We start from the raw sequence: 109,681 nt of genomic DNA, 5'->3' as shown, positions 1-109,681 counted from the left end.
GGTGGTCTTCCTGGCGGTGGTCTTCCTGGCGGTGGTCTTCTTCGTCGTCTTCCGCGCCGACTTCGCTGACTTCTTCGAGGCCCCACCGTCCGCAGCCTCCTTGGCACGACGCTCACTGAGCAGCTCATTGCCGCGGGCGTCGGTCATGGTCTCCGGGGTGTCCCCACGGCGCAGCGACGCATTCGTCTCACCGTCGGTCACGTACGGGCCGAAGCGCCCTTCCTTGACCGTCATCGGCTTGCCGGAGACGTCATTGTCACCCAGCTGCTTCAGCGGGGGCTTCGCCGCCGCCCGGGCACGACGCTTCGGCTCGGCGTAGATCCGCCGCGCCTCGTCCACCGTCACCGTGAAGATCTGCTCCTCACTGGCCAGCGACCGGGAGTCGTTCCCCTTCTTCAGGTACGGTCCGAACCGGCCGTTCTGCGCGGTGATCATCTCACCGTCGGACGGGTCCACACCGACCTCACGCGGCAGGGACATGACCTTCAGCGCGTCCTCCAGCGTCACCGTCGCCGGGTCCATGGTCTTCAGCAGGGACGCCGTCTTCGGCTTCAGGGTCTCCTCGAGGATCTCCTTGATCCGCTTGGCCTTCTTGTTCTCCGCGGTCTTGGTCTCCCGGCTGAGCGGCTTCTTGCCCTCCTCAGCCCGGGCGGCGTCCTCCGCGTCACGTTCGGCGTCGATGACCTTCTCGGCCTCGGCGGTGACGCGTGCCTCCTCGTCGTCCTTCACCTTCTCGGTGACGTACGGGCCGTAGCGTCCTTCCCGGGCCACGATGACGCGCCCGTTCGCCGGGTTCACGCCCAGCTCACGGCCGCCCTGCGGCGTCGCGAAGAGCTTCTCTGCGACCTCCAGGGTCAGCTCGTCCGGCAGCAGCGCCTCGGGCAGGTTCGCCCGCTGCACCGTCGGCTCGGCCGGCTCACCGGACTCGGTCGTCGCACCCGGCTCCGCCGGGATGATGCGCTCCAGGTAGGCGCCGTAGCGTCCCACCCGCACCACGACGGGGACGCCGTTGGCATCGTCGAAGAGATGCAGGGAGTTCACCTTACGGGCGTCGATCTGCTCCAGGTTGTCGTTGACCAGGTGCTTCAGGCCACCGAGCCGGGCCACGGACTCCGCCGTCGCGTCCGAGGCCTCGGGGTCCCCGAAGTAGAAGCCCTTGAGCCAGTGCGACCTGTTCTCCTCACCACGGGCGATCTCGTCGAGCTCGTCCTCCATCGAGGAGGTGAACTCGTAGTCCACCAACGAGCCGAAGTTGTTCTCCAGCAGGCCGACCACGGCGAAGGCGGTCCAGCTCGGCACCAGCGCCGAGCCGCGGGAGACCACGTACCCGCGGTCTTTGATGGTGTTGATGATCGAGGCGTAGGTCGACGGACGGCCGATCCCCAGCTCCTCCATCGTCTTGACCAGCGAGGCCTCCGTGTAGCGCGCCGGCGGCTGGGTCTCGTGACCCTTCGCCGCGATCTCGGCGGCGTCCAGCGCATCGCCCACAGTCAGCACCGGCAGTGCCTTCTCGGCGTTGTCGGCGACATCACGGCCGTCGGCGGTACGGGTGGTCTCCACGTAGGCCTTGAGGAAGCCGGGGAAGGTGATCGTGCGGCCGGTGGCCTGGAAATCCACGGCCTCGCCACTCGTCGCCTCACCGGAGACCGTCACCTTCATCGAGGTGCCCTTGGCGTCCGCCATCTGGGATGCCACGGTGCGCTGCCAGATCAGCTCGTAGAGCTTGAACTCCTCGGCGTCCAGCTGGGACGCCAGCGCGCCCGGGGTATTGAAGGTCTCACCGGCGGGGCGGATCGCCTCGTGGGCCTCCTGCGAGTTCTTCACCTTGCGGGTGTACTGCCGCGGGGCGTCCGCGACGAAGGACGGGCCGTACAGTTCCTTGGCCTGCTGGCGCGCCGCGGAGATGCCGGACGCCGAGAGCGTCGTCGAGTCGGTACGCATATAGGTGATGTGGCCGTTCTCGTAGAGACGCTGCGCGATGCGCATCGTCCGCTCCGAGGTGAAGTGCAGCTTGCGCCCGGCCTCCTGCTGCAGCGTCGAGGTCATGAACGGCGCGTAGGGACGCCGCGTGTACGGCTTCTCCTCCACATTGGTGACCGCCATGGTCGTCCCGGTCAGCGCGGACGACAGCGCCTCGGCACGTGCCTTGTCCAGCACCGTGACATTGGCCTGGGCCTTACCTGTCTTCAGCTTGCCGTCATCGTTGAAGTCACGGCCCTGGGCGACGCGTGCACCGTCGACGGCGACGAGGTTCGCGTCGAACTTCCGCGGGTTGGTGGTGGCGTCCTGGCCCCTGTCGCCGGTGTCCAGCGTCGCGGTGAGATCCCAGTAGCCGGCCCTGACGAACGCCATCCGCTCGCGCTCGCGGCGGACGATGACGCGGGTGGCGACGGACTGCACACGGCCGGCGGACAGCCGCGGCATGACCTTCTTCCACAGCACCGGGGAGATCTCGTAGCCGTAGAGCCGGTCGAGGACGCGGCGGGTCTCCTGGGCGTCCACCAGGTCGAAGTCGAGTTCGCGGGTGTTCTCCGCGGCCTCCCGGATCGCCTCCGGGGTGATCTCGTGGAAGACCATGCGCCGCACCGGCACCTTGGGCTTGAGAACCTCGAGCAGGTGCCAGGCGATGGCCTCGCCCTCACGGTCGGGGTCTGTCGCGAGCAGGAGCTCGTCGGCCTGCTTCAGCTTCGCCTTGAGGTCGGCGACCTTCTTCTTCTTGTCAGGGCTGACGATGTACAGCGGCTGGAAGTCGTCGTCGACGTTCACGCCGAGACGCGCCCACTGTTCCTTCTTGTACTTGGGCGGCACATCGGCGGCGCCCCGGGGCAGGTCGCGGATATGACCGACAGAGGCCTCGACGATGAAACCATCGCCGAGGAACTTCTGGATCTTCTTCGCTTTCGTGGCCGACTCCACGATCACGAACTTCTTTCCGCCACTCACGCTGCCCTGCGCTCCCATCCGGTCCGCCCTACCTTCATACTTCGAAACCACTCTCGACCAGCGACCATACACGGCGCTTCGGACAGGGGTGTGATTCCCTCGGCGGACAGGGGTGTCGTAGGCGGCGCCTCAGCGGCTCACTGAGGTGCTCGCTCAGGCGTTCGCCACGGTGAAACGGGCACGGCGGTGGGCCGGGGTCCCGAGCTCGTCGACGGCGGCCTTCGCGAAGGTCCCGGCGCTGACGAAGTCACCGGCCGGCTGGTCGTCACCGAGGTTGTAGGACGCGGACGCCTCACCCGGGGCGATCTCGGGGGCAGGGGCGAGCATGGTCCAGTCCAGACCCTCCGGGGCGGCGCGCCAGAGGTCGAGGATCTCGGCGAAGCTGTCGGCCTCGGCCTTGTAGGCGGCCGGGAAGTCCGGGGTGTCCTTGAGCTGGGTACCGTCGGGGGTCTCGGTGGCACCGGCACCGCCGATGATGAAGATACGGGCGGTGACGTTCGCCTCGGCCAGGGCCGGGATCAGGGCGGCGTGGGCGTCGATGATCGGCTGCACGGAGCTGCCGTCGCGGGCGCCCGGCACGGAGAGCACGAGGATGTCGGTGGCGGCGGCCTTGGCAACGACGTCCGCGGTGTCCGAGATTTCGCCGGTGACGTAGGTGACGCCCTCGACGGCGTCCTTGACGACCGCCGGACTCTTCCGGGTGACGCCGGTGACGGCGAATCCACGGGACGCTGCCTCTGCGGTGATGGCCGAACCGACCATGCCGGTGGATCCGTAGACGGTGATGGTGCTCATGGTGTGTACCTCCGAGGGTGTGGTTCTGGCTGTGGTTCTGGGTGTGGTTCTGAGTGAGGAGCGTGGGTGTTCCCGGCGCCTCTGTCGTTCTGGAACCGACCATACGCGGGTCACTTACCAATGTAAAGTGACTTACCGAAATTCGTCTCCTGTGCACTTCAGGTGTAAGGTCCCGTTCATGACCGCATGGAATCCTGCCGCCCGCGACTGCCCCAGCCGCACCCTCTTCGCCACCGTCGGCGACCGGTGGAACATGCTCATCCTGCTCGCACTCGAAGACGGGGAACAGCGCTTCGGCGAGCTGAAGACGCACGTCGACGGCATCTCGGACAAGGTCCTCACCCAGCGGCTCGGCGTCCTCACCGCCGACGGCCTGGTCGAGCGCACCGCCTACGCCGAAATCCCGCCGCGCGTGGTCTACCGGCTCACCCCACTGGGCCACTCCGCCCTGCCGCCGGTGCACGGCCTGTTCGACTGGACCGTGGGGCACATGAGCGACGTCGTCGCCTCACAGTCGGGGTCCTCGGCCAGCGCCTGACCCGCGATGCCGCACTCTGGCATCCCATCCTGCAGCGCGGTATCTCTTCATGCCGCCTGAGCCGTCTGAAGCGACATGGAGAGCTGCCGCTGTGCACGTACCGCTGCCGCTGGGGTAGAAAGGCCGGGACAGAAAGGCCGGGTCGGCAGGCGATGCCGGCGACACACCCACGCATACAGAACACCGCCCCTACCGGAGTGATCCGGTGGGGGCGGTGCCCTGAGTGGTTCTGTCGAGAGACAGGACCGCGTCTCAGTGTCCTGCGGCGAACCGCGGAACAGTCCCGGGGGACTTAGAGAGCGGTGACCTGCTGAGCCTGGGGGCCCTTGGCGCCCTCGCCGATCTCGAACTCGACCTGCTGGTTCTCCTCGAGGGTACGGAAGCCGTTGCCCTGGATCTCGGAGTAGTGGACGAAGACGTCAGCGCCGCCGTCGTTCGGAGCGATGAAGCCGTAGCCCTTTTCAGCGTTGAACCACTTGACGGTTCCCTGTGCCATGTTCTTACCTTCTTCAGATTCGGTGATCGACATCCCCACGTTCTTGTACGGGGACGTCGGGCCGATGCTAAGACCACCGGAGTGGAGGTCCGTCCGCATTCAAGACAACTCCCGCGAACGTTTCACCTACTGACACGGCGAAACACCGGTGGAACAGCGAGCAAAGCGACGCACAGAAACTGTGACCGCCCACCAGTGTTCCACGTTTGCGGACCAACCACCACACCACCCCCGAAATTGCCAGCCCCTACACTGGTCAGCCATGGCAGACAGTGGTGCAGCTCCCGGCGTCCCCGGTTCCTACGGGGCTGAGCTCCTCGACGCCCTCACCCCGCTGATCAGGAACAACACGGGAAACAGCGCAGAAAACAGCGACAACAACGGCGCAGAAAACACCGTCCTCACGCACGTGCGCACCGAGCCCGCCCGCCTGTCGAAACCCGTGGACTGGCCTGACTGGGTCGACCCGGACCTGCGCCGTCATCTCGAGCATGAGGGCATCGAACGCCCCTGGTCACACCAGGTCACCACCGCGAACCACGCCCGCAACAGCACCGATGTCGTCATCGCGACAGGCACGGCGTCCGGCAAGTCGCTGGGCTACCAGCTGGCCGTCACCGATGCCCTGATCCACGACCGCCTGGCGTCCTGCCTGTACCTGTCGCCGACGAAGGCTCTGGCCCAGGACCAGCGCCAGGCGCTGGCACGCCTCATCGCGTCCTCCCCGGCGATGAAGGACGCCGTGGTCGCCACCTATGACGGCGACACCCCGGGCGAGGCCCGCCGCCTGATCCGGGAGGAGGCACGCGTCATCATCTCCAACCCGGACATGGTGCACGCCTCGATCCTCGGCAACCGCGAACGGTGGACGCGCCTGCTGCGCAACCTGCGCTTCCTCATCGTCGACGAATGTCACGTCTACCGGGGCGTCTTCGGCGCGCACGTGTCCCTGGTGCTGCGCCGGCTGCTGCGGCTGGCCCACCGGGCGGGTGCCCGTCCGACCATTGTCCTGGCCAGTGCGACGACCGCGGATCCGGCAGGGCAGGCGCAGCGACTGACGGGGCGTCCGACCGTGGCAGTGACCGAGGACGGCTCCCCGCGCGGTGAACGGACCGTGGCCCTGTGGGAGCCGGGGTTCCTGGAGAACACCGTCGGAGAGCACGGTGCGCCGGTGCGCCGTGCGGCGACGACCGAGGCGGCGGCGATCATGGCCCGCACCATCGCCGAGGGTGCGCGCACACTGACCTTCGTGCGCTCCCGGCGCGGCGCGGAGATCACCGCCCTGGCCTGCGCGGATGACCTCACCGGGCTGGGCCGGGTCGATGACGCGCGGCGCATCGCGTCCTACCGGGCGGGCTACACCCCGGAGGCCCGCCGGGTGCTGGAGAAGCGGCTCGACGACGGTGATCTGCTGGGCATGGCTGCCACCAGCGCGCTGGAGCTCGGCATCGACGTCGGCGGCCTCGACGTGGTCGTGAGCTGCGGTTTCCCCGGCACTGTGGCGAGTTTCCGGCAGCAGGCCGGTCGTGCCGGACGCCGCGGCCAGGGTTGCCTGGTGGTCATGGTGGCCTCCGACAACCCGATGGACACCTACCTCGTCCACCACCCCGGCGACCTGCTGGACCATCCGGTCGAGGCGAGCGTCTTCGACCCGACGAACCCCTATGTCCTGGCCGACCACGTGCTCTGTGCGGCCGCGGAGGCCCCGCTGACCGACGGCGAGGTGACCGCCTTCGGCGGGGACGTGGACGCCACGGGTGTAGTCCGTCAGCTGACGGACCAGGGGCTGCTGCGGCGCAGGCCGCGGGGAATTTTCGCCGATGTGGACGCCGCGACGGGCGTCCATGCCCGGGTCAACATCCGTGGCGGCTCCGGCGACCAGGTGCTCATCGTCGACACGACCTCCGGCCAGATCCTCGGCACCGTCGACGCCGCCCGGGCGGTCTCCGAGGTCCACGACGGTGCGGTGTACGTCCACCAGGGTGAGACGTTCGTGGTCGACGAACTGTCGCTGGCAGAGTCGATGGCCGCGGTGCACCCGGAGACCCCGGACTGGTTCACCCGGGCGATGGAGACCACCGAGATCCGGATGGGTCAGGTGTACTCGACCAGGGAGATCGGAGGGACGGACTCCGCGCCCTCGGGCATCTGGCTGGCGGATGTGCAGGTGCAGGTCACCCACCAGGTCACCGGCTACCAGCGTCGGACCTCCGACGGCGAGGTGCTGCAGACCGTGCCGTTGGAGGTACCGCCGCAACGGCTGGTCACCCGGGCCGCGGCATACACGGTGGACCCGGGCGTACTCTTCGACCTGGGCATCGAGGAACCGCTGTGGCCGGGGACGCTGCACGCCGCCGAACATGCGGCCATCGGGATGCTGCCGCTGCTGGCCACCTGTGACCGCTGGGACATCGGCGGCGTCTCGACCGTGCTGCATTCCGACACCGGCTTCCCCACCGTCTTCGTCTACGACGGCTACGCCGGCGGCGCGGGCTTCGCCGAGGCCGGGGTCAACCGCTTCGCGGAGTGGATGCGGATGACGGCGGAGGCGGTGGAATCCTGCGCCTGCGAGTCGGGGTGCCCGTCGTGTGTGCAGTCGCCGAAGTGCGGCAACGGCAATGATCCGCTGTACAAGCAGGGTGCGGCGGTGCTGCTTCGCGCGTTGGCGGAGAAGGCCTCGGTCGCGGGCCCTGTCGGCTAAGGTGAGCCTCACTCTGACGCTCTTCCGACTGGAGACCCATTCCCCGCCGATCCGCCGTCACCCTCGCAGCGCTCGCCGCTGTCACCGCCCTGACCGTCACCGTCGCTCCCACGACTGCCGCGCCGTTGATCCCCGGCTCGCCGACGCCGGAGCCGATGGCGCCGATCGTCACGCCGGACTGGTCCGGGCTCGACGTCCGTACCCCGGAGAGCCTGCCTGATCTGCCGGCCGAGTCAGGCGTCCCCCCTGCAGGAGGTCCCCCTGGCCGAGGCCCAGCGCATGCCCTCCGGCGGTGACACCCAGCAGCGCTTCGTCTATTCGACCGTGGACCAGCACGGTGAGATCGCGGCGTCCACCGCGGCGGTGTTCCTTCCCACCGGTGCGGCTCCGGAGGGCGGCCGGCCGGCACTCGCCTGGGCGCACGGCACGACCGGCATGGGCGACAACTGCACACCCTCGGCCGGCAGCCGCAATGACAAGGTCCTCGTCGATCACTGGGTGGACGCCGGGTACGCGGTCGTCGCGTCCGACTACACGGGCATGGGGACGCCGGGCCTGATGAGCTACTTCAACGGTGAGGCGACCGCGGTGAGTGTCGTGGATTCGGTCATCGCCGCGCAGAAGCTCGATTCGGTCGGTGCTCAACTGTCGGAAAAGTGGGCCGTGGCCGGGCAGTCGCAGGGAGGTGGGGCGGCACTGCATGTGGCGCACGGGGCGTCCTCCCACAGTGCCGGAGCCGGGCTGGACTACCGGGGCGCCGTCGCCACGGGTGCGCCGGCCTACGTCGAGGAGCTGGTGCTCGCCGGGTCGCCGTCGTTCCCGCCGGTGGCACTGCCGGACACCCTCAACGCGTACGTCGCGTACATTCTCGCCGGGTTCCGCGAGGCGCACCCGGAGGTCGACCTGTCCTTCGCGCTGACTCCGGAAGGACGCCGCGTCGCCGATCTCGCGGAGACGATGTGCCTGGACGAGATGTCGGAGAACCTCAGCGGGAAGGTTCTGTCCGGACTGTTCAACCGGCCGCTGCGGGAGGTCCCCGGGTTTGCTGCGGCCCTGCGCGACTACATGGCCACCCCGACCGACGGCTATGACAAGCCGATGTTCCTCGGACACGGGCTGACGGACATCGACGTGCCCTCCCCGATCGGTGTCGCGCTGAACTCGGAGATGTGGTTGCGGCAGTTCACGGGCGGGAACGAGCAGGTCGAGGTGCACCGGTACCCCACCGACCACAGTGGCGCGATGCTTGCTTCTGTGGCGGACTCCACCCCGTTCCTGCAGCGCATCATGGGGTGAGTGCTTTCCCTGCTGCCCGGCGCCCCTGCCCCACGCCCTTGTCCGCATCGCGCAGTCTGAGGCTGTTTTCGACCCTTCCCCAACGACCTCTCGCTGCGTGATGCCGACATCCTGCTCTATCGGACGCTGACGAAGGTCTTGTCAGAGAGCATCCCCGGTGAGACAGCCAGCACACCGTCACCGACGGTCTCCTGGGGAACTGCAAGGGCGATATTCCCGGACGTGGAGCCACCCTTGTACAGCTCAGAGATGGTGTCCAGGCTGTCAGGGGCCATCACGAAGTTGTCGGTGGAACTGATGGTGTTGCCGTCGGGAGTCACGTAGTCGACCGTGGTCCACGGCATCTCGCCGCCGTCCGAGTCACCGATGTAGTTGATGGTGACGTTGACCAGGATGTAGGTCATTCCTTCCGGAGCCGGGTCATTGTAGGAATTCTCGCCATTGATCGCGGCTGCGGCATCAAGGTCAACACTGTTGATGGTCACCGACCAGTCCTTGTCAGTCACGGTGCTGCCCAGCGGATAAGGGTTCTCACGGGTACCGGCGTCGCCGTCGCCGTCGGTCTCGGCACCTTCCGGCACCGCCACCGAAACGTCACCACCGGAGCCGATTTCGTCGAGGGCGTCGTCGACCACGTCATCCACGACGAGGAAGAAGACGCTGAAACCGACGACTGTGCCGACGACCGAGACAATCAGGCCTGCTATCCCGAGCCCCGGCTTCTTCCCCTTGAGGAACAGTGAGACCAGGGACACGATGAAGCCGATCGGCAGGAGGATCCATCCGAGGATCAGCGCGCCGGGGATGCAGGCGAAGATGAAGCCGATGACGGCGATGATCAGACCGATGAGTCCGACCGTATTCTTCTCCTTGGTCTGCGGCTGGCCGTACTGCGGGTACTGCTGGCCTGGGTAACCCGGCTGACCCTGGTAGTACTGCTGATCCTGCGGCCACTGGGAGTACGACTGGCCCGGCTGGCCCGGTGCACTCTGGTAGTAGGGCTGGCTCTGCTGCCCCGGCTGCCCCGGCATCCCTTGGGGGTACGACTGTCCCTGAGGGTCTTGCGGGCCCTGGGGGTTCTGGTCTCCGGGCTCAACAGGCCCTGTGGGATTGGTCATGTCTGTTGCCCGCACTGCTGGACGTCAGCGCGGTCCTCTCTTGGTCATGTGGGTTCCTTGCGCAGGTCAGGACCGGCGCAGCGCAATTCTCAGATTGCGCTTGGAGTCTATATCTCACGTTGTTCGTCGACGAAAACCGTCTCCCCGGAAGAATTCACCCCCTCCGCCCCCGCTACGGTCCGAACAAGGAAGAACCACTCTTCTCAGGCTGTCCGCATCGCGCAGTCTGAGGCTGTTTTCGACCCTTCCCCAACGACCTCTCGCTGCGTGATGCCGACATCCCGGCCATGCCCCCATCTCACCCTGTCTTCACCGTCGACCGGTGGTCAGCAGCAGTATGGGGCATGCAGAACATCTGCCACCAGTACCGAGACGCGGAAATCAGGTACCTGACAGCCGCCTCTCGGTACTGGTAGCGACAATGCTGCACACTCCGTACCTGTAGCGACAGGCATGAGACAGGCATTAACAGTCCCCCGAGACCAGATCACGGCCCGGCGACGGCGACGGCGGAGCGGGATCCCACAGTCACTTCGACGAGAACCCCCTCTTCGCCGGCAGTCCCGCCCGGCGCGTCCGGCCCACCACCGGTGACCTCGTGACACTGCGTCAGCGAGGCCCCGTTGGATTCGGCGATCTCAGCCGCCCGCCCGCAGGCTTCCGGTACGCCGGAGCTGATCTGCACGGTCGCCGCGGAGAGGGCAGTGAGGTCGGCGGCGGCGTCCGCCCGGTGCTGCTGGACCAGCCCGGTGACCTGCAGTCCGAGGAAGGTCGCGATGGCGATGATCCCGAGGATCACTCCGGCCCCCGCGACAGTGGCCGAGCCGTCCTCGTTCCTCTCTCCCCCTCCAACCCTGAAGACAGCATCAAGGCGAAGACTCACTGCGACTCCCCCGACGGCTCGGCGACGATGACAGCCGTCGCGGAGAGGTCGAACAGGTGCCCGGGCCGTGTGACTTGCACGGTGATGAGATCCGTCCCCGCGCCTCCCCCACCGCTCACCGAGACCTGCGCGTCGGCGTCCACCGAGGAAACCACGGAGGACGCCGCCCCGGTCGCATTGCCCGGGTCCAGCGCTGCTGCCCGGGCGGCGTCGCGTGCCAGGTCCACGGCCCCTAGGTAGGACGCCACGGTCACGATCCCTGCGACCACCAGGCCGACCACGACAGTCAGCGCGGTGAACATGATGGCCGCTTCCACGGTGACATAGCCGGCGTCGGATCTGCCAGGGTCACTGCGTGTTGAGGGCACGTTCGAAGATCCCGCTGAGGGCGGACTCGACGGTGTCCGAGGTGACGACGAGGTAGAGCAGTGCGCCGAGGGCCGCCGCAGCCACGCATCCCAGGGCGTACTCGATGGTCGACATCCCCAGGTCATCGCCCAGGAAACCGCCGCTGTCGTCTTCGTCGTCACCATTGTCGTCACCGTTGTCCTCGTCAAGATCCTCGTTGATCTGCGCGGCGGGCAGCTCCTCACCCCAGTCGTCGGGGTCCGGGTCGGTGTCCCAGTCGCCGAAGTGGTCCGGCGGAGTGGGTGCGGTGAGCTCGGCGAGGTCAGCCGCCTCGTCGATGTCGGTGGTCAGGGTGGTCATCCTGGTCTGTGCAGTCTGTGCAGTCTGTGCAGTCTGTGCAGTCGGTGTGGACATGGTCATGTCCCCTTTCAGTTCGGTGTTCAGTTCAGTGTTCAGTTCAGGTGTTAACGGTTGTGCTGGTCAGATTCCGGCGAAGCCCACCACCAGCGGAATGAGCCCCACGAGGACGAACGCGGGCAGGAAACACAGGGTCAGCGGCGCCGCCACGACGACGAGCACCCGTTCCGCCCCGGCCAACGCCGCATCCGCCGCTTCCGCCCGCAGCCGTGTGGCCTGCGCCCGGACGCCGTCGGCCAGCCGGGCCCCGTTACGGGAACCGGATTCGGCGAGCCCGGCGACCGGCCCGAGGTGCGGATCATCCCGCAACGGCTCCCAGGCCTCCGCCCCCGCCCCGAGGGCCAGCAGTGCGGCGACGCGGCGAACGGCATCGTCGACATCACCGCAGGTCGCGGCGACATGCCAGGCCACGGACACCGGCAACCCCGAGGCCAGTGATTCGGCGAAGAGGTCGAGCAGGCGGGCGGCGTCCAGTGGCGAGGGACCGGCCCGTCGCCCCACCCCACCCAGGACCGTCACGGTCAGCGACTCGGTCCACAGCGCCCCGGCGCATCCCATCAGCACACCCACGACCAGCAGCAGGACGCCGAGCACGTTGCACACCAGGAAAGCCCCTGGATTCAGGCCCATCGACTGGCCGAGGGCCAGGGCACCGAAGGGCAGGAGCAGCAGGATCGTCTCGGTCAGTCTTGCCCCGGCCAGGGCACTCGAGGTGTGACTGAGGTGGGTGAGCCGCGCATCCAGATCGGCGCGCAGCCGGTCCATGAGCCGGCCGAGTGCGGTGCCGTGGCGGGTGGAAGACGCCCAGACGGCGAGCAGTCGGGTCACGTCAGCATCGATATGGGGACTGCTGCCAGAACCCGGCTGCGCGCCGAGGCGCACCCGTCGCACCTCCACCGCCAACTTCTCGACGAGTTCACGGCCCGCTCCCCGGGTGTCATCGGCTGCGTCGAGGGCATGACCTGCGGCGTCCACCGGAAAAGCCCCGACCCCGAGTTCACGGGAGAAGGCGTCCACGATCGAGCGCAGCGTCCTGGTGCGGGCGCGCTCGGCGGAGAAGGCGCGGACGCGGCCGAAGATGCGGTGGGCGGTGAAGCCGACGGGGCCGAGGACCCCGGCGACGGCGATGACGGTCAGCATGCGTCCCACATCCGCTCCACGGTCAGGCCGTCAGCGTCATCCACCACGAACCGTCCGATGCTGGTGACGCGCCGCCCCGCAGACGTCCGCGCGACGTGCACGACCACGCCGATGCCGTCGGCGACCTGCCGGTCGACTGCGGCATCCGGCAGTCCGGCGAGGGCGCCGAGGGCTCGGAGGCGACCGGGGACGGCGTCCACCCCGTTGGCGTGGACGGTGCCCGCGCTGCCGGCGTGGCCGGTGTTGAAGGCGAGCAGCAGTTCGGCGATCTCGGCGCCGCGGATCTCCCCGACAACGATGCGGTCGGGGCGCATCCGCAGGCTCTGCCGCACCAGGGTGCGCACGTCGATCTCGCCGGCGCCGTCGACCCCGGCGTCACGGGTGCGCAGTCCGATGACGTGCGGGTGGTCGGGGAAGAGTTCGGGGGTGTCCTCGACGAGCAGGATCCGTTCGCGCTCGGGAACCTCGGCCAGCAGCGCGGCGAGCAGGGTGGTCTTGCCCGCACCGGTGCCACCGCTGACGAGGATGCTCTCGCGGCGGTGGACCAGGTCACGCAGCAGGTCACCGATCTGCGGGCTGAACAGGCCCGCGTCCTGCAGGGACGCCAATGACCGGTGGGACGCCGACAGCGCCCGCAGACTCACGCACGCCCCCTGCCCGGCCGGCGGGGCAAGGACCGCGTGGACGCGCACCGCCTGCGCCGTCACTCCCGCGGGCAGATCGGTGATGACGCCGTCGGCGAAAGGCCGCACATCATCCAGCCGCACCCCGCAGGCCGTGGCCAGGCGGACGGCGATCTCGCGGCACCGGGTGGCGTCCCCGATGACGAGGTCGGTGGGTTCCATGCCGGAGCCACGGTCGATCCATACCGGGCCCGGCCCGTTGAGCAGGACGTCGGTGACCTCCGGGTCCGCCAGTGGCACCGCCAGTTCGCCGAGTCCGGAGAACTCGCGGGCCAGGGAGCGGACGTCATCGACGATGCGCAGGTCAGTCTCGCCGTGCTGGACCCGTTGGACGGAGACCGCGATCTCGGCGGGGGTCGGGGTGTCCACCCCGCGGCGGGCGAGGTCGTCGCGGACACCGGCGAGCAGGCCGCTCATGAGTTGCCCCCGTCCAGGCTGTCGGCCAGTGCCGTGACCAGGCGGGCGGCGGCGGTCCCGGCGGTACCCGTGGACTGGCCGGGGCCGAAGTCCCCGCGGTCGGTCTCGGCGGTGAGGAAGGGGTCGTCGTCCCAGGTGACCTCGGGTGCGCGGCCGAGGAGAGTGAGCGCGTCGTTCCATTCGAGGTCGGATCGGGGCATCCCGCGCAGGACGACGGCGGCGCCGGGGATCCGGGCCAGTGCGGCACGCCCGGCCAACGCCCCGGGCACGGTCGCCGGGACAACGAGCACAGGACGTCCGGTCACCTCTCCCCCGCTCCACCGTCCGCTGTCGCGGACGACGGGCATGGCGGTATCGAGGTAGTCCGGCACCGGACCGGTACCGGACAGCACGGCCACGTCCCCGCTCCACGGCAGATCACGCAGCATCGCGGCCGTCAGAGTCGAGGTCCCGGCGAGGTCGGGCAGGCGGCGACCGGCGGTGTTCTCCAGGCCGAGGAGGTGGTCGAAGGCACTGTGCCCGGAGGCTTCGACAAGCAGTGCCTGGCCGTCGCCGCCGAGAGCCGGGTCGGCCAGCGCTTCGGCAAGGGCTGCGGCGAACGTAGTGGTCCCCGCCCCGCCGACCGCACCGTAGACGGCGACGTCCGGATGGTCCGCGGCCCCGAGATGGGCGGCGAGGTCGGTGGCCTGCCCCGGCAGGTAAAAGACCCGCCCCTCACCCACCTCTCCGACGTCCCCGGTGCCGTCGGTGACGGTCACGGTCCGCACCGCAACGCCCCGGGCGGTGAGGTCGGCGACGACACCGGGGGACGCGGCGTCCTGCAGCAGGATCACGGAACCGGTGCCCTCCGACAGCGACGCGTCCGGATCCCAGGTGATCAGCTCGCGGCCGGTGACGGCGACGATGAGTGTGATCTCTTCGACGAGAGCCGGTGTGGTCACGGTGGTGACCACGGGTGCCGGTGTCCGTGGTGGGCGGTCGGAATGGTTTCGGTGTCGCAATGTCCCCAACATGGTGGTGGAGCGTGCCAGGGTCCCCGGGATCCGGCAAGAACAGGCGTTCTCCCTGTGGACAACTCTCTTCCGATTCGTACGGTTGCCTGTGGACAACTCGTCAAGGTGTAACAACTGTGACTGGTGGGACGTATTGTAGGGGCGTGACGTCAGTCCCCGAAGAGAGCACCGAGCTCGTCGACCTCCCCGACGCCGCGCAGGTCACCACCGACCCCGGCGTCGGTCCGTCGCGCGTCCTCGCTGTCTTCGACCTGGACAAGACGGTCATCGACACCTCTGCGTCGATGGCGTACCGCAAACCGCTGGCGGACCGGGGCCTGATCACCACCGGCGAGATGCTGCGGCTGCTGCTCATGCTGGGCAACTACAAGCTCGCCGGCCACGACGACGAGTCGATGGACGCCACCAAGGACGCCCTGGTCGAGATGGTGAAGGGACGCCGCGCCGCCGATCTCGTGGAGGTCGCCCGTGACGCCCTGCACGAGGTCATCGTGCCGTTCATCTACGCCGAGGCGCGGACTCTCATCGAGGCCCACCATGCGGCAGGCCACCGGACGGCGATGATCACCGCGTCCGCCCGGCTACTGGTCACGCCGATCGCCGAGGAACTCGGGGTGGACCACCTCATCGCCACGGAGCTGACCGTCGCCGAGGACGGCACGTTCACCGGCGAGGTGCCGTTCTTCTGCAAGGGCGCGGCGAAGGTGGAGGGCCTGCGTGACCTGGCAGGACGCCACGGATACGAACTCGAGTCCAGCTTCGCCTACACCGATTCGGCCACCGATCTGCCACTGCTGGAGGCGGTGGGTCATCCCGTACCGGTGAACCCGGACAAGGCCCTGAAGAAGGAGGCCGCTGCCCGCGAGTGGCCCACGGTGACCTTCAACCGCCCCGAACCGCTGTTCCACCTGCCGGAGAAGAGCGGTGTGATCGCCGGGGCGTCCGCCGGGCTGGCACTGATCGCCGCGTTGGCGACCGGGCTGGTGGTGCGCCGCCGCGGGCGGTGAAATCTCTCCGCCTCCCGACGACTGAACCCCACTTCGCCCGGGGTTCTCCCACCGGAGCCGCCCAGGCATGGCAGAATGGCCACAGTCAACACGTACGGACAGGGAGAACACGCAGTGAGCAAGGACACCCAGAAGGACAACGGCTTCTTCAGCGACGCCGAGAGCTTCACCCCGCAGGTCAACAACATCCCGCTGGAGGACGCCGCCGCCGGCCGCACCCCCGGCATCGGTGAGCTCGTGCGGGACGCCTCCACCCAGGTCTCGTCCCTGATCCGCTCGGAGACCGAGCTGGCCAAGACCGAGATCGCAGGTTCGGCGAAGAAGGCCGGCATCGCTGCAGGTCTGCTGGGTGGCGCGGGCGTCATCCTCGCCTACAGCTCCTTTTTCTTCTTCTTCTTCCTCGCTGAGCTCCTCGACAGCTGGATGCCGCGCTGGGTCGCCTTCCTCGTGGTCTTCCTCATCATGTTCGTCCTCGTCGTCGTTCTGTCGTTCGTGGCGGTGAAGTTCATCAAGGGTGTGAAGAAGCCCGAAGCGACGATCGACTCGGTCGGCAAGCTCAAGACCGTGATTCCGAGCTCCGGCTCCTCGGCCTCCTCCTCGGACGACGCCGGCATGTTCACCTAGACGCCGGACCCCTTCCGTGAACTCCTCCCCCGCCCCGGAGCACATCTATGTGCACACCCGGGGCATTCGTCTGCATGTCGCCGTCACCGGCCCGCGTACCGCGCCACTGGTCCTGCTGATCCACGGCTTCGGTGGCGGCTGGTTCGACTGGACCGAGCTGATGCCCGAGCTGGCGGACGCCCCGGTGCGTCTCGCTGCCGTGGACCTGCGCGGTTACGGGAAGTCGGACAAGACTCCCCGCGGTTACGACCTGACCACCGCCGCCTCTGACATGTGTGGCGTGATCCGCGGTCTGGGGCACATGGACGCCCTCGTCGTCGGCCACGGTGAAGGTGGTCTGATCGGCTGGACCATGGCCGCCCACGAGCCGGAACGGGTCCGGGGTCTGGTGACCCTGGCGTCCGCCCACCCACGCGTGGTGGCCCGGTCGGTGCTGTTGCACCCGGTCTCCCAGTGGCCGCGACTGCGCTCGTCACTGTTCGCCCAGCTGCCGCGCTGGCCGGAGCACCGCCTGCTGCGCAACAACGCAGAGAAGGCCGTCGGAACCTTCCGCTACAGCGCGGCCCCGGGCTTCCGCGACACCGAGGTCTGCGCCCACCATGCCGAGCTGCGCCGTGAAGCGATGCAGGTCGACAAGGTCGCCCATCTGTCGTGTGAGTATCGACGCTGGACGGTACGCAGCCGGTTCCGCCCCGAGGGCGGGCACTTCGACCGCACCCTGCCGAACCACACCGCCGCTCCCGTGGTGTGCGTCGACGGCTCCATGGACCGCGCCTACAACGCGAAGATCGCGAAGTGGTCCGCCGCCCGCGGCGGTCAAGGCTCCCGCACCGAGGTGCTCTACGGCGTGGGGCACTTCCCGCACATCGAGGATCCGGCGGCTGTCGCGCGGATCATCCTCGGCGCGGAGTAGTCGCATCGGCCACCGCACCCCTCGGTCGACTGTGTATCAGTGAAGACACAAATTGTTGGCTTCTGTTGCTGATCAGACACACAACGGCATGACTCCATGTCATGGCAGCTCGATCTGATTTCACACCCGCCCGTGAACGTCAGGTGGATGCCGTTCTCCTGGAGATCGACACGGCTGTTGCCCAACGCCGACGACTCGCACGTCTGACCCAGTAGACGCTGGCAGACAAGGCCCATGTGTCGCGCAGCACCGTCACGCAGTGCCGGACCGGGATGGTCAGGACGGTGAAAGACAACTGTCTCCGTGCGGCGCACAACCAACACTTGTCGTCAAACGACGACAACAGAGAAGTCGTCGGACGGCGACATCGCGAACGAGACGCATTCCCGCCGTCCCCCGATGTGCATTGATAGGCGAGGCGACCGACGCTTCCCGAGGCCGGCATCTCATCCTGCGCGGCGGCATCTGCTCTTGTCGCCCAGGCCGTCCGAGGCGACAGGAGCAGATGCCGTCGTGCACTGAGCACTGCCATCCTGCCCCATCGCCCGGTTCCGCCACGTAGAGCTCCCCTACACCGCCACGCAGGAACGCGTGTCCACCGCGTCCACGTAGTCCGCGTCAAAGCCCCCCGGCTGACCGACGTGGTCCAGGACCTCGGCCTTCGACAGGGCGTAGCCGGTCTCCGAGTCCCCCACCGCGGCACCGAAGACCAGGCCGATGACCTCACCAGCGGCGTTGATCACAGGACCACCGGAGTTACCCTGCACCACCGTGCCACGCAGCGTGTACGCCTCCCGGTCCACCCTCGAATCGGCGTAGATGTCCGGGCCGGAGACAGTGAACAGGTCCCGTACCCGCGCCGGCGTCGCCTCGAACGGGCCACCCATCGGGTAGCCCATGACCACGGCGTCGTCATTCGGCGCCGCGACGTCCTGGGCCCAGTTCAGCGGAGCCAGCCCGGTATCCCCGGGGACCCGCAGCAGCGCCACGTCCTCCTGCGGGTTGTAGTAGACCACCTGCGCGTCGAACTCCCCGTTGACGGTCTCGATGCCGACCACGTCCGTACCGGCGACCACATGGGCATTCGTCATCACGGTCTCGTCGTCCACCAGAAACCCGGAACCCTGCAGGATCTTCCCGCACTGCTCCGCCTGGCCCACGACCCGTACGACCGAAGGCTTCGTCGCCGCCACTTCAGGGGACGCCGCCAGGCCCACGTCCGGCTCCCCCACCTCGACGACGGGAACGTCGTCGAAGGGGTCCGTCACCGCCGGGAACCCGGAGTCGGTGAACAGCGTCGAGGTCCGGTTCGGCAGTGCCTGCAGCCACTCCGGGGCGATGTCACTGACCCCGCGCAGGATCTTCGACCCGCGCACCGAAGCACCCAGGTCACCGGAGTTGTTGCCGGTCACCGGCACAACGACCATCCAGATCACCAGCAGCGTCGTCACGACCTGCACCACCGCGCCGACCGCGGAGTCCGCCCGCAGCAGTGACCGCGTCCGGATCCCGTCGCGTAGTTTCAGGCCCACCCAGGAGCCCAGCGAGTACCCCAGCACCACTCCACCGGCGACCACGATGATCGCGACGAAGAAGCGGGCCGAGTCATCGTTGACCAGGTCCAGGGCGTGCGGCAGCAGTTCCAGGGCCGCCCACCCGCCACCGAGCACGCCGACGAGCGACAGCACCGCAGAGAACCCGCCCTGCCGCCACCCGGTGAACAGCGCACCGACCGCGGCCATGGCGATGATGCAGTCGACGATCGCGGAGCCCGTCACCGGAGGTCCTCCGGAGTCAGGTTCTCCCCGTTGCGGGACTTCGCGATGGCGTCGAAAAGGTCGAGCTCCGGGGCGGTCTCCACCCACGGCCGCTCCCAGCCGCCGAGCTTCAGCAGCCCGTCGACCAATGCACCGGTGAAGCCCCACAGCAGGTAACCGTCGACGTCGAACGCCGGGGACTTCCATACGTCCACCCCGGGCAGTCCGAGGCGCATCCGTCGCTCTGGGTCGACCAGCTCGGCGACCGGCACATTGCGCACCCAGTCACTCTCCGCGGTCATCGGCGCCACCGGCACCGGCTTCCGCCAGTAGCCCAGCACCGGGATCACGGCGTGGTTCGTGCGGTCGATGTACAGCGGGTCCATCACGGCCAGCGGGTCCACACCCGCGGCGTCCAGACCGGTCTCCTCGGTCGCCTCGCGCAGCGCGGTGGCGACCGGGTCTGCGTCGGTGGGCTCGCGGTGGCCACCGGGGAAGGCGATCTGTCCGGAATGGCTGCGCAGCGTCGGCGTGCGGTGGGTCAGCATCAGCGTCGGATCCTGACCCTGTTCCTCACCGAGCAGCACCAGCACAGCGGAAGGACGCGGCGGCGTCCCGTCCGGGCCGAGCTCCGGCACCGTGCGGTTCATCCCGTGGATACGGACAGCCGTTTCCGGACGCCGCACCCGGTCAACCAGGGGTTCAAGCCATTCCGGCAGGGAGGTGGGCAGCTCCGGCTGACGTCGCCCCTCAGCGAGCCAGTCGCCGAGGGACACGCCGGAGTTGTGGTGGAGCGCGTCTGGTGAGGAAGTCATGGAGCCGCCAGTCTAGCGGGTCAGACCGCGGCACCCATAAGTTCCTCGAGCTCCTCGACCGAGGTGATCTCCCCGGGATGGAAGGACGCCCGGCTCCCGTCCGCCCGGTAGATCACCGACACCGGAATGACCGAGGGCAGTTCGGCGGCGGCCGCGAAGGCTCCGTCGCTGTCCTGGAACGCCGGCAGCCGGGCGTCCAGATCCGCCAGCAGGTCCGCGCCCGCCTGGCCCTGTCCGTTGGCGTGGACGCCGACGATGTTCCACTCCGGGTGCTTCGCCGCGGCCTCGGTGAGCACGGGCAGCTCCGCCCGGCACGGCTGACACCACCAGGCCCACACATTGACCAGCGTGGGCTTGCCGGCCAGGGCCTGTGCCATCGAGGTCTCCGCGGCCCCGCCACCGTCGGTGAGGCAGGGCACGACGACATCCGAGAGTTCGGAATCCTGCGGATCGGAGCCGTCGCCGGTCGGGCAGTCGATGCGCTGGGCGTCCGGGACGGTGTAGCGGGTGCCGGTGGCGTCCACCGGCCCGTCGGGGGCGTCGGTCTCCTGGACTCCGGAGGTCGCTGCAGCCGTCGCGGGAGTCGAGGTCCCGGCGTCCTCCCCGGTCAGGGAGATCACCACCGGCACGGCGGCGACGCCCAGGCCCACGACCACGGCGCCGGCGAGCAGTGCGATGCGCGCCTTATTTGTTCCAGCCTCACTCACGCCGTCACCAGCTTCCCGGCGTCCGCCACATCCATCGGCCCCTCCAGCCCCGCCGAAGGGCACCGCCGGGCGAGGACGCAGACCCCGCACGCGGCCCTGCGCGAGTGGCATACACGCCGGCCGTGGAAGATGAGGCGGTGGGAGAACATGGTCCACTCCTTCTTCTCCACCATCGCGGTGATCTCCCGCTCGACGACCACCGGATCAGTCTCCGTGGTCAGGCCGAGACGGCGGACGAGGCGTCCTACATGCGTGTCAACCGGGAACCCCGGCACGCCGAAAGCATTGCCGAGCACCACGTTCGCGGTTTTGCGTCCCACCCCTGGCAGCGCCACGAGCTCCGGCAGTGTCCCCGGGACCTCGCCGCCGTATTCCTCGACCAGCGCGGCCCCCATCCTGATGAGGTTGGACGCCTTGTTGCGGAAGAACCCGGTGGGCCGGATCATCTCCTCCAGCGTCTCCCGATCGGCACCGGCGTAGGACACGGCGTCCGGGAACGCGGCGAACAGGGCCGGGGTCACCTGGTTGACGCGCTTGTCCGTACACTGGGCGGAAAGCACCGTGGCCACCAGCAGTTCCAGCGGGGTCGTGTAGTCCAGTTCGCAGTGAGCGTCCGGGTACTCCTCGGCCAGTGTGCGGTTGATCCACCGGGTACGTCGGGTACGCGCCAGGGGGGATTGGGGTGTGGGGACGGGCATGGCGACCCAGTCTAGTCGTCCGAGTTTCACCCCTGATCTCCCCGTGACCGTTCACACACTGTATTCTGTGCGGTAAACCATGCTGCCGGCTGGTTGTGACCAACCTGTCACCTCCGCCGACAACGGCAAAGCAGCTTCTACAGGAGTCTAACGAGCAATGGGCGAAGTACACGAGATCCTATCCCGTGCAGGCATCTTCCAGGGTGTTGAGTCGGCGGCCGTCAACACGCTGATCGAGCAGCTGGATTCGACGACCTTCCCCCGCGGCACCACCATCTTCGACGAGGGTGAGCCCGGTGACCAGCTGTTCATCATCACCTCCGGCAAGGTGAAGCTGGCCCGCCATGCCCCGGACGGTCGCGAGAACCTCCTGACCATCATGGGCCCCTCCGACATGTTCGGTGAGCTGTCCATCTTCGACCCGGGCCCCCGCACCTCTGCGGCGGTCTGTGTCACCGAGGTCACCGCGGCGACGATGAACTCCCAGATGCTGCACGACTGGATCCAGGCGCACCCGGAGATCTCCGAGCAGCTGCTGCGCGTGCTGGCCCGTCGTCTGCGCCGCACCAACAACGCCCTGGCCGACCTCATCTTCACCGACGTCCCCGGTCGTGTCGCCAAGGCCCTGCTGCAGCTGGCAAACCGTTTCGGTGTCCAGGAGGGTGGCGCGCTGCGCGTGCACCACGACCTGACGCAGGAGGAGATCGCCCAGCTCGTCGGCGCCTCCCGTGAGACCGTGAACAAGGCGCTGGCCGAGTTCGCCCACCGCGGCTGGATCCGCCTGGAGGGCAAGTCCGTGCTGATCTCGGACACCGAGCGCCTGGCCAAGCGCGCCCGGTAGTTCACGTCCGGCCCCTTCCTGTGGGCCGTTGAAGGGCCGACCCGTTTCACGGGTCGGCCCTTCCGGCATCGGCTCCCGTGTCGGGCCGGTCCCGCGTCGCCCCGGCCCTGTGTGGCGTCGGTCCTTGGCCATGCCGGTGTGCTTGTCCGGCATGTCCGTGAAGACCCGGCCAGGAACGGTGCACCCCTGGCACGGGAGGTACGCCTGATGTAGCTGGCCTACCGGGGTGTCCGAAGGGTAAATGGACGGAAGCTCCCCCGCAGCGGGTCACCACGGACGCGCACCCGTGCGCTCCCGCACACGTCAGCTTGCCTTCACCCGGTTAAGTAGGCAGACTGGGCTACATAGACGTGAAGTTAGACCCGGACCCCACCGGAGGCCCGCCTTGAGCAGCATCACCCCACGCCGACGCCCGGCCAGGGCGAAGCTCCTCGCCGCCGCCGAGGAGCTCTTCTATGCCCGGGGCACCGCCGCGACGGGGATCGACGCCGTCACCGAGCACGCGAATGTGGCCAGGAAGAGCCTCTACAATAACTTCGCCTCCAAAGACGAGCTCATCGCCGCCTGGTTGGAGCAGCGTCACGCCGACTGGCTCGCCTTCTACGCCGCCCGGTGCGACGGAACCACCCACCCCGCCCTCGCGGTGTTCGACGCCTACCTCGACCACGCGGCGTCCTCCGGACCTGATTTCCGCGGCTGTGGACTGCTCAACACCGCCGCCGAGTACCCCGCGGACTCCCCTGTCCGTGGCGTCGTCCGCCGCCACAAGGAGGAGGTCGAACAGCTGCTCGCCGAGGACGCCCCCGAGGACGCGGAGCTCCTGTCGTACCTCCTGGAAGGAGCCGTGACCAGGGCGGGGCTCGACGGCACCCCGGACCGGCTGCAGCGTGCGCGCGACATGGCGTCCACCATCCTCGCCGCACGCCAGAGCACCGCGCACCAGGTCGCGCAGGAAAGCACCACGCGACAGGCCGACGAGTGAGCACCCGGTCCACTCCGTCCACCCTCCCCGCACTGCTCGCTGTGATGACCACCGCCGTGCTCTGGGGCACGACGGGCACCGCCGCCACCCTCTCCGACGGGGTGGGGCCACTGGCCACCGGCGCTGCGGCACTGGGCATCGGCGGCATCCTCCAGGCGCTCATCGCCCTACCTGACCTGCGTCACCACCGGGATACTCTCCGTGACCGCTGGGGCATGGTTGTCCTCGGCGCACTGGCGGTCGTGGTCTACCCCCTGACCTTCTACAGCTCGATGCACCTGGCCGGCGTCGCGGTGGGAACGGTCGTTTCCCTGGCATCCGCCCCACTGTTCGCCGGGCTCCTGGAGTGGGGGACGACGCGGCGTCCTCCCTCACGACACTGGTTCTTCGCACTGGTACCGGGCGTGGTCGGCGCAGTCCTGCTGTGCACCTCGCACGGCGGGGAATCCGGGACAGTGAATGCCGACGGCGTGGTCCCCGGCGTTCTGCTGGGACTGCTGGCCGGAGCGTCCTACGCGTTGTACTCGTGGGTGTCGTTCCAGCTGATGGTCACCACCTCAGGACGCCCCGTCAGCCGCGGTGCGGCCATGGGTTCAGTCTTCGGCCTGGGCGGCCTGATGCTCCTGCCGGTGCTGGCGGTGACCGGCGGACCGGTCCTCGACTCGTGGCAGAACGTCGGCGTCGCGACGTACATGGCGCTGGTGCCGATGTTCCTCGGCTACGTGCTCTTCGGATACGGACTGACCAGGCTGGACCCGTCCACGGCGACGACGGTGACGTTGCTGGAACCTGCCGTCGCCGCGCTGCTGGCGGTCGTGGTCGTCGGCGAACAGCTCAGCGGCTCCGGCTGGGTCGGCATGGCGTGCGTGGCTCTGGCACTCGTCGTCCTCGTCGCACCCCGGCCAAGAACCCGGCGCGGACGCGGGTGAGGGTCTTACGCACCGGAAAATGCCCATGACGCAATAGCGATGTTCTCACAGGAAGTACCCCGTCGCGCCCATGCCGACATCCACGACAACTCCACCTCCGGCACCATCACGCCGAACCCACCACAGTCAAGGCCGCACAGTCGGCACCGCAGTCAGAATCACCGGCGCCCGCCCGGAACCTCACGGTCACGCGGCTGTTCGTCGTCGGACCCCTCGGCCCGGTCCTCGGCAACGCGACCTCACCGGCTCTAGTTCGTCGACAGCCCCAGGTAGTGCAGCGTCACGCGGGTGGACTGCTTCGCCGCCGACCGCAGCACCGGGTCGACGTCGGTGTAGATCTCGTCGACGATCTGGCCGACCGTGGCGTCCTCCCCGAGCTTCTCCACGGCCTCGGTGACCTGGGTGATGCGCTGTTCACGGCGGTTGATGTACTTCTCGACGACCTCGGCGGCGTCGTCCCGGTCGGGGCCGTGGCCCGGCAGCAGGCGGACACCGTGGCTGCGCTTGTCGAGCAGGCGCAGCGAATCGAGGTAGTCTCCCAGGTCGCCCGAGGTCTCCGAGATCATCGTGGTGTGGCGTCCCGCGAGGGTGTCGCCGCTGATGATGCCCTCCACGTCATCGTCGGTGCCGGCCGCGCCACCGGCACCGTGGATGAAGAAGCACAGGGAGTCGCCGGTGTGCCCCGGCGTGGCGACGACCTCGATGGTCGGGGTGAGACCGTCGAAGCTGATAAGTTCACCGTCTTCCAGCACCTCCCCGCCCGCGCACCAGCGCTTGTCCGCGGCACGGACCGGCGCACCGGTGAGCTGGCGGAACCGCGGCGCGCCGTCAGCGTGGTCGCCATGGTGGTGGGTGAGCAGGATCAGGGCGATCTCCGCGCCACCGGCCTCCGCCTGCGCCTGCAGCACATTGAGATGTCCCTCATCGTGCGGACCCGGGTCTACGATCACGGCGACACGGTCCCCCGGCGCACGGATGATCCAGGAGTTCGTACCTTCGAGAGCGGAGTAGCTGGGATTGTCACACAGCACCACTCCGGCTGACGGAGTGACGGGACGCAACTGGCTGTAAGCGGGATGCTCCATGCCCCTGATCCTACGTTGAATCAGGGGCCGGCTGCCGAAGATACGGGGGTAGGGCCGGGGTATCCGCGGGGTACCTACGGGGTATCCGCGGAGCGTCCGGAAGGAGCTACTCCGCGACGCGGACGATGAGCTCGACCTCGACCGGGCTGCCCAGCGGCAGTTCGGCGACGCCGACGGCACTGCGGGAGTGGGCACCGGCTTCGCCGAAGACCTCACCGAGCAGTTCGGACGCACCGTTGATGACGCCCGGCTGACCGCCGAAGCCCGGCGCGGACGCCACGAAGCCGACGACCTTGACGACCTGGACGACCTTGTCGATGCCGACGAGGGAGTCGACGGCGGCGAGAGCATTGAGGGTGGCGGTGCGGGCGTAGTCCTTGGCGTCCTCCGCGGAGACCGCGGCGCCGTCACCGACCGACCCGGTGGCGGGCAGCTCACCGTCGGTGAAGGGCAGCTGACCGGAGGTGAAGACCAGGTCACCGCTGCGCAGCGCCGGGACATAGGCCGCGACGGGGGCGGCGACGGGCGGCAGCGTGATACCGAGTTCCCCGAGGCGGGCGGAGACGGCGGTGGCCATGTCTACTTCTCCCGCTTCATGTAGGCGATGTGCTGCTCCCCGGTCGGGCCGGGCAGGACGGTGACCAGATCCCAGCCGTCCTCCCCCCAGGTGTCGAGGATCTGCTTGGTCGCGTGGGTGAGCAGCGGAACGGTGGCGTATTCCCAAGTAGTCATGGCCGCAAGACTACTGCACCGGACTATTCCGCGGACTGCGCGGCGGTGGAGGCGAGCTGACCGGCGAAGAAGTCGGCCCAGCTGGTGACCTCGGGGTGCTTGCGGAGCAGGGCACGGCGCTGACGCTCGGTCATGCCTCCCCAGACACCGAACTCGACGTTGTTGTCGAGGGCGTCCGCACGGCACTGCAGCACGACCGGGCAGTGACGGCAGATGGCGACGGCCTTGCGCTGGGCGGCGCCTCGGACGAACAGCTCCTCCGGGTCGACATTGCGGCAGTGCGCCTGGGTGATCCACTCCCCACGGTTGGTGAAGGACTCACGGGTCGTGACCTGACCGGCCGCCCGGCGGACGACCGTGTCGGTGGCATCTGCACGCTCAACGGGACGGAGTGAAGTGGTCATCGGAGAGTCCTCCAGTGATTTCGGGGATACCGCCGCGGAAGATCTCCTACGGCGGGTCAATCGGAAACTAGGTGTAAGTGTATTCACACAGAATTAGAAGTGTCTAATGGCTCATACTGGTCGGCATTGTGGGACAGGTCACCCATCCGCCGCCGCCAAGCATCACCTGTGATGATGTGACTGCCACCACACATTCGCGGCCATCCGTCAAACCCCCCGCTCCAGAATCGGCGTTCCCACTGGTCAGAGACCTGGTATCACAGGTGATACATCCGACGTCGACTCCCCCCGCCCTCCTGTACCGCACGTGACGCCGACCGCACGCGGATTCCATGGCATTCGCCCGATCCGACCACCCCCGTCACCACCCCCGGTGTGGCCGACGTCGCGCCTCCGGTGTCGGCCGGTGTCCGGCCGGTAACGTCGGAACGCGGGGAAACCGCGTCCCGGCGGATATTGTGGCCCCATGACAGGAACGGCCGAGAACCACCCGATGCCCCGCCTGCTGACCGCGGTGCTGCTCATCGCCGTGCTCACCGTCGTCGCCGCGCTGCCCATCGTCGGCGCTGCCACGCTGGTCACCCGTGAGGCCAGCAACACCGTCAACGAGGACTTCCGGGACATCGACGCCAACGCGTCCCTCCCCCTCGTCTCCACCGTCACCGACCGCGACGGCAATCCCCTCGCCCGGCTCTACGACCAGCGCCGCTACCAGGTCGGGTCCGACGAGATCTCCCAGAACGTGAAGGACGCCGTGGTCTCCATCGAGGACCGCCGCTTCTACGACCACGACGGGGTCGACGTCCGCGGCACGCTGCGCGCCCTGGCCGCCAACCTCACCAGCGGCAGCGTCGAGCAGGGGGCGTCCACGCTCGACCAGCAGTACATCAAGAACTACCTCCTGCTCATCGAGGCCACCGACGACGAGGAGCGGGACGCGGCCACCGAGACCTCCGCCGCCCGCAAGCTCCGCGAGATGAAGCTGGCCATCGACCTCGACAACAACTACAGCAAGGACGAGATCCTCACCCGCTACCTCAATCTCGTCTCCTTCGGCCACGGCGCCTACGGCATCGAGACCGCGGCACGGACCTATTTCGACACCACCGCCGCCGACCTCACCGTCGCCCAGTCCGCACTGCTCGCAGGCATGGTGCAGTCCACCACCAACCTCGACCCCTACGCCTATCCGGACGCCGCCCTCGCCCGCCGCAACACGGTGCTCGACGCCATGGTCGACACCGGCGCCATCAGCCCCGCCGACCGGGACTCCGCCGTCGACGACCCGCTCGGCGTGACCGAGGAGCCCTCCATCGAGCCCTCCGGCTGCATCAGCGCCGGCGACTCCGGCTTCTTCTGCGACTACGTCCTCGGCTACCTCGCCGACCACGATCTGCCTGTCGAGGAACTCAGCCAGGGCGGCTACACGATCCGCACCACCCTCGACCCGGACACCCAGGCGGCCGCCGTCTCCTCGGCGCGCAGTCAGGCCGCAGCGGACGCGGAGGGCGTCTCCATCTCCTCCAACTACATCGCACCCACCGAGGACACCCACGAGGTCGTCGCCATGGCGTCCTCCCGCGTCTACGGGCTGGACGCCGACGCCCGGGAGACCGTGATGCCGGTGACCCACTCGATGGTCGGTAACGGTGCGGGCTCCGTGTTCAAGCTCTTCGCCGCCGCCCGCGCCCTCGACGAGGGTCTGCTCGGCCTCGACGACACCGTGAAGGTGCCCTCCCGGATCGAGGTCGAGGGCATGGGCGACGGCGGTGCCGACGGCTGCCCGCCCGGGAAGTACTGCGTGGAGAACGCCGGCAGCTTCAAGTCCTCCATGACCCTGCGCGAGGCCCTGGCCACCAGCCCGAACACGCCGTTCGTCGACATCGCCCAGACAGTCGGCGTCACCTCGATGGTCGACCTCGCGGTGAAGCTCGGCCTGCGGTCCTACGCCGAACCCGGCAGCTTCGACGGCGAGACCTCCGTGCAGGACGCCGTCGCCGGCTCCAACATGGGTTCCTTCGTCCTCGGCCCACTGTCCGTCGACCCCCTGGAGCTGGCGAACGTCTCCGCCAGCCTCGCCGACAACGGCCGCTGGTGCGAGCCGACGCCCGTCCTCGAGGTCACCGACCGGGACGGCAAGGACGTCACACCGGACGCCGCGGACTGTGAACAGGCCCTCGACAAGAAGGTCGCCAACGCCCTGGCCAACGGCATGGGTGATGACGCCGGCAGCGGCACCGCAGCGACCGCGGCGAAGAGCTCCGGATGGTCGGCCCCGGTTTCGGCGAAGACGGGAACCACCGAATCCAACCTCTCCGCCGCATTCCTCGGCTTCATCCCGGGCCTGGCCGGTGCGACCTACGCCTTCAACGACGGCGGCACCGTGGCCGAACTGTGCACCTCCCCGCTGCGGCAGTGCGGGGCCGGCAATCTCTTCGGCGGCAATGAACCGGCCCGGACCTTCTTCCAGACCCTCACCGCGTCCGCCGGACGCTACGGCGGCGGGAAGCTCCCGGACCTCGACAGGTCCTACCTGCACGGGCGGGACCGTCGTTAGACTGGCCGGGTGAGCACTTCTTCCCTGCGTCCCCGCCCTGCCCGGAAATCCGACCGGAACTCGACACTGGCCTCCACCCTGCGCGCCGCGGCGCGGGTGACCACCGCCGCCGGCGGAGTCGCCGCCGCCACCGGCGCACTGACCGCCGCCGGCGGACTGCTGGGGACCCGCGACTTCATCCTCCACGAGGTGACCGCCCCCGTCCTCGCCCCGGGCACCTTCGACCGGCTGCGCCGCTTCCACGCGGACGCCTGGCCGGTCGGGCGCGACGACTTCACCATCCTGCACGTCTCCGACCTGCACATGCTGGACCACCAGAAGCTGAAACAGCGGTGGGTGGCGTCCCTCAACCAGCTGGACCCGGACCTGGTGGTCAACACCGGCGACAACCTCGGCGAAGAGCAGGCCGTGCCGGGCGTCCTGCGGGCACTGGGGCCGCTGCTGCGGCGTCCCGGCGTCTTCGTCTTCGGCAGCAACGACTACTACGCACCGCACCCGGTGAACCCGTTCAACTACCTGCTGGGGAAGAAGAACCCGCCGAGCGAGGTCGAGCTACCGTGGCGTGGCATGCGCGCCGCGTTCCTCGAGCACGGCTGGCAGGACGCCACCCACCACCGGACCGACTTCGCGGTCGACGGGCTGCGGCTCGCTGTCGGTGGTGTCGATGACCCGCACCTCAACCGTGACGACTACGACGCCCTCGGTGGCGGCCCGAACCCGGACGCTGACCTGGCGATCGGTCTGGCGCACTCCCCGGAGCCGCGGGTGCTCGACCAGTTCGCCGCCGACGGCTACCAGCTGGCGATGTCCGGCCACACCCACGGCGGGCAGCTGTGCCTGCCGGGTGGCCGGGCGATCATCACCAACTGCGGCATCGACCGGTCGCGGGTCGCCGGGCTCTCCCGGTGGTCCGAACGCATGGCACTGCACGTCTCCAACGGACTGGGGACGTCAAAGTACGTCCCCTTCCGTGTCTTCTGCCGGCCGTCGGCGACCCTGGTGCACGTCGTGGAGCGGCCCTCACAGTGAGAAGTTCACTACCCTGACCAGCCGCTTTGCGTGATCCCGGCCGGGTCGCCTATAGTTTGTCCTCGTTGCGACACGGGACGCCAGGACAATGGTGATCGTGCCGTTCCAGACCGGGGTATGGCGCAGCTTGGCAGCGCGCTTCGTTCGGGACGAAGAGGTCGTGGGTTCAAATCCCGCTACCCCGACAGCCAGAGGAACACCCTCCGACCTGCACCGCAGGACGGAGGGTGTTTTTCGTTGTGCGGGTCACCCCATCGAAGGCCTGTGCAGGTTTACGTTGCGTGAGGCCGCTCAACCCGGTTCAGATCGGCCTGGCGCGACGTAAACCTTCATCAGAGGGGACCAGGGAGGCTCTACTGCGCGACAGTCACGCCATCGAGCTCCACCGGCCCCTGTGTCAGGACCGTCCGACCATCGCGCTCGACCAGGGTGCCGAGCTCACGGCGGGTCACCGAGTCATCCGAGGAGTTGTAACCGTCGGAGATTTCAGCGGAGAGCACCCGGGTGCCGTCGGTCTCCATGCGCTGGGATTCGCGCGCAATGGACCTCCGCATGTCCGGCATGTTGAAGCCGCCAAGGTTGGCGTCCGGCGAGAAGCCCTCACCGTGCACCCGCATAACCTCACCTCATGTCGGTTCAGAACTCCTCGTAAACTGCCGGGTCCTGGTCCTTGCGCCGGCCGTCGGGGCGTCCCAGCGCGGTGATCGCCGCGATCTCGGCGTCGGTGAGGTCAAGCTGCAGAGACTCGAGATTCTCCTGCTGACGGGCCTGCGAGGAGGCCTTGGGGATCGCCACCGCACCCCGTGACCGGTGCCACGCGAGAATAACCTGTCCGGGGGTGACGTCATGGGCTGCTGCGGCGGCCGCCACCGGCGCAGCTTCCAGCACCTCGCCGCGGTTCAGCGGACTCCAGGACTCGGTGATGATGCCGTGGTCGGTGTTCCAGGCAAGGGCGTCAGTCTGTGGGAACTCGGGATGCAGCTCGATCTGGTTGACGACCGGCAGCTCCCCGGTCTCCCGTTCGAGGGTCTCCAGGTGCTCGGGCAGGAAGTTGCACACGCCGATGTGCCTGACCAGGCCGCGGTCGCGCGCCTCGATGAGCGCCTTCCATGCCTCGACGTAGAGCCCCTGGCCGGGATTCGGCCAGTGGATGAGGTAGAGGTCGACCGGGCCGATACCGGAGCGCCACACGCTTTCCTCGACGGTCGCCAGGGCGTCCTCCCGGTGCTGGTAGCGGCCCGGGAGTTTGCTGGTGTAGATGATCTCGTCGCGGTCGACGGTGCCGGCGGCCAGGGCGTCACGGATGCCGGCACCCACGGTGCCCTCGTTCTCGTAGTTGTAGGCGGAGTCGATGAGTCGGTAGCCGGTCTCGATCGCGGAGGTGACTGCGGCGCGCCCGGCCTCACCGCGGAGCTTGTAGGTGCCGAAGCCGATCGACGGCAGGAGAAGTTCGTCGGAAGTCATGCACCCGATGGTAGGACCTCTGTGACCGGCAGTGCAGAGGTGTGGTGCCTGCCACTGTGAGGTGTTCGACGGTCACCATCCGTGACCTGCAGCGCAGCCCGGAGTGTTCGCCTGTTACAGTAGAACCATCGCCTCCCCGCTCCGCAAGGTGTACCGCGTTCACGTGAACGGGTGTTGTCTGCGGCCGGTATTGGGCGAACCCACACGCACGCACTCCGACACAGTGAGGTGGTCCCGCGACCGTGACCCTGACGAGCCTCGTCCTCATACCGGTCATCCTCACCGTGGCCCTTATCCTCGTCCCCGTCCTGGTCCGTCTCCTCGACCGGGACGCCGGATGGCCGCTTGCGGCCCTGTTCACGGCCCTGGCGGTCTGGATCATCGCCGATCCTGACCTCGCCGCCGGCGTGATCGACGGCCGCACCGTCTCCTGGTCGACCACCTGGTTACCTGACGTCCTGCCCGACGGCGGAGACGTCTCCCTGTCGCTGCGTCTCGACGGTCTGTCACTGTTCTTCGTGCTCCTGGCCCTGGTCATCGGTGCCGCGGTCTTCGCCTACTCGGCCCGCTACCTGCACCGCACCACCGCAGACCACGGCGACGGTGTCATGAGCTTCTACGTGCTCATGTCCGCGTTCATGGTCTCGGTCGTCCTGCTGTTCCTCGCCGACGATGTCGCGGTCCTCTTCATCGCCTGGGAGCTCGTGTCCCTGGCGTCCTTCTTCCTCATCGCCCGCGCCGGACGCACCGGCGAGCCCGGAGCGATGCGCACGCTGCTGCTCACCTTCACCGGTGGTCTGAGCCTGCTCGTCGCCCTGGGTATCGCGGTCGCGACGACGGGTACCACGAGCCTCTCCGAGATCATCGCCTCGGACGTCTGGGGCGAGGACGCCGTGCGCACCGGCATCGTCGCCGCCCTCATCGCGCTGGCCGGCTTCTCGAAGGCCGCCCAGTTCCCCTTCCACGCCTGGCTGCCGGAGGCGATGGCCGCGATCACCCCGGTCTCCGCCTTCCTGCACGCCGCGGCCGTGGTCAAGGCCGGTATCTACCTGCTGATGCGGTTCTCCGGGGTCTTCCACGAGGTCACGGTGTGGAACCTCATGCTCATCATCTCGGGCATGTTCACCGCGTTCTTCGCGGCGGTCTTCGCGATGCAGAAGGCGGACCTGAAGAAGCTCACCGCCTACTCCACGGTCTCCCAGCTCGGCTGGATCGTCGCCACCATCGGTGTCGGCACCCCGGTCGCGCTCGCCGCCGCGGTGGTGCACACCGCCGCGCACGCATTGTTCAAGTCCTCCCTGTTCATGATCATCGGCGTCATCGACCACCAGGCCGGTTCCCGTGACATCCGGGATCTCGGGGTGCTGTGGCGGAAGATGCCGTGGACCTTCACCGGCGCGGTCGTCGCCGCGGCCTGCATGGCCGGTATCCCGCCGACCCTCGGCTTCGTCTCGAAGGAGGGCATGCTCGCCGCCTTCGAGGAGGCGCCGGTCGGTACCGCCGGCCAGATCGTCCTGCTCACCGCCGCCGGTATCGGTGCGGTGGCGACGCTGCTCTACTCCGCGAAGTACGTCCTCGGTGCCTTCGTCGACGGGCGTCCGCTCGACAGCGACAACCCCGACAGCCCCGAGGGCGCCGAGCGCGTCCCCTCCCCCTCCACGACCCCCGATGACGAGGTCCGCGAGGCGTCCCCGGTGTTCTGGCTGCCGGCGGTCCTGCCGGCGATCGCCAGCATACCGGCGGTCTGCGTCCTCGCTTTCTGGGACGTTCCGCTGGATGCCGTGGTCGCCGCCACCGGCATGGTGGGTGTCGAAGACCACCACTCCCACCTCGCCTTCTGGCACGGGTGGACGGTGCCGCTGGGCATCACCGCCGCGGTCATCGTCATCGGTGTCGCCCTGCTCTTCGCCCGCCACCGGATCTTCGCTGCGATGGAGCGGCGGCACCTGCTGCCGTTCACCGGAGCCGGCTTCATCTCGCTGACGGTCCAGCTCGCCAACCGGTGGGGACGTCTGGCCAACCGGCCGGGCAACTCGCTCAACCCGAACCGCCACCTCATCTGGATCTTCGCGATGGTGCTGCTGCTCGCCGGCGCCGCCTTCCTCGACGAAGAGGGCCTGCACCAGATCGGCAGCCTGCCGCCCCGGGTCGACGGCATCGACCAGCCCGGCGATCTCGCGGGCCTGGCGATGGTGCTGCTCGTGGTCATCGCGATCATCTCCACCCGATCCCGGTTCGGCTCGGTGATCCTGGTCGGTATCGCCGGCGCGGCGGTGTCCTGGATCATGCTGACCCTCGGAGCCCCCGACGTGGCCCTGACCAACCTCATGGTCGAGTTCGTGGTCACCGTCTTCCTCATGCTCATCGTCCGCCATCAGCCGCGTCTGTACCTGCGGGAAGGTGAAAACAGGGCGAAGTTCTCCATCGTCGCCGCCACCGTCGTCGGCCTCATCGTCTTCGTCGGCTCCTGGCTGCTCATCGGCCGGCACGGTCGACCGGAACTGTCGATGTGGTACCTGGAGAACGGCCCGGAGGAATCCGGGGCGAACAACATCGTCGCCTCGATCATCGTGGAGTTCCGTGGATTCGATACTCTCGGCGAGCTCTGCGTCCTCGGTATGGCCGGTATCGTCATCGCCGCGATCGTCAATTCCGTGCCCCGGTCGCCGGTCCCCGGCTACGGCCCGGGATCGAGCTCGGAACAGTTCCGCCGCAAGGGCACCACGAAGTTCCCCGACGTGCACAATGTCCCGGAGCTCGCCCCGTTCTACTCCCGCTACCTGCGCAGTACCTACCTGAACTCGGTGCTGGGCCGGATGGTGATGTGGCCGATGGCGGTGGTGCTGGTGATCTACTCGGCGGCCGTGTTCTGGCGCGGGCACCAGTCCCCCGGCGGTGGCTTCCTCGCCGCCCTGATCCTGGCCCTGGGCATCGTGTTCTGGTACCTGGTGCAGCCGACGTCCCGGACGGTCGGTGGAACGAACCTCGGCTACTACATCATCGGGTCGGGCATGCTGCTCGCGTTGGGTACCGGACTGATCGGCTACCTCGCGTCCGACGGCGCCGGATTCCTCACCCCGATCCACGGGTACATCCTCGGCGAGCACGTCACGACCTCCCTGATCTTCGACGCGGGCGTGTACCTCGCGGTCATCGGCACGGTGATCGTGGTGGTCAACATGCTGGGTGGACGCAACCGTCCCGGTGCCGACCCGAGCCGCGCCTCGAAGGCGGCCCCGGTCGAGGCCGGTGCCCCGGCGGCGCAGCCCGCGATGGCCTCCGTGTCCGAGACCTTCGGGGGATCGTCGGTGCCGTTGCACCCGGCGGAGGTCCGTAGAGCCAGGCAGGCCCAGGAAGCCCGGGACGCCCGGGACGCCGCAGCCGCCAAGGCAGCGGAGGCCGAAGACACCGAAGACACTGAGGACGCCGAGGACACCGAGGACACCACCGGAAAGAAGGAGAAGGACCAGTGATCATCTCAGCTGTCATCGCGATCCTCATCGCCGGTGGTGTGTACCTGGTTATGCAGCGCGGCATGGTGCGGATCATCATCGGCACCACGCTGATGAGCCACGGGGTGAACATCCTCCTGCTCGCCGCCGGCGTCGGCGCCTGGCGTGCCGACCCGATCGCCGACCGCACCGAGGTGGCGGACGCCGCGGACCCGCTCCCCCAGGCATTCGTCCTCACCGCCATCGTCATCTCCATGGCCGCGACCGCGGTCATGCTGGCGATGGCCGCCCTCGGCCGTGACGACGACACCACCTCCGCCGAGGACACCGAACGCGCCCAGCGCGAGTTCCGTTCCCTGGAGACACGGGGCCGGGCCGCCCACCACATCGACGAGCAGTCGCCGCAGGCCCGCCGGCGTCGACTGCGTGAGGAGGAGTACTGATGAACTTCCCCGCGGAGCTCCTCCCGGTCTTCATCTTCACCCCGCTGATCTCGGCGGGTATCGCAGCGATCCTCCCCTGGTCGTCGGTCCGACGCATCCTGTCCCTGCTCGTCCCGGCCGGCGGTGTCCTCGGCGGCGCCCTGCTGCTCGCCGCGGTCTCCGGAGCCGGTGACAGCGGGGACGCCAGAACCGACGTCCTGTCCACCGGTATCGGACAGTTCGCCGGCGGTGTGGCCATCCCGCTCGCCGCGGACACCCTGTCCGCCCTGATGATCATCACCACCTCGGTCGTCGCCCTGGCGGCCAACTGGTTCGCCGAGGTGGTCGGCGAGAACCGCGCCCGGTTCTTCCCCGCGATGACGCTCATGCTGCTCGGCGGTGTGTGGGGCGCACTGCTCACCGCCGACCTGTTCAACCTCTTCGTGTTCATCGAGATCATGCTGATGCCCTCGTTCGGGCTGCTGACCATGACCGGCACCTGGGCCCGCCTCGCCGCGGGACGGGCGTTCATCCTGGTCAATCTGATGACCTCGATGTGCCTGCTGGCCGGCGTCGGCCTTGTGTACGCCGTCATCGGCACCACGAACCTCGCCGCACTCGCCGGCGCGGCCGGGCCTCGCGCTTCAGGGGCGACGGGCTCCGGCTTCGACGACGGTGTCTTCGGCACCCAGTGGCAGCTGTGGATGGCTCTCGGCATGGTGCTGCTCGCCCTGTGCGTGAAGTCCGGTTCCACCCCGGTGCACAGCTGGCTGCCCCGCTCCTACAGCTCGACCTCACCGACGGTGATGGCCCTGTTCTCCGGTCTGCACACCAAGGTCGGCGTGTACGCGGTACTGCGCGTCTACATGACCGTCTTCGACGGCGACCAGCGGTGGGCGCTGCCCATCCTCGCCTTTGCCGTCGCCGGCATGCTCATCGGCGGTTTCGCCGGCCTGGGCGAGGCGTCACTGCGCGGCGTCATCGCCTACCAGATGGTCAACGGTATCCCGTTCATCCTCGTGGCTCTGGCGTTCCTCTCCGGGGACGCCGAACTGATGCTCTCCGCGGCGATCTTCTACATGCTGCACCACATGATCAGCGCCGCAGGGATGATCCTGTCCGCCGGTGCGATCGAGGAGACCTACGGCACCGGCCGGCTGCGCAGGCTCTCCGGTCTGATGCGCCGGGATCCGCTGGTCTCCACGGTCTTCGCCGCAGCGGCACTGTCGCTGGCCGGTCTGCCGCCGTTCTCCGGCCTCTGGGGCAAGCTCATGCTGGTCCTGGGGATCAGCGAGGACACCGGCTGGAAGGTCTGGATCGGACTGGCGGCGGTGGTCGTCGCCTCGGTCGGCGCCCTGCTCAGCCTGCTGTACGCGTGGCGCAAGGTCTTCTGGGGCCGCCCGATGGACCCGCAGGACATGGACCCGACCCTGGCGGTCAGCGGCTCGATGACCCTGCCCTCGGCGGCACTGATGGTGCTGAGCCTGGTGATGTTCCTCGGCGCCGGTCCGGTCTCCGGATGGACGCGGGACGCCGCCTCAGGGCTCACCGACACCACCGCCTATGTCGAGGCGGTGCTCGGCGATCCTGACGAGGCCGTCGGCGTGGTCCTGCCGACCGATGTCCTGATGACGCCCTACGACCCCTCCGACGACCACTCTGAAGGAGGTGACCGGTGATGGCCCGCCGATCCGTCCGCTCCGTTCTGCGGTCGACCGTCCATGTGGTGTCCTACGGCACCTGGCTGGTCGGTCAGATCATCAAGGAGTCCCTCATCATGGCGAAGGACACCTTCACGACCGGTCGCAACATCGCGCCGGTGATCCTCTACTACCCGCTGCGCGTCACCGACGAACGCGACGTCGCCGCCTTCATCGCGTCGATCACCATGACACCCGGCACCCTGGCGCTCGGCGTCACCGGGCCGAAGGAGGTCGACGCTGACGCGGAGTCCGGCAAGTTCAACCCACGAGACATCGGTGCGACCGGCCCGAAGGAGTTCCGGACGCACGGCCTGCCCCGCGTGCAGCGCTTCCTCGCCGTCCACGCCATGTACGGTTCCGACCCGCAGGAGTTGCTCCACGGGCTGGCCGTGATGGAGGCGAAGATCGCCCCCGAGGTGAAGCAGAAGTCCCCGGAGTTCGACGTCGAGCACCTGGTGGAGCGTGGCGTCCCCGGTCCGCGTGGGTACCGCGGTACCCACGGTGGTCGTGCCAGCGAGGACAGTGTCTTCGCCGTCGAGAAGGTCGATTCGACACCGCACGCCAATGCCTTCGTCGCCGCGATCATGCGGGCCGAGGATGAGCTCGATGTCGCTGATCTGCCGGACCTGTCGAAGGCGGAGCGGGAGAAGATCGCCCGTGAGCACGCCGAGAAGATGTCGGCCCAGCGCAAGGCCGAGCAGAAGAAGCGTCGGGAAGCCCGCGCCGCACTCGCGGCGTTGGGCGACGAGGACGCCTCGGTCTACGAACGCGCGGCCGAGGGTATCGCCACCGGCCGTCCGATGACGGAGACCGAGGAGGCCGCGGATGCTGTGGCCGGCGACGGGAGCGGGACCACCGGTGCGTCCGGCGACGGAGAGTCCGCGAAGGACCGGAAGATGAAGCGGAAGCACCCGGGAACCCCGGCGAACGCCTCGCTCATCAACGCCTTCGAGACCCGCGCGAAACTGCCTCAGCCCCGGCTCAACCTCAGCCGACGGAAGAACAGCCCGAAGAAACCCGAGGAGTCCGAGGAGGACGACAAGTGACCCCGACACATCTCCTGTGGATCTTCGCCGGTGTGGCCGCCGCGATCATCGGCGTGTCGATGCTGGTGGTGCTGTGGCGTGCGGTGACCACCCGCAATGACGCCCGACGCGCCGTCCTCGCCGACATCATCTTCGTGACCGTCATCGCCGGATTCCTGGTGTACACCCTGTTCCAGCGGTCCGCGATCGTTTACGACGTGGTGCTCATCGCCGGACTCGGTGGCGCGATCAGCACGATCTCCTTCGCCCGCATCCTGACCCGCGGAAGGCGGTGACCGACATGAACCCGTCCCTGACACTCCTGGCCGCCGAGGCCGGGCAGATGCGCGAGTACCACGACCTGACCTGGTGGGGCGCGGTGGTGGTGGGCGTCTTCGCCCTGGCCGGCGCACTGTTCATCCTGGTGTCGGCGGTGGCGATGTACCTTGCGCCGGACGCCCTGAGCCAGGTGAACATGCTGGGCCCGGCGATGAGCATGGGCCTGCCGCTGCTCATCATCTCGCACCTGACGTACTCGTGGATGACCGGGGGATTCGCCCTCGGTGAACTCCTGGAGGCGGTGGGGGCGATCGGTGCCCTGCTGGTGGTCCAGGCGGTGGGCTCCTACGTGGTGGGACGCGCCCTGCATGCGACCCACTGGGACCACACCGTCCCGCTCTCCGGCGGCGAGAGGGAGCCCGAGAAGGACTGAGTTCTTCCGCCCCATGCACGCAGCTCACCCTCTCCCGCGCCTCCCCCTCCGCAATGTCGAGTTCGCACCCTCACAGGCATCTGAAACCTACTTCAACATGCCGGTGAGGGTGCGAACTCGTCATAGGAGGCTCCTGGGGCACGAAGCGCTATCCGCTCCCGCCCGTCGGCCCCGGGGGTGCGTCAGCTGTTCCTGAGCTCCGTATAGATCTCCTTCACACGGTCGCGCAGGTTCTCGTCCACGTGACCCCAGTACACCCAGCACTGGCCCTCGACCTGCTCGGAGACCCCCTGCATGGCGCGGGCGATGTTGCCGGCCAGGCGCTCACGGGCGGCGTCGTCCAGGACCTCGCGGACCAGCTGACCGGCCTGGATGAAGTCATCGTCGTCGCGGTGGCGGATGTAGGCCCCACGGGTGAGGTCACCGCCGTAGTTCTCGTCGAACAGGCCCAGGTCGTCGGCCTGGCCGGTGGCGGACTCCGCACCGCGTCCGAAACCGTACTTCGACTGTCCCTGCTCCACGCCCTGCTCGACGGCGCCGGAACCGTCGTCCACGTCATCGACGCCCTCGGGCCGGTCATAGCGGTTCGGGGAGTAGGTCGGGGTGCCGGCCGCGGGGAACTCGTAGGCGGCCGCACCGTCCTTGGCGGTGTAGAAGTTGCGGTTCTCGACGACCGGACGGTTCACCGGCAGCTGGCTGAAGTTCACACCGAGGCGGTAGCGCTGCGTGTCGGCGTAGGCGAACGTCCGGGCCATGAGCATCTTGTCCGGGGAGAAGCCGATGCCGGGCACGATGTTCGACGGCGCGAACGCGGCCTGTTCGATCTGGGCGAAGAAGTTCTCCGGGTTCCGGTTCAGCGTGAAGTGGCCGACCGGGATCAGCGGGTAGTCCTTCTGCGACCAGGTCTTCGTCAGGTCGAAGGGGTTCCAGCGGTACCCCTCGGCCTCGTCGAGCGGCATGATCTGAACCTTGACGTCCCAGGTCGGGAAGTCGCCGCGCTCGATCGCCTCGTACAGGTCGGCGCGGCTGTGGTCGAAGTCGCCGGAGCCGACGACCTTGCCGGCCTCCTCGTCGGTGAAGAACTCCCAGCCCTGACGGGTCTTGAAGTGGTACTTCACCCAGAACCGCTCACCGGAGGCGTTGATCCACTGGTAGGTGTGCGAGCTGAAACCGTCCATGTGCCGCAGATCCTTCGGGATACCGCGGTCGCCCATGAGGTAGGTGACCTGGTGGGCGGACTCCGGGCTGCGGGTCCAGAAGTCCCACTGCATGTCGGCACTGCGCAGCCCGTTGGTGAGCCGCTTCTGGGAGCGGATGAAGTCCGGGAACTTCATGCCGTCACGCATGAAGAACACCGGGGTGTTGTTGCCGACGATGTCGTAGTTGCCCTCCTGCGTGTAGAACTTCAGCGAGAAGCCGCGGACGTCTCGGACGGTGTCGGGGAAACCCTGCTCGCCGGCGACGGTCGAGAAACGGCCGAGCATCGGGGTGACACGGCCCGGCTGGAACAGGTCGGCCTTCGTGTAGGCGGTGACGTCCTCGGTGACCGTCAGTTCACCGAAGGCGCCGGTGCCCTTGGCGTGCACGTTGCGCTCCGGGATGCGCTCCCGGTTGAAGTGGGCGTGCTTCTCGATGAGGTGCGTGTCGGTCAGGGCGATGGGGCCCTGCTCCCCGACCGTCACGGAGTGCTCTTCGGTCCGCACCGGCGCGCCGTTGACGTTCGTCGACGGGCCTGCGTAGGGGCAGACGCCGCGGGCGGCGATCTCGGCGGATGTGGGGTCAGTCATGGACTTCTCCTGTCGTTGTGTGGATTCCTCTTCCGCCTCCCATTATACGCCGACTATCCGAATGGTCAATGAATAAACTATTAACAATAGTGGGTAACTTATCGGACCGCGTCGGGTTGCCCCGTCAGGTGCTAGAGTGACCGATGTGCGAGACCATTTTTCCCGACGCCGCGGGGCGGCAGCGTCCGACCGGACTGACGCCGATGCCGCGGTCACGGACCTGGCCCTGAAGGCCGGTGCCGGTGACCGCCAGGCACTCTCCGAGTTCATCGAGGCGACCCACGACGACGTGTGGCGCCTGCTCGCGCATCTCGCGGACACCGACCGCGCCGACGACCTCACCCAGGAGACCTACCTCCGCGTCCTCGGGGCACTTCCCCGGTTCGCCGCCCGTTCCTCGGCACGTACCTGGATCCTCTCCCTGGCCCGCCGGGTGTGGGTGGACAGCGTCCGCCACGACATGTCGCGTCCCCGCAAGTCCGTGGAGGAGTGGGAAGACGCCGCCGGGCAGTCCCCGTCCCCCGACACCACCGGCGACCAGGCCTGGGCCGAGCTGGTGGACGCCCGGGCACTGCTCGACAACCTCGCCCCCGACCGTCGTGAGGCCCTGACCCTGACCCAGGTGCTGGGCTACTCCTACGCCGAGGCCGCCGACATCTGCGGCGTGCGCGTCGGCACGATCCGTTCCCGCGTCGCCCGGGCCCGTGCCGACCTGCTCGAGGCACAGAAAGAGGCACAGAAGAATGCCCGCCGCCCCGGTGACGGGACAACGGGCGGGCACCTGCGACTGGCCTGACCGGCCGTCGCGTCTACCGGTGCAGCGACCGGTAGAAGACGATGCCGTTGCCCTCGTTGTCGTAGACCACGGCACGACGCTCATGGGCGTCATCGTGGCCCTCCTGGACGACCGCGCCCCCGTTGGCGTCCACGAGTCCGGCGTCCCGGTCCGGGTCATCGGACTTGATGCCGACGACGACCTTGCCCGGGATCGGGTGGTCGATCGGGGTGCAGAGCGCGAGGGTGATCTGGCCGGCGTCGAGCGCGGCGAAGTGCGAACCGTCCCGGAACTTCAGCGGGAAGCCGAGGACCTCGGTGTAGAAGGTCACCGAGGCGTCGATGTCCTCGGTGGACAGGAAGATGAACTTCAGTTCGCGGGTGGGGGTCTCTTCAGCCATGGGTGTACTCCTGGGTTGTGGTGATGCTGACCGTTCCGACGCTACTCCCGCCCGCTCCCCCTGCGCCCCGGCATTTCGGATCCCCACCACCCCCGCGGGTAGGCTGACTTTCATGGCTGAACCGGCGTCACAGACTCCCCACCGCGCACTTCTCGTCCTGTCCTTCGGGGGTCCCGAGAAGAACGAGGACGTCATCCCGTTCCTCGAGAACGTGACCCGCGGCCGCGGCATCCCCCGCGGGCGTCTCGCCGAGGTCGGCGAGCACTACTTCGCGATGGACGGCAAGAGCCCCATCACCGACCAGAACCGGCACATCATCGCCGACCTGGAGTCACTCATCGCCGAGCGCGTCGCCCCGCTGGGCATTGACCTGCCGGTCTACTTCGGTAACCGAAACTGGTACCCCTTCGTCGAGGACACGGTCGCCCAGATGGCGCGCGACGGCGTCACCGAGGCCCTCGTCCTCGCGACCTCCGCCTGGGGCGGCTACTCCGGGCACGCGCAGTACCTGGAGGACATCGCCCGGGCCGAGGAATCCTGCCGCGAGGCCGGCCTCACTCCCCCGGCGATGACGAAGATCCGCCCCTTCCACGACCACCCGCTGTTCGTCTCGGCCTTCGCCCGGCTGGTCGACGAGACGCGCGCATCCATGCCTGCCGACCGGCAGAAGGACGCCAGGCTCCTGTTCACGGCGCACTCCATCCCGGTCAGCGCCGACGAGACCTCCTCGGCGGACACCACCCACCGCTACTCCGGCCAGGTCCTCACCGCCGCCCGCGAGATCCGGGAGCTCTCCGGCTTCGCCGTCGACGGTGCCGAGGGCGCGGACGTGGAACTCGTCTGGCAGTCCCGCTCGGGCCCGCCGCACATCCCGTGGCTGGAGCCGGACATCTGCGACTACCTTCAGGCCACGGTCGCCGGCGAGGGCATGGCGGACTTCTCCGGGACACTCACCGGCGGAACCACACCCGGCGGCGACCGACGTCCGGTCCTGCTGTGCCCGGTCGGGTTCATCACCGACCACATGGAGGTCATCTGGGACCTCGACACCGAGGCCCGAGACACCGCGGCTGAGCTGGGCGTCCCGCTGGTGCGCGTACCCACCCCGGGCTTCGAGCCGGAGTTCCCCCGGATGATCCTCGATCTCGTCCACGAGCACTGGCCGGACGTGCCCGGCGAGGACGCCTGACCCGCCGGTAGGCCTCAGTGCGTCGTATTGGCGATGTAGAGGTCACACGTCGCCCCGGAGGCGACCTTGCGTGCCACGCTGCCCGGTACCCGGGACACGCCCCTGATGTTCTTGTTATCCACCACGATCACGTCGGCGTCCAGTTCCTCGGCCTTGCGTAGCAGCGCCTCGGCCGGTGCACCCGGGACAGCGGAGACGTCGATGGTCAGGCCGGGGTGCGACTCGCGGAGGATCGCGGCCACCGATGCCCCCACCTGCTCGGAAGCCTTCGCCACGCCGTCGATGAGCTTCCTGGACTCCGCCTTGCTCGTCCGCCCGGAGCTGTGGCTGCGGATGGTGCTCAGCGCGTCGGTGCTGCTGGTGCTGTAGGCACTGCAGATGTGCAGTACCGCACCGGAGTTCTCGGCGAGTTCCGTCGCCTTCGCCGCCGCCCGGAAAGCGGTCTGGCTCGCATCCACCCCGGTCACCACAGTTCTGGTCATAGTCGACCTTCCGGTTCTGGCGGTCGGGGCACCGTGCCCCGGCCACTGTGCCGACTGACGGACATGACCCCGCATCCCACATCCTCGTAATGTGTGATCACAAAACTACCGACGGAGGGGTGCCGCGCACAACCCCGCCGAGAACACCTAGTAGGAGGTGTTGGCGATGTAGAGGTCACACGTCGCCCCGGAGGCGACCTTGCGTGCCACGCTGCCCAGGATGCGGGACACACCCTTGATGTTCTTATTGCCCACCACGATGACGTCGGCGTTGAGCGCCTCCGCTTTGTGGAGCAGCACATCGGACGGGGTTCCGGCCATCGACGAGACCTCGATCGTCAGGGACGGGTGCGACTGTCGCAGGATCTCCGCCACGGATTCCGCGACACGGAGGGACGCATCAGCGACTCCGTCGATGAGTTTCTGGAACTCCGCGGAGATGACCCGGTTGGAGTTCTGTGCGCTCTGGGCCTCACTGAGCGCGTCGGAGCTGGCTGAGCTGTAGGCGGTGCAGATGTGGAGCACCGCTCCGGAATCCGCGGCGAGCTGGGCCGCCTTCTGCGCCGCCTTGAACGCGGTATCGCTCGCGTCCACTCCGGTCACGATCATCCTGGTCATGGTTCACCTTTCGGGTCCGAGGTCGTCGACGTCATCGAAGTGGTCGAAATCGTCGAAGTCACTGCAGTGGACCCCTGGTGAAGGTCCCCGGCTGCGGCGATGTGCAGTTCCGAAACTACAAGGGTGGGTACACTCCGGCCAAGGCCGGACGCCGTGTCCCCGGACACAGCTGAGTCAGGAGACTCCCAGCAGCAGCTGGGTCGGGTGCTCCAGGTTGGTCTGAGGGCATCAGACTCAGATTCAGACCTATACCAGCAGCTCCGCGATCTGGATCGTGTTGAGCGCGGCGCCCTTGCGCAGGTTGTCTCCGGCGACGACGAGCACCAGGCCCTTGTTGTCGTCGACGGACTGGTCCTGGCGGATGCGTCCGACCAGGGAATCGTCCACACCGGCGGCGGCGAGCGGGGTCGGCACGTCGACGACCTTCACACCCGGCGTCCCCTCGAGGAGAGCCTTCGCTTCGTCCGGGGTGATCGACTCGGCAAACTCGGCGTGGACGGTCATGGTGTGGCCGGTGAAGACCGGGACACGCACGCAGGTACCGGCGACGCGCAGGTCAGGGATGTGGAGGATCTTGCGCGACTCATTGCGCAGCTTCTGCTCTTCGTCGGTCTCCAGGGAGCCGTCGTCGACGAGGTTGCCGGCGAAAGGCAGGGCGTTGAAGGCGATCGGGGCGACGTACGGACCGAAGTCCTCGGCGACCAGGGTGGAGCCGTCGATGGCGAGCTTCTCCAGGTTGTCCACGTTGTCGCGGACCTGCTCGGACAGTGCCTTCACGCCGGCCAGTCCGGACCCGGAGACGGCCTGGTAGCTGGAGACGTGCAGGCGGGTCACACCGGCTCTGGCGTGCAGCGCGCCGATGACCGGCATGGCGGCCATCGTGGTGCAGTTCGGGTTGGCTATGATGCCCTTGGGCACGTCCTTGGCGTCCTCCGGGTTGACCTCGGAGACGATGAGCGGGACCTCGGGGTCCTTACGCCACGCGCTGGAGTTGTCGACGACGGTCGCACCGGCCTCGGCGAAGCGGGGGGCGTGCTCACGGGAGGTGCCACCACCGGCGGAGAACAAGGCGATGTCGATGCCCTTGAGCTCCTCGGTGGGGGTCGCGGCGACGTCCTCCACGACGATCTTCTCGCCGCGGAACTCGATCTCGGAACCGGCGGAACGTGCCGAGGCGAAGAAGCGCACCTTGTCGGCGGGGAAGCTCCGCTCGACGAGGATGGAACGCATGACGCGGCCGACCTGTCCGGTCGCACCGACGACGGCGAGAGTGGTCATGGGTGATGTGCCTTTCTGGGTGTTACCGGCCGGTACCGGCGTGGACGACAGCCTCGGTCTCGCCGCCGAGCCGGAAGCGCTCGTGAAGGGCGGCGACGGCCTTGTCGAGGTCGGTGTCGCGGATGAGGACGGAGATGCGGATCTCGGAGGTCGAGATCAGCTCGATGTTGATGCCGACGTCACGCAGCGCCTCGCAGAAGTCCGCGGTGACGCCCGGGTGGGACTTCATGCCGGCGCCGACGAGGGAGACCTTGCCGATCTGGTCGTCGAAGACGATGGAGCCGAACTTCTGGTCGGCCTCCGGGCCCTGGAGACCGTTGAGCAGCTCGACGGCACGCGGGGCGTCCTCGCGCGGGCAGGTGAAGGTGATGTCGGTGAGATTGTCGTTCACGGTCGAGATGTTCTGCAGGACCATGTCGATGTTGATCTCGGCGTCCGCCAGGGTGCGGAAGACCCGCGCAGCCTCACCCGGCTTGTCGGGGATGCCGAGGACAGTGACCTTGGCCTCGGAACGGTCGTGGGCGACACCGGTCAGGACTGCTTCTTCCACAGGAATATCCTCCACAGAGCCGGACACGATGGTGCCGGTCTCATTGCTGAATGACGAACGGACGTGAATCGGGACATTGAAGGCGCGGGCGTACTCGACGCACCGCAGCATGAGGATCTTGGCGCCGACGGCGGCCATCTCGAGCATCTCCTCGAAGGAGATGTGGTCGAGCTTCTGCGCGTTCGACACGATCCGGGGGTCGGCGGTGTAGACGCCGTCGACGTCGGAGTAGATCTCGCAGACATCGGCCTTGAGCGCCGCGGCGAGCGCGACGGCGGTGGTGTCCGACCCACCGCGTCCCAGGGTGGTGATGTCCTTGGTCTCCCGGTTCACACCCTGGAAGCCGGCGACGAGGCAGATCTTGCCCTCGTCGAGGGCTTCACGGACCCTGCCCGGGGTGACGTCGACGATGCGGGCGTTGCCGTGCCGCTCCGTGGTGATGACGCCGGCCTGGGAGCCGGTGAAGGACTGTGCCTCGGCGCCGAAGGAGTTGATCGCCATGGCGACCAGCGCATTGGATATCCGCTCACCGGCGGTGAGGAGCATGTCCATCTCACGCCCCGGGGGAACCGGGTTGACCTGGTTGGCGAGGTCGAGCAACTCATCGGTGGTGTCACCCATCGCCGAACAGACGACGACGACGTCATTGCCCGCCTTCTTGGTCTCCACGATGCGCTGGGCGACCCGTCGGATGCGCTCGGCGCTCTCCAGGGATGAGCCACCGTACTTCTGGACGATCAGGGCCACAGTTGGTTACTCCGTCTACTGCTTCGGGTGTGAACTTACAGACCTCACCAGCGTACCTGACCAGGTAAGGCTGCGGAAACACGGGGGACCGCCGGCCCCTGAACGGCCCAGGCCGGACCCGTCTAGACCTTCAGTGCCACCACGGCGTGCGTCCCCCAGCCGACCGGCAGGTCGGCGACCCCGGTCAGCCCGGCGGCGGAAACCGCCCTGGACAGGTCACGCTTCGTGGGCAGCGACCGACCCTCGAGGAGCAGGCGGGTGAGGTCCTCCTCGTAGTCGTGGTCCTCGTCGCCGGACTCGGCGAGCAGCCGGGTCACCACGACCACCCGCGGTGCGATCCCGGCCGCGGACTCCAGCAGTCCGGGCACCTTTTCCGGCGCGACGAGTGCGTAGGGGTCGACGACGAGGACCGCTCCGGCGTGCACGTCCGGGGTGGCCTCCCGGTCCCACGCCACCACGGTCACCCGGTCCCGGCGCGCCTCGCCGAGCTCGGCGATGAGCCGGTCGGTACCCGCACCGGTGTCGAGGACGACGACGTACAGGTCATCGTGGTGGCGGAGCAGTTCATCGGCGTAGACCGCGGAACTGGTGCCCTCCCCGGCGCCCGCCACGGCCACCGACTTCAGGCCCTCTCCCCCGGTCAGCCGGGCGGAGAGCTGTCCGAAGCCCTGGGCCAGGGCGGGGGCGACCCACTGGGCGCGGGTGGCTTCGGCGTCCGCCAGGTTCTCGACGATGCCCGGATCCCCCGCACGCAGCTGCTCCCAGGTGGAGCCGGTGGAACCGACGGTGACGGGCGCGGCGGAGCGCAACCCCTCGGTGAGGTGCAGCCAGGACAGCGGACGCAGGGCGTCCGGACCGGTGAGCCGGGAGACCGGACCCTCGGGGTCCGAGAGTTCCTGGCCGAGCGGGGTCAAGCCCACGCCGGTGAGCGCGGCGGCGTCCCCACCGGAGAGCTCGTCGCCCTCCGGGGCGGTGAGGGTGACCAGCTTGAGGGACTCGAGGTATCGCAGGAACCGCAGGAGGACGCCGGCCTCGACGCCGACGGCGGGGGCGACGTCGGCGACCGTCGGGGTGGCAGCGGACGCAGCGGACGCAGTGGACGCAGTGGACGCGGTGGACGCAGCATCCACCGCCTCGAAGAGACCGAGCTCCGCGGCCGAACGCAGGGCCAGGCCCGGTGCGATCTCCGCCATCTCGTAGAGCTCCATGAGCGGGGAGATGCTGGAGGTGCCGGCACTACCGGCGGCCGCGCCCTCGGCGACGGCGTTGTTGCGTCGCCAGTAGCCGACGATCTCGACGTGCTCGCGCGGCACGCCCATCTTCTTGGCCAGGGTGCGGACGGTCTTCAGTCGTCCGGCCTCACCTGCGGCCCAGAGGAACGGTGTGCCTTCCGGGAGCTTCCCGCCACCGCGGACGTGGGTGAGCAGTTCCTCGGTGAAGTCGCCGCCCTCGTCGCGGACGACCCAGTGCATGTCGAGGTCGGCGGCGCAGTCGATGTCCTGGATGTCGGCGCGGGTGGGGACCTCCACCACGGCGACGACAGGGTGGCCGGCCGGGCAGTTCTCGAGGCAGCGGCCGATGGCAGGCAGGGCGGCCTCGTCACCGACGAGCAGCAGCCAGTCGGTGTGGGAGGGGTGGGCACCGCAGTTCTTCGGTCCGGCGATGAAGACCCTGTCACCGGCGGACGCCGACGCCGACCAGCCCTCGGCCAGGCCTGCACCGTGACGGGCGAAGTCGATGGCGAGCTCGCCGTACTCCCCGGCGTCCGGCGTCCAGGTACGCACGGTGTAGGTGCGGAAGAGGTCGTTGACCTGCTCGTTCCAGTCGAGTCGACCGTCACCGAGGGACTTCGGGTACGGGCGGTCCCCGGTCTCCGGATCAGGGAGGATCAACCGGACATCGTCATCGAATCCGTCGCTGACCAGGGCGGGCACCGGTTCACCGTCACGGGTGTGGGCGAGCAGGCCTGCCCCGCCGAAGGTGACGCGGCGCATGGCCGGGGTGATGTCCTCGACCCTCAGCACCTCCAGTTCGCGCAGGGAGATCGGGTAGATGTCGGTGTCGCGACTGATGCGGGGCACGGGGGTCCTTTCCACGGAACGGTTCGGGGCAAGGCTAGCATTGGCTTGCCAGGTAGTAGGACTGCATTCCCCGGCTACCGTGACTATTCCCCTGACGCCCCACCCCCAAGAGGACACTCCGCATGCTTGCTCCCTTCCGACGCCGCAGGTCCGACGCCCTGCGCGGCGCCACCGCCGTCGCCGCAGCACTCGCCCTGACCGCCGGCCTCGCCGCCTGTTCCGGTGACAGTTCCGATGATGCCGCCACGGGCGGCGGCTCCGGTGACGGCTCCTGGCCGCGCACCGTCTCCTCGCTCGCCGTGGAGAACCACCACCTGGACTGCACCGACCAGATGGACATCTCCACCTGCGCCACCGAAGACGTGGAGATCCCCGAGCAGCCGCAGCGCATCGTCTCCACCGCCGTCGGACTCACCGGCTCCCTGCTGGCCGTGGACGCCCCGGTCGTCGCCACCGGTGGTGCGACCACCGGTTCCACCGCCGACAATGACGAGGGGTTCTTCAACCAGTGGGCCGATGAGGCCCGGGACAAGGGCGTGGAGAGCCTGTGGCAGCTCAGCCCGGACCTGGAGAAGATCGTCACCGCCGATCCGGACCTCATCCTCGTCGCCGCCAACGGCCAGGACACGGCCGTCCCCGGCCTGGAGAAGATCCAGGCCATCGGCGTGCCGGTCGTCGTGCTGGACTACGTGAACATGGACTGGAAGGACCTCACCACCGAGATCGGTGAGATGACCGGGCGGGAGGCGGACGCCGCAGCCCGCATCGAGGAGTACGACGAGCGCGTCTCCGAGGTGAAGGCGAGTATCGAGGATCCGGAGCAGCCGGTGAGCCTCGTGCTGCCGAGTGCCGACAAGTCGGGCAACGCCAACTACATGACGGCGGAATCGCCGCAGGGACGGGTCGCAGCGGACCTCGGCTGGGAACTCACCGTGCCCGGCGACGATGTCGCCCGCACCGACGGGCCCTTCGCCGGACGCACGGATGTCAGGCAGGTCACCGCGGAGAACCAGGACAAGGCCTTCACCGGCCACACTGTGCTGGCCGTGGACTCGGGCATCGGTGAGGATCCGGCGGAGTACCTGAAGAACATGCCGATTCTGGCCGACACCTATGCGGTGCAGAATGACCGGATCTTCGCCATGCCGCCGGAGCTGTTCCGGATGGACTACTACTCGGCGATGGCGATGCTCAACCGGATCGACGAACTCTTCGTGAAGTGACACCCCGTCGTTAAACAGTGTGAACTGAGGCAAGGTTTGGTTTACTATGTCGGGGTGGGTGTCCGGACCACGGACGCCGCTGACCAAGAGTTTTCGAGAGAAGGATCTTCCATGTCCTCACGCGCACTGTTCCGCCGGTCCCGCGCCGTCGCCGCTGTGGCCGCCGCCACCGCCCTCACCCTCGGCCTCGCCGCATGCTCCGACGACGACGACGATTCGGACACCGGCACCTCGGCCTCCGCCTCCGCCGACGGATCGGACTCCGACTCTGATTCCGGGGACTCCGAGGACGCTGACCAGGGCACCTGGCCCCGTACCGTCGACTCGCTCGTGATCGACAACGGCCAGCCGACCGGCGACACCGAAGAGGTCGAGATCCCTGCCAAGCCGGAGAAGATCGTCTCGACCTCCGTCACCCTGACCGGCACACTGCTGGCCGTGGACGCCCCGGTCATCGCCTCCGGCGGCGCCAAGGCCGGCCCCACCTCGGACGACAAGGGATTCTTCAGCCAGTGGGCCGAGGAGGCCGACGAGCAGGGCGTGAAGGCACTCTGGCAGCTCGAGCCTGACCTGCAGAAGGTCGCCGCCGAGGACCCAGACCTCATCATCGTCTCCGCCAAGGGCGCGGACACCGCCGCCGAGCAGATCGACGAACTGAAGAAGATCGGCGTGCCGGTCGTCGTCCTCGACTACTCCGACAAGACCTGGGGCGAGATCACCACCGAGGTCGGCGAGATCACCGGTCACGAGTCCGAAGCCGCCGACGCCATCCAGTCCTACGAGGACCGTGTCGCCGAGGTCAAGGAGAACATCGGCGACGTCGAGCAGCCGGTCAACGTCGTGCTGCCTGCCAAGGAAGGCAATCTCAACTTCATGACCGCCGAGTCCGCCCAGGGCCAGATCATCAAGGATCTGGGCTGGGAACTCTCCGTCCCCGGTGACGACGTCGCCCGCACCGACGGCGACTACGCCGGCCGCACCGACGTCCGCCAGGTCACCGGCGAGAATGCCGACAAGGCTCTGGTCGGCAAGACCGTTCTCGGCATCAACGTCGACGGCACCGAGCCGGTCATCGACAAGCTCAAGGCCATCCCGACCCTCGCCAACGCGGACGCGATCAAGAACGACCGCGTCTTCGAACTCGGTGCCTCCGCCTTCCGCATCGACTACTTCTCCGCCATGGAGATCCTCGACCAGATCGAGGAGTACTTCGCGAAGTAGTCCCCGGGCGAAGTAGTCCCCGGGCACGGGCCGTTTCACCGTCGCGACGTGAACTCGGATAGCCTGATGCCACGATGATGCACAGCAACGCCCTCGCTGTCGTCTTCGCCCTTCTCTCTGCACTCACCATCGCCTGGGGCACGGTCCTCAGGCACCAGATCGCGGAGCAGACCTCCGGCGACCCCGACGACGCCCACGGCTCCCCACTGCTCGCCGCTGTCATGCGGCCGAAGTGGTGGGGAGGAGTTCTGTGTGCCCTCGCAGGCTACGGCCTGCAGATCGTCGCCCTCGGCTTCGGCACCCTGCTGGTCGTCCAGCCGATCCTCGTGCTGTCGCTGATGTTCACCCTGCCGCTGTCGGCGAAGTTCGACGGCCGCCGCGTCTCGAAATCCGAGATGTCCTGGGCGGGCCTGCTGACCATTGCGGTGGGCGTCCTCGTGATCTGGGGCAAACCGCTGCCCGGCCGGTCGATCCCCGAGCTGGACGCCTGGATCATCGCCCTGGCCGTCGGTCTGGTGGCCATCGTCGCGATGTGCTGGTTCGCCGGTCACCGGCCCGCCAACGAGCGCGCCCTGCTGCTCGGTCTGGTCACCGGCATCATCATGGGCTACCTCGCCGTCCTGTCGAAGTCCGTCGTCGCGATCTTCACCGACGACGGGTTCCACGGCCTGATCACCTCCTGGGAGGGCTACGGGCTGCTGGCGTGCGCGGCGATCGGCACCGGCGTCCAGCAACTGAGTTTCAACGCGGGGGCGTTGAAGAACTCCCTGCCCGCGATGACCATCGGTGAGCCGATCGTCGCCTTCGTGCTGGGCTATACGCTGCTCGCGGAGAAGTTCCAGGTCCAAGGGCTCGGCTGGATCGCGATGGGCGTCGCCCTGCTGGTGATGGTGGCCAGCACCGTCGTCCTGTCGCGCAAGAGTGTGGACTGAGCCGGCGCCTATATCGCGTAGGCGAAGTCGACCAGCATCTCGGCGGAGACCCAGAACCCCACCACACACCAGGCTATACCGACGACCACCGGAATCCCCGCCAGCCACGGCCGGTCCACCAACCACGTGCGCAGCCGGGCAAGTGCCCGGACCACCAGCGGCAGCAGCAGGAAGAGCACCGGGAGCAGCAGCAGCCGGGGGCGGGAGTGCATGATGCCGTCAGAACCGAGCGTCATACCGGCCACCGCCACCGCGGGCAGCCACAACTGCCAGGGCATCCGGCCGGTCACCAGCGGCCACAGGGACGCCACGCACAGCACCGCCACGAGGATCATCGACCAGGTGGAGATCGCGTAGCCGGGCATGGTGCCGTCCGTCGTCCCGCCCGCACCGACGGTCGTGGTGAGGTCCAGGGACGTGGAGGTGATCCAGTTCCAGGTCGCCTGACCGAGGTCGAAGCCGGAATGCCAACCACGTTCCTGCGCCTCGAAGTAGCCCCCGATCTCCGCGGTGCGGCCGTTGGCCCAGAGGATGTATCCGGCGATCCCGAGGACGCCGATGACCGGCGCGGCGCAGGCCCGCAGGACGCGGCCGGCGTCCTGCCGCGTGCGCCACCAGCGCCACAGCTCCACTGCCGCAGCCACCGCCAACGTCAGTACCAGCACCACCGCGGTGATCCGCGTCAGCCCGGCGAAGAGGACGAGGACGCCGGCCGTGAGATAGCGGCGCCGCAGCAGCATCACCACCGCCCACACCGCGAGCGCCGTGTACAGGGACTCCGAGTACGGCATCACGTACACCACCGACATCGGCGCCCCGAGTGCGAGGACACCGACCGCCAGGGTGAGGACCGCCGCCGTCACCGGGGAGGCGGGAACCCCGGGGTCACCACCGCGGCCCCGCGGCCAGAGATGGTCTACGGCCAACCTCCCCAGCCCCCAGACCATGACCACGGCCGACACCACCGACACGACGGCAGCGGCGGCCACGGTGATCTCGGCCCCGGTCAGGGCACGGACCGGCGCGGCGAGAGCCCGCACCAGCCAGGGGTATCCGGGGAAGAAGGCCACGGACTGCCACTCGATGGGATCACCACCGGGCGTCCCGGCGTCCCCCATGGCGAAGCCCGAGTACCCGTGACGGGAGATGAGCATCATCCACCGGGCGTCCCACTGCATCATCACCTCGGTGAGGGTCATGCCGTTGTGCGAGCCCCTGATCTGCATCACCAGCAGCTGGACGGAGTGCATCAGCACGGTGGTGACCAGGGCGACGACCGGCACGACCGGGAACCGGCGGTGCCGCTGCGGGAGCGGTGGACTCTGGGTGGACATCGCCCACGACGTTAGCGGGGGTGTGGCACCGCGTCCGCGTTCCCCCCGGATGCGGTGGGGACTATGGGCCGGGTCACACTTCCTGACGACTGTCGGTTACACTTGCCGACGTGAACACGTTCCGCGGTCAGCTTCTCCTTCTTAGCCGCGGCGGGGTCAGGGCATAAACCGACCGGCTCCCCGTCGCGGAGTTGAGTCGTGCCGGTCGGTGTTGAGAGACTTTCCACCGAAGACGCACCACCAGCGTCGAACCTGCAACAGGAGCACACCATGACCCCCAGCGATTCCTTCATCTCCGCCCCCGCCCGGATCGACACCCCCGCAGGTGAGATCCCGGCCGGGCAGCCCGCCTGGAACAGGCAGCGCCCGTCCCAGATGCCGGTGCACCGCTACCAACCGCACTTCACCGAGGTCGAAACCTTCCAGCTGCCGGACCGCACCTGGCCGGACAAGGTCATCGACAAGGCACCGCAGTGGTGCGCTGTCGACCTGCGTGACGGCAACCAGGCCCTGATCGACCCGATGAGCCCGGAGCGCAAGCGCCGGATGTTCGAGCTGCTGGTCAAGATGGGCTACAAGGAGATCGAGGTCGGTTTCCCCTCCGCCTCCCAGACGGACTTCGACTTCGTCCGCGAGATCATCGAGAAGAACATGATCCCCGACGACGTCACCATCCAGGTCCTGGTCCAGGCGCGTGAGCACCTGATCCGCCGGACCTTCGAGGCCTGCGAGGGCGCGAAGAACGTCATCGTGCACTTCTACAACTCCACCTCCATCCTGCAGCGCAAGGTGGTCTTCCGTAAGGACAAGGCCGCCATCAAGCAGCTGGCGACGGACGCCGCGCACCTGATCAAGGAGATCGCGGTCGACTACCCGGACACCAACTGGCGCTGGGAGTACTCCCCGGAGTCCTACACCGGCACCGAGGTCGAGTACGCCAAGGAGGTCTGTGACGAGGTCATCGAGATCATGGACCCGACCCCGGACAACCCCATGATCATCAACCTGCCGTCCACGGTCGAGATGATCACCCCGAACGTCTACGCCGACACCATCGAGTGGATGCACCGCAACATCTCCCGCCGCGACTCGGTGCTGCTGTCCCTGCACCCGCACAACGACCGCGGCACCGGCGTCGCCACCGCTGAGCTGGGCTACATGGCCGGCGCGGACCGCATCGAGGGCTGCCTGTTCGGCAACGGTGAGCGCACCGGCAACGTCGACCTGGTCACCCTGGGCCTGAACATGTTCACCCAGGGTGTGGACCCCCAGATCGACTTCTCCGACATCGAGGAGATCCGCCGCACGGTGGAGTACTGCAACCAGCTGGAGGTCCACGAGCGTGCTCCGTACGGCGGCGACCTCGTCTTCACCGCCTTCTCCGGCTCCCACCAGGACGCCATCAACAAGGGCATGGACTACATGGCCGACGAGGCGCACCCGGGTGCCCACGCCAACGAGATCAGCGACGAGGAGTTCGCCAAGATCATCTGGGAGGTCCCCTACCTGCCCATCGACCCGAAGGACATCGGCCGCAGCTACGAGGCCGTCATCCGCGTGAACTCGCAGTCCGGCAAGGGCGGCGTCGCGTACATCATGAAGACCGACCACGGTCTGGACATGCCGCGCCCGATGCAGGTCGAGTTCTCCGCCGTCGTCCAGGCGGTCACCGACGCCGAGGGCGGCGAGGTCAACTCCAAGGCGATGTGGGACATCTTCTCCGGGGAGTACCTGGACCGCGTCTCCCCGCTGGAGCAGATCTCCGTGACCGTCGACGGCCCCCAGACCGAGGGCTCGGAGACCAAGGTCACCGCCGAGATCGAGTGGAACGGCGAGCACAAGACCATCCAGGGACGCGGCAACGGTCCGCTGGCCGCCTACGCCCAGGCGCTGGAGTCGCTCGGTGTGGACTTCGAGGTGCAGGAGTACACCCAGCACGCCCGGACCGCCGGTGACGACGCCGAGGCCGCCGCCTACACCCTGGCAGAGGTCAACGGACAGAAGGTGTGGGGTGTCGGTATCGCCGGCTCCATCACCTACGCCTCGCTGAAGGCGATGACCTCCGCGGTCAACCGCGCCTACGCCAACGAGGCCTCCGTCCTGGCCGGCGGCGTGTAGGTCGCAGCGCTTTCGCAGTGCACAGGGATGCACGGTCCCACCAGGGACCGTGCATCCCTTTTTGTCGTGCCTGTTGTCATGCCTGGCTGAGGCACCTCCCTGCTGGGACTCACCTGCACCGTGCCGTCGCCTCACCGCCATCGGGTCAGGTCCAGCGCCATCCGGTTGTGTCGGTTTTCCGATGAGATCGTCACAACCGGATGGCGCCACATTCAACCGGATGGCGCGAGGGCACGTGGAACTGCCCCTGATCTCCACCCGAATGCTGCCGGTGTGTTAAATGACGCCGCAGCGGTGGCGAGGTCTGCCCACAGGGAGTTTACTTTCCTTCATTGCAACGTCATGACAGTGAACATCAACACCCATCCAGGTAAGGACCCCGCCATGGACACCACCACAACCTCGGCACCGGACACGACACACGCCACCCGCACGGAGTCCGACCTGCTCGGACCTGTCGAGATCCCCACCGACCTCTACTACGGCGCCCACACCGCCCGCGCCCTGGCAAACTTCCCCTTGACAGACACCACTGTCGGCAGCGTCCCCGCGCTGGTCAAGGCACTCGCCGTCCTCAAGGAGGCCGCTGCGGTCGTCAACGCCCGGCACGCACTCATCGACGCCACCGCCCAGACCTCGATCATCGCCGCCTGCCGGAGGATCCGCTCCGGACGCCTCGACGACCGGATGTCCACACTGTTCCCGTTAAGCATGATCCAGGGCGGTGCCGGTACCTCGACGAACATGAACGCCAACGAGGTCATCGCCAACCTCGCGCTGGAACACCTCGGGATGGACAAGGGCCGGTACGACGTCGTCGACCCGCACAATGACGTGAACTGTTCCCAGTCCACCAATGACGTCTACCCTTCGGCACTGAAGATCGCCCTGCTCGAGCACACCTCACACACCGTCACGGCACTGCGAGCCCTCGCGAGGTCCTGGCGGGCCAGGGCGGTGGAGGTCCACGACGTCCTCAAACTGGGCCGCACCCAGCTGCAGGACGCCGTCCCCATGACCCTCGGACGCGAGTTCGCGGCCTTCGCCGCCATGGCGGAGGAGGATGCGAGGGCACTGGACCACGCCGCGGACGGGTTACGGGAGCTGAACATCGGCGGCACGGCCATCGGAACCGGACTCAACGCCCCGGCCGGGTACACCGCCGAGATGATCGCCGAACTCAACGACCTCACCGGACTGGACCTGCGCCGGGCCCCTGACCTCGTGGCGGCAACCGCAGACGTCGGGGCATTCGTCGACCTGTCCGCAGCTCTGAAACGGGCCGCCCTGCACACCTCCAAGGTCTGCCATGACCTGCGACTGCTTTCCAGTGGCCCCCGGTCCGGGATCGGCGACATCGTCCTGCCCGCGGTACAGGCCGGATCCTCGATCATGCCCGGGAAGGTCAACCCGGTGATCCCCGAGACCGTCAACCAGGTCGCCTTCGAGATCGTCGGCTTCGACATGACCGTATCCATGGCCGCGGACAACGGCCAGCTGCAGCTCAACGCCTTTGAGCCGGTGATCGCCCATGTGCTCTTCCAGGGGCTCGACCATTTCACCCGGGTACTGGACACCCTCCGGCTGCGGTGCGTCGACGGGATCACCTGTGACGCGACCCGTGTGGCGAAGCTGCGGGAGGACGTCTGGTCCTCCGCGTCCCTGGCCACGGCCCTGTCCCCGTGGATCGGGTACCAGCAGGCGACCACGGTCGCCTGGGAGTCCCAGCGCTCCGGGCGCACGGTGGTCGACATCGTCCGCACGGCCGGGACAATGACCGGGGCGGAGCTGGACACCGCCCTGTCCACGACCCGGCTGACCACGGGCACCTAGTTTCGGCGTACGGCCGCGGTACTTCGCCGAAGGACGAGACCGGACGGTACGATGGCTCCATGACTTCCACGGGCCCGGACAACGACAGCGCCGGGACTTCCGGGACCACCGGGGATTCCGGGGCGACCGGTGCCCCGACCGGCGGACGCTCCCGGCGTCGGCGTCGCCGCCAAGTGCACCGCCGCGCCGCGCCGCCGTCACCGGACATGCGACGCGCCACCAGGAGCACGCAGGACGCCGCCCCTCCCGCAGACTCCCCTGACGCAGGCACGGACTCCACCGCCGTGGCCGCCACCAGGCCGACCCGCGTCCCGAAGACCTTCCACGGGGAGATCCCCGACGCCGAGACCGCGCCCTTCGTCGCACTCACCGTCGCGGCATCGGGCATCCACCCCACGACCTCACGTCTGGTCGCCGTCGCCGCCGTGCTCTACGACGCCGAGGGCCACCCCGTCAGCTTCACCGGCAACCGCCCGGCCTGCAGCGACGGCAGCGATCTCACCGGTGGCACCAGCACAGCCGCCGATGCCGACCCGACCGAGCTCACGGGCGTCGTCCAGCAGATCAACCCCGGCGAGGACCCCGGCCCGTGGCACCTCCACGGCTACACCGAGGCCGACCTCGGCCAGGCCCCGGGTTTCGCGACCGTCGCCCCGCTCCTGTTCAGCCTGCTCGACGGCCGCACCGTCATCTGCCACGACACCACCATGACCTGGGGTTTCATCATCCAGGAATACCGTCGTGCCCAGCGGGCCGCCAACCGTTCGGCGCCGCAGGGCGGCAACCGCGGCCGTCGACGCAACACGCGGCGTCCCCGCAAGATCGCCGTGCCGGTCCCCGAGCGCATCGTCGACACGATGACCACCGCCCGCCGCCAGTCGGTGCCGGTCATCGACCCGCGGCTGCGCAGCATCGCCGCCCACTACCGCGACGCCGAGGGCCTGGAACTGGCCGCCGACACCCTCCCCGACCTCGGGGCCGTCGCCTCCGAGGCACGCACCGCCACCGGTGCCGATGAACTGCTCCTCGCCGATGCGCGCATCCTCCTCCCGCTGCACCTGGTGCAGGAGGACCTGGCGGATGCGGGACGCGGCATCATCCAGTCCGCGCTGCCCGCCGACCTCACCGCCGACCGGTTCGGTCTGCAGCGCTCCACCATCCGGGTGGACGCCACCACGACCCCCCGTCCTTTCGCCAACCCCGGAGTCCCCGGCGACGACGGACGGCTGACCGAGGGCATGGAGTTCGTGGTCAGCCCCGATGTCGCAACCGACCCGGACGAGATCATCTCCGCGGGTCTGCGCGCCGGACTGGTCTACAGCGAGAAGCTGAACCGGACCTCCAGCCTCGTGGTGTGCAACGCCAACCATGAGCTGCGAGGCAAGGCGATGCACGCGCACCGCAAGAACATCCCCCTGTTCACCGACACCGGGTTCTTCGACGCCCTCGAGGACGTGGAGACCGGGACGGCGTCCACCGGGGAACCGGAGACGCGTCCGGCCACACCCCGCATCCCCGCCCCGCAGCGCGGTGGGCAGGGGCGCCCGCGCAAGAAGCAGGGTGGACGCCAGGGCGCGAAGCAGGACGCGAAACAGGGCGGACGCCAGGGATCACCACAGTCGAACCGCCGGACCCCGATCCGCCAGCCGCAGCAGCATGGCGAGGACGGCGGCACTGACGGTGGGAACGGTGCATCCTCCTCGTCCTCCGGCTCCGGGTCCACCGGTTCCTCGGGGAACCGGAACCGCAACCGCAACCGGCGTCGGTCCTCCGGCAACTCCGGCGGACAGCAGAAGCAGGGCCAGCAGAAGCAGGGCCAGGCGAAGCAGGGTTCCGGCGGGAACTCCGGGTCCGGATCGAACCGGTCCGGCGCACGGCGTCGCCGTCGTTCCGGGGCGAACCGCCGACAGAACCAGTCCAACCAGTCCAACCAGTCCAACCAGTCCAAGTAGATAAGGTGATCTGATGGGTCTGCGCACCTCACTCGCCGTCCGCGCCGCCGACCTGGCGACCTGGGCGTCCCGCAAGGCCGGCCGTGGCAACGGCGGCATGATCGGCGGTCTCGTCGCCGACTTCATCGACCCGAAGCTGATGGAACAGCTCGGGCAGGGGCGTCCCTGCGCGATCGTCACCGGCACGAACGGCAAGTCCACGACCACCCGGATGCTCGCCGAGGCCGTCCGCGGCATCGGCACCGTGTGCACCAACGACGGCGGCGACAACATGGACGCCGGCGTCATCTCCGCTCTCCTCGCCGGCCGCGACGCCCAGCGCATCGTCCTCGAGGTCGATGAGCTGCACGTCCCGCACATCGCCACGAAGCTGAACTGCGATGTCCTCGTGCTGCTGAACCTGTCCCGTGACCAGCTCGACCGCGTCGGCGAGATCAACAAGATCGAACGGGTCCTGCGCGAGTACGTCAGTGCGAACCCCGATCTCACCGTGGTCGCGAACTGCGACGACGTGCAGGTCACCTCGGTCGCCTGGGACTGCCCGAACGTGGTGTGGGTCTCCGCCGGTGTCGGTTTCACGGGCGACTCGACGAGCTGCCCGCGCACCGGTGGCGCGATCGTGCGCACCGAGAAGGCCGACGGATCCCCCGACTGGTTCGCGGTGAAGCCGCTGGCCGACGGGTCCGAGTTCCGGCGTCCCACCCCGACCGTGACGGTCGACCCGTCCGGCTTGCACACCCCGGAGGGTGACCGCGACCTGAACCTCACCCTGCCGGGCAACGCGAACCGCGGTAACGCGGCGCAGGCCGTCACCGCTGCCGTGGCCCTCGGCGTCCCCGAGCAGGACGCCGTCGCCGCCGCCGAGCGGGTCGACAACGTCGCCGGACGCTACGCCACCGTGAACTTCGAGGGACGCGAGGTGCACCTGCTGCTGGCGAAGAACCCGGCCGGTTGGCAGGAGGCCCTGTCGATGGTGGACCGCACCGCCGACGGTCTGGTCATCTCGGTCAACGGTCAGGTCGCCGACGGTCAGGACCTGTCCTGGCTGTGGGACGTGGTCTTCGAGAACTTCGAGGGGATGAAGGTCGTCTCCTCCGGTGAGCGCTCCGCCGACCTGGCGGTGCGTCTCGGATACGCCGGGGTGGAGCATGACACGGTGCCGGACATGCTGAACGCCCTGCGTGCCTGCCCGACCGGCCGGGTCGAGGTGCTCGCGAACTACACCGCCTTCCGTGACCTGAACAAGGCCCTGCAGAACACCGCGAAGAAGGAGCAGCAGAATGGCTGAGCTGACTATCGGACTGGTCCTGCCGGACGTACTCGGCACCTACGGCGACGACGGTAACGCCCTGGTCCTGCGGCAGCGGGCCCGGATGCGCGGCATCGACGCCGAGATCCACCGCATCACGCTCGGGGACGCCGTGCCCGAGGGCCTCGACGTCTACACCGTCGGTGGCGGTGAGGACGTCGCCCAGATCCTCGCAGCCGAGCACCTCATCGCCGACGGCGGCATGACCCGCGCCGTGAACGCGGGACGCCCTGTCCTGGCGATCTGTGCCGGTCTGCAGGTCTTCGGCCGGAGTTTCCGGGCCTCCGACCGGATGGTCGACGGGCTGGGACTGATCGACGCGACAACCTCGTCGCTGCAGACACGCATGATCGGTGAACTGAAGTCGGTGCCGGCGAAGCAGGGTATGCGCGCCGCGGGGATGGAGGAGCTCACCGAGCCACTCACCGGGTTCGCGAACCACCAGGGTGCGACGATCCTCGGTCCGGACGCGCGGCCGCTGGGTCATGTCACCCACGGCACCGGCAACACGGACGCCCACGGTGCGCTGACCGCCGGACTCACCCCGGAGACCGCGAAGGTCGAGGTCTACCACGAGGGGGCGGTGCAGGGCTCCGTCATCGCCACGTACATGCACGGCCCGGTGCTGGCCCGCAACCCGCAGCTGGCGGACCTGCTGCTGGCCAAGGCGACGGGTGTCGCTCTCGCTGACCTGCCGCCGATGACCGGGGTCTTCGCCGAGCAGCTGGTCGGTGAGGTCGCCACGCTGCGGGCGGAGCGGATGCGGGCGTAGGTTCCTTCCCCACCCCGGTCGTCGGCCCCGGCCGCCCGCTTCGGTCGCCTGCGCCGAGGGCGTCGTCGACAGTGCCCGCTGTGTACACGATCATGACGGATCCGGCCCGCTGAGTGTCTCAGCGGGGCGGATCCGTCACAGTTATGTAGGGGGACGAGACGGGGACGAGGTCTCTACGCGTCCTACGAAGCAGGACGCCGCACGACACGCCACCGGCCGGTGCCCGCCGTCTCCGAGACAAAGGAGCTCCTGCTCACCGGCTCTGGTACCGGGACGGTGTCTGTCACGGTGGTGGCGACGGGGCGGGAGGGAAGACTGAATCGTTCGCGGAGATGACGGGTCATGGGAGTAGCGGTCCCCTTTCAAGATGTCGGTCGTGTGTGGTCTGCCGGGTTCCGGGCGACGCGGGACTTCACCGTCAACGCCGGACGCCACCGAGTATCGGACACACGTCTGCCACCGGCCGTGCGGATTCCCGTGACTCCCCGCCACATCCCCTGCCGGTTCACTGGCAGGACCGGCACGACTACCGGAGGCGACGTCCACACCCTCGTCTCCACCCTCCGGAAACCGAAGAGCAAATTGATAACTGCACAATGTTTTTCTACGGTGGGAGGGTTCACAAGAGGTGAACCACATGACGGAATGGACAACTACACAGGGAGAATGAGTGAGCGACCACGAGAGCTCCGACATCACTGAGCCAGTCGACCGGACCGCACTGGGCGGCACTCCACGCAGTACGCGGGAGCAACGGCAACGGGACAACCGCCCACCGGCGTCCCCCGAGGAACTGTCCCGCGGCGCCGGCGCGTTCACGGACAACGCCGGCCACACCGACCACAAGGTCAACTGGGTCGTCCTGACCGTCAGCGCGGCAGTGATCCTCGCGTTCTCTCTGTGGGCCATCATCGCCCCGGACAACGCCGACAGCGTCATGGCGTCCGTCGTCGACGCCATCGCCTCAGGTTTCGGCTGGTACTACGTGCTCACCGTCGCCATCGTCATCGGTTTCGTGCTGTGGGTCGCACTGTCACGTACCGGCAGGGTCCGCCTGGGGCCCGACCACTCACGCCCCTCCTACAGTCTGTTCACCTGGGTCTCGATGCTCTTCGCCGCCGGTGTGGGCATCGACATGCTCTTCTACTCGGTCACCGGCCCGGTAACCCAGTACATGACCCCGGCGAACGCCGACCCTGAATCTGCGGAAGCCACCCGCGACGCCGTGGTCTGGACCATGTTCCACTACGGCATCAGCGGCTGGGCGATGTACTCCCTGCTCGGCGCGGCGATGGGCTACTTCGCGTTCCGCTGGGGAATGCCACTGTCCATCCGCGCCGCCCTGTACCCGCTGCTCGGCAGGCGTGTAAAGGGGAAGACCGGCCACACCATCGACATCGTCACCCTCGTCGGCACGGTCATGGGCGTGGCCACGTCCATGGGCATCGGCGTGGTGCTCCTGTCGGTGGGATTCTCGAAGCTCTTCGGCCTGCCGGACGGGCTGGGCCTGCAGGTCGCTCTGGTCGGCGTCGCCGTGATCATCACCGTCGCGGCCTGCACCTCGGGCGTGGACAAGGGCATCCGCATCATCTCCGAGATGAACCTGTGGGTCGCCGGCGCGATGATCCTCTACATCATCGTCACCGGGAAGACGTCCTTCCTGCTCAACACAATGGTCGCCAATGTCGGCAGGTTCATCAACACCCTGCCGGAACGCACGATGGAGACCATGGGCTACGAGCCCGACGGCGCGGACTGGATGGGCGGCTGGACCCTGTTCTTCTGGGCGTTCTGGCTCGCGTGGGGCCCGTTCGTCGGCGTCTTCCTCGCCCGGATCTCCCGCGGGAGGACGCTGCGAGAGTTCATCATCGCCGCCATCACCGTGCCGGTGATCTGTGACTTCCTCATCGTCACCACCTTCGGAAACTCCGCCCTCTACGAGGTCCTCCACGGCAACACCTCCTTCGCTGAGGAGGCCATGGAGTCCCCTGAGCAGGGCTGGTACTCACTGCTGGAGATGTTCCCCGGCGCGACGTTCATCATCGGCCTGGCCACGCTCTCCGGGCTGCTGTTCTACCTGACCAGCGCCAACTCGGGTGCGATGGTGATGAGTACGTTCTCGGCGTCCATCCCGGATCCGGCGCAGGACGGCCCGAAGTGGCTGCGGATCTTCTGGGCGCTGGTCACCGCGGTGCTGACGGTGGCGATGCTCATCGCCGGCGGCGTCTCCACGATGGAGCACGCCACGCTGATCTTCGCACTGCCGGTGACGGTCATCGCGTACCTGGTGATGATGTCTTTCTCGAAGGCCCTGCGGATGGAGCGGGTGCAGATGGACGGTGTTGTCCAGGTGCAGCGGGGCTCCAGTCAGGAGCGCACCTGGCGGCAGCGACTCGCCGGCCTGCGTCATTACCCGGACGCCGACGAGATCCGGTCCTTCACCGCCGACACGGTCGCGCCGGCCCTCGACGAGGTCCACACCGAGTTCACCCGGCTGGGTTATGACGCGACGCTGACCTGCGGGGAGGACGCCGCGACGTCCCTTCCCACCTGGACGCTGCTCGTGCCGCTGGAGCACCACCGCGGTTTCCAGTACATGGTCGCCCCGGTCACCACCCCGGTCCCGTCCTTCGGAGGACGCCGCGCCCAGTCACAGGAGGACTACCTGCGCCTCGAGGTCTTCGACCAGACCGGTACCCGGGGCTACGACCTCAACGGGCTGACCACACAGCAGATCGTCGACGATGTCATCGACCGCTACGAGATGCACCTGTCGTTCCTCACGGAGTCTGCGTCCACGGACACCCGGTCCCGGCTGACTCCCCCGGTCACACCGGTCGCCGAGCCCTCCCTGATCAAGGATGAGGAGTAGGGGGACGGTAAGTGCCCGGCGCCGCCCGGGTGGGCCGATCCGGTCCACTGCCTGTCCCTGGCAGCATGCGGAGACCGCCGATACCGTGGACCCGTGTCCCACCCCCTCACACCCCTGTACACCACCGTCATCAGCCTGCCCGCCGCCCCGGGCGTCTCCACCTACCGGGAGGCCCTACGGGGCATCGAGGGATACCGGGTCACCGACGACGGAACCGTCCACCTCGGCAGCCAGCTGCGGTACGCGCTCCTCGGCTCCTCGGCCGGCAGCACCCAACCCACCCCGGTGTCCGTCCGGTTCTCCACCGTCGACGCCGGCACGGTGACCGCCACTGTCACACCCCGGTACACCTCACCGTTCGTACTCCCCACCTGGACGTCCCGTAATCACCAGTTGCGCACCGCCGTCCGGGTGCAGGACCCCCTCGCAGCCCCCTCCCCCAGCGCCCCGACTGCAACGACGCGGATGGACGCCACGCGTGCCGAGCTGCTCAAGGGCTGGGCGTCCGCCCTGGTCGTCGGCCTGGCGACCGCACTGGTCGTGCTCTGCCTCATCATGGGACTGGTCACGCAGTGGGACGTGGGCTTCATCGTCCTGTTCCTGTGCTTCATGGTCGTCGCCACCGCGGTCAGCGCCTGGTTCTCGGTGCGCGCGCAGCGCCCCGTCAAGGACCCCACGGCTGTCCCCCTGCCGCACTAGCTCTGATGCCCCGGCCCTTCGCAGAGGATGCCTGACCGGAGCAGCCGTCATGAGTTGACCCGAATCTGTCAGACCGGGGCCTCCGGATAGACAGATTAGGGTCAACTCATGACAGGCACGTCAGGGGAAGCCGGGCGTGGGTTGTAACTCGCGGACGCTACACCCGCCACTCCCCGACCACGAAGGCCTGGGCGACAGGCCCGTCGTGCGACAGGCTCAGCTGCCACACCGCATGGCCTGCCCCGTCTGCCCCGCCGAACCGGGCGGTCAGCGCCCCGTTCACCCGGACCTCCAGTGCAGGAGCCAGCCGGATGTACGGCCGACCCCAGCGGTCCTTGACCACCTCGATCTGCGACCAGTCCATCTGGGCACCGGGAATCTCGTCCCCGGCGTCGGCCAGCGTCCATGCCTTGTAGAAGGCCTCCTTCGCCGCCCACCGGGCGGCAAGGTGCTGTCCGATGTTCCCACTGGTCTTCGCCAACCGGGCGCACTCACGACGCTCCGCCCCGGTGAAGGACAGTGCGAACTTCGAGCCCGGCAGGTCCAGCTGTTCGGTGAACGCGGGGATGTCGACCACGTCGACACCCACACCCAGCACGAACCCACGTGGCACCAGATCCACCGGCTCCACCCGACCTCGCGCGGATACGGGCCCCGCGCCGTTCACCGGGTCACTCACCGGAACAGACCGTCCTCACCGGCGCGGGTCGCCGGGTCGAGCAGCATGGCCGGCTCAGCCTCGTCGATGTCGACACCGTCGGCGAAGCGACGGTGGCCGATCTCCTCGAACAGGGCACGGTGGCCGAGCATGCCGGCCTCGCGGCGGCGGACACCGGCGCGCAGGCGCTCGGAGGCCTTCGCCTCCCAGGCCGCCGCAGCATCCTCACCGATCTGGGACGCCACGGCGACGCGGAACGCCTCCGGGTGCACCAGCGCGAGCAGCGCGGACACGTGGCCGAAGCCCAGCGAGGTGAGCAGACCGGCCTTGACCGTGCGCTGCAGCTGCAGCGGGTTGCGCAGCCACACCAGGTCCGGGGAGGACGCCATCTCCGGGTCCACGCAGTCCAGCGAGCGGTTCGCCGGGATCTTCGAGGTCCGGAACATGTCGCCCAGGCCGGCCGCCTGGAAGACGGCGGCACCGCCCTTGGCGTGACCGGTCAGGGTCTTCTGCGACACGACGTACAGCGGGTTGCCCGCGGTACGGCCCAGCACGGACGCCAGGCGGGTGTGCAGCTTCGACTCGTTCGGGTCATTGGCGTTGGTGGAGGTGTCGTGCTTGGAGACGACGGCGATGTCGTCGGCGGACACACCCAGCTTCGCCAGGTCGCGGGCCAGACGGGAGTTCTTCCCGCCACGGCCGGCGGCCAGCGCACCCTGGCCCGGGGCCGGGATGGAGGTGTGGGCACCGTCGGCGTAGGACGCCGCGAACCCGACCACGGACTGGACCGGCAGGCCCAGCTTCGCGGCCACGGAACCACGGGCCAGCAGGATCGTGCCACCACCCTGGGCCTCGACGAAGCCGCCGCGGCGACGGTCATTGGCCCGGGAGTAGAAGCGCTCGTTGAGGCCCTTGGCGGCCATCTTGTCGGAGTCCGCGGTCGCGTTCATGTTCGCGAAGCCGGTGATGGACTCCACCGAGATGTCGTCGGTCGCACCGGCGACCACGAAGTCGGCCTTGCCGAGCTGGATCTTGTCGGCACCCTCTTCGACGGAGACCGCCGCGGTCGCACAGGCACCGACCGGGTGGATCATCGCACCGTAGCCGCCCACGTAGGACTGCATGGTGTGCGCAGCGACGACGTTTGGCAGCGTCTCCTGCAGGATGTCGGACGGGATGTCCTCCTCCAGGAAGCGGTCGACGAAGAGCTTGCGCATCGAGGTCATGCCACCGAAACCGGTGCCCTGCGTCATGGCGACGTCGGACGGGTGCACGGCCTGCAGGATCTCGGCCGGGCTGAAGCCGGCGGAGAGGTAGGCGTCCACCGCGGTGACGAGGTTCCAGATCGCGATGCGGTCCACGGCCTCGATCATGGACGCCGGGATGCCCCAGCGTGCCGGATCGAAGTCGGTCGGGAACTGGCCGCCGACCTTACGGGCCAGGGTCGCCCGACGCGGCACGCGGGTCCGGGCGCCCGGCAGACGGGTGACGGACCACTCGCCGGTCTCCTCGTCGTGGTTGGCACGCGTGAAGGTCGGGTCGGAGTCCACGAAGGACGCGGCGTCCTCGGCGGAGTCCACGGTGAAGGTGACCTCGTGGTCGAGGAAGATCTCGACCTCCTGCGGGGTGTGCAGGTCCTCGAGGGCCCCGTTCTCACCGTCGTCGACGAAGGTGCGGACACCGGCGCGGGCGGCGACCTCGTCGCGGTAGCGCGTGTAGATCTCCTCCTCGGGCACGATGTTGCCGTCGACGTCGTACCAGCCGGCGACCGGGGTATCCATCCAGGTCAGCAGGCCGGTCATCCAGGCGAGCTCCAGCACACCGGCGGCGGACAGGTCCACGGACCCGTCAGCCTGGATGCCCAGCTCGGCCTCGGCACGGGTACGTCCCGAGCCCCAGGCGCTGACCTCTCCGAGGCCCACGACGACGACCATGTCCTCGAGGTCGGTGGTGACGTCACCCCACGGTGCGGCACCGAAGTCAGAGCCGACCGGCTGGGCGACGCGCACCGGCGAGGGCAGGGCGTTGACCGTGACCGGGACCTCGGCGTCATCCTCGACCGCGGCGGCGGTGGCGAAGGCACCGTCGGCGACAGCCTGGTCGCGCAGCTCGGTGAGGTTGATCTTGTCGAGCCCACCGGTCAGGTCGGCGTCGACCGGGCCGTCGAGGGCCTCGGCACGGACCGACTCGGAACAGAGCTTCAGCAGCTCACCGGAGATTTCGGCGGGGCTCCACACGTGGACGCCCGCCTCGACGGCGGCGTCGACAAGCGGGTCGTTGCCGCCCATGAGGCCGGTACCGGCGACCCAGCCGATCCGCGGGTGGGCGATGGTGACGCGCCCGCCCCACGGCTCGTTGGACCACTTGTTGCCGATGGCGTCGAAGGCGGCCTTGACTTCGCCGTACGCGCCGTCGCCACCGAAGGTGCCGCGGTTCGGGGACCCCGGGAGGACGACGTGCAGGCGGTGGGCCAGGTCGGCCTCGTGGCCGATGCGGGACAGGGCGGTGAAGGACCGCTCGACGCTCCACAGCAGCAGTCGGGTCTGGATCTCGGCGTTTCCGCCGGCGTCCTCCACGGTGCCGGAGACGCTCGGGGCGGCGAACGGCAGGAAGAGGTCGGGGACCAGGGCGGGCTTGATGAGCTTCTGGTCGGAGCCGACGGTCTCGGTCTGCTCGGTGCCGATCCACTCCACCAGCGCGTCGATGTCGCGGTAGGAGGAGAGGTTGGCCGGCACCAGCCAGATCCGGGCGGACGCCGAGGCGTGCTCACGGTAGAGCTTCTTGGCGAACTCCAGGCGGGCGGAGCTGACGCGGGACGCGGTCATGACGACCGTCGCGCCCTCGGCCAGCAGGTCGCCGACCACGCCACCGGCGATGGACGCCGGGGTGACACCGGTGACCACGGCGACCTGGCCCTCGAAGGCACCCGGCTCGGTGGAGCGGGCGTCCTCGGCGATGGACCGGAAGCGGGCGGCCAGCGAGGTGTCGCCGGCCTCCTCAGCAGCCGCGGCGCGGTACTCAGCGTGCACGGCGACGGTCTCACCGGTACCGCGGAAGGACACCGACTCGGCGAGTTCCTCACCGTTGGCCAGGCGGGCGACGTCCTCACGGGCGGTGGCCCAGCGGTCGTCGATGAGCAGGGTCCGGCGGGCGTCGAAGGACGGCGCCACGGAGGCGGGCCAGTTCGCGCCGAGCTCGGCGGAGACTGCCTCGAGGACGGCGGCGGTCTCGGCACCCTCCTCGTCGGACAGGGCGGCGGACTCGGGGACGTCGAGGTCCAGGGCGGCGAGGATGTGGCGGGCCGTGGTGGCCAGCACACCCGTCTCACCAGTGACACTTTCGGCGAAGGCGTCGAGGGCTGCGGAGTCCACGGTGCCGCCACCGCCGGCACCACCGGCGGCCGGGATGGCGACCGGGATACCGTGGGCGGCACCGGCCTGGGCGACGGCCTCGTCGATGATCGCGTTAACGTCGTTCATGGTGGTGGCAGAGGTCGCCAGGGTGGCGAGGTCACCACCACGGGAGGACGCACCCTCGCGGGACCCCAGCAGGATCTGCGCGGTGGTGTGATCGACCCAGCCCGGACCGAGCTCCCAGGTGCCGGTGACCCGGTCGGCGATGGCCGAGGCCTTGGCACCGGCGGCACCGAAGAGCTTGCGCAGGCGGTCCTTGACGGCCTCACCCAGCACCGGCCCGAACGCGGAGTAGTTGTGGGCTGCGGCGTCGACGGTGACGGACAGGGTGTCCACGTCGGCCTCGGCAGCGCCCTCGACGGCGGACAGTCCCAGCTCAGCGGAGATGTCCATGAGCAGCTGGTTCAGGCGCGAGGAGACACCGTTGGTCAGCGTACCGGTGGTGTCGGCGCCGCCGATCTGCTCCGGACGCAGCTTGTTGGCGTAGGCCAGCAGCGTCTTGATGGCGTCGGACGCCTTGTACGGCAGGTCGGCGGGACGCTCCACGGCACCGGCCGGGGCGGCCGGGGCGGTGCGCAGCTCGGCGGACTCGGTGACCGGAGCCGGCATGGACTCGGGCACGGATTCCGACGGTGCCTTGGCGGACGCCTCGGCGTGGGAGAGCACCGGGTCGCCGACCGGCACGGAGGTGGGCACAGCGTCCTCGTCCTCGTACACGGGACTGTCGATGGTCTGCTGGTCGGTGTGGTAGACGAGCTTCTCGTCGCGCTGGACGTTGCGCACGGCGACGTCGGCGGCGGAGAAGCGCGGCAGCCTGAGGGTCTTGGTGGCCAGGTTCGCCAGGGTCGGCGAGGCGCCGAGACCGACCTCGACGACCTCGTCGATGTCGAGACGGTCGGGGGCGAAGAGCAGGTCCTGGGTCTCGATCCAGCGCACCGGGGAGGCGAACTGCCAGCACAGCAGCTCGATGAACAGGGTGCGGGCGGTGGTCGCCTGCGCCGCGTCATCGGCGGTGGCGGCGGCCCAGTCGTCGAGCAGTGCCTGGGCGGGCTCGGAGGGGACGACGTCCAGGATGGAACGGACGAAGTCCTCGGTGAGCTCGAACGGGCGGGCGACGAGGTTCGGGATGTAGCGGCCGACGAGGATCTCGTGGTTGATGCGCGGCGGGAGCAGGCCGTCGAGCTTCTCCCGGAAGTCCGGGACACCGGGGTGCAGGACGCGGGAGTGGAAGGGCACGTCGATGCCCGGGACCATCATGAAGGAGCCCTTGCCGCCATGCTCGGCGGTGCGCCTGGCGGCGTCCTCCTCGAGGGCGGCGAGACCGGCGACCGTGCCGGCGATGGAGTACTGCTCACCGGCGAGGTTGAAGTTCACGATCTCGAGGAATTCGCCCGAGGCTTCGGCGACACCGTTGACGTACTCGACGACGTGCTCGTCGTCGACGCCGAACTGGTTCGGGCGCAGGGCACCCATCCGGTAGTCGGAGCGGCCGTGCTCGTCACGCGGGATGAGGTGGTGCATGGTCGAGCCACGGTGGAAGACGACCTCGAGGACGGTCTCCAGGTCGATGGTGCCGGCGTAGGCCGACAAGGCGGTGTACTCACCGAGGGAGTGGCCGGCGTAGAAGGCGTCGGCGACCAGGGCGTCGGCCTCGCGCAGGCGGGCGGTCTGTGCCAGGGCCAGGGTCGCCAGGGCGACCTGGGTGAACTGGGTGAGGTACAGGACGCCGTCCGGGTGGTGGTAGGTCACACCCTTGGCGGTGAGCTCGGTCGGGTTGTCGCGCACGACGGTGAGGATGGAGAAGTCCAGGGCCTCACGGGTGTGCCTGTCGGCCCGCTCCCAGACCTCGGTGGTGGCCTTGGAGGCGGCGCGCTCGTCGAGGCCCATGCCCTTGGCCTGGATGCCCTGGCCGGGGTAGACGTAGGCGATCGTCGGGGCGGCGGTGACCGCGGTGCCCTGGGAGACCAGCTCGTCGTTGATGCGGCAGGTGACGTCCAGCAGCAGTCCGCCGCCGGCGACGCGGCCGACGCGCTCGACCTGGATGTCCACCGGGTCACCCAGCTGCACCAGGCCGAACATGCGGTAGGTCCAGCCGAGGATGGTGTGGCCGGAACCGGCCGCAGAGGCGGCGTGCTGGGCGGTGGCCGACAGCCACATGCCGTGGACCAGCGGTGCCTGCAGACCGGCGACGCGGGCGGCGACGTGGCTGGTGTGGATCGGGTTGAAGTCACCGGAGACCCAGGCGAACGGGGTCATCTCTGCCGGGGCGTTGACCCGGGTGCGCAGCAGGGTGGAGCGCGGGGTGTCGGTGATCTCCCGGTCGATGCCGCCGGCGGGGGCCGGATCGGCGGGCGGGGTGGTGCCGAAGGCGCGGCCACGGATGGCGAAGCGCTCGGTCTGCTTGCCGAGCAGCTCACCGGCGGCGTCGAACATGTGGTGGTGCACGGTGACGACGCGTCCGGAGGAGGACTCCTCGATGCCGGCGGCCCAGCTGGTGACGGTGATCTCGCCGGTGGGGATCTCGTCGGCCGGGACCTCGAGGGCCACGGAGTGGTCCAGGTGGACGGCGTTGAGCAGACCCTCGATGACCGGGTAGCCGTCGACCAGGGCGGATCCCAGGGCGGCGTAGATGGCCGGCCAGCAGGTGCCGAGCAGGGCATCCGGCACGATGGTGGCGCGCTCGTCGGAGCGGGACCCGGAACCGGTCCCGGACAGGTCGGGCAGGCCGGCACCGGTCACGCCGGCGTGCTGGGAGCCGAGGCTGTCGGTGAGGTGGAAGGTGTAGGTGAACGTGCCGAACGGGGTCTCGGCGGTCTCGGAGCCGTCGATCTTGGCGGGCATCCGGTCGATGACGTCGTCGGTGACGGAGGTGTTGCCCACACCGGCGGTGCCGGCGAGCAGGCCGTACATGGTCTCCGGGAGCTTCTCCTCGTCGACGACGGGCAGGGCGCCGGAGGCGACCGCGTCGGACAGGATCAGCGGGACCGGCAGGCGGCGCACGGCGTGGACCCTGCCCTCGCCCTCGCCGGCGGCGGTGCCGTCCCAGAAGGTGTCGAGGTGCAGGTCGACGGTGACCTTCACCGGGCCGCCGTTGCTGCCGTCGTCGGTGACGATCAGCTCGTACTTCTCCTCGTCGATGACGTGGGCCGGGTTGTCCATGAGGTGGCCGGTCCAGGAGATGTACGGGGTGGCCTTGAGGAAGGACGCGACGTCCTGTGCATCGGAGGTCCGGGACCACGCGGTGGTGACCTCGGCCTCGTCACTGTCCAGGGAGTGGCGGCCGGCGGAGGCGGAGTCGCCACCGGCGACGCGCTCACGGCAGGCGTCCTCGAAGCGGCCGAGGATGGACGCGACGGGCTCGTCGACGGTGGTGATACCGGAGACGGACACCGGGCCCGGGATGATGCGGACCTGGTCGGCGGAGTAGCGGGTGTCCTGGGACTGCCACAGGCAGTCCTTGCCCCACCAGGCCAGGAGGTCCTCGTCGATGGCGGGGACGAAGCCGACGGGCTTCGGGAACTTGCGGCACATCACCAGGAACCAGGCGGTGTCGAGCGGGGTCAGGGTGTCGTTCTCGGCGGCCGGGTAGGCCTCGATGAGACGGGCGATGGCCTCATCCGGCTGCGCGGCGTCCTGCTCGGTCGGGAAGAGGGTGACGACCTCGCCGTGGTCGGCGTCGGACAGGCGGGCCTCGACACGCTGCAGCAGCAGGTGGAAGCGGGACAGCCAGGACGGGTCGACCCACGGGAAGGAGAGCTCGGCGAAACGGCGGACGACCTGGGCGTAGGTCATCTCCTCGAGCTCACCGAAGTAGGGCTTGGCGGTCTTGTTCAGCGCGGCGATGATCTCGTCGCGGCGGGCGTTGACTGCCTCGAGGTTGGAGCCGATCTCCTGGATCAGACGCATGCACTTCGCGGCTGAGTTGTCGACCTCGTGGATGTCCGCACGCAGGTGGGACAGGCCGGAGGTCGCGCCACCGGCGGAGTGGCCCGGGGCGATCCAGCCGCCGTTGGGGGCGGTCAGGGCCGAGCCGGTCTCGTCGGCGACACCGGGGGTGTCGACGAGGAGCTGCTTGATCTCCGGGGTGGTCTTGGCCTCCTTGGCGGTCATCGCCGCGGTACCGACCATGATGCCGTCGACCGGCATGGCGGGCAGGCCGAGGGCGGTGGCCCAGGAACCGGTGAGGTAGTCGGCGGCCCGCTCCGGGGTGCCGATGCCGCCGCCGACACAGAGGACGACGTTCGGCTGACGACGGATCTCCGCGTAGGTGGCGGTGAGCAGGTCGTCGAGGTTCTCCCAGGAGTGGTGGCCACCGGCGTGGCCGTCCTCGACCTGGAGGATGATGCTGGTGCCGGTCTCCTCGAGCTGGCGGGCGATGCCCAGGCCGGCGCGGATCTGGGCCACGGTGCCCGGCTTCAGGGCGATGTGGGAGAACCCGGAGTTACGCAGTGCGCCGATGACCTCGGGAGCCTCGTCGGGCTCGGGGATACCGGCGGAGATGACGACGCCGTCGAGCGGCGCGCCGGACTCACGGGCCTTGGAGACCACGCGCTGGGTGCCGAAGTGGAGGTTCCACAGGTAGCGGTCCATGAACATGGCGTTGAACTGGACGGCGCGGCCCGGGTCGAGCAGACCCTTGAGCTTGGTGAGGTTGCCGTCGAAGACCTCGGCGGTGACCTGTCCGCCACCGGCCATCTCGGCCCAGTATCCGGCGTTCGCGGCGGCGGCGACGATCTCGGGGTCGACGGTGGTCGGTGTCATGCCGGCCAGCAGGATCGGGGAACGGCCGGTCAGACGGGAGAACTTCGTCTCGACGGTGCGGCCGGTCGGCAGGTCGAGCAGGCGCGGGGCGAAGCCGGACCAGTCGACGGTGCGGGCGGGGTCCTCACCGGGGGCGGCGAGCTCGTCGACGGCGGTGAGGGTACCGGCGGCCACGAGGCCGGCACCGGAGCCCTCGACGAGGTCGGCGGAGAGCTTGGAGACGGTGTCGCCGGGGCCGAGGTCGAGGAACCAGGTGGTACCGGAGGCCAGGGCGTCGACGATGCCGTCGACCCAGTCGACGTGGTCGGTGAGCACGGCGCGGGCGAGCTTCTCGGCGGCACCGTCGGTGTTGAGACCGCAGGCCTCGGCCCAGGCGACGGTCTGGGCCACGGCGGGCTCCATCATGTCGTGGTGGAAGGGCACGGTGACCTCGAGGTACTCGCAGACCGGGGCGAGCGGGGCGCCGCCACGGGTCTTCGCGGCGAGCTCGGCGGCGTCACGGTCGGCGACGACGGCGATGGTCTTCTCGACCACGCCGAGGTCCTCCGGGGCACCGGAGAGGATGAAACGGCGGTGGCCGTTGCGGATGGCGACCTGCACACCGGTCTCGGCGCCGCCGGCTGCCTCGGCGACCTCGGCGAGGACGGCGTCGAGGGTGGCGCGGTCGAGACCGCGGACCGAGAGCATCGGTGTGGCTTCGCCGGCGGAGACGCCGAGGGAGCGGGTCAGGCGGGACGCGGCGGCGCCGATCAGGCGGGCGACGGCGACGACATGGGCGGGGTCGCCGGCGCGACCGTCGACGAGTGCAGCACCGAGGATGCCCTGGGAATGGCCCAGGACGGAGGCACGGTCGGCGGCGACGGCGGCGGTGGCGTCATAACCGGCGGCCTTCAGCGCGGCGAGCTGGCCGAACTGGGCGACAGTGATGCCCGGTACGGACAGGGCGGCGGAGACCGAACCCTTGGCACCGGTCAGGCGCTCGAGGGTCAGGGCGCCGGCGGTGGCGGCGGTGACCTGTGCGGCGACCGGGGCGATGAGGGCGGCGGAATCGTCGAGGACGCCACGGACGGCGTCACCCAGGGACGGGTCCTCGGCGAGGTCGGTGAGCCCGGCGCGCCAGGCGGTGGCCTGTCCGCCGAACAGCAGGGTGGCCCGGTCGGCGCCCGCATCGGCGGAGCTCAGTCGGGAGAAGAAGCTGGTGTGGGTCATGATGTCCTTTGCGTAGGAGTCGGTGACGGGAAGAGTCGCTGGGGGTGGTGCCGGTACCGGACCCGTCACAGAGGCCCGTTGGAGTGGTACTTGAACCGGTTGAGGTCGCGGTGCTTGGTGCGCAGGGCACGCAGGGCGGCGGCGATGGTGTCGCGGGTGTCGATCGGCTGGACGATGCCGTCGAGCTCACCCATCTCCACGGAGAAGTTCGGGTTGATGTTCTTCGCGGTGTACTCGTCGGAGAGCTGCTTGGCGACGGCTGCCTGCTCGCTCTCCGGGACGGCGCGGATGTCGCGGCGGTTGAGAATCTGGACCGCACCGTCGGCGCCCATCACGGCGATCTCGGCCTTGGGCCACGCGTAGGCGTAGTCCGCGCCGATGCCCTTGGAGCCCATGACGATGTAGGCGCCGCCGTAGGCCTTGCGGGTGATGATGGTGATCATCGGGACGGTGGCGTTGCCGTAGGCGTAGATGACCTTGGCGCCACGGCGGATGATGCCGGCGCGCTCCTGCTCGGCGCCGGGCAGGTAGCCGGGCACGTCGACGAGGGTGATCACGGGCAGGCCGAAGGCGTCGCAGCAGCGCACGAAGCGGGCGGTCTTCTCGGAGGACTCGACGTCCAGGGTGCCGGCGTTGTGCATCGGCTGGTCGGCGACGATGCCGACGGGGCGTCCCTCGATGCAGGCGAAGCCGATGACCATGGACTTCGCCCAGTGCTCCTGGACCTCGACGAATTCGCCGTGGTCGACGATGGCCTCGATGACCTCGACGACGTCATAGGGCATGCGGGGGTCGTCGGGGATGATGTCGCCGACGCCCATCGCAGCCTCGATGTCCTCGGGGGACGGCTGGTAGGAGTAGTTCGACTGCTCGTCGTTGCAGTTCTGCGGGAGGTAGTCCATCAGGCTGCGGGCGTAGTCGATGGCGTCCTCCTCGTCGTCGGCGAGGTAGTGGGCCACGCCGGAGACCGAGTTGTGCATCTGGGCGCCACCGAGGTCGTCGAGGCTGATGACCTCACCGGTGACGGCCTTGACCACGTCGGGGCCGGTGACGAACATGTGGGCGTTCTCCTTCGTCATGATGACGAAGTCGGTCAGGGCCGGGGAGTACACCGCACCGCCGGCGCACGGGCCGAGGATGACGGAGATCTGCGGGATGAATCCCGAGGCCTGGCAGGACGCCCGGAAGATCCGACCGTACATGGCCAGACCACCGACGCCCTCCTGGATGCGGGCTCCGCCGGAGTCGAGCAGGGCGAAGCAGGGGACGCCCTGCTGGACCGCGCGCTCGATGAGGTCGGTGATTTTCTGGCCCTCGACCTTGCCGAGGGTGCCGCCACGGATGGAGAAGTCCTGGGAGTAGACGGCGACGGGGCGTCCGCCGACGGTGCCGAAACCGGTGGCGACGGCGGCGCCGAGGAAGCCCTGGGCCGGGTCGCCGCCGAAGAAGCGGCCGTGCTCGACGAAGGATCCTTCGTCACAGAGCATGTCGATGCGCTCGCGGGCGGTCAGCTTGCCCTTGGCGTGCTGGAAGTTCTTCGCCTTCTCGTCGGCGGCGGCAGCCAGGGCCGTGTAGTCGACGACGGCTTTCTCGGTGCTGGACGCGGTGGTCATCTACGCCTCCTCGGTGTTCTCGGTGGACTCTGCGGCGGCCTCTGCGACGTCGATGTGCAGCAGCGGGGTGCCGGCCGGGACGTTCTGCCCGATCTCGACATCGAAGGAGGTGAGCACGCCGGACGCCGGGGCGTGGATGTACTTCTCCATCTTCATCGCCTCCAGGACGATGATGACGTCACCCTCGTTGACCTGGGCACCGACTTCGGCGCCGAGGCGCACGACGATGGCCTGCATCGGGGCGAGCAGGGCGCCGTCGGCGTTGAGGCCTTCACCGGCGTCCGGGGCGGCGTCCTCCTTGTTCTTCCGGCGGCGGGAGCCGCGCAGCGGCTGGACGCGGCGGCGGGCGTTGCTGCCGATCTCGCCGAGGGAGTCGCCGATGTTGCCGAGGCCGGACTGCATCATCGAGCCGAGGCCGGCGAGGGACGCGAGGCCCTCCGGCAGGGTGATCTTGTGGCGGCGGCCGTCGATCTGGGCGGTGAAGGTGCGCAGCGCGTCGGCGATGGCGTGGCCCACACCGTCCTCGTCGTCGCCGTCCTTCGCGTCGTCCTTCGCGTCGTCCTTGCCGCCCTTCTTACCGAGCTTCACCCACTCCTCGTCGGTGAGCTCGGGGAGGAACTTGGTCTCCAGCCAGCGGGTACGGACCTGCAGGTCACCGTGCTCGTTGGCGCCGTCGAAGTCGGGGTGGGCCATGATGAGGTCCAGCAGCGGGGTGACGGTGGCGATGCCCTTGATCTCCAGCTCACCGAGGGCGCGGCGGGCGCGCTCGATCGCGCGGGTGCGGGTCGGGCCGGTGACGATGAGCTTGGCGATCATCGAGTCGAACTCCGGGGATACCTTGTCACCGAGGCGGACGCCGGTCTCGATGCGGATGCCGTGGCCGGCGGGCCAGGTCAGTTCCTTGATCTTGCCCGCGGCCGGGGCGAGGTCGTTGGCCGGGTCCTCGGAGGTCAGGCGCAGCTCGATGGAGTGGCCGCGGACCTCGGGGACCTCGGGGATGGTGCCGCCGTCGGCGATGGTGAACTGGGCCTCGACCAGGTCGAGTCCGGTGACCTCCTCGGAGACGGTGTGCTCGACCTGGAGGCGCGGGTTGACCTCGAGGAAGTGGAGGTTGCCCTCGTCGGTGAGCATGAACTCACAGGTGCCGAGGCCGACGTATCCGGTGTGGTCGAACAGGGCCTTGGACCACTGAGTCAGGGTCTCGACGGCACCCTCGGGCATGAAGGGGGCCGGGGCCTCCTCGATGACCTTCTGGTTGCGGCGCTGCACGGAGCAGTCGCGGGTGGTGACGACGGCGAAGTTGCCGTGGACGTCACGCATGCACTGGGTCTCGATGTGGCGACCCGAGGTGATGAACTTCTCGATGAAGAACTTGCCGAGGTCACCGCCGGCCATGGCGTGTCCGGCGGCGAAGTTCTTCACGTCCTGCTCGTCACGCATGACCTCGATGCCGCGTCCGCCACCTCCGTCGGAGCGCTTGAGGACGATCGGGAAGCCGTGCTCGGCGATGAAGGCGTCCACCTCGGCCATGTCGGAGACCGGGTCGACGGTGCCGGGCACCGGCTCGACACCGGCGGCGATGGCGACGCGGCGGGCGCTGATCTTGTCACCGAGCTGGCTGATGGTGTCGGCGGCCGGGCCGAGCCAGGTCAGGCCGGCGTCCGCGATGGCCTGGGCTGCCTCGGGGACCTCGGAGAGGAAGCCGTAGCCGGGGTGGACCGCGTCGGCACCGGAACGCTTGGCGATGTCGATGATCTTGTTGACGTCGAGGTAGGTCTCCTGGAGGGTGGTGCCCTCCAGTGCGTAGGCCTCGTCGGCCAGGATGACGGCCGGGGATTCGATGTCCTGGTCGGAGTACACGGCCACGGAGTGCAGGCCGAGGTCACGGGCGGTCCGGACGACACGGGCGGCAATTTCGCCGCGGTTCGCCACGAGGATGCTGGACGGCATCGGGCTCCTTTCGGGGAGACGTCTGATCGGTATGGATCATCTGCGCGGGACCGGTTCCCGCGCGAACGAGGACACACGGTATGCCTACCGTCTGGCACACCGGGTGAGTCATACCTTTGTCATAACGAAAACCACCCCCGTGATTCCCCGCCGCCCGACCCCGGAATCCCCGCAGGTGGGAGACGTTGTTCCAGCAGAGAACGGATTTCCCCGGAAAACGGAATTCCCACTACGCAAGCGGGGTACCCACCCCCGCACTACTGTGGTCATACCACCTGATTGTGATTGGCGTCACTGTATCGTGACATGTTTAAAAACATACGGATGAACCCATGTTCACGGGCGCTCCATCACCGCAATCGGAGCACCGACGCGATCATCGGCAGCTGTGCCGCGACACGGGCCCAGCCGCCGATCTTCATCGCGGTGGACTTCCGGTCGTCGACCTGCCAGTCCATCGCCATCTTCACGTTGCCGGGCAGGACGCCGACGAGGAAGGCAGCGGCAGGCCCGGCGGCCTTCGCCCGGGTCTTCGGGTTGGCGATCGCGGCAGCCAGACCGAACTCGACCAGCCCACTCCCCCACGTCCAGTACTTCGCCTCGCCGGGCAGCTGTTCCGGAATGAGTGTGTCGTAGAAGCGCCGTGCCCCGACATGGAGGACACCCGCACCGCCGAAAACGGTGCTCCACACGGCTGCGCGTGCAACGTCGGATCGGCTGGTCGAGTTTTCGGTTGTGCTCAAGTTCCCGGTCATACCGTCAGTCATACCGTCCACGAGATCACGGCCAGGGGCGTTCCCGGGGAAATGTCACGGATCTCACCCATTCCCGCCCGGTGCGGGACCAGCAGGTCGGCGGTCTCGTCGAGCAGGACCGCAGCCAGGGCATTGTCCACCGGAATGAGCGCGTCCACGACGGTGACCTGCAGGCGTCCTGCGGCGGGACTGTCGTGGTCGACCATGAGGTTCACCGCCCGGGTCGGGCGAGGGAGGTCGGTGAGCACAGCGTCCGCCTCGCCGTCGAAGGCGAACGGGGTGTGGGCGGGGATGCGGTGCGGTGTGCCGTCGACGGTGAGCTCGATGTCCGCGAGCGGGGTGTGGATCCGGTCCATGCCGGGCAGCGGGGAGAACGGCCCCTCCTCCTTGAGGGACGCCACGCTCAGTCGCCACCGGCCGTCGACCGGGAAGAAACGGCTGTAGTACGCGGCGGACTCGTCCGGGGAGATGAGCTCGATCGTGGTGCCCCGGCCGTTGGCCCAGGGCTGCGCGGTCAGGTCGGCGGTGCGGCGCAGCGTGCGCCAGGTGGTGGTTCCGGTGGTGGTCACATGATCAAGTCTGCCCGGGTTGCGGCAGATTCGCAGGACGGGCGGGGACACCCCATCACCACCCCCTCCATCACCCGAGCGGCGTCCGCCCCTCGAAGGCCCGGGAGAGCGTCAGCTCGTCGACGAACTCCAGGTCGCCGCCCATCGGGATACCCGAGGCCAGCCGGGAGACAGTCAGCCCGGGGAAGTCCTTGAGCAGGCGTCCCAGGTAGGACGCCGTGGCCTCCCCCTCGGTGTTCGGGTCCGTGGCGATGATGACCTCGCTGATGTCCGGGGCGTCCGGCAGCGTGCCGTCGGCTGCCGGGACGTCATCGACCCGGCCACCGATGCGCTGCACCAGTGCGGTGACGTTGAGCTCCTTCGGCCCGATGCCGTTGAGCGGGTCGAGTGCCCCGCCGAGGACGTGGTAGCGCCCCTTGTACTCACCGGTGCGCTCGATGACCTGGATGTCCTTGGACTCCTCGACGACGCAGACGAGCGTGGCGTCCCGCGAGGAATCCGCGCAGATGCGGCAGACGTCCTCGGACGAGATGTTGTGGCAGATACGGCAGAAGTGCACACCCTGCTGCAGACGCGTCAGCGCGCCGGCGAGGCGCTCGACGTCCGTCGGCTCCGCCTGCAACAGGTGGAAGGCGATGCGCTGTGCACTTTTCGGGCCCACCCCGGGCAGCCGGGAGAACTCGTCGATGACGTCCTGGAGTGGACCTTCGAACAACTCAGTGGCTCCTGATTCCTCGGACCGGCCCTAGAATCCGAAGCCGCCGAGACCCTGCGACAGCGGGCCCATCTTCTCCTGGGACAGCTGCTGGAGGTTGTCGTTGGCGGCCTGGAAGGCACCGATGACGAGGTCCTGGAGGGTCTCGACGTCGTCGGGGTCGACCACCTGCGGGTCGATGTTCAGGGACTGGACCTCGCCGGCACCGCTGATGCTGACCTTGACGAGTCCGTTGCCGGCGGTGCCCTCGACGGTGGAGGCGACGATCTCGGCCTGCGCCTCCTGGAGCTTCTGCTGCATCTGCTGGGCCTGGGCCATGATCTGGTTCATGTCGGGCTGGGGCACGGTGGGTCCTTTCGGGACGGTTCGGTGTGGTCGTGGGTTTCGGGAGTTACCGGGAAACGAGTCTACCGGGTGCGCTCGGCCCCGAGATGCTGCTCCAGCAGCTCCCCGGCGATCTCGAGGGCGGACCGGTGGTCGAGGTTCCCGGAGTTCGGATCGTCGAGCTGGGCGAGGGCTTCCTCGGCCTCGGCGCGGTGATCGTAGGGCGTCTGGTTCGCGGCACCCTGACCGGGGACGCCGGGGGTCGAGGTCCCGGGTCCGGTGGGCCCGTTCTGGTGTCCGCCGTAACCGTCGTCCCAGGGTTCGCCGGGTTCCTCCGGCAGCGGGACGCCGTTGAAGCCGTTGTCCGCCGCTGTCGCCGCTGCGGACCGCCGGTTGTTGTTGCGTGCCATGCGGGCACGCCAGCCGGTGAGCTCCTCGACATTGTTGCCGTCACCGCCGGTCGCAGGTGCACGATCCTGGGCGGGAGCAGGAACGGGAGTCTGGGCCGGAGCCGGCTGCACCGCGGGAACGGGCGACGGTTCCTGGTCCTGTGCCTTGGCCCGGGCAAGGGCGATCGACACGGGATCCGTCGGAGAGTCCGCTGCCGGGGAAGGTTCGCTCGTCGGCTCGGTCGTCGGAACAGGGGCCGGCTCACCCTCCGGAGCGGGTTCAGGCTCCGGGTCGGGTGCAGGTTCAGGATCGGACGCGGCAGCCGGTTCAGGCGCGACGGGGTGCTCGGGGGCCGGTTCCGGCTCGGGAGCTGGCGGCTGTGCAGGCTCCGGGGTCCCGGTGCCGTCCGCCTCAGCTTTTCCCGGCGGCACTCCGACCACTGCGTGCACACTCACCGGTGTGCCGGTCACCTGCTCTGCAGCCGAGGCATAGGCGGCGGCGTGGGCCGGGTTGTTGATGAAGGACGCCAAGGCGCCGGTGTGGTGGTAGAGCACCACACCCGGGGTGCCGTCGGAGGACGGTTCACCGGCGGTCGGGACCGCGTCACGGGCGGCAATCCATGCACTGAGGTCCACGGCACGGAGGGCCTCGAGGACCTCCGCCCAGCGGGACACCACGTCAGGTGTCGCCGAGGTGTCGGCGGCCGGAGCCACAGGCTGAGACTGGGGCTCTGGCTGGGACTCTGGCGCCTGCTCAGGTTCAGGGGTCGGCTCGGGTTCAGGAGTCGGCTCGGGTTCAGGAGTCGGCTCGGGTTCAGGAGTCGGCTCGGGTTGGGACTCTGGTTGGGGCTCAGGCTCGGGTGCCGTTTCAGGCTCAGGTTCAGGGGCAGGCTCGGGTGCTGGATCTGCAGCAGCCGGTTCGGTGGACCGACGGCGGTTGCGGCGCATGATCTCTCGCGCACGCTCGGCCTCGGACATCGTGTCCTCCGGGGCAGACTCCTCGGCAGGTTCAGGGGTGGAAGGTGCGGATTCAACAGGTTGTACTGTCGCATCAGCTTCGTCGACCTGGGACGGATCCGCCGCCCGAGGTGCAGCCACGGGAGCGGTCGTGGCAACAGGGGTCGCAGTCGGAGCGGCGGCCTGGCGCTGCGACTTACGCACGTAGCGGGTCGTCCCGGCGACACCCGGGGCATCCTCCGGAGATCCCGGAACACCCGGTGCAGCTCCGGCACCCGGCGTGACCTGACCGGATTCCAGGGCCTCGATCCGCTGCGCGAGTGACTCCACCGTCATCCCGGCGGCAGGCAGCGCCATCCGGGCACAGAGGATCTCCAGCAGCAGCCGCGGCGAAGTCGCCCCACGCATCTGCATCAGACCCTCGTTGACCAGCGCGGCGCACCGGGTCAGCGTCGCGGTACCCAGCTCACCGGCCTGGCGGGTGAGCACATCACGTTCATCGACCGGGGCGTCCACCAGGCCGGTGTCGAAGGCCTCCGGCACAGACTGGACGACCAGCAGATCGCGGAACCGGTCGAGCAGGTCGGTGGCGAACCGACGCGGATCATGGCCCGCGTCGATCACGTCGCTGATCACCGAGAAGAGCCCCGCCTGGTCGGCGACGGACAAGGCGTCCACCGCACGGTCGATGAGGGTCGAATCAGTGACACCGAGCAGTGCGACGGCCCGCTTGTAGGTCACACCCTCGGGCCCGGCACCGGCGAGCAGCTGGTCCAGGATCGACAGCGAGTCACGCGGGGACCCGCCGCCGGCGCGGATGACCAGCGGGTACACGGCGTCCTCGACGACGACGTCTTCGTCCTCACAGACCTTCGACAGCAGGCCACGCATGGCCGGCGGGGTCAGCAGACGGAAGGGGTAGTTGTGCGTCCGCGAGCGGATCGTCTGGAGCAGCTTCTCCGGCTCGGTCGTCGCGAAGATGAAGATGAGGTGCTCCGGCGGCTCCTCCACGATCTTCAGCAGGGCGTTGAATCCCGCCGAGGAGATCATGTGCGCCTCATCGATGATGAAGACGCGGTAGCGGGACTCCGCCGGGGCGTAGAACGCGCGGTCGCGCAGCTCGCGCATGTCGTCGACACCATTGTGCGTCGCGGCGTCGAGCTCGGTGACGTCGAGGGTGCCCGGACCACCGGGGGCCAGGGCGACACAGGAATCGCACACACCGCAGGGGGTCGACGTCGGCCCCTCCACGCAGTTGAGGGAGCGGGCGAGGATGCGCGCCGAGGAGGTCTTGCCGCAGCCGCGCGGCCCGGAGAACAGGTACGCGTGGTTGATCCTGCCGCTGTCCAGCGAGGTGCACAGCGGTTCGGTCACATGTTCCTGCCCGACAACCTCGGCAAAGGTCGCCGGCCGGTACTTCCTGTAGAGAGCCACGGCACCAGAGTACAAGGACGCCGGACGCGGTGAACCGGCAACCGTCGGGCAACCCACGGACGACCCACGGGCGACCCCCGGACGCCCCTCAGCCACCTGCCGGACCGGCTACCGCACCGGTCAGCGCCAGACGTCGTTGAGGTCGGTGCCGGCGTCCAGCAACTGCTGCTGCACCACCCCAAGGCCCTGCGACGTGGCCGCGGAGTACTCCCCGTCCGTGAGCATCACCAGCTGGGCGACGACCGTCATCCGCCCCGGATGGGTCCAGTCCTGGGAGGTGCCGCCACCGTGGCGTCCCCCGAAATCGACCTCGTGGACGTGCGGGACGCCGTCCTCCCAGAGGAACGGCGGGATGAGCAGACCGTGCTTCGCCGTCATCGACTCGTCGACGTGCCAGCCCAGGTCCGGCAGGAGCAGGCCGGGCTGCGGGGATCGCTGGTGAGGGTCCTGGGCGATCATCGTCGCCGCCGCAGTCACCAGGTCGGCGGCGGCCCGGGAATGCCGGGTGGTCACGGTGACGAACTCGACGCGCAGGTCAGCGCCGTCCTCGGTGACGAGGCCGGGTTCGATGCGGGCCGCGTCGAGCGTCATGGCGACGGTCTCGACGGGGGCGGTCGGGTCGTCCGGGTCACCGGGACCACCGATATTCACCTCGGCGACGGTGAACTCAGGGAAACCCTGCACCACCCGGCGGGTGGTCGTCGTCGGCTCGCCGGGGAGCAGGTCAGAGGCCCAGTAGGTCGTCTCCTTGAGATTCACGCGCGCCTACTCCGCGACGCCGGCGGCTTCTGCGGCCTCGATCGCGGCGAGGAGCATGCAGGTCGCGACACCGTCCATCGCCACCTCGACCTCCTCCTGCGGCGGCAGGGACGGGGCGAGACGCAGGTTGCGGTTGTTCGGGTCGCTCTTCAGCGGGAAGGCCGAGCCCGCGCCGGTCAGCGCGATGCCCGCCTCCTTGGCCAGCTCCACGGTGCGCTTCGCGGTGCCGTCGAGCAGGTCGACGGAGATGAAGTAGCCGCCCGCCGGGTGGGTCCACTCGGCGATACCGAGGCCACCGAGACGCTTCTCGAGGATCTCGGTGACGGCACGGAACTTCGGGCCGAGGATGCCGGAGTGCTTACGCATGACCGAGCGGACACCCTCGGCGTTGCCGAAGTAGCGGACGTGGGCGAGCTGGTTGACCTTGTTCGGGCCGATGCCGCGGATGGTCGCGTACTTCCGGTACCAGTCGAGGTTCTCCTTCGAGGAGTTGAAGAAGGCGACGCCGGCACCTGCGAGGGTGATCTTCGAGGTCGAGGACATCGCCCAGAACCGGTTCGGGTTGCCCGCTTCCGCGGCGATACCGACGATGTCCAGGATCTCCGGGAACTCGTCGGTGAGGGTGTGGACGGCGTAGGCGTTGTCCCAGATGATGCGGAAATCGGGGGCGGCGGTCTCCATCGACGCCAGTGCCTCGGCGACCTCACGGGAGACGGTGGCACCGGTCGGGTTCGAGAACACCGGCACAACCCACATGCCCTTGACCTGGGGGTCCTTGACGAGCTCGCGGATGGCGTCCACGTCGGGGCCGTCCTCGTTCATCGGGATGGTGACCATCTCGTAGCCGAAGGTCTCGGTGATGGAGAAGTGGCGGTCGTATCCGGGGACCGGGCAGATCCACTTGACGGTCTCCTCCGCCGCCCAGGGACGCTCGGAGTCGTTGTTGCCGAAGGTGTGCGACCAGGAGATGAGGTCGAACATGATGTTCAGACTGGACGCGTCGCCGGCGACGACGAGATCGGCGGGGATGCCGAGGACTTCGGCCCACAGCTCACGGATCTCTCGGATACCGTCGCCGCCACCGTAGTTCCGCACGTCGGTGCCGTCGGCGAGGGTGTGGTCGTCCTCGCCGGGCAGGCTGAGCAGGGACTCTCCGATGTCGAGCTGCTCGGAGGAGGGCTTGCCGCGGGTGAGGTTCAGGCCCAGGTTACGGGCCTTGAGCTCCTCGTAGGACGCGGTGACCTCGTCCTTGAGCGCGAGCAGTCGGTCGGTGTTGGCTTCGGTCAGCTTCATAGTCCCGCAGGACCTCCTCGACGGTTACGGAACAGGGGGTGGTTCCGTCGGCATATTTCCGTGGCAAGTCTAATGCTCTGCGTCCCGCCGTGTCAGTACCGGCTAAGTCACATGGTCAGGGCACCCTGTCCCCCACTGAGCCGTTCCCCTGAGCCGTTCCCCTGAGCCGTTCCCCTGGACCCTTCCCCTGGGCCCTTCCCCGCCCCGGTTCCCTCCCCGGAAAGTAGAACGGACCTCACGCACCCGCCAGAGCCCGCTTACCCTTGCTGCATTCCTGCCCTGGGGGAGTTCGCAGGATTCACGCCACGTGAGATCCGTCGACCATGGTAACCCAGGATTCGACTGGTGCCAAAGCACGGGGTGGGACTTGTGTACGGCCGGCGCCTTCCCGATCCCTTTCCACGGCACGACCAGCCATTTTGTGGCACGTGGACGCCCTGTGTATATTTGTCGGCGGAGGATTCGACTAGCGGCCTATGTCACACGCCTGGAACGCGTGAGGGAGTTAAATCCCACAGGGGTTCAAATCCCCTATCCTCCGCCACATGAACCCCCGGCGTCCTCGGACCCGGGGGTTCAGTCATGTCCGGGGGTCGGTCTCAGCCATGTCCGATATGTCGGCATCGCGCACCCGGAGGTCGCTGCAGCCCCCTCCCGACCAACCTCTCACTGCGTGATGCGCACAACCCACCCCCGACTTCGCGGACGCCGCGGGCAGGTGTACATTGTACGGCGGAGGATTCGACTAGCGGCCTATGTCACACGCCTGGAACGCGTGAGGGAGTTAAATCCCACAGGGGTTCAAATCCCCTATCCTCCGCCACATGAACCCCCGGCGTCCTCGGACCCGGGGGTTCTGCCGTTAGGCGTGCCCACCCCAACCGGATGACGTAAGATCAGTCCGGACAATCTCCGGCCCTTTCTCCCTGACACACCAGAGAAGGACATCGCCAGTACATGGACCACCGCGCATCCGGGCAGCACCGGCGACACCGCGCACCCCGCGCATCCAGGGGTTCCCGGCACCGCCGCAAGACTCTCGCACCGCGCATGGTGACCGGTTCCCTGCTCGCGGCCGCCGGTGTCGGTGTCGCGAGTGTGTCGGGCCTGACGCTGGCGTCGCTGTCCGGGGCGTCCTCCGGATCCTCGGGAAATGTCGTCGTCTTCGGCGACTCCTACTACTCCTCCCCCGACGAAGCCGCCCTGACCCGGACCTGCTCCCAGTCGGACGCGAACTGGTCCCGACTCGCCGCAGCGGACACCGGCGTCGCCGTCCACGACTTCAGCTGTGGTGGGGTGACCTCGGAGACGATGCTCGAGCGGGTCGACGAGGCGCTGGCCTCCGGCGACCTCGGCGCGGAGACCGGCACGGTCTTCCTCTCCATCGGCGGCAACGACTTCGCCCACCAGGGCGTGGTCCGTGGCATGAAGATCGGTGACCTGGACGGACGCCGCGAAACCGTGATGACGAACGTGGACACCGCCGTGTCGAAGATCCGGGACGCCGCACCGGACGCGAAGCTCGTCTTCTCCAGTTACCTGCCGGCCACGGTCGGACCGTACGTGTGCCGCACCGACGGGCCGGTCGAGGGTGTTTCCCTGCCGGTCTACGACCAGCAGCTCGACGAGGTCGAGGGATACATCAGTGAGACGATGGCGCTCGCCGCGGAGAAGTACGACGCGGAGTTCGTGGACGTCCGTTCCGCCGCAGCAGGCAACTCGACCTGCAGCCCTGTCGGTGAGCGCTTCCTCTCCGGCGAAGAGGGTGCACCTGACGTCCTCATGGCGTGGCACCCGACCGCCGCCGGGTCGCGGTTCATGGCGGACCTGTTCATCCCGGAGATCGTGCGGTAGTTCCGGCTAAACCCCCGGGAACGCGGCGTCCAGCTCGGCGAGCCAGGCCCGGGCGTTGCCGTCCGAGGGGGCGCGCCAGTCACCACGCGGGGAGAGGGACCCGGCCGGGGAGACTTTCGGACCGTTGGGGATCGCAGTGCGCTTGAACTGCGCGAACCCGAAGAACCGCTGCAGGAACGAGCGCTCCCATTCCACGATCGTGGCCAGGTCGTAGGTGTAGCGGTCCTCATCGGGGAAACCGGCGGGCCACTCGCCGACCTCGGCGTCCTTCCAGGCGTGCCAGGCGAGGAAGGCGATCTTGGAGGGACGCAGCCCCGCGAGGATGTGCCAGAGGGTGAAGTCGTGCAGGGCGTAGGGGCCGATGGTGGACTCGGTGGACTGCACCTTGCCGTCGGCGCCCGGCGGCACGAGCTCGGGGCTGATCTCGGTGTCGAGGACGGACTGCAGGACCTCCACGGTGGCGGCGTCCACCCCCTCGCGTTCGGCGATGACCCAGCGGATGAGGTGCTGCATGAGCGTCTTCGGGACGCCGCAGTTCACGCCGTAGTGGCTCATCTGGTCACCGACGCCGTAGGTGCACCAGCCCAGGGCGATCTCGGAGAGGTCGCCGGTGCCGACGACGATGCCGCCGTGGTGGTTGGCCAGGCGGAAGAGGTAGTCGGTGCGCAGGCCTGCCTGGACGTTCTCGAAGGTGACGTCATAGACCGGTTCGCCGTCGCCGAAGGGATGGTGCATCTTCTTGAGCAGTTCGGTGGCGGCGGGCACGATGTCGATGGTCTCGATGGACGCGCCGATCGCTTCGGCGAGCTTCACGGCATTGGACTTCGTGTGCTCACTCGTGGCGAAACCAGGCATGGTGTACGCGAGGATGTCCGAGCGCGGACGCCCGGCGCGGTCCATCGCACGGGCGATGACCAGCAGCGCGTGGGTGGAGTCCAGACCGCCGGAGACGCCGATGACCGGCTTCGGGTTCCCGATCGCGGAGAGTCGCTGGGCCAGGCCGGCAACCTGGATGTTGAAGGCCTCGTAGCAGTCCTGGGCGAGGCGCGCGGGATCACCGGGGACGAAGGGGAAGCGGGCGAGGTCGCGGCGCAGGCCGATCTCCCCGCGCGGCGGGTCGAGGGTGAAATCGACGGTGCGGTATTCCCGTTCACCCAGGTCATCGAGGGTGCGTCGGTTGTCGTCGAAGGTGCCCTGGTGCAGCCGCGCCTGACGGATGCTGTCGAGGTCGACATCGGCGACGGAGTAGCGCGTCCCGTCCGGGAAACGCTCGGTCTCACGCAGGAGGACGCCACGTTCGTGCACCATGGTCAGCCCGTCCCAGGCGACGTCGTTGGTGGATTCGCCGTGCCCGGCGGCGGCGTAGACGTAGGCGGCCTGGCAACGCAGCGATGCACTTGACGCCAGCAGGTGCCGGTCGTCGGCGCGGCGCTGGGTGATGGGGCTGCCGGAGAGGTTGAGCAGGACTGTCGCCCCGTTGAGTGCCGCGCGGGCACTCGGCGGGACGGGGACCCACATGTCCTCGCAGATCTCGGCGTGGAAGGTCAGTCCCTTCACGTCCGCGGCCTCGAACAGCAGGTCGGTGCCGAAGAGCGCCCGGTTGTCACCGATGCGGATGGTGGCGTCCTGAATGTCGTCGCCGGGGGCGTACCAGCGGCGTTCGTAGAACTCGCGGTAGGTCGGCAGGTTGGACTTCGGGACGACGCCGAGGATCTCACCGCGGTGGATGACGACCGCGCAGTTGTAGAGCCGGTTGCCGTGGGCCAGGGGTGCGCCGACGACGAGGACGGGCATGAGGTCGATACTCGCAGCGACGAGCGTTTCGACGGCGTCGGTGACGGCGTCGAGCAGTACGTCCTGGAGGACGAGGTCATCGATGGCATAGCCGGTGAGGCTGAGCTCGGGGAACACGGCGACGCCGACATGGTCGTCATGCAGTTCGCGGGCGGCGTCGAGAATGCTCTGTGCATTGGTCGCCGGGTCGGCGACGGCGACCGGGACGGTGACGGCGGCGACGCGGGCGAAGCCGTGGGCGTAGGCCCCTGCGGTGGGCTGATCAGGCTGATCGGACATGCTCACCAGTGTGCCAGGCGGGTCGCGGTGAGGTGCGGTAGGTGGCCGGTCCCGTGCCTCTGGACACCATGTCCGCATCTCGCACCGTCAGGTCGGTGGGGGAGGTGACTGACCGAGGTCGTACATTGACCGACTCCACATTCGCCCGCGACCTTGCCGCACATCGCGCTCTGCTCCAGGACAGCCTGGCAGATCCCACCACCGTCGCCGTGCTGCGGCGTATCAACTCCGCGATCATGGGCCGAATGGACGAACTGACCTGACGGTGTTGAGACGAGGTGCCTCCCACCCACGGTCCTGGTGCCCGTAGCCTCATCTCCATGACCTCGCCATCCGGATTCGCCATGCCGAAACCCGTCCGTACCACGGGCCGGTCATCGAGCATCACCAACTCGTTCGTCAACGGGATCATCCCTGTCATCGTCCCGACGGAGGATGAGATAAAGGAGACTTTGGGTGTTCTCGGCATGGATTTCCCTGTGTGCTCCTACTGCGGCGACACGTCTACAGAATGGGATCACCTACGACCGCTTGTCATCAAGCAGCGGCCGACCGGATACATCTCAGAGATCCACAATCTGGTCCCCAGTTGCGGGAAATGCAATCAGAGCAAAGGAAACAAACCCTGGCGCACCTGGATGTTCAGCTCCGCGAGGCTCTCACCACTCACCCGCGGGATCTCGGATATCGAGGAGCGCGCCAGTCGTCTCGAAGCTTTCGAACGCTGGGGCTCACCCACACAGGTGAACTTTGAAGAACTGGTGGGCGCCGAGCTCGGGGCCGAACACTGGATGAATCACCAGCGCATCATCGCACTGATGAGAGAGGCAGAACAGACGGCGGCGCAGATCCGGATCACCGTGGCTTCAACTTTCCGTAGTCCGACCCGGATGTAGTCGGCGTGACTCTGCCATCCGCCGCGCCCACCCCGTTCCCGGCGCGCATGCCAACGTCAGGGACTTCCGGCTCAGGCCCTACTGGACGGCGAGCTTCTGGGCCTGCTGATAGCTGACCCCAAGCAGGCTCCCGATGTCACGGAACGTGAGCCCGCCGGCAGAGAGTTCCCGGGCCGCCGCCTGCATCGAGGCAGTGGCCTGTTCCTGTGCCTCGCGCGCAAGATTCCGCAGTTCAGCCGCCTCATGGGCGGCATCCGCCGCTGGTCCCTGCGGGACAACGGTCACTTCCGCACCCTTGGCGTCCTCGGTGATGTCGGGGAACAGGGTGAGCGCATCCCGGACCATGCCCGGAATCTGGTCGAGCCGACGGGTCTGGGTGAACAGTCCCGGAACCTCATCTACGGTGACGGTCCACCACCCTTCGTCACGGGAGGCGCGGGCGGTAAACGTGTTGTCCATGGTCATGCTCCGATCTGTCGCAGGATCTCGGTGGCGAACCTGTCCGGAATCTCCCGACGTCGCGGGACAGTCGTGTAGCGTTCACCGATCCAGACCTTCGTGTGGTTGCGGCCTTCTTCGATGTGCAGGTCCTCACCTCGAGCCTTCGCCTGTCTTCTGATTCTCCGCATGATGTCGCGCCGTGTGGTCATGAGACTAGTCCCCTCAGTGCGATAGCTCTAGTCGCTCTATAGCGATTTATCTGGCCAGTTGGTGCTGTCTCCATGCACCTGTTTGACTCCGCCGTGCTCCGGATGGTTCCGCCGCGCCCATCACCACCCCGGCCCCATGTCCGCATCACGCAGCCTGAGGTCGCTCAGCCACCTCTCTCACCGACCTGACGGTGCGCGATGCCGACATCAGCGGCATCAGGGCTCCCGGGAATACCCGACCACCCACACGAGTTACGTCTGAAATGAGCACAATCGGAATCATCGGCTCCGGCCTTATCGGAGCAACTGTCGCACGTCTCGCCGTCCAGGGTGGCCACCAGGTTGTCCTGTCCAACTCGCGGGAACCCCGCACCCTGCTGCCGCTGGTCGCGGCACTCGGACCCGACTCCCGCGCCGCCACCCCGGCCGAGGCCGCAGAGGCCGGCGACATCGTGGTCGTCAGCGTCCCGCTCGGCGCACTGGCCGACATCCCCACCGAACCGCTGGCGGGCAAAACGGTCATCGACACCTCCAACTACTACTGGCAGCGTGACGGCCACATCGACGAGCTCGACAACCGCGAGGTCACGACCTCGAAGTACCTCCAGGACCGGCTGCCGGACTCAGCCGTCGTCAAGGCCTTCAACAACATCAACTTCGCCCACCTCGGCCTCCTCGCCCGCCCGGCCGGGGATCCGGAGCGCACCTCGCTGATCATCGCCGGCGACGACAAGGACGCCAAGGCCCAGGTCACGTCCTTCCTCGACTCCCTCGGCTACAACACGCTCGACGCCGGTCCCCTGTCCGAGGGTCGCCGCTTCGACAACGGTCAGCCCGCCTACGGCCGCCCGTACCTCACGCCGGACGCCAACCCCACCGACATCCTGTCGATGGGCTCCGGCCGCCCCGCCACCGACGAGGAGCTGCGGGACGCCCTGGCCGCCGCCGAGCTGCCGGACTGACCAGGCTCAGTACCGAGCCACCGCCCTCACCGGCGCACCGTCACCGCCGGTGATGTTCAACGGCAGGGCGGTGAACTCCACGTGCCGCGGCAGATCGGTAAGCCCCCGCAAGTTCTCGATGATCAGCCGGTCCGCCCCGAGCAGGACCTCGTGCGCCACGAGACTGTCAGCTCCATCCGGGGACGCCATGTCCACCCCGAGGACCTGCACCCCTCCCGCCACGAGGAAGGATGCCGCGTCCTCGGTCAACACCGGATGACGCAGGTAGTCGTCACCACCCCAGGGCCGGTCCCATCCGGTGGCCAGCAGAAGGATCGACGGCAGGTTCTCCGGCCCCGACCGCAGTGCCTCACCCAGCATCTCCTCGTCGATCAGCTGTTCCGGCGCGAGGTCCGGGAGCTGGACGACGACGGCGTCCCCCATGAGTTCCTCCGGCGCCACCTGATCGATGGTGCGTCCACCGGCGATGACGTGCGCCGGGGCGTCCACATGCGTCCCCGAATGGGAACCGAGGTGCAGGGAGCGTACCGAACAGCCGTCGGCGGGGATCGTCAGAACCTCATCAATCTGCCCCTCAGGATCACCCGGATAGACCGGCATGTCAGCGGTCAACGGGTGCGTGAGGTCGGTGAACGTGGTGCGAGCCCTGCGGTCCATGGCCGCGAGCGTACCGGGGTAGTGGCCGCCTAGTACTCCCCTCCGTGGAACTGGCCGGGCGTCGTCCCAGTCACCCGCCGGAACGCCGTGGTGAATGAGCTCGCGGAACCGTATCCGACCGCCGCAGCGACCTCGGCGATACCCAGATCCTGGCCCAGCAACGTCGCCGCGTAATGCACCCTCGCCGCAGTGATCCACCGGGTGAACCCCATCCCGGTCTCCGACTCGAACGCACGCGTCACCGTGCGGGTACTGACCCCGAGCTCGCGCGCCCAGGCCTTGAGGGTGCGGGTGTCCGCGGGGTTCTTCTGCACCGAGTCCACGATCGGTGCGACGAGTGGCGCGGTCGGCACCCGGAGCACCAGCCCGTTGTCACTGGGCCGGAGCACGTCGAAGATCATCTGCTCGGTCGTCCGGTGGGCCTCACCGTCCAGATCCTCGGTGACGAGCCGTTCCAGCAGCAGCCGCAGCAGATCCGTGAGATCCACCGCCACCGGGTGGGACGCCAACGGCGTGGTGTCCGCACCGAAGTGCACGGCACGCTGCCGCGAGCCGGCCGGGGTACTGCCGGAGTGCGGCGTCCCCGCGGGAATCCACAGCCCGACGGTGCGGGTCACGGTCCAGACCCGGTGACCGATGACCGCGTGCCCCACCCCGCACTCGTTCCAGATCAGTTCGTGGGTGGGGTGGGAATGCTCACCCCACCGCGTCTCCCGGACATGGCCCTCCTCGTTGCCGAAGGCCCGGACGGGGAAGTGGAGCGCACCGGCCGGGCACATGGGCAGGTGCCTGGTGTCCACGGAAGTCACGGCGTCCACCCTATCGGAATCACCGTTCCGGCTCCGGCCGGACAGCGCCGGAGAATGAGGAAAGGGTAACCATTGCTCTTGACGGTGGAGGCTCACTAATATGCGTCCTCATGCGTATCCCCACTGTCGCCGCCGGACGCCGCTTCCGGACCACCGCCCTCGCCCTGACCATCACCACTGCACTGTCGGGTTCCCTCGCCGCCTGCTCCGACGATGATGGTTCAGACCCGTCGGACTCCTCTGCGACCGCAGCCCAGTCCGGCACGGTCGAGGTGACCCACACCATGGGCACCACTGAAGTTCCGGAAGATCCGGGGAAGATCATCACCTTCTCCCCCAGCTTCACCGACGTCTTCTCCGCACTGGGACGGCCGGTGGATGTGGAGTACCGCACCGACTTCTACGGCGAACCCGGCCCATGGGAGAACGGCGATTCCGGAGAGACCCTCACCTACCCGATGACCGGCACCCCGGATGTCGAGAAGGTCGCCGAAGCCGACCCGGACGTCATCTTCGCCGGGTATCTGCCGGACCAGGCCACCTACGACCGCTTCAACCAGATCGCCCCGACCATCGCCACCGTCGGCTCCTCCCCGATGTCCGATGACTGGCGCGAGGCCACCACCGTCGCCGGCGACATTCTCGACAGGAGCGACGATGCGAAGAGCCTCATCGAGGACGCCGAGCAGGCTTTCACCGATGCTAAGGAGAACCACCCTGCCCTTGACGGTGCGACCGGCGCCTTCGGCCAGATCAGCGAGCAGGGTCTGGCCATGGTCACCGGCGACGCCGACCCGGCCAATGTCTTCCCCACCGATCTCGGCATCGTGATCCCGGAGGAGATCAAGGCCACCAGCCTGAACGGGAGCCGCGCCTTCATCTCCGAGGAGAACACCGACCTGCTCAACACCGACCTGCTGTACATGTGGCCGGTCTGCGTCGAGGCTAAGGACGTTCCCACCACGGTGAAGGGCTGGGACCAGCTCACCCCGGTGAAGAACGGCACCGCCTTCCTCGCCGACACGGACGCCGCGATGGCCATCAGCAACCCGACCATCCTGTCGGTGGTCTGGGAACTGGAGCAGCTGGAGGACACTTTCACCGCACTCGACGACGCCGCCGAGTAGCCGCCCGGTAGCCGCCGACCACCCCTGTTCCACCGCCGGTAGGATCTGTCCCATGATCTCCAGACGCCGGTCGGTGGGCCGCCCCTCCCGAACCTCACTGGACGCCCTGCAGGACGCCGCCCTCACCCTCGGCCTCGACAGTTTCACCCTCGCCGCTGTGGCGAAGGAGGTCGGTGTCGCCGAAGCGACGGTCTACAACTACGTCCACAGTCGCGACGAGCTGTACCGCGGAGCCTGTGACCGGCTGTCCGCCGGAGTGGACCTCACACCGGACCCGGCCACGGACACCGGCAGCTGGATGGACTACATGGATGCCGTCAGTGCGCGCGTCGTACCGCTCGCCGCCACCCATCCCGGATTCACCGAATACCTCTTCTACGGTCCCTTCGGCCCGGAGACACGGCGCATCTACTCCACCATGGTGGCCGAGGTCATGCGCCGACGACCGGAGCTGGACGCCAATGCGGCGTACTTCGTGGCATCCCGGACGTTCATGAGTTCACTGACCACGGCGTCCTTCCCCGATCTGCAGGACGCCGGGACCTGGCTGCGTCACTCCGTGATGCTGGGTATGGAGCAGCAGATCGATGCCGGGAACCTGCCGCACATCGACGGCGACTGGAGCGATGTCCTGGACCACGACGGGAAAACGGCCCGGTGAGCTGGTCGATCCGTTAGCGTGAACGCCATGGCCACCACTTCCCCTGCGTCCTCCGCTGCATCCGCTTCTGAGCTGCCCACGCTGACCTTCACCGACGAGCCGGTGCGCATCGCGCATGTCCGTCTGAACCGCCCGGAGAAACTGAACTCCCTGACCCTGGACGTGCTCGATGAACTCATCGCGATCGCCGGGACGATCCGCGCCGACCGCAGCGTCCGCGCCGTGGTCATCGCCGGGGAAGGACGCTCCTTCTGTGCCGGACTGGACTTCGCTTCCGCGATGAAGAAGCCGCAGGCACTCGCCGCGAGTTTCGTGCCGCGGCCGTGGCGGGGCACCAACCAGTTCCAGGAGGCCTGCTGGGCGTTCCGCCGCCTGCCGGTGCCGGTCATCGCCGCGGTCCACGGCCACTGCTTCGGCGGTGGACTGCAGCTGGCGATGGCCGCGGACTGGCGGTTCACCACCGCCGACGCGCAGTGGAGCATCCTCGAGTCGAAGTGGGGCCTGATCCCGGACATGTCCGGTCTGCAGTCCCTGTCCCAGCAGCTGCGGGCGGACGTTCTCAAGCGGCTGACCATGACCGGCGAGACAGTCGACGGGACGAGGGCCGTGGAGTTCGGCCTGGCCAGCGAGGTCACCGCGGAAGGCACCGATCCGGTGGACGCCGCGGTGGAGCTCGCCGCACAGATCGCCACCCGCTCCCCCGATGCCACCGCCTACGGCAAGAAGCTCGTCGACGAGACGTGGGCGCGCGGGGCACGCGCCACCTTCGCTCTCGAGCGGATCCGTCAGTTCCGCCTGCTCGTGGCGTCCAACACGAAGGTCGCCCAGAAGGCCGCGGCGAAGAAGGTCGCCCCGGTCTTCGCCCGCCGCAACGTGAGGTAACTACTCCCAGGTCACCGGCTCGTGGGAGAGCAGCGACGGATCGGCGAGCGCGGCATCCCCGATGGACGCGTCGATCCAGGCCCGTGCCGCGGCCGCCTTCTCCGCGTAGGTCTCCCCCGGCAGCTGACGCAGCGTCACCGCACCGTCCCGCTTCGCCAACCGTTGCCCCGTCGGTCCGAGCACCAGCGGGACGTGCACGTACTCCACCTCGGGCAGCTCCAGCAGATGGGCGAGATAGGCCTGCCGCGGTGCGGAACTGAGCAGGTCGTCACCACGGACGACCTGGTCGATCCCGGCCAGGGTGTCGTCGACGACGACGGCGAGGTTGTAGGCGAAGCCGGTGTCCTGCGCACCACCGCGGCGCAGCACCATGTCGTCGACGTCCCCGGTGTACCGGCCGTCAGTGGCCTCGTCGGAGAACACCTCACGCACCGACCATTCGGTGACCTGCGCGCGCAGCCGCAGGGCCGGGACACGTCCCACCGCCGCCAGTTCCTCGAGCTTCTGTTCACGCTGAGCATCGGTGAGATCCCGGCAGGTGCCGGGGTAGCGTCCGGGCACGGCGTGGGGTGCGCGGGCCGCCTCGGCAATGTCCTTGCGCGAGCAGTAACACTCGTAGACCAGGCCGTCCTCGACGAGTCGGTCGAGGGCTACCTCGTAACGCTCCAGGGTGTCCGACTGCCTGGCGACCGACCCGTCCCAGGTCAGGCACACCGCCTCCAGGTCCTCAAGCTGCCGGTCGGCGGAGATCTCCGAGGACCGTGCGGCGTCTATGTCGTCGATGCGCAGCCGGAATCCCCGTCCGGTGGCGCGTGCCCACGCCTCGGCGAGAACCGCCGTCCGCAGGTTTCCGAGGTGCAGGTCTCCGCTGGGACTGGGCGCGTAGCGGCCGTTGCCGTGGGTCATAACTCACAGGGTAACCGCAGGGTCTCCGGCGTAGCCTGGGCGGTGTCCCCCACCACTTTCACCACGACCGTCACACGGGAAGGTACAGACATGACCGACAGAAAGCCGTCCGAAGAGCCGCAGGACTTCAACGGACTGTTCGACATGATCCGCGGACTGCGCGAGGACTTCGCCGCCAGGCGTCCCCGCCTCGAGATCTCGAAGGACGCCGCGGACCGGAGCACCCGGGACATCCGCGCCGCCGTGCTCAGCGTCCTCGCCACCACACCTGCCACCGGGGCCGGGGTGATCCGGGCGATCACCGAGCGGTCCACCGATGACTGGGAGCCGGCCGCCGCCGAGGTCTACCCCACCCTCCAGCTGCTCGTCGACGAGGGCCTGGCCACTGTCGCCGAGGAGGAGGGACGCCGCACCTTCACCCTCACCGAGGCCGGCGAGGACGAAGCCTCCGCCTCCGGTGACGACGACGAGGACGCCGACGACTGGGCCGGGTTCTTCGCACCGTTCAGCCGTTTCGCCGGGCACACCCCGTTCGCCGGGGGCTTCGCGGGAGCCCGCGGCGAGCTGCCGAAGGCCGGGGCGAAGCTCGTCCAAGCCGCCCACCAGGTCCTGCTGTCCGGCGACGAGGCACAGATGGAGAAGGTCACCGCCCTGCTCGACGAGACCCGCCGGAAGATCTACGGCATCCTCGCCGAGGAAACTGCCGAAGAGACGCCCGAGAACACCGGGGAGTGAGCACATCCCGCCCCGGCGGCCACCGGCTCCGCGCCCGCTACCGGCGCATCATGGCCTTCGGGCTGTCCGTGATGCTGCAGGTCTGGTGGTTCGACCTGGTGCTGCCCCGGCTCGGCCTGCGTGCCTGGAGCCGGCGAGGCCAGACGAAGCGCCTGACCCGCACCGCCCTGCGGTTCCGACGGCTGGCGACCGACCTCGGCGGGCTGATGATCAAGGTCGGCCAGTTCATGTCCACCCGCATCGACATGCTCCCGCCGCAGGTCACCGAGGAACTCGCCACGCTGCAGGACAATGTCCCCGCCGTGGAGTTCGACACGGTCCGGGCGCAGGCCGAGGCCGACCTGGGGATGCCACTGTCGCGCGCCTTCGCGTCCTTCACCTCTGAACCGATCGCCGCAGCGTCGCTGGGACAGGCCTACCGGGCGCGGCTCACCCCCACCCTCGCCGCTGAAGCGGGGTTCTCCGATGTGGTCGTCAAGGTGCAGCGCCCCGGCATCGCCGATGTCGTGGAGGTGGACCTCGCCGCACTGCGGAAGATCGCCGGCTGGCTGGCGAAAATCCCGTTCATCGCCGGACGCGCCGATGTGCCCGCACTGATCGAGGAGTTCGCGGACACCAGCCACGAAGAGATCGACTACCTGCACGAAGCCTCGGAGGCGGCGTCCTTCCGGAAGGACTTCGGGGACGCCCCCGGCGACGGGCCGCACACCCGCGCGCCGCAGGTCGTCTGGGAGCGCAGTACCCGGCGCATCCTGACGCTGCAGGACGTCACCGCGATCAAGATCAGTGATGTCGCCACTTTGCGCGGGCTCGGTATCGACCCTTCTGACGTGGCCGTCCGGCTGGCCGAGGAGATGTTCACGCAGCTGTTCACGACCGGGCATTTCCACGCCGACCCCCACCCGGGGAACCTCTTCGTCACCCCTGGGCTGCGGCGTGGGGAGTTCACGCTGACCTTCATCGACTTCGGGATGACCGGGCACATCGACGATGGGCTGCGCAACGGGCTGCGGTCACTGGTCATCGCCGTGGGCCTGCGCGACGGAGCCGGGATGGTCAACGCGATGCAGTCACTGGGTGTGCTGCTCGACGGTGCGGACACCGACACCCTCACCGAGGCGATGACCGAGCTCTTCGACCGCTTCGGCGGGATGGCCGTGACCGATCTGCAGCATGTGGACCCGAAGGAGTTCGAGGAGTTCGCGCACCGGTTCCGCGACGTGATCCGGTCGATGCCCTTCCAGCTGCCGGAGAACTTCCTTCTCATCATGCGTGCGGTGTCGATGCTGTCGGGGCTGTGCTCCACACTCGACCCCGAGTTCAACATCTGGGAGTCGGTGACCCCGTTCGCGACCCGGCTGATCCGGGAGCAGGCCGGGGCGTCGGCGACCGAGATCGCGCAACGTGCCGTCTCCTCTGCGGCCGCGACGGCGAAGACCGTGGTCGCGCTGCCGAGGCGCCTCGACCATGTGATCGGCGTGGTCGAGAGCGGCGATCTGTCAGTGAAGACGCCGCAGGTAGAGCACCAGCTCAAGCGGCTGGAGCGGGCGGCGGTGCGGGTGGTCGCCGCGGTCATCTTCGTCGGTCTGGTGATCGGCGGGGCTGTGCTGCGGGGCTCGGCGGGGGCCGGCGACTCGTGGAGTACCGCGGCGAATGTGGTCGGCATCGTGATGATGGGGCTGTCGGTGCCGCCGCTGCTCTACGCGGTCTTCGGTGGACGCCGGGTGTGACCGGCTCGGGCTCCTGACCTGCCCCCGGGTGCGCGTCGAGAGGGTGGTTTCGAACACCGGAACCACCCTCTCGTCGCACACCTGGTTCAGCCCACGCTGACCCGGTCGCCGATCCGGAGGACGCCCCCGGTGCCCGAGTCGCTGCCCACCTCGCCGGGGCCCGTGGCATCGGTAGGCAACAGAAGGACGCCGAGTGCCGGCTCCGCCAGGCCCACCTCTGCGGTCAGGACCTTGAGCAGGTTCGCGTCGCGGACGCCGGTGTCCGGGTTCGCGGTGACCGCCATGCAACGCACGATGGTCTTCTGCGCGGTGAACCGGACCGCCCCCACGGTGAGGTCGGTATTGTCCACCGCCCAGTCCAGTTCGGTCCGGGCAGGCACCCCGTCGATGACGACGTTGGACCGGAACCGGCGGTCGTCGAGGGGCACTGCACCGTTCGCCTGCTCCACCTCCCTCACCGACTCCTCCGAGTGCAGGGAGACGAAGCCGCGCGGCCGGTCCTGGAACCGGGCGCTTTCTCCGTCACCGACGAGCTCCAGGGGCAGCCTGCCCGGCCGTCCCAGCCTTTTCGCGTCCGGGCCGGCGAGGATCCAGTCGGCCAAGGCGTCACAGATCTCGCGGCGTCCTGCCTGGTCAAGGCCGGCAGAGACCAGGACCGCGTCATTGTCCGTGCGGTCACGGAAGGTCAGCGTCCTCCCGTCGAAGTCGACGCGCAGCCGGGCGAGCGTCGGGAAGTCCTGCAGGCACAGGCCCTTCGCCTTCGGCCAGTAGTCCAGGCCGTCCTTGTCCTCCGGCGTGGCGGAATCCGCGAAACGGACAGCGAGGACGCGGTCCCCGGCAATCCGGCCGTCCGGCTGGACCGTCAGCGACTCGCACGGCTGCGGGGTGAACCCCTTGACGGGGTAGCGGTAGAGGGCTGTGACCTTACTGACCTGGGAATCCTGGGACATGCCGGTTAATTTACCTTGACCAGCAGCTTGCCGAAGTTCTTCCCCTCGAGCAGACCGATGAAGGCCTCCGGGGCGTTCTCCAGTCCCTCGACGATGTCCTCCTTGTGGACGATGGTGCCGTCGGCGACCTTCGGGCCGATCTCGTCGAGGAACTCGTCGTAGTGCTCGGCGAACTCGGTCTGGATGAACCCGCGGACCAGCACACTCTGGGTGAGGATCGTGTTCATCGTCGCAGGCAGGCGGTCATGATCGCCCAGGCCACCGGTGTTGTAGTTGGCGACGAGGCCGCACACCGGTACCCGCGAGTACAGGTTGAGCCGCGGGCGCACCGCGTCCCACACCGGACCGCTGACGTTCTCGTAGTAGACGTCCACGCCGTCCGGGCAGGCGGCTTTGAGGTTGTTGTAGAAGTCCGGGTCACGGTGGTCGACGGCGGCGTCGAAGCCGATCCCGTCACTGACCCAGGCGCACTTCTTCTCACCACCGGCGATGCCGACGGCACGGGCCCCGGCGAGCTGCGCGAGCTGGCCGACCATCGAACCGACCGGGCCGGACGCCGCAGCGACCGCCACGGTCTCCCCTGCCTGCGGCTTACCGATGAACTTCATGCCCGCCCATGCCGTGAATCCGGGCATACCGAGGACGCCGAGTGCTGTGGTCTCCGATGCGCCGAAGGTCCGCAGCTTCCGGACGGTGTGGACCTTGGCGGCGGGGATGACGGCGGCGTCCACCCAGCCGGTACGCCAGAGCACAAGGTCACCTTCGGCGAAGTCCGGGTTCTTCGAGGCGACGACCTCACTGACCGTCTCGCCCTCCATGACACCACCAACGGGGACCGGATCGGCGTAGGACTTCGCGTCGCTCATCCGGCCGCGCATGTACGGATCGAGGGAGAGGTAGTGGACCTTGACCTCGATGTCGCCGTCGGTGAGCTCCGGGAGGTCGACGGTCTCGGTGCGGAAGTGCTCGGGGCCGGGCGTGGCCTCCGGGCGGGACGCGAGGACGATCTGACGTGCGGTGCGGGTGCTCATACGACTCTGGTGCTCCTTGACGAGGGGATGACTGTCCTCCCCGAGGGTAACCACGGACGGTGACGCGGGTCGGGTGCAATGGGGCGTCGGCATCTTGGGATCCCAGGTGAGTTCTGACCCTCCGAAACCGACCCCTGGTACCAAGATGCCGACAGGTCAACCAAGCCGACTACAGACCTGCGTGCCCGGACCACAGACGACCAGATTCGTCCGCCGCCCGGGAAATGAGCGCCGCCAGTTCCGGGGACTCCGGCACCCGGAACGACGTGTACCCTCCCTGACCACCCGCCACCGGGCGTCCGTACGCTTTCGCGGCAAGGGAGCCGTCCTGTAGGAGCCGGATGTTCAGAGTCTGCAGGCGGTATTCGACGTCACGACGGGAGTCCGTCCACTGGAGCTCTTCGGGGACGGCGACGTTGTTCGCCAGGGCACTGACCTCGGGAGGTGTTCCGGACTCGTTCGACATACGTGCCAGGGTAACGACGCCCGCAGGCCCGGGTGTGCGCCGACAGGGTGGCCCAGCGCCCCGGAACCACCCTGCCGACGCACACCTGGTGCAGACAGGTCACGCAGCACCACCGGATAGACTGTTCAACCATGACTGACACTGCGTCCGGCACGGCGTCCGACACCACCTTCACCCTCGGCACCCGGGTCGGCGAGATCGACGGGCACAACGCACATGGACGCACCGGCGTGATCCACACCCCGCACGGCGGCATCCACACCCCTGCCTTCATTCCCGTCGCCACGAAGGCCACGGTCAAGACACTGACCCCGGAGCAGGTCCGCTCCACCGGCGCCGAGGCGATCCTGTCGAACGCGTACCACCTCTACCTGCAGCCCGGCGAGGACATCGTCGACACCGCCGGCGGCCTCGCCGAATTCGAGAACTGGCACGGCCCGACCTACACCGACTCCGGCGGATTCCAGGTCATGAGCCTGGGTGTGGGTTTCAAGAAGGTGCTGGCGATGGACGTCGCCAATCTCACGGATGCTGACATCCGCGCGGCGAAGAAGGAGCGGATGGCGCAGGTCGACGAGGACGGCGTGGACTTCAAGTCCGTCATCGACGGCTCGATGCACCGTTTCACCCCGGAGAAGTCGATGCAGATCCAGCACGGCCTCGGCGCGGACATCATGTTCGCCTTCGATGAGCTGACCACGCTGGTCGACACCCGCCGCTACCAGGAGGAGTCCGTCGAGCGGACGCACCGCTGGGCGCGTCGGTGTCTCGTCGAGCACGACCGGCTCACGACCGAGCGGACGCACCGCCCGCTGCAGTCACTGTGGGGCGTGGTGCAGGGCGCGCAATACGAGGACCTGCGTCGTCAGGCTGCCCGCGGACTGGTGGAGCTGTCCGCCGAGGCGGAGAAGGACGGACGCCGCGGCTTCGGCGGCTTCGGCATCGGTGGCGCCCTGGAGAAGGAGAACCTCGGCACCATCACCGGCTGGGTCTGCGATGAGCTGCCCGACGACAAGCCCCGCCACATGCTGGGGATCTCCGAGCCGGATGACCTGTTCACCTGCATCGCCGCCGGTGCAGACACCTTCGACTGTGTCGCCCCGACCCGGCTTGCCCGCCGTGGCGGTGTCTACACCCTGGACGGGCGACTGAACCTCATGGCGTCGCGACACAAGCGCGATTTCATCCCGATCGACGCGGAGACCGGCGGCTACGTCAACGAGCACTACACCCGCGCGTACATCCACCACCTGCTCAAGGCGAAAGAATTCCTCGCGGGGACGCTGTGCACCCTGCACAACATCAACTTCATGATGACGCTGACGCGGAACATCCGGACCTCCATCGAGGAGGGCCGTTTCACGGAATACCGGGACGAGTTCCTCGGCCGCTACTACGCGAACAAGGCCCCGGAGCTGCGCGGGCGGTAACGCAGGGCACAGAACAGGACGTCGAGCAGGTCGCCGTTGTCCCTGCGCCCCGCCGATCCGGGTGTGCACCTCCGTCCGCGACGAGTACATCGCCCAGACCTGCTCGGCGACGTCGTCCGGGTCGATGGCGTCCGGCCCCGCTCCCGGGGCACCCTTGACCGATCCGTCGATGACGATCTCGCCGGCGTACACGCCCTGACCACGCAACCGCGCGGCGAGCAGCCCGACGAGCTTCGTCTTGGCGGCGCACTCCAGGGCCACGCCGTCGGCGCCGAAGGACACCGCGTAGGCGTCCTTCCGGTCATCCTGGAGGCCGAGCGCACCGTTGAGGACACGCACCGCCCCGCGCTGTGATGTCAGGTCGTCCAGTGTGGCCTGCACAGTGCTGAACAGGCCGGACACGCCGTTGTCGAAGACCCGGCCGACGGTGTCCGGGTCATCGGAGAGCACGTCCCCGACGATGACGGAGCGGTAGGCGGAGAACACGACCGCGGACACCGGTCCGTGCCGGGCCTGCACCTCACGGACCGTGTCCCTGATGGACGCCGGGTCGGAGGCGTCCCCGATGAAAGCCTGGCCTCGGTGCCGGCGTCCCCGAGCTCGGTGACACCGGCGGCGAGGCGGTCGGGGTTGCGTCCGACCAGGGCGACCTTCCAGCCTTCACGGCCGAAACGGTGTGCGATGGACCGGGAATTTCCGGCAACGCAAAACCCCGCACCGTTCAGTTCCTCGGAACTGTTCTTCGGTGCGGGGTACCCTCTTTCCACCTTTATAATGGCCGACGCCTGAAACACAGTCAAATCGTCTCGCGGGTGCGCACGTCAACCGGGGCAACCGGAACTACTGTGTCGCCTGCCGTGACCTCCGTGCCTTCCGGAACTTCCGCTCCTTCGCCGGCTCATCGTCCATCGTCTCGATCGCACCGGAGGCGTAGGCCTCCTCCAGCTTCTCGCCCTCCACGTCGAAGGTCGGCAGCACCTTGTCCAGCCACCGCGGCATGTACCAGGTGGCGCGCCCGGTGATGAACATCAGCGCAGGCACCAGCGTCATGCGGATGAAGAAGGCGTCGAAGAGCACACCGGCACCGAGGGCGAAGCCGAAGACCTTGATGAACGGCAGCGGCTGGGCGATGAAGGAGGCGAACACGGCGATCATGATCAGCGCCGCCGCCGTCACCACCCGCGCGCCCATGCCGAAGCCCCGGACCACGGAGTCCTCGACGGCGTTGAACTTCCCGGCCGATCCGTCGGCCACCGCCCGGTGCGAGTGCTTCGTCCACCTCTCCCTCATCCGGGAGAGGATGAACACTTCGTAGTCCATCGCCAGCCCGAAGGTCACGCCGATGAGGAAGATCGGCATGAAGCTGATCAGCGGGCCCGGCGAGTCGATGAGGCCCCACAATCCCTCCTGCCAGAACAGCACAGTCACGCCGAATGCGGCACCGATGGACAGCAGGAATCCGGTCGCGGCGACCAGCGGCACCATCAGCGAGCGGAACACCATGAGCAGCAGCACCAGCGCGAGACCCACGACGAGTCCCAGGTAGACCGGCATCGCACCTTCCAGCCGGTCGGTCACGTCCTGCTGGATCGGCGTGAACCCGGTGATACCCATGTCCACGCCGGTCTCCGCCTCGATCCGGGACTTCTCACCGCGCAACTGGCCGATGAGCTGCACCGTCTTCTCGTCGATCGGCCCGGTCGTGGGTGTCACCAGGATCTGCGCGGTCGAGCCGTCCTCGGACGCCCCGATGAGCTGCGCGTGCTTCACGCCGACATTGTTGCCGAGCTGGTCCTTGATCATCACGAAGGACGCCTGGGCCGGCTCGATACCCCCGGCCACCAGCGGCTTCAACGACTCAGCCTCCGGGTCGACGTTCTCCGCGTCCACGATGACCAGCAGCGGCGAGTTCCGTCCCGCCCCGAAACCTTCCTCGATGAGCTCGGCAGACTTGCGCTGTGTCGTCGACTCCGGCGAGGTCATGTCCGAGGGCAGCGAGAGCTGCAGGTTCTTCGCCGGCAGGGTCAGCAGCACCAGCACCGCGATGACGATGACCACGAACACTCCCGGGGCACGGTGGATCAGCGTCACCCAGCGGGTACCCAGAGTCGGAGCGTAGGGATTACGGGCCGTGCGCGCGTCACGCGAGGCCCCACCGAACCGGCCGGACAGTCGGGCGAGAAGTCCCGGCTTCCGAGGCTTACCGTGGCGTCCCCTCGCCCCGGTGCTGTCCGGGATGTCACTCTGCCTGAGCCGACCGGAGGCGGCGTCCTTCCGGAAGACACGGTCCCCGGCGAAGCCCAGCAGTGCGGGCAGCAGTGTCAGCGCGACGAGCACGGCGATGAGCACGATGGCCGCGGCCGCGAAGCCCATGTAGGTGAGGAACTCGATGTTCGCCAGGGCCAGACCGACGAGTGCGACGATGACCGTCAGTCCGGCGAAGACCACCGCGGATCCGGCGGTGCCGACCGCCAGTCCGACTGCGTCGGGTCTCGATCTGCCGTGGCGCAGTTCGTCCCGGAACCGGCTCATGATGAACAGGGCGTAGTCGATGCCGACGGCCAGGCCGATCATGATGCCGAGCACCGGGGTGATGTTGTTCAGCGGGACGAGGGCGGTCGCCCCGGTGATACCCAGTGCACCCAGGCCCACGCCGATGACGGCGGTGATCAGCGGCAGCCCGGCGGCAAGCATCGACCCGAAGGTGAAGATCAGGACGATGAAGGCGACGATGACGCCGATGACCTCACTGATCGGCTCGATCTCGATGGGGTCGCCGAAGCCCGCGCCACCGGCCTCGGCCTGCAGCCCGGCGTCGCGGGCGATCTGCAGGGCGTCGGTCACCGCGTCCTTGTCGGCGGGGGTGACGTCGGCCGGCAGCTCGACGTCAAAGGAGAAACTGGTGGTGCCGGTCGTCCCGTCAGGACTGACGAGGGCGACGTTCGCGGCATCCGCCTCGGCGACCTCCTTCGGCAGGCCCATCTCCGTCTCCTGCCCGATGAGCAGGTCGGTCTGGGCGTCGTTCGCGGCGACCGGGCCGGTGAGGGCTTCGCGGGCCTCGTCGGTCATCGCAGCGACATTGTCCTTCACCGCGGCGATCGACTCGTCCACGGCGGCGGCGACGTCCGGGTCGGTGAGCGTCTTCCCCTCCGGTGCCTGGTAGACCAGGGTGACCCCGGCGTCCTCCATGGGGTTCTTGGTGCCGGGGAACTTGTCCATCAGCATCTCGGTGGCGTGCTGGGAGGGCACACCGTCGATGGCGAAGAGGTCGTTGTACCCCTTCTGGAACGCCGTGGAGAGGCCACCGACCACCACGAGGACGCCGAGCCACACCACAAGGATGAACTTGCGGTGGAGGAAGGACCAGCGACCGAGGCGGAAGAGGAAAGTTGCCATGGCCGACCATCCTAGGCGACACGGCTGGAAAGGTCGGGAAAGACTACTCCGTCCCGGAGGTCACGACCGTTCCGCCTGCCACCTCATCGGGTCCACCGGCCGGGAAGGCGTTGGCGAGGGCGGCGGCGAACATCCGGCCGCGGGCGGCATTGCCCTCGGCGTTGTAGTGCACGTCGTCACCGTCGAGGAACCAGTCCATGTGGTCGGCGACCTCGGAAGCCCAGTCCCACACGACCGCGTTGGGGTAGTCCTTCATGGTGTTCTCGAGGATCTCGTTGAACTTCTGCATGTTGGCGTCGGCGTAGTAGCCGTCGTCGATGCGGGTCTTCGCGGTGGACCACATGACGCGCTGACCGTCGAGCTGGTCCATCATCATGCGGACGCGGGTCTCTTCGTCGTAGTTCGCGCCGGCGGCGACATTCGCGGCGTCGTTCACACCGGTGCCGATGACCCAGCAGGTGCCCTCGGGCTGGTCGTAGGTGAGCAGCTCGGCGACGGAATCGACCGCCGAGGGGTAGTCCTCGAAGCCCTCGGTGGTGTTGCGTCCACCGAAGACACTGGTCTCGACCTCGGGGCCGCCGTGCTCGATGTACTGGTTCTCGCCGACGTCGGCGGGGTCGGGCAGCATGTCCGGGTTGAAGATGCCCAGCGAGGTCGAGTCACCGACGTGGATGACCTTGGTGCACGCCATCTGGCTGACGCCGTTGGCCGCGGCCTCGGCCGCCTCGGACTCGTCGGCGGTGACGGGGCCGTCGTTCTCCACCTCCATGGCCTGACCGCCGGTGCCGTCAGCGGACCCGCCGGATGCACCACCGTCCGGGTCGGCGAGGACGGCGGGCGCACCGATGACGATGACGGCGGAGAGCACCACACCGGAGCCGGCCCCGGCGTAGCGCTGGATCCGACCACGACGCTTCACCGGGACGGCCCTGTCGAGCTTCCACTCGGCCCACCAGTCCTTCACCGGACCGACCACGCCGTGGCGGCGGACCGGGTCCTCGAAGTACTTCCAGCTCACCGCGGAGAGCACCACGGAGATGCCGGCGGTGAGTACGAGGGAGAGCAGCAGCCTGTCCTCGACCCAGCCGGCCGGGAGGAAGGCGATGACGGGCATGTGCCAGAGGTAGATGCCGTAGGACCGCTCGCCGAGCCAGCGCATCGGCAGGCAACCGAAGACCGCCGACCACACGCCGGTGGGGCGCAGCACCGCGAGGATAGCGCACACCGCGGCGACACTGAGCAGGGCGATGCCGCCCTGGTAGAGGAACATGTCGTCCTGGTCGACGAGGATGACCATCGCGAGGATGCCGGCGACGCCGACGAGTCCGAGGACCGCGGCGGCGGGCCCGTTGGGCTGTGTCGACTTCCCGGCGGCACGGCGGGAGGACAGCCAGACGGCCAGCGCGGCGCCGAGCAGCAGTCCACCGGCACGGGTGTCGGTGCCCTCGTAGGCGCGGGTGTTGTCCGCACCGGCGCTCGCGAGCCACCACATCAGTCCGAAGGACGCCACGGCGAGGACCACCGTCGCCCAGGCCACCAGCGTCCGGCGCCTGCGCAGCAGGAGCAGCAGTCCGAGCAGGAGCAGCGGCCAGACCAGGTAGAACTGCTCCTCCACCGACAGGGACCACATGTGGTCCAGGGGACCGGGGCCACCGAAGTTGTCGAAGTAGGAGGCCTCGGAGAAGATCGTGTGCCAGTTGTTGACGTAGAAGAACGTCGAGAGTCCTTCACCGGCCCGGTCGGTCAGCGCGCCGCGGTCGAGGGCGACGGTGAGCAGGAGGACGGCGATGACCGTGACGATCATCGCCGGGGCCAGACGCCGGAACCGGCGTAGCCAGAAGGTCTTCAGGCCGAGGTTGCCGCGCCGGTCCCAGGACCGCATGAGGTTCGAGGTGATGAGGTAGCCGGAGAGTGTGAAGAAGACACCCACGCCGAGCAGTCCACCGGGGACGCCGCCGACCCCCAGGTGGAAGAGAATCACCACAGTGACCGCGAGTGTGCGCAGTCCGTCCAACCCCGGGACATACGTCGTCCCCTTGTCCACCGGTTTCGGCACTGTGCCCTGACCTTCTTTCTGCTCTGGTCCACCCTTGTTTCGCCGGAGACAACCGTAGCAACGGGACCGGACAACTCCGCATCCTCGGCGAGGTGAGAGTCGTACACCTCGTGGGACACCCGTTTCTGAGCACCTCTCTCCCACCCCGTGCAGGTTTTCACGTCCCGGGAGTCCGTCCGGAGCCCTCCGATTCGGCCTCCCGGGACGTGAACCTGCATGAGGGAACCATGGACATGGCAGAACCCCGGCACCGGAGATCCGGTACCGGGGTTCTTCTCTGGCGGTGGCGGAGGGATTTGAACCCCCGGTTGTTATTACACAACACTCGCTTTCGAGGCGAGCACCTTCGGCCGCTCGGACACGCCACCGTGGAACAGGGTAACGCACCGGTGACGGTAACGGAAATTACTCTCCGGTCAGCTTGTCGAGGCCGCTGCGGACGGCGCCCTTGACCTTCTCGCCCTTGTCACCCTTGGCGACCTTGTCGATGGCGCTGTCGGCGGCGCCCTCGATCTTGTCGCGGTTGTCGGAGACGGCGTCCTTGGCCTTGTCCGCGTACTTCTTCAGGTCGTCGATGCCCATGGTGTTTCCCTTCCGGGGGTTCGGTGGTCCGGGACGGAAGCCCGGTCGGTGTGGCCGACAATACACATCCCGGGAACGTCACCGCCGGGAACTGAAGAACTCCCGGACCAGATCCTCGCACTCGTCGAGCAGTACCCCGCCCCGGACCTCCACCGCATGCAGCGGGGATTCACGGGCCACGTCGAAGACCGATCCACAGGCCCCGGTGCGC

At 68.4% G+C, this 109,681-nt stretch carries 92 protein-coding genes, 4 tRNA genes and 1 other RNA gene (1 of these 97 only partly in view); 43 read left to right on the top strand and 54 right to left on the bottom strand.

What is annotated here, in order from left to right; genetic code table 11:
* Positions 1-2,961: type I DNA topoisomerase (gene topA, locus CVA01_RS03255; protein ID WP_141328549.1), on the bottom strand; the 2,961-nt coding region annotated here is incomplete at its 3' end.
* A gap of 135 nt (positions 2,962-3,096) precedes the next feature.
* Entirely contained in the window at positions 3,097-3,738 is a 642-nt protein-coding gene (locus CVA01_RS03250; protein ID WP_141328547.1) for an NAD(P)-dependent oxidoreductase, read from the bottom strand.
* Positions 3,739-3,916: 178 nt separating this feature from the next.
* Here CVA01_RS03250 and CVA01_RS03245 point away from each other — a divergent pair, with 178 nt between their 5' ends.
* Positions 3,917-4,276, top strand: a complete 360-nt coding sequence (locus tag CVA01_RS03245) for a winged helix-turn-helix transcriptional regulator (RefSeq protein ID WP_141328545.1) — start codon at positions 3,917-3,919, stop codon at positions 4,274-4,276.
* 292 nt (positions 4,277-4,568) lie between these two features.
* On the opposite strand, the gene CVA01_RS03240 is transcribed toward CVA01_RS03245, so the two are convergent.
* On the bottom strand, positions 4,569-4,772 hold the full coding sequence (locus CVA01_RS03240) for a cold-shock protein (protein WP_010120999.1): 204 nt from the start codon (positions 4,770-4,772) through the stop codon (positions 4,569-4,571).
* 262 nt (positions 4,773-5,034) lie between these two features.
* On the opposite strand from CVA01_RS03240, the gene sftH reads away from it, so the two are divergent.
* Both sftH and CVA01_RS03230 read left to right on the top strand, forming a co-directional pair.
* Entirely contained in the window at positions 5,035-7,473 is a 2,439-nt protein-coding gene (sftH, locus tag CVA01_RS03235) for a DEAD/DEAH box helicase (RefSeq protein ID WP_244938115.1), read from the top strand.
* Positions 7,474-7,752: 279 nt separating this feature from the next.
* Positions 7,753-8,769, top strand: a complete 1,017-nt coding sequence (locus tag CVA01_RS03230) for an alpha/beta hydrolase (RefSeq protein WP_141328543.1) — start codon at positions 7,753-7,755, stop codon at positions 8,767-8,769.
* 116 nt (positions 8,770-8,885) lie between these two features.
* Here the strand turns inward: CVA01_RS03230 and CVA01_RS03225 are convergent, their stop codons facing one another.
* The 7 genes from CVA01_RS03225 to CVA01_RS03195 all read right to left on the bottom strand — a co-directional run bounded on the left by CVA01_RS03225 (position 8,886) and on the right by CVA01_RS03195 (position 14,716).
* Complete coding sequence (locus CVA01_RS03225) at positions 8,886-9,800, bottom strand: DUF4352 domain-containing protein (protein ID WP_141328541.1); 915 nt, start codon at positions 9,798-9,800, stop codon at positions 8,886-8,888.
* Between the two features lie 574 nt (positions 9,801-10,374).
* Positions 10,375-10,770 (bottom strand): Rv3654c family TadE-like protein, encoded by a 396-nt coding sequence (locus CVA01_RS03220; protein ID WP_141328539.1) that lies wholly within the window; start codon positions 10,768-10,770, stop codon positions 10,375-10,377.
* Complete coding sequence (locus CVA01_RS03215) at positions 10,767-11,138, bottom strand: TadE family type IV pilus minor pilin (RefSeq protein ID WP_244938114.1); 372 nt, start codon at positions 11,136-11,138, stop codon at positions 10,767-10,769. The genes CVA01_RS03220 and CVA01_RS03215 overlap by 4 nt, the downstream gene beginning before the upstream one ends.
* The gene (locus CVA01_RS15570; protein WP_373862656.1) at positions 11,119-11,532 is read right to left on the bottom strand and encodes a DUF4244 domain-containing protein; all 414 of its coding nucleotides are present in this window, start codon (positions 11,530-11,532) and stop codon (positions 11,119-11,121) included. Before CVA01_RS15570 ends, CVA01_RS03215 begins: the two co-directional genes overlap by 20 nt.
* A 66-nt stretch (positions 11,533-11,598) precedes the next feature.
* Entirely contained in the window at positions 11,599-12,675 is a 1,077-nt protein-coding gene (locus CVA01_RS03205) for a type II secretion system F family protein (RefSeq protein ID WP_244938118.1), read from the bottom strand.
* Complete coding sequence (locus tag CVA01_RS03200; protein ID WP_141328537.1) at positions 12,669-13,775, bottom strand: TadA family conjugal transfer-associated ATPase; 1,107 nt, start codon at positions 13,773-13,775, stop codon at positions 12,669-12,671. Before CVA01_RS03200 ends, CVA01_RS03205 begins: the two co-directional genes overlap by 7 nt.
* Positions 13,772-14,716: a CpaE-like family protein gene (locus tag CVA01_RS03195; protein ID WP_141328535.1), complete on the bottom strand. Its 945-nt coding sequence runs from the start codon at positions 14,714-14,716 to the stop codon at positions 13,772-13,774. The genes CVA01_RS03200 and CVA01_RS03195 overlap by 4 nt, the downstream gene beginning before the upstream one ends.
* A 215-nt stretch (positions 14,717-14,931) precedes the next feature.
* On the opposite strand from CVA01_RS03195, the gene CVA01_RS03190 reads away from it, so the two are divergent.
* From CVA01_RS03190 to CVA01_RS03180, 3 genes are all read left to right on the top strand, one after another.
* Positions 14,932-15,795, top strand: a complete 864-nt coding sequence (locus tag CVA01_RS03190) for an HAD family hydrolase (protein ID WP_073883483.1) — start codon at positions 14,932-14,934, stop codon at positions 15,793-15,795.
* Positions 15,796-15,909: 114 nt separating this feature from the next.
* Positions 15,910-16,419, top strand: a complete 510-nt coding sequence (locus tag CVA01_RS03185; protein ID WP_141328533.1) for a phage holin family protein — start codon at positions 15,910-15,912, stop codon at positions 16,417-16,419.
* Positions 16,420-16,435: 16 nt separating this feature from the next.
* The gene (locus CVA01_RS03180) at positions 16,436-17,332 is read left to right on the top strand and encodes an alpha/beta fold hydrolase (RefSeq protein WP_141328531.1); all 897 of its coding nucleotides are present in this window, start codon (positions 16,436-16,438) and stop codon (positions 17,330-17,332) included.
* Positions 17,333-17,901: 569 nt separating this feature from the next.
* Here CVA01_RS03180 and CVA01_RS03175 read toward each other — a convergent pair.
* From CVA01_RS03175 to nth, 4 genes are read right to left on the bottom strand one after another with little or no spacing between them, the layout of a single operon-like run.
* Positions 17,902-19,110 carry a MarP family serine protease gene (locus tag CVA01_RS03175; protein ID WP_141328529.1) on the bottom strand — a complete coding sequence of 403 codons (1,209 nt, stop codon included), beginning with the start codon at positions 19,108-19,110 and terminating at the stop codon, positions 17,902-17,904.
* Positions 19,107-19,904, bottom strand: coding sequence for an NUDIX hydrolase (locus CVA01_RS03170; RefSeq protein ID WP_141328528.1), 798 nt, complete (start codon positions 19,902-19,904; stop codon positions 19,107-19,109). The genes CVA01_RS03175 and CVA01_RS03170 overlap by 4 nt, the downstream gene beginning before the upstream one ends.
* 20 nt (positions 19,905-19,924) lie before the next feature.
* Positions 19,925-20,611: a TlpA family protein disulfide reductase gene (locus CVA01_RS03165; RefSeq protein ID WP_141328526.1), complete on the bottom strand. Its 687-nt coding sequence runs from the start codon at positions 20,609-20,611 to the stop codon at positions 19,925-19,927.
* Positions 20,608-21,309 (bottom strand): endonuclease III, encoded by a 702-nt coding sequence (nth, locus tag CVA01_RS03160; protein ID WP_041630751.1) that lies wholly within the window; start codon positions 21,307-21,309, stop codon positions 20,608-20,610. The genes CVA01_RS03165 and nth overlap by 4 nt, the downstream gene beginning before the upstream one ends.
* A gap of 157 nt (positions 21,310-21,466) precedes the next feature.
* On the opposite strand from nth, the gene glxR reads away from it, so the two are divergent.
* The 3 genes from glxR (at position 21,467) to CVA01_RS03145 (ending at position 24,061) form a co-directional block, all read left to right on the top strand.
* Positions 21,467-22,150 carry a CRP-like cAMP-activated global transcriptional regulator GlxR gene (gene glxR / locus CVA01_RS03155; RefSeq protein ID WP_014010971.1) on the top strand — a complete coding sequence of 228 codons (684 nt, stop codon included), beginning with the start codon at positions 21,467-21,469 and terminating at the stop codon, positions 22,148-22,150.
* Between the two features lie 385 nt (positions 22,151-22,535).
* Positions 22,536-23,132 (top strand): TetR/AcrR family transcriptional regulator, encoded by a 597-nt coding sequence (locus CVA01_RS03150; protein WP_244938113.1) that lies wholly within the window; start codon positions 22,536-22,538, stop codon positions 23,130-23,132.
* The gene (locus CVA01_RS03145) at positions 23,129-24,061 is read left to right on the top strand and encodes a DMT family transporter (protein WP_073883479.1); all 933 of its coding nucleotides are present in this window, start codon (positions 23,129-23,131) and stop codon (positions 24,059-24,061) included. The genes CVA01_RS03150 and CVA01_RS03145 overlap by 4 nt, the downstream gene beginning before the upstream one ends.
* Before the next feature lie 248 nt (positions 24,062-24,309).
* On the opposite strand, the gene CVA01_RS03140 is transcribed toward CVA01_RS03145, so the two are convergent.
* From CVA01_RS03140 to CVA01_RS03130, 4 genes are all read right to left on the bottom strand, one after another.
* Entirely contained in the window at positions 24,310-25,146 is an 837-nt protein-coding gene (locus CVA01_RS03140) for an MBL fold metallo-hydrolase (RefSeq protein ID WP_014010974.1), read from the bottom strand.
* A 106-nt stretch (positions 25,147-25,252) separates the two neighbouring features.
* The gene (locus tag CVA01_RS03135) at positions 25,253-25,723 is read right to left on the bottom strand and encodes a RidA family protein (RefSeq protein ID WP_141328522.1); all 471 of its coding nucleotides are present in this window, start codon (positions 25,721-25,723) and stop codon (positions 25,253-25,255) included.
* Between the two features lie 2 nt (positions 25,724-25,725).
* Positions 25,726-25,878 (bottom strand): hypothetical protein, encoded by a 153-nt coding sequence (locus tag CVA01_RS14840; protein WP_014010976.1) that lies wholly within the window; start codon positions 25,876-25,878, stop codon positions 25,726-25,728.
* Between the two features lie 23 nt (positions 25,879-25,901).
* On the bottom strand, positions 25,902-26,282 hold the full coding sequence (locus tag CVA01_RS03130) for a WhiB family transcriptional regulator (RefSeq protein WP_141328520.1): 381 nt from the start codon (positions 26,280-26,282) through the stop codon (positions 25,902-25,904).
* A gap of 466 nt (positions 26,283-26,748) precedes the next feature.
* On the opposite strand from CVA01_RS03130, the gene CVA01_RS03125 reads away from it, so the two are divergent.
* From CVA01_RS03125 to CVA01_RS03115, 3 genes are all read left to right on the top strand, one after another.
* Positions 26,749-28,839, top strand: a complete 2,091-nt coding sequence (locus tag CVA01_RS03125) for a transglycosylase domain-containing protein (protein WP_141328518.1) — start codon at positions 26,749-26,751, stop codon at positions 28,837-28,839.
* Between the two features lie 66 nt (positions 28,840-28,905).
* On the top strand, positions 28,906-29,868 hold the full coding sequence (locus CVA01_RS03120; protein ID WP_141328604.1) for a metallophosphoesterase: 963 nt from the start codon (positions 28,906-28,908) through the stop codon (positions 29,866-29,868).
* Between the two features lie 111 nt (positions 29,869-29,979).
* A tRNA-Pro gene (locus CVA01_RS03115) sits at positions 29,980-30,053 on the top strand.
* Positions 30,054-30,221: 168 nt separating this feature from the next.
* On the opposite strand, the gene CVA01_RS15045 is transcribed toward CVA01_RS03115, so the two are convergent.
* Both CVA01_RS15045 and CVA01_RS03105 read right to left on the bottom strand, forming a co-directional pair.
* A complete protein-coding gene (locus CVA01_RS15045) occupies positions 30,222-30,485 on the bottom strand; it encodes a hypothetical protein (protein WP_014010980.1) in 264 nt (87 codons plus the stop codon).
* A 19-nt stretch (positions 30,486-30,504) separates the two neighbouring features.
* Positions 30,505-31,332, bottom strand: a complete 828-nt coding sequence (locus CVA01_RS03105) for an aldo/keto reductase (RefSeq protein ID WP_014010981.1) — start codon at positions 31,330-31,332, stop codon at positions 30,505-30,507.
* A 242-nt stretch (positions 31,333-31,574) separates the two neighbouring features.
* Here CVA01_RS03105 and CVA01_RS03100 point away from each other — a divergent pair, with 242 nt between their 5' ends.
* Genes CVA01_RS03100 through CVA01_RS03075 form a run of 6 tightly spaced genes read left to right on the top strand, consistent with a single transcriptional unit; the run spans position 31,575 to position 38,646 of the window.
* Positions 31,575-34,805 carry a DUF4040 family protein gene (locus CVA01_RS03100; RefSeq protein WP_141328516.1) on the top strand — a complete coding sequence of 1,077 codons (3,231 nt, stop codon included), beginning with the start codon at positions 31,575-31,577 and terminating at the stop codon, positions 34,803-34,805.
* On the top strand, positions 34,802-35,227 hold the full coding sequence (locus CVA01_RS03095; RefSeq protein WP_014010983.1) for a cation:proton antiporter subunit C: 426 nt from the start codon (positions 34,802-34,804) through the stop codon (positions 35,225-35,227). The genes CVA01_RS03100 and CVA01_RS03095 overlap by 4 nt, the downstream gene beginning before the upstream one ends.
* Positions 35,227-36,885, top strand: coding sequence for a monovalent cation/H+ antiporter subunit D family protein (locus tag CVA01_RS03090; protein ID WP_141328514.1), 1,659 nt, complete (start codon positions 35,227-35,229; stop codon positions 36,883-36,885). Before CVA01_RS03095 ends, CVA01_RS03090 begins: the two co-directional genes overlap by 1 nt.
* Entirely contained in the window at positions 36,885-37,955 is a 1,071-nt protein-coding gene (locus tag CVA01_RS03085; RefSeq protein WP_141328512.1) for a Na+/H+ antiporter subunit E, read from the top strand. Before CVA01_RS03090 ends, CVA01_RS03085 begins: the two co-directional genes overlap by 1 nt.
* Positions 37,952-38,230, top strand: coding sequence for a monovalent cation/H+ antiporter complex subunit F (locus CVA01_RS03080; RefSeq protein ID WP_014010986.1), 279 nt, complete (start codon positions 37,952-37,954; stop codon positions 38,228-38,230). Before CVA01_RS03085 ends, CVA01_RS03080 begins: the two co-directional genes overlap by 4 nt.
* Positions 38,231-38,235: 5 nt before the next feature.
* Positions 38,236-38,646, top strand: a complete 411-nt coding sequence (locus tag CVA01_RS03075) for a Na+/H+ antiporter subunit G (protein ID WP_141328602.1) — start codon at positions 38,236-38,238, stop codon at positions 38,644-38,646.
* Between the two features lie 182 nt (positions 38,647-38,828).
* Here CVA01_RS03075 and CVA01_RS03070 read toward each other — a convergent pair whose 3' ends face one another.
* Positions 38,829-40,433: a catalase gene (locus CVA01_RS03070; protein ID WP_141328510.1), complete on the bottom strand. Its 1,605-nt coding sequence runs from the start codon at positions 40,431-40,433 to the stop codon at positions 38,829-38,831.
* Positions 40,434-40,578: 145 nt separating this feature from the next.
* Between CVA01_RS03070 and CVA01_RS03065 the strand changes: the two genes are divergently transcribed.
* Positions 40,579-41,229, top strand: a complete 651-nt coding sequence (locus tag CVA01_RS03065; protein ID WP_244938112.1) for an RNA polymerase sigma factor — start codon at positions 40,579-40,581, stop codon at positions 41,227-41,229.
* 13 nt (positions 41,230-41,242) lie between these two features.
* Here the strand turns inward: CVA01_RS03065 and CVA01_RS03060 are convergent, their stop codons facing one another.
* Complete coding sequence (locus CVA01_RS03060) at positions 41,243-41,608, bottom strand: VOC family protein (protein ID WP_014010990.1); 366 nt, start codon at positions 41,606-41,608, stop codon at positions 41,243-41,245.
* 112 nt (positions 41,609-41,720) lie between these two features.
* On the opposite strand from CVA01_RS03060, the gene CVA01_RS03055 reads away from it, so the two are divergent.
* A complete protein-coding gene (locus tag CVA01_RS03055) occupies positions 41,721-42,797 on the top strand; it encodes a ferrochelatase (RefSeq protein WP_141328506.1) in 1,077 nt (358 codons plus the stop codon).
* 14 nt (positions 42,798-42,811) lie between these two features.
* Here the strand turns inward: CVA01_RS03055 and CVA01_RS03050 are convergent, their stop codons facing one another.
* The 5 genes from CVA01_RS03050 to CVA01_RS03030 form a co-directional block, all read right to left on the bottom strand.
* Positions 42,812-43,279: a universal stress protein gene (locus CVA01_RS03050; RefSeq protein ID WP_141328504.1), complete on the bottom strand. Its 468-nt coding sequence runs from the start codon at positions 43,277-43,279 to the stop codon at positions 42,812-42,814.
* Between the two features lie 147 nt (positions 43,280-43,426).
* The gene (locus CVA01_RS03045; protein ID WP_244938111.1) at positions 43,427-43,897 is read right to left on the bottom strand and encodes a universal stress protein; all 471 of its coding nucleotides are present in this window, start codon (positions 43,895-43,897) and stop codon (positions 43,427-43,429) included.
* Positions 43,898-44,143: 246 nt separating this feature from the next.
* Positions 44,144-45,175, bottom strand: a complete 1,032-nt coding sequence (locus tag CVA01_RS03040) for an aspartate-semialdehyde dehydrogenase (RefSeq protein ID WP_141328502.1) — start codon at positions 45,173-45,175, stop codon at positions 44,144-44,146.
* A gap of 22 nt (positions 45,176-45,197) precedes the next feature.
* The gene (locus CVA01_RS03035) at positions 45,198-46,472 is read right to left on the bottom strand and encodes an aspartate kinase (RefSeq protein ID WP_141328500.1); all 1,275 of its coding nucleotides are present in this window, start codon (positions 46,470-46,472) and stop codon (positions 45,198-45,200) included.
* A 122-nt stretch (positions 46,473-46,594) separates the two neighbouring features.
* Positions 46,595-48,553, bottom strand: a complete 1,959-nt coding sequence (locus tag CVA01_RS03030) for a siderophore-interacting protein (RefSeq protein ID WP_170209672.1) — start codon at positions 48,551-48,553, stop codon at positions 46,595-46,597.
* Positions 48,554-48,675: 122 nt separating this feature from the next.
* On the opposite strand from CVA01_RS03030, the gene fepB (CVA01_RS03025) reads away from it, so the two are divergent.
* The 3 genes from fepB (CVA01_RS03025) (at position 48,676) to CVA01_RS03015 (ending at position 51,929) form a co-directional block, all read left to right on the top strand.
* The gene (fepB, locus tag CVA01_RS03025) at positions 48,676-49,776 is read left to right on the top strand and encodes a Fe2+-enterobactin ABC transporter substrate-binding protein (protein ID WP_014010998.1); all 1,101 of its coding nucleotides are present in this window, start codon (positions 48,676-48,678) and stop codon (positions 49,774-49,776) included.
* Between the two features lie 111 nt (positions 49,777-49,887).
* Entirely contained in the window at positions 49,888-50,997 is a 1,110-nt protein-coding gene (gene fepB / locus CVA01_RS03020) for a Fe2+-enterobactin ABC transporter substrate-binding protein (RefSeq protein WP_141328496.1), read from the top strand.
* Between the two features lie 74 nt (positions 50,998-51,071).
* The gene (locus tag CVA01_RS03015; RefSeq protein WP_014011000.1) at positions 51,072-51,929 is read left to right on the top strand and encodes a DMT family transporter; all 858 of its coding nucleotides are present in this window, start codon (positions 51,072-51,074) and stop codon (positions 51,927-51,929) included.
* A gap of 8 nt (positions 51,930-51,937) precedes the next feature.
* On the opposite strand, the gene CVA01_RS03010 is transcribed toward CVA01_RS03015, so the two are convergent.
* Positions 51,938-53,263: a putative hexosyltransferase gene (locus tag CVA01_RS03010; protein WP_141328494.1), complete on the bottom strand. Its 1,326-nt coding sequence runs from the start codon at positions 53,261-53,263 to the stop codon at positions 51,938-51,940.
* A gap of 270 nt (positions 53,264-53,533) precedes the next feature.
* Here CVA01_RS03010 and leuA point away from each other — a divergent pair, with 270 nt between their 5' ends.
* The 7 genes from leuA (at position 53,534) to CVA01_RS02975 (ending at position 64,818) form a co-directional block, all read left to right on the top strand.
* Positions 53,534-55,381, top strand: a complete 1,848-nt coding sequence (gene leuA / locus CVA01_RS03005; RefSeq protein ID WP_041630185.1) for a 2-isopropylmalate synthase — start codon at positions 53,534-53,536, stop codon at positions 55,379-55,381.
* Between the two features lie 384 nt (positions 55,382-55,765).
* On the top strand, positions 55,766-57,214 hold the full coding sequence (locus CVA01_RS03000) for an aspartate ammonia-lyase (RefSeq protein WP_218024554.1): 1,449 nt from the start codon (positions 55,766-55,768) through the stop codon (positions 57,212-57,214).
* Positions 57,215-57,273: 59 nt separating this feature from the next.
* Positions 57,274-59,166 (top strand): DNA polymerase III subunit epsilon, encoded by a 1,893-nt coding sequence (locus tag CVA01_RS02995; RefSeq protein ID WP_141328490.1) that lies wholly within the window; start codon positions 57,274-57,276, stop codon positions 59,164-59,166.
* Between the two features lie 13 nt (positions 59,167-59,179).
* The gene (locus tag CVA01_RS02990) at positions 59,180-60,454 is read left to right on the top strand and encodes a Mur ligase family protein (RefSeq protein WP_014011005.1); all 1,275 of its coding nucleotides are present in this window, start codon (positions 59,180-59,182) and stop codon (positions 60,452-60,454) included.
* A complete protein-coding gene (locus CVA01_RS02985) occupies positions 60,447-61,247 on the top strand; it encodes a type 1 glutamine amidotransferase (protein WP_141328488.1) in 801 nt (266 codons plus the stop codon). The genes CVA01_RS02990 and CVA01_RS02985 overlap by 8 nt, the downstream gene beginning before the upstream one ends.
* A 670-nt stretch (positions 61,248-61,917) precedes the next feature.
* On the top strand, positions 61,918-64,119 hold the full coding sequence (gene betT / locus CVA01_RS02980; RefSeq protein ID WP_141328486.1) for a choline BCCT transporter BetT: 2,202 nt from the start codon (positions 61,918-61,920) through the stop codon (positions 64,117-64,119).
* A gap of 93 nt (positions 64,120-64,212) precedes the next feature.
* Entirely contained in the window at positions 64,213-64,818 is a 606-nt protein-coding gene (locus CVA01_RS02975; protein ID WP_141328484.1) for a hypothetical protein, read from the top strand.
* A 157-nt stretch (positions 64,819-64,975) separates the two neighbouring features.
* Here the strand turns inward: CVA01_RS02975 and CVA01_RS02970 are convergent, their stop codons facing one another.
* The 12 genes from CVA01_RS02970 to ffs form a co-directional block, all read right to left on the bottom strand.
* On the bottom strand, positions 64,976-65,497 hold the full coding sequence (locus tag CVA01_RS02970; protein ID WP_244938110.1) for a holo-ACP synthase: 522 nt from the start codon (positions 65,495-65,497) through the stop codon (positions 64,976-64,978).
* Positions 65,494-74,859 (bottom strand): type I polyketide synthase, encoded by a 9,366-nt coding sequence (locus CVA01_RS02965; protein WP_141328482.1) that lies wholly within the window; start codon positions 74,857-74,859, stop codon positions 65,494-65,496. The genes CVA01_RS02970 and CVA01_RS02965 overlap by 4 nt, the downstream gene beginning before the upstream one ends.
* 65 nt (positions 74,860-74,924) lie before the next feature.
* Entirely contained in the window at positions 74,925-76,472 is a 1,548-nt protein-coding gene (locus tag CVA01_RS02960) for an acyl-CoA carboxylase subunit beta (protein ID WP_141328480.1), read from the bottom strand.
* Positions 76,473-78,422 carry an acetyl/propionyl/methylcrotonyl-CoA carboxylase subunit alpha gene (locus CVA01_RS02955; RefSeq protein WP_014011014.1) on the bottom strand — a complete coding sequence of 650 codons (1,950 nt, stop codon included), beginning with the start codon at positions 78,420-78,422 and terminating at the stop codon, positions 76,473-76,475.
* Between the two features lie 350 nt (positions 78,423-78,772).
* Positions 78,773-79,165, bottom strand: a complete 393-nt coding sequence (locus CVA01_RS02950) for a DoxX-related protein (protein WP_244938109.1) — start codon at positions 79,163-79,165, stop codon at positions 78,773-78,775.
* A 20-nt stretch (positions 79,166-79,185) separates the two neighbouring features.
* Positions 79,186-79,746: a HutD family protein gene (locus CVA01_RS02945; protein ID WP_244938108.1), complete on the bottom strand. Its 561-nt coding sequence runs from the start codon at positions 79,744-79,746 to the stop codon at positions 79,186-79,188.
* 70 nt (positions 79,747-79,816) lie between these two features.
* Entirely contained in the window at positions 79,817-80,461 is a 645-nt protein-coding gene (gene recR, locus CVA01_RS02940) for a recombination mediator RecR (protein WP_041630191.1), read from the bottom strand.
* Between the two features lie 30 nt (positions 80,462-80,491).
* Complete coding sequence (locus tag CVA01_RS02935; protein ID WP_141328476.1) at positions 80,492-80,806, bottom strand: YbaB/EbfC family nucleoid-associated protein; 315 nt, start codon at positions 80,804-80,806, stop codon at positions 80,492-80,494.
* A 62-nt stretch (positions 80,807-80,868) separates the two neighbouring features.
* Positions 80,869-83,565, bottom strand: a complete 2,697-nt coding sequence (locus CVA01_RS02930; protein WP_170209671.1) for a DNA polymerase III subunit gamma and tau — start codon at positions 83,563-83,565, stop codon at positions 80,869-80,871.
* Positions 83,566-83,685: 120 nt separating this feature from the next.
* Positions 83,686-84,324 (bottom strand): hypothetical protein, encoded by a 639-nt coding sequence (locus tag CVA01_RS02925; RefSeq protein WP_014011020.1) that lies wholly within the window; start codon positions 84,322-84,324, stop codon positions 83,686-83,688.
* A gap of 6 nt (positions 84,325-84,330) precedes the next feature.
* Positions 84,331-85,617, bottom strand: coding sequence for an aspartate aminotransferase type Ic (locus CVA01_RS02920; protein WP_141328472.1), 1,287 nt, complete (start codon positions 85,615-85,617; stop codon positions 84,331-84,333).
* Positions 85,618-85,840: 223 nt separating this feature from the next.
* Positions 85,841-85,937, bottom strand: an RNA gene (gene ffs, locus CVA01_RS02915) — signal recognition particle sRNA small type.
* Positions 85,938-86,072: 135 nt separating this feature from the next.
* Here ffs and CVA01_RS02910 point away from each other — a divergent pair.
* The 3 genes from CVA01_RS02910 to CVA01_RS02900 all read left to right on the top strand — a co-directional run bounded on the left by CVA01_RS02910 (position 86,073) and on the right by CVA01_RS02900 (position 87,471).
* Positions 86,073-86,161 (top strand) — tRNA-Ser (locus CVA01_RS02910).
* Positions 86,162-86,351: 190 nt separating this feature from the next.
* A tRNA-Ser gene (locus CVA01_RS02905) sits at positions 86,352-86,440 on the top strand.
* A 134-nt stretch (positions 86,441-86,574) separates the two neighbouring features.
* Complete coding sequence (locus CVA01_RS02900) at positions 86,575-87,471, top strand: GDSL-type esterase/lipase family protein (protein ID WP_141328470.1); 897 nt, start codon at positions 86,575-86,577, stop codon at positions 87,469-87,471.
* Between the two features lie 6 nt (positions 87,472-87,477).
* Here the strand turns inward: CVA01_RS02900 and CVA01_RS02895 are convergent, their stop codons facing one another.
* A complete protein-coding gene (locus CVA01_RS02895; protein ID WP_073883460.1) occupies positions 87,478-89,544 on the bottom strand; it encodes an NAD(+) synthase in 2,067 nt (688 codons plus the stop codon).
* A gap of 125 nt (positions 89,545-89,669) precedes the next feature.
* Here CVA01_RS02895 and CVA01_RS14835 point away from each other — a divergent pair, with 125 nt between their 5' ends.
* Positions 89,670-89,807, top strand: a complete 138-nt coding sequence (locus tag CVA01_RS14835) for a hypothetical protein (RefSeq protein ID WP_158307506.1) — start codon at positions 89,670-89,672, stop codon at positions 89,805-89,807.
* A 57-nt stretch (positions 89,808-89,864) separates the two neighbouring features.
* Entirely contained in the window at positions 89,865-90,440 is a 576-nt protein-coding gene (locus CVA01_RS02890) for an HNH endonuclease signature motif containing protein (protein WP_141328468.1), read from the top strand.
* Between the two features lie 78 nt (positions 90,441-90,518).
* Here the strand turns inward: CVA01_RS02890 and CVA01_RS02885 are convergent, their stop codons facing one another.
* Together CVA01_RS02885 and CVA01_RS02880 are read right to left on the bottom strand one after the other, a co-directional pair.
* On the bottom strand, positions 90,519-90,905 hold the full coding sequence (locus CVA01_RS02885) for a transcriptional regulator (protein ID WP_244938107.1): 387 nt from the start codon (positions 90,903-90,905) through the stop codon (positions 90,519-90,521).
* Positions 90,902-91,090, bottom strand: coding sequence for a toxin HicA (locus tag CVA01_RS02880; RefSeq protein WP_141328466.1), 189 nt, complete (start codon positions 91,088-91,090; stop codon positions 90,902-90,904). Before CVA01_RS02880 ends, CVA01_RS02885 begins: the two co-directional genes overlap by 4 nt.
* A gap of 263 nt (positions 91,091-91,353) precedes the next feature.
* On the opposite strand from CVA01_RS02880, the gene CVA01_RS02875 reads away from it, so the two are divergent.
* Positions 91,354-92,052, top strand: coding sequence for an NADPH-dependent F420 reductase (locus tag CVA01_RS02875; RefSeq protein ID WP_141328464.1), 699 nt, complete (start codon positions 91,354-91,356; stop codon positions 92,050-92,052).
* 6 nt (positions 92,053-92,058) lie between these two features.
* On the opposite strand, the gene CVA01_RS02870 is transcribed toward CVA01_RS02875, so the two are convergent.
* A complete protein-coding gene (locus tag CVA01_RS02870) occupies positions 92,059-92,709 on the bottom strand; it encodes a cyclase family protein (RefSeq protein ID WP_141328462.1) in 651 nt (216 codons plus the stop codon).
* A gap of 29 nt (positions 92,710-92,738) precedes the next feature.
* The gene (locus tag CVA01_RS02865) at positions 92,739-93,518 is read right to left on the bottom strand and encodes a helix-turn-helix domain-containing protein (protein ID WP_244938106.1); all 780 of its coding nucleotides are present in this window, start codon (positions 93,516-93,518) and stop codon (positions 92,739-92,741) included.
* A 110-nt stretch (positions 93,519-93,628) separates the two neighbouring features.
* On the opposite strand from CVA01_RS02865, the gene CVA01_RS02860 reads away from it, so the two are divergent.
* The 3 genes from CVA01_RS02860 to CVA01_RS02850 are packed head-to-tail and all read left to right on the top strand — an operon-like array spanning position 93,629 to position 96,188.
* Positions 93,629-94,645, top strand: a complete 1,017-nt coding sequence (locus tag CVA01_RS02860; RefSeq protein ID WP_244938105.1) for an ABC transporter substrate-binding protein — start codon at positions 93,629-93,631, stop codon at positions 94,643-94,645.
* A 52-nt stretch (positions 94,646-94,697) separates the two neighbouring features.
* Positions 94,698-95,306, top strand: a complete 609-nt coding sequence (locus tag CVA01_RS02855; RefSeq protein ID WP_141328458.1) for a TetR/AcrR family transcriptional regulator — start codon at positions 94,698-94,700, stop codon at positions 95,304-95,306.
* Positions 95,307-95,333: 27 nt separating this feature from the next.
* The gene (locus CVA01_RS02850) at positions 95,334-96,188 is read left to right on the top strand and encodes a crotonase/enoyl-CoA hydratase family protein (protein WP_141328456.1); all 855 of its coding nucleotides are present in this window, start codon (positions 95,334-95,336) and stop codon (positions 96,186-96,188) included.
* Here CVA01_RS02850 and gluQRS read toward each other — a convergent pair whose 3' ends face one another.
* Entirely contained in the window at positions 96,189-97,094 is a 906-nt protein-coding gene (gene gluQRS, locus CVA01_RS02845) for a tRNA glutamyl-Q(34) synthetase GluQRS (protein ID WP_141328454.1), read from the bottom strand.
* Between the two features lie 90 nt (positions 97,095-97,184).
* Between gluQRS and CVA01_RS02840 the strand changes: the two genes are divergently transcribed.
* Entirely contained in the window at positions 97,185-97,829 is a 645-nt protein-coding gene (locus CVA01_RS02840; protein ID WP_244938104.1) for a PadR family transcriptional regulator, read from the top strand.
* Positions 97,826-99,559 (top strand): ABC1 kinase family protein, encoded by a 1,734-nt coding sequence (locus tag CVA01_RS02835; protein WP_141328450.1) that lies wholly within the window; start codon positions 97,826-97,828, stop codon positions 99,557-99,559. The genes CVA01_RS02840 and CVA01_RS02835 overlap by 4 nt, the downstream gene beginning before the upstream one ends.
* Before the next feature lie 86 nt (positions 99,560-99,645).
* On the opposite strand, the gene CVA01_RS02830 is transcribed toward CVA01_RS02835, so the two are convergent.
* The 3 genes from CVA01_RS02830 to CVA01_RS02820 all read right to left on the bottom strand — a co-directional run bounded on the left by CVA01_RS02830 (position 99,646) and on the right by CVA01_RS02820 (position 102,006).
* The gene (locus tag CVA01_RS02830) at positions 99,646-100,509 is read right to left on the bottom strand and encodes an MOSC domain-containing protein (RefSeq protein ID WP_141328448.1); all 864 of its coding nucleotides are present in this window, start codon (positions 100,507-100,509) and stop codon (positions 99,646-99,648) included.
* Between the two features lie 5 nt (positions 100,510-100,514).
* Complete coding sequence (gene curA, locus CVA01_RS02825; protein WP_141328446.1) at positions 100,515-101,540, bottom strand: NADPH-dependent curcumin/dihydrocurcumin reductase; 1,026 nt, start codon at positions 101,538-101,540, stop codon at positions 100,515-100,517.
* A 169-nt stretch (positions 101,541-101,709) separates the two neighbouring features.
* Complete coding sequence (locus tag CVA01_RS02820) at positions 101,710-102,006, bottom strand: hypothetical protein (protein WP_141328444.1); 297 nt, start codon at positions 102,004-102,006, stop codon at positions 101,710-101,712.
* Positions 102,007-102,137: 131 nt separating this feature from the next.
* Between CVA01_RS02820 and tgt the strand changes: the two genes are divergently transcribed.
* Complete coding sequence (tgt, locus tag CVA01_RS02815; protein WP_141328442.1) at positions 102,138-103,436, top strand: tRNA guanosine(34) transglycosylase Tgt; 1,299 nt, start codon at positions 102,138-102,140, stop codon at positions 103,434-103,436.
* A 36-nt stretch (positions 103,437-103,472) separates the two neighbouring features.
* The gene (locus CVA01_RS02810; RefSeq protein WP_141328440.1) at positions 103,473-103,790 is read left to right on the top strand and encodes a hypothetical protein; all 318 of its coding nucleotides are present in this window, start codon (positions 103,473-103,475) and stop codon (positions 103,788-103,790) included.
* A gap of 486 nt (positions 103,791-104,276) precedes the next feature.
* Here CVA01_RS02810 and CVA01_RS02805 read toward each other — a convergent pair whose 3' ends face one another.
* From CVA01_RS02805 to CVA01_RS02790, 5 genes are all read right to left on the bottom strand, one after another.
* Positions 104,277-106,832 carry an MMPL family transporter gene (locus CVA01_RS02805; protein ID WP_141328438.1) on the bottom strand — a complete coding sequence of 852 codons (2,556 nt, stop codon included), beginning with the start codon at positions 106,830-106,832 and terminating at the stop codon, positions 104,277-104,279.
* A 43-nt stretch (positions 106,833-106,875) separates the two neighbouring features.
* On the bottom strand, positions 106,876-108,888 hold the full coding sequence (locus tag CVA01_RS02800; protein ID WP_014011048.1) for an acyltransferase family protein: 2,013 nt from the start codon (positions 108,886-108,888) through the stop codon (positions 106,876-106,878).
* A gap of 278 nt (positions 108,889-109,166) precedes the next feature.
* Positions 109,167-109,256: transfer RNA gene (locus CVA01_RS02795), tRNA-Ser, on the bottom strand.
* Between the two features lie 37 nt (positions 109,257-109,293).
* Positions 109,294-109,470, bottom strand: coding sequence for a hypothetical protein (locus tag CVA01_RS14830; protein WP_170209670.1), 177 nt, complete (start codon positions 109,468-109,470; stop codon positions 109,294-109,296).
* A gap of 78 nt (positions 109,471-109,548) precedes the next feature.
* Positions 109,549-109,681, bottom strand: partial view of a nucleoside deaminase gene (locus CVA01_RS02790; RefSeq protein WP_174775596.1) — the 3' portion only. It continues 296 nt past the right edge of the window; the window shows 133 of its 429 coding nt (coding positions 297-429); the start codon falls outside the window, past its right edge — the gene reads right to left on this strand; the stop codon is at positions 109,549-109,551.

This window comes from Corynebacterium variabile (assembly GCF_006539825.1).
GTDB lineage: Bacteria > Actinomycetota > Actinomycetes > Mycobacteriales > Mycobacteriaceae > Corynebacterium > Corynebacterium variabile.
The sequence above is the reverse complement of the archived record's forward strand: the minus strand, read 5'-3'. Positions and strand labels throughout refer to the sequence as shown.

Bases quoted from the DNA above. Each gene is read 5' to 3' on its own strand.
- CVA01_RS03250 (WP_141328547.1), bottom strand. From the start codon at position 3,738: ATGAGCACCATCACCGTCTACGGATCCACCGGCATGGTCGGTTCGGCC.
- CVA01_RS03245 (WP_141328545.1), top strand. From the start codon at position 3,917: ATGACCGCATGGAATCCTGCCGCCCGCGACTGCCCCAGCCGCACCCTC.
- CVA01_RS03240 (WP_010120999.1), bottom strand. From the start codon at position 4,772: ATGGCACAGGGAACCGTCAAGTGGTTCAACGCTGAAAAGGGCTACGGC.
- sftH (WP_244938115.1), top strand. From the start codon at position 5,035: ATGGCAGACAGTGGTGCAGCTCCCGGCGTCCCCGGTTCCTACGGGGCT.
- CVA01_RS03230 (WP_141328543.1), top strand. From the start codon at position 7,753: ATGCCCTCCGGCGGTGACACCCAGCAGCGCTTCGTCTATTCGACCGTG.
- CVA01_RS03225 (WP_141328541.1), bottom strand. From the start codon at position 9,800: ATGCCGGGGCAGCCGGGGCAGCAGAGCCAGCCCTACTACCAGAGTGCA.
- CVA01_RS15570 (WP_373862656.1), bottom strand. From the start codon at position 11,532: ATGTCCACACCGACTGCACAGACTGCACAGACTGCACAGACTGCACAG.
- CVA01_RS03205 (WP_244938118.1), bottom strand. From the start codon at position 12,675: ATGCTGACCGTCATCGCCGTCGCCGGGGTCCTCGGCCCCGTCGGCTTC.
- CVA01_RS03200 (WP_141328537.1), bottom strand. From the start codon at position 13,775: ATGAGCGGCCTGCTCGCCGGTGTCCGCGACGACCTCGCCCGCCGCGGG.
- CVA01_RS03170 (WP_141328528.1), bottom strand. From the start codon at position 19,904: ATGACTTCCTCACCAGACGCGCTCCACCACAACTCCGGCGTGTCCCTC.
- nth (WP_041630751.1), bottom strand. From the start codon at position 21,309: ATGCCCGTCCCCACACCCCAATCCCCCCTGGCGCGTACCCGACGTACC.
- glxR (WP_014010971.1), top strand. From the start codon at position 21,467: ATGGGCGAAGTACACGAGATCCTATCCCGTGCAGGCATCTTCCAGGGT.
- CVA01_RS03140 (WP_014010974.1), bottom strand. From the start codon at position 25,146: ATGGAGCATCCCGCTTACAGCCAGTTGCGTCCCGTCACTCCGTCAGCC.
- CVA01_RS03135 (WP_141328522.1), bottom strand. From the start codon at position 25,723: ATGGCCACCGCCGTCTCCGCCCGCCTCGGGGAACTCGGTATCACGCTG.
- CVA01_RS14840 (WP_014010976.1), bottom strand. From the start codon at position 25,878: ATGACTACTTGGGAATACGCCACCGTTCCGCTGCTCACCCACGCGACC.
- CVA01_RS03130 (WP_141328520.1), bottom strand. From the start codon at position 26,282: ATGACCACTTCACTCCGTCCCGTTGAGCGTGCAGATGCCACCGACACG.
- CVA01_RS03125 (WP_141328518.1), top strand. From the start codon at position 26,749: ATGACAGGAACGGCCGAGAACCACCCGATGCCCCGCCTGCTGACCGCG.
- CVA01_RS15045 (WP_014010980.1), bottom strand. From the start codon at position 30,485: ATGCGGGTGCACGGTGAGGGCTTCTCGCCGGACGCCAACCTTGGCGGC.
- CVA01_RS03105 (WP_014010981.1), bottom strand. From the start codon at position 31,332: ATGACTTCCGACGAACTTCTCCTGCCGTCGATCGGCTTCGGCACCTAC.
- CVA01_RS03090 (WP_141328514.1), top strand. From the start codon at position 35,227: ATGAACTTCCCCGCGGAGCTCCTCCCGGTCTTCATCTTCACCCCGCTG.
- CVA01_RS03085 (WP_141328512.1), top strand. From the start codon at position 36,885: ATGGCCCGCCGATCCGTCCGCTCCGTTCTGCGGTCGACCGTCCATGTG.
- CVA01_RS03075 (WP_141328602.1), top strand. From the start codon at position 38,236: ATGAACCCGTCCCTGACACTCCTGGCCGCCGAGGCCGGGCAGATGCGC.
- CVA01_RS03070 (WP_141328510.1), bottom strand. From the start codon at position 40,433: ATGACTGACCCCACATCCGCCGAGATCGCCGCCCGCGGCGTCTGCCCC.
- CVA01_RS03060 (WP_014010990.1), bottom strand. From the start codon at position 41,608: ATGGCTGAAGAGACCCCCACCCGCGAACTGAAGTTCATCTTCCTGTCC.
- CVA01_RS03055 (WP_141328506.1), top strand. From the start codon at position 41,721: ATGGCTGAACCGGCGTCACAGACTCCCCACCGCGCACTTCTCGTCCTG.
- CVA01_RS03050 (WP_141328504.1), bottom strand. From the start codon at position 43,279: ATGACCAGAACTGTGGTGACCGGGGTGGATGCGAGCCAGACCGCTTTC.
- CVA01_RS03045 (WP_244938111.1), bottom strand. From the start codon at position 43,897: ATGACCAGGATGATCGTGACCGGAGTGGACGCGAGCGATACCGCGTTC.
- CVA01_RS03040 (WP_141328502.1), bottom strand. From the start codon at position 45,175: ATGACCACTCTCGCCGTCGTCGGTGCGACCGGACAGGTCGGCCGCGTC.
- fepB (WP_014010998.1), top strand. From the start codon at position 48,676: ATGCTTGCTCCCTTCCGACGCCGCAGGTCCGACGCCCTGCGCGGCGCC.
- fepB (WP_141328496.1), top strand. From the start codon at position 49,888: ATGTCCTCACGCGCACTGTTCCGCCGGTCCCGCGCCGTCGCCGCTGTG.
- CVA01_RS03015 (WP_014011000.1), top strand. From the start codon at position 51,072: ATGATGCACAGCAACGCCCTCGCTGTCGTCTTCGCCCTTCTCTCTGCA.
- CVA01_RS03010 (WP_141328494.1), bottom strand. From the start codon at position 53,263: ATGTCCACCCAGAGTCCACCGCTCCCGCAGCGGCACCGCCGGTTCCCG.
- leuA (WP_041630185.1), top strand. From the start codon at position 53,534: ATGACCCCCAGCGATTCCTTCATCTCCGCCCCCGCCCGGATCGACACC.
- CVA01_RS03000 (WP_218024554.1), top strand. From the start codon at position 55,766: ATGGACACCACCACAACCTCGGCACCGGACACGACACACGCCACCCGC.
- CVA01_RS02995 (WP_141328490.1), top strand. From the start codon at position 57,274: ATGACTTCCACGGGCCCGGACAACGACAGCGCCGGGACTTCCGGGACC.
- CVA01_RS02990 (WP_014011005.1), top strand. From the start codon at position 59,180: ATGGGTCTGCGCACCTCACTCGCCGTCCGCGCCGCCGACCTGGCGACC.
- CVA01_RS02985 (WP_141328488.1), top strand. From the start codon at position 60,447: ATGGCTGAGCTGACTATCGGACTGGTCCTGCCGGACGTACTCGGCACC.
- CVA01_RS02965 (WP_141328482.1), bottom strand. From the start codon at position 74,859: ATGACCCACACCAGCTTCTTCTCCCGACTGAGCTCCGCCGATGCGGGC.
- CVA01_RS02960 (WP_141328480.1), bottom strand. From the start codon at position 76,472: ATGACCACCGCGTCCAGCACCGAGAAAGCCGTCGTCGACTACACGGCC.
- CVA01_RS02955 (WP_014011014.1), bottom strand. From the start codon at position 78,422: ATGCCGTCCAGCATCCTCGTGGCGAACCGCGGCGAAATTGCCGCCCGT.
- CVA01_RS02920 (WP_141328472.1), bottom strand. From the start codon at position 85,617: ATGAAGCTGACCGAAGCCAACACCGACCGACTGCTCGCGCTCAAGGAC.
- CVA01_RS02900 (WP_141328470.1), top strand. From the start codon at position 86,575: ATGGACCACCGCGCATCCGGGCAGCACCGGCGACACCGCGCACCCCGC.
- CVA01_RS02895 (WP_073883460.1), bottom strand. From the start codon at position 89,544: ATGTCCGATCAGCCTGATCAGCCCACCGCAGGGGCCTACGCCCACGGC.
- CVA01_RS02890 (WP_141328468.1), top strand. From the start codon at position 89,865: ATGACCTCGCCATCCGGATTCGCCATGCCGAAACCCGTCCGTACCACG.
- CVA01_RS02885 (WP_244938107.1), bottom strand. From the start codon at position 90,905: ATGACCATGGACAACACGTTTACCGCCCGCGCCTCCCGTGACGAAGGG.
- CVA01_RS02880 (WP_141328466.1), bottom strand. From the start codon at position 91,090: ATGACCACACGGCGCGACATCATGCGGAGAATCAGAAGACAGGCGAAG.
- CVA01_RS02875 (WP_141328464.1), top strand. From the start codon at position 91,354: ATGAGCACAATCGGAATCATCGGCTCCGGCCTTATCGGAGCAACTGTC.
- CVA01_RS02870 (WP_141328462.1), bottom strand. From the start codon at position 92,709: ATGGACCGCAGGGCTCGCACCACGTTCACCGACCTCACGCACCCGTTG.
- CVA01_RS02860 (WP_244938105.1), top strand. From the start codon at position 93,629: ATGCGTATCCCCACTGTCGCCGCCGGACGCCGCTTCCGGACCACCGCC.
- CVA01_RS02855 (WP_141328458.1), top strand. From the start codon at position 94,698: ATGATCTCCAGACGCCGGTCGGTGGGCCGCCCCTCCCGAACCTCACTG.
- CVA01_RS02850 (WP_141328456.1), top strand. From the start codon at position 95,334: ATGGCCACCACTTCCCCTGCGTCCTCCGCTGCATCCGCTTCTGAGCTG.
- gluQRS (WP_141328454.1), bottom strand. From the start codon at position 97,094: ATGACCCACGGCAACGGCCGCTACGCGCCCAGTCCCAGCGGAGACCTG.
- CVA01_RS02840 (WP_244938104.1), top strand. From the start codon at position 97,185: ATGACCGACAGAAAGCCGTCCGAAGAGCCGCAGGACTTCAACGGACTG.
- CVA01_RS02830 (WP_141328448.1), bottom strand. From the start codon at position 100,509: ATGTCCCAGGATTCCCAGGTCAGTAAGGTCACAGCCCTCTACCGCTAC.
- curA (WP_141328446.1), bottom strand. From the start codon at position 101,540: ATGAGCACCCGCACCGCACGTCAGATCGTCCTCGCGTCCCGCCCGGAG.
- CVA01_RS02820 (WP_141328444.1), bottom strand. From the start codon at position 102,006: ATGTCGAACGAGTCCGGAACACCTCCCGAGGTCAGTGCCCTGGCGAAC.
- tgt (WP_141328442.1), top strand. From the start codon at position 102,138: ATGACTGACACTGCGTCCGGCACGGCGTCCGACACCACCTTCACCCTC.
- CVA01_RS02805 (WP_141328438.1), bottom strand. From the start codon at position 106,832: ATGGCAACTTTCCTCTTCCGCCTCGGTCGCTGGTCCTTCCTCCACCGC.
- CVA01_RS14830 (WP_170209670.1), bottom strand. From the start codon at position 109,470: ATGGGCATCGACGACCTGAAGAAGTACGCGGACAAGGCCAAGGACGCC.